101 protein-coding genes and 1 pseudogene (1 of these 102 running past the window's edge) are annotated in these 115,343 nt (G+C 47.2%); 15 read left to right on the top strand and 87 right to left on the bottom strand.

Features of this window, described 5'->3' with window-relative positions:
- Nucleotides 1-185 precede the first annotated feature (185 nt).
- Nucleotides 186-1,826 carry a response regulator gene (locus MJB10_RS07465; RefSeq protein ID WP_314803098.1) on the top strand — a complete coding sequence of 547 codons (1,641 nt, stop codon included), beginning with the start codon at nucleotides 186-188 and terminating at the stop codon, nucleotides 1,824-1,826.
- 130 nt (nucleotides 1,827-1,956) lie between these two features.
- On the top strand, nucleotides 1,957-2,712 hold the full coding sequence (locus MJB10_RS07460) for a DeoR/GlpR family DNA-binding transcription regulator (protein WP_314803096.1): 756 nt from the start codon (nucleotides 1,957-1,959) through the stop codon (nucleotides 2,710-2,712).
- 709 nt (nucleotides 2,713-3,421) lie between these two features.
- Here MJB10_RS07460 and MJB10_RS07455 read toward each other — a convergent pair.
- The 10 genes from MJB10_RS07455 to MJB10_RS07410 form a co-directional block, all read right to left on the bottom strand.
- Entirely contained in the window at nucleotides 3,422-4,684 is a 1,263-nt protein-coding gene (locus tag MJB10_RS07455) for an MFS transporter (RefSeq protein WP_314803095.1), read from the bottom strand.
- A 150-nt stretch (nucleotides 4,685-4,834) separates the two neighbouring features.
- Entirely contained in the window at nucleotides 4,835-6,466 is a 1,632-nt protein-coding gene (gene nagZ / locus MJB10_RS07450) for a beta-N-acetylhexosaminidase (protein WP_314803093.1), read from the bottom strand.
- Nucleotides 6,467-6,489: 23 nt separating this feature from the next.
- Nucleotides 6,490-7,164 (bottom strand): carbohydrate ABC transporter permease, encoded by a 675-nt coding sequence (locus MJB10_RS07445; protein WP_314803092.1) that lies wholly within the window; start codon nucleotides 7,162-7,164, stop codon nucleotides 6,490-6,492.
- Entirely contained in the window at nucleotides 7,161-7,370 is a 210-nt protein-coding gene (locus MJB10_RS07440) for a hypothetical protein (RefSeq protein WP_314803090.1), read from the bottom strand. The genes MJB10_RS07445 and MJB10_RS07440 overlap by 4 nt, the downstream gene beginning before the upstream one ends.
- Nucleotides 7,371-7,480: 110 nt before the next feature.
- Entirely contained in the window at nucleotides 7,481-7,669 is a 189-nt protein-coding gene (locus MJB10_RS07435; RefSeq protein ID WP_314803088.1) for a hypothetical protein, read from the bottom strand.
- A 4-nt stretch (nucleotides 7,670-7,673) separates the two neighbouring features.
- Complete coding sequence (locus tag MJB10_RS07430) at nucleotides 7,674-9,029, bottom strand: extracellular solute-binding protein (protein ID WP_314803086.1); 1,356 nt, start codon at nucleotides 9,027-9,029, stop codon at nucleotides 7,674-7,676.
- 94 nt (nucleotides 9,030-9,123) lie between these two features.
- Nucleotides 9,124-10,722, bottom strand: a complete 1,599-nt coding sequence (locus MJB10_RS07425) for a response regulator transcription factor (RefSeq protein ID WP_314803084.1) — start codon at nucleotides 10,720-10,722, stop codon at nucleotides 9,124-9,126.
- Nucleotides 10,719-12,536 (bottom strand): cache domain-containing sensor histidine kinase, encoded by a 1,818-nt coding sequence (locus MJB10_RS07420; RefSeq protein WP_314803083.1) that lies wholly within the window; start codon nucleotides 12,534-12,536, stop codon nucleotides 10,719-10,721. The genes MJB10_RS07425 and MJB10_RS07420 overlap by 4 nt, the downstream gene beginning before the upstream one ends.
- 28 nt (nucleotides 12,537-12,564) lie before the next feature.
- Nucleotides 12,565-13,014 (bottom strand): OsmC family protein, encoded by a 450-nt coding sequence (locus tag MJB10_RS07415; RefSeq protein WP_314803081.1) that lies wholly within the window; start codon nucleotides 13,012-13,014, stop codon nucleotides 12,565-12,567.
- A gap of 562 nt (nucleotides 13,015-13,576) precedes the next feature.
- Nucleotides 13,577-15,292 (bottom strand): methyl-accepting chemotaxis protein, encoded by a 1,716-nt coding sequence (locus tag MJB10_RS07410; RefSeq protein ID WP_314805514.1) that lies wholly within the window; start codon nucleotides 15,290-15,292, stop codon nucleotides 13,577-13,579.
- Between the two features lie 237 nt (nucleotides 15,293-15,529).
- Here MJB10_RS07410 and MJB10_RS07405 point away from each other — a divergent pair, with 237 nt between their 5' ends.
- Nucleotides 15,530-16,453 (top strand): diacylglycerol/lipid kinase family protein, encoded by a 924-nt coding sequence (locus tag MJB10_RS07405; protein WP_314803080.1) that lies wholly within the window; start codon nucleotides 15,530-15,532, stop codon nucleotides 16,451-16,453.
- A 74-nt stretch (nucleotides 16,454-16,527) separates the two neighbouring features.
- Here MJB10_RS07405 and MJB10_RS07400 read toward each other — a convergent pair whose 3' ends face one another.
- The 6 genes from MJB10_RS07400 to pdhA form a co-directional block, all read right to left on the bottom strand.
- Nucleotides 16,528-18,690, bottom strand: a complete 2,163-nt coding sequence (locus tag MJB10_RS07400) for an AMP-binding protein (RefSeq protein ID WP_314803077.1) — start codon at nucleotides 18,688-18,690, stop codon at nucleotides 16,528-16,530.
- A gap of 107 nt (nucleotides 18,691-18,797) precedes the next feature.
- Nucleotides 18,798-19,532 (bottom strand): glycerophosphodiester phosphodiesterase, encoded by a 735-nt coding sequence (locus MJB10_RS07395; RefSeq protein WP_314803075.1) that lies wholly within the window; start codon nucleotides 19,530-19,532, stop codon nucleotides 18,798-18,800.
- Nucleotides 19,533-19,652: 120 nt separating this feature from the next.
- Nucleotides 19,653-21,068 (bottom strand): dihydrolipoyl dehydrogenase, encoded by a 1,416-nt coding sequence (gene lpdA, locus MJB10_RS07390; protein ID WP_314803073.1) that lies wholly within the window; start codon nucleotides 21,066-21,068, stop codon nucleotides 19,653-19,655.
- A gap of 4 nt (nucleotides 21,069-21,072) precedes the next feature.
- The gene (locus MJB10_RS07385) at nucleotides 21,073-22,401 is read right to left on the bottom strand and encodes a dihydrolipoamide acetyltransferase family protein (RefSeq protein ID WP_314803071.1); all 1,329 of its coding nucleotides are present in this window, start codon (nucleotides 22,399-22,401) and stop codon (nucleotides 21,073-21,075) included.
- A gap of 32 nt (nucleotides 22,402-22,433) precedes the next feature.
- On the bottom strand, nucleotides 22,434-23,411 hold the full coding sequence (locus MJB10_RS07380) for an alpha-ketoacid dehydrogenase subunit beta (RefSeq protein ID WP_314803069.1): 978 nt from the start codon (nucleotides 23,409-23,411) through the stop codon (nucleotides 22,434-22,436).
- A 69-nt stretch (nucleotides 23,412-23,480) separates the two neighbouring features.
- Nucleotides 23,481-24,563, bottom strand: coding sequence for a pyruvate dehydrogenase (acetyl-transferring) E1 component subunit alpha (gene pdhA / locus MJB10_RS07375; protein ID WP_314803067.1), 1,083 nt, complete (start codon nucleotides 24,561-24,563; stop codon nucleotides 23,481-23,483).
- A gap of 218 nt (nucleotides 24,564-24,781) precedes the next feature.
- Here pdhA and MJB10_RS07370 point away from each other — a divergent pair, with 218 nt between their 5' ends.
- Nucleotides 24,782-25,513, top strand: a complete 732-nt coding sequence (locus MJB10_RS07370; RefSeq protein ID WP_314803065.1) for an alpha/beta hydrolase — start codon at nucleotides 24,782-24,784, stop codon at nucleotides 25,511-25,513.
- Between the two features lie 15 nt (nucleotides 25,514-25,528).
- On the opposite strand, the gene MJB10_RS07365 is transcribed toward MJB10_RS07370, so the two are convergent.
- From MJB10_RS07365 to cymR, 16 genes are all read right to left on the bottom strand, one after another.
- Nucleotides 25,529-26,353: a lipoate--protein ligase family protein gene (locus tag MJB10_RS07365; protein ID WP_314803063.1), complete on the bottom strand. Its 825-nt coding sequence runs from the start codon at nucleotides 26,351-26,353 to the stop codon at nucleotides 25,529-25,531.
- An 81-nt stretch (nucleotides 26,354-26,434) separates the two neighbouring features.
- Nucleotides 26,435-28,255: a peptidoglycan D,D-transpeptidase FtsI family protein gene (locus tag MJB10_RS07360; protein WP_314803061.1), complete on the bottom strand. Its 1,821-nt coding sequence runs from the start codon at nucleotides 28,253-28,255 to the stop codon at nucleotides 26,435-26,437.
- Nucleotides 28,256-28,392: 137 nt separating this feature from the next.
- Nucleotides 28,393-30,555, bottom strand: a complete 2,163-nt coding sequence (locus tag MJB10_RS07355; protein ID WP_314803059.1) for a methyl-accepting chemotaxis protein — start codon at nucleotides 30,553-30,555, stop codon at nucleotides 28,393-28,395.
- A gap of 188 nt (nucleotides 30,556-30,743) precedes the next feature.
- Entirely contained in the window at nucleotides 30,744-32,027 is a 1,284-nt protein-coding gene (locus MJB10_RS07350; RefSeq protein ID WP_314803058.1) for a peptidase U32 family protein, read from the bottom strand.
- Nucleotides 32,028-32,071: 44 nt separating this feature from the next.
- Nucleotides 32,072-32,998, bottom strand: coding sequence for a peptidase U32 family protein (locus MJB10_RS07345; RefSeq protein ID WP_314803056.1), 927 nt, complete (start codon nucleotides 32,996-32,998; stop codon nucleotides 32,072-32,074).
- Between the two features lie 44 nt (nucleotides 32,999-33,042).
- Nucleotides 33,043-34,137: an endolytic transglycosylase MltG gene (gene mltG / locus MJB10_RS07340; RefSeq protein ID WP_314805513.1), complete on the bottom strand. Its 1,095-nt coding sequence runs from the start codon at nucleotides 34,135-34,137 to the stop codon at nucleotides 33,043-33,045.
- 129 nt (nucleotides 34,138-34,266) lie between these two features.
- Nucleotides 34,267-34,563: a DUF1292 domain-containing protein gene (locus MJB10_RS07335; RefSeq protein ID WP_314803054.1), complete on the bottom strand. Its 297-nt coding sequence runs from the start codon at nucleotides 34,561-34,563 to the stop codon at nucleotides 34,267-34,269.
- Nucleotides 34,560-34,865 carry a DUF1292 domain-containing protein gene (locus MJB10_RS07330; RefSeq protein ID WP_314803052.1) on the bottom strand — a complete coding sequence of 102 codons (306 nt, stop codon included), beginning with the start codon at nucleotides 34,863-34,865 and terminating at the stop codon, nucleotides 34,560-34,562. The genes MJB10_RS07335 and MJB10_RS07330 overlap by 4 nt, the downstream gene beginning before the upstream one ends.
- A gap of 6 nt (nucleotides 34,866-34,871) precedes the next feature.
- Nucleotides 34,872-35,288 carry a Holliday junction resolvase RuvX gene (ruvX, locus tag MJB10_RS07325; RefSeq protein WP_314803051.1) on the bottom strand — a complete coding sequence of 139 codons (417 nt, stop codon included), beginning with the start codon at nucleotides 35,286-35,288 and terminating at the stop codon, nucleotides 34,872-34,874.
- 13 nt (nucleotides 35,289-35,301) lie between these two features.
- Nucleotides 35,302-35,565 carry an IreB family regulatory phosphoprotein gene (locus MJB10_RS07320; RefSeq protein ID WP_314803049.1) on the bottom strand — a complete coding sequence of 88 codons (264 nt, stop codon included), beginning with the start codon at nucleotides 35,563-35,565 and terminating at the stop codon, nucleotides 35,302-35,304.
- Nucleotides 35,566-35,677: 112 nt separating this feature from the next.
- Entirely contained in the window at nucleotides 35,678-38,305 is a 2,628-nt protein-coding gene (alaS, locus tag MJB10_RS07315; RefSeq protein ID WP_314803047.1) for an alanine--tRNA ligase, read from the bottom strand.
- A 613-nt stretch (nucleotides 38,306-38,918) separates the two neighbouring features.
- On the bottom strand, nucleotides 38,919-39,998 hold the full coding sequence (locus MJB10_RS07310) for an AI-2E family transporter (RefSeq protein ID WP_314803046.1): 1,080 nt from the start codon (nucleotides 39,996-39,998) through the stop codon (nucleotides 38,919-38,921).
- A 142-nt stretch (nucleotides 39,999-40,140) separates the two neighbouring features.
- Nucleotides 40,141-40,341, bottom strand: coding sequence for a hypothetical protein (locus MJB10_RS07305; protein WP_314803044.1), 201 nt, complete (start codon nucleotides 40,339-40,341; stop codon nucleotides 40,141-40,143).
- A 10-nt stretch (nucleotides 40,342-40,351) separates the two neighbouring features.
- Nucleotides 40,352-40,873, bottom strand: coding sequence for a PRC-barrel domain-containing protein (locus MJB10_RS07300; RefSeq protein ID WP_314803042.1), 522 nt, complete (start codon nucleotides 40,871-40,873; stop codon nucleotides 40,352-40,354).
- A gap of 28 nt (nucleotides 40,874-40,901) precedes the next feature.
- Nucleotides 40,902-42,050, bottom strand: a complete 1,149-nt coding sequence (locus MJB10_RS07295) for a cysteine desulfurase family protein (RefSeq protein ID WP_314803040.1) — start codon at nucleotides 42,048-42,050, stop codon at nucleotides 40,902-40,904.
- A 7-nt stretch (nucleotides 42,051-42,057) separates the two neighbouring features.
- Nucleotides 42,058-42,480: a cysteine metabolism transcriptional regulator CymR gene (gene cymR / locus MJB10_RS07290; protein WP_314805512.1), complete on the bottom strand. Its 423-nt coding sequence runs from the start codon at nucleotides 42,478-42,480 to the stop codon at nucleotides 42,058-42,060.
- Between the two features lie 314 nt (nucleotides 42,481-42,794).
- Between cymR and mnmA the strand changes: the two are divergent.
- The 3 genes and pseudogenes from mnmA to MJB10_RS07275 form a co-directional block, all read left to right on the top strand.
- Nucleotides 42,795-43,874 (top strand): annotated as a pseudogene (mnmA, locus tag MJB10_RS07285) (tRNA 2-thiouridine(34) synthase MnmA); the annotation flags it as partial.
- 27 nt (nucleotides 43,875-43,901) lie between these two features.
- Complete coding sequence (locus tag MJB10_RS07280) at nucleotides 43,902-44,585, top strand: AlkZ-related protein (protein WP_314803038.1); 684 nt, start codon at nucleotides 43,902-43,904, stop codon at nucleotides 44,583-44,585.
- Between the two features lie 116 nt (nucleotides 44,586-44,701).
- Nucleotides 44,702-45,049, top strand: coding sequence for a DUF3889 domain-containing protein (locus tag MJB10_RS07275; protein ID WP_314803037.1), 348 nt, complete (start codon nucleotides 44,702-44,704; stop codon nucleotides 45,047-45,049).
- Here the strand turns inward: MJB10_RS07275 and MJB10_RS07270 are convergent.
- The 5 genes from MJB10_RS07270 to MJB10_RS07250 all read right to left on the bottom strand — a co-directional run bounded on the left by MJB10_RS07270 (nucleotide 45,044) and on the right by MJB10_RS07250 (nucleotide 51,302).
- Nucleotides 45,044-46,363: a replication-associated recombination protein A gene (locus MJB10_RS07270; protein WP_314803035.1), complete on the bottom strand. Its 1,320-nt coding sequence runs from the start codon at nucleotides 46,361-46,363 to the stop codon at nucleotides 45,044-45,046. The two genes, MJB10_RS07275 and MJB10_RS07270, sit on opposite strands and share 6 nt — an antisense overlap.
- Before the next feature lie 320 nt (nucleotides 46,364-46,683).
- The gene (locus tag MJB10_RS07265; RefSeq protein WP_314803033.1) at nucleotides 46,684-47,445 is read right to left on the bottom strand and encodes a tRNA threonylcarbamoyladenosine dehydratase; all 762 of its coding nucleotides are present in this window, start codon (nucleotides 47,443-47,445) and stop codon (nucleotides 46,684-46,686) included.
- A 28-nt stretch (nucleotides 47,446-47,473) separates the two neighbouring features.
- Nucleotides 47,474-49,255: an aspartate--tRNA ligase gene (aspS, locus tag MJB10_RS07260; RefSeq protein WP_314803031.1), complete on the bottom strand. Its 1,782-nt coding sequence runs from the start codon at nucleotides 49,253-49,255 to the stop codon at nucleotides 47,474-47,476.
- Between the two features lie 44 nt (nucleotides 49,256-49,299).
- A complete protein-coding gene (hisS, locus tag MJB10_RS07255; protein WP_314803029.1) occupies nucleotides 49,300-50,565 on the bottom strand; it encodes a histidine--tRNA ligase in 1,266 nt (421 codons plus the stop codon).
- A gap of 425 nt (nucleotides 50,566-50,990) precedes the next feature.
- Nucleotides 50,991-51,302, bottom strand: a complete 312-nt coding sequence (locus tag MJB10_RS07250) for a winged helix-turn-helix transcriptional regulator (protein WP_314803027.1) — start codon at nucleotides 51,300-51,302, stop codon at nucleotides 50,991-50,993.
- Nucleotides 51,303-51,461: 159 nt separating this feature from the next.
- Between MJB10_RS07250 and MJB10_RS07245 the strand changes: the two genes are divergently transcribed.
- Together MJB10_RS07245 and MJB10_RS07240 are read left to right on the top strand one after the other, a co-directional pair.
- Nucleotides 51,462-51,854, top strand: coding sequence for a DoxX family protein (locus MJB10_RS07245; RefSeq protein ID WP_314803026.1), 393 nt, complete (start codon nucleotides 51,462-51,464; stop codon nucleotides 51,852-51,854).
- A 405-nt stretch (nucleotides 51,855-52,259) separates the two neighbouring features.
- Complete coding sequence (locus tag MJB10_RS07240) at nucleotides 52,260-52,565, top strand: hypothetical protein (RefSeq protein WP_314803025.1); 306 nt, start codon at nucleotides 52,260-52,262, stop codon at nucleotides 52,563-52,565.
- 95 nt (nucleotides 52,566-52,660) lie between these two features.
- On the opposite strand, the gene MJB10_RS07235 is transcribed toward MJB10_RS07240, so the two are convergent.
- The 10 genes from MJB10_RS07235 to MJB10_RS07190 all read right to left on the bottom strand — a co-directional run bounded on the left by MJB10_RS07235 (nucleotide 52,661) and on the right by MJB10_RS07190 (nucleotide 64,355).
- Nucleotides 52,661-54,604, bottom strand: a complete 1,944-nt coding sequence (locus MJB10_RS07235; RefSeq protein ID WP_314803024.1) for an FAD-dependent oxidoreductase — start codon at nucleotides 54,602-54,604, stop codon at nucleotides 52,661-52,663.
- A gap of 151 nt (nucleotides 54,605-54,755) precedes the next feature.
- Entirely contained in the window at nucleotides 54,756-54,929 is a 174-nt protein-coding gene (locus tag MJB10_RS07230; RefSeq protein ID WP_314803023.1) for a hypothetical protein, read from the bottom strand.
- A gap of 74 nt (nucleotides 54,930-55,003) precedes the next feature.
- Complete coding sequence (gene dtd / locus MJB10_RS07225) at nucleotides 55,004-55,444, bottom strand: D-aminoacyl-tRNA deacylase (protein ID WP_314803022.1); 441 nt, start codon at nucleotides 55,442-55,444, stop codon at nucleotides 55,004-55,006.
- Nucleotides 55,445-55,470: 26 nt separating this feature from the next.
- Nucleotides 55,471-57,657, bottom strand: a complete 2,187-nt coding sequence (locus MJB10_RS07220) for a RelA/SpoT family protein (RefSeq protein ID WP_314805510.1) — start codon at nucleotides 57,655-57,657, stop codon at nucleotides 55,471-55,473.
- Nucleotides 57,658-57,819: 162 nt separating this feature from the next.
- Complete coding sequence (locus MJB10_RS07215) at nucleotides 57,820-58,332, bottom strand: adenine phosphoribosyltransferase (protein ID WP_314803020.1); 513 nt, start codon at nucleotides 58,330-58,332, stop codon at nucleotides 57,820-57,822.
- A 26-nt stretch (nucleotides 58,333-58,358) separates the two neighbouring features.
- Nucleotides 58,359-60,773, bottom strand: a complete 2,415-nt coding sequence (gene recJ / locus MJB10_RS07210) for a single-stranded-DNA-specific exonuclease RecJ (RefSeq protein ID WP_314803019.1) — start codon at nucleotides 60,771-60,773, stop codon at nucleotides 58,359-58,361.
- Between the two features lie 26 nt (nucleotides 60,774-60,799).
- Nucleotides 60,800-61,753, bottom strand: coding sequence for a cation diffusion facilitator family transporter (locus tag MJB10_RS07205; RefSeq protein WP_314803017.1), 954 nt, complete (start codon nucleotides 61,751-61,753; stop codon nucleotides 60,800-60,802).
- A gap of 65 nt (nucleotides 61,754-61,818) precedes the next feature.
- Entirely contained in the window at nucleotides 61,819-62,745 is a 927-nt protein-coding gene (gene secF, locus MJB10_RS07200) for a protein translocase subunit SecF (protein ID WP_314803016.1), read from the bottom strand.
- Nucleotides 62,735-63,967, bottom strand: coding sequence for a protein translocase subunit SecD (secD, locus tag MJB10_RS07195; protein WP_314805508.1), 1,233 nt, complete (start codon nucleotides 63,965-63,967; stop codon nucleotides 62,735-62,737). Before secD ends, secF begins: the two co-directional genes overlap by 11 nt.
- A 103-nt stretch (nucleotides 63,968-64,070) precedes the next feature.
- Nucleotides 64,071-64,355: a post-transcriptional regulator gene (locus MJB10_RS07190; RefSeq protein ID WP_314803014.1), complete on the bottom strand. Its 285-nt coding sequence runs from the start codon at nucleotides 64,353-64,355 to the stop codon at nucleotides 64,071-64,073.
- Nucleotides 64,356-64,506: 151 nt separating this feature from the next.
- Between MJB10_RS07190 and spoVB the strand changes: the two genes are divergently transcribed.
- A complete protein-coding gene (gene spoVB, locus MJB10_RS07185; protein WP_314803012.1) occupies nucleotides 64,507-66,072 on the top strand; it encodes a stage V sporulation protein B in 1,566 nt (521 codons plus the stop codon).
- 29 nt (nucleotides 66,073-66,101) lie between these two features.
- Here the strand turns inward: spoVB and MJB10_RS07180 are convergent, their stop codons facing one another.
- Complete coding sequence (locus MJB10_RS07180) at nucleotides 66,102-66,782, bottom strand: DUF421 domain-containing protein (protein WP_314803011.1); 681 nt, start codon at nucleotides 66,780-66,782, stop codon at nucleotides 66,102-66,104.
- Nucleotides 66,783-66,886: 104 nt separating this feature from the next.
- Entirely contained in the window at nucleotides 66,887-68,215 is a 1,329-nt protein-coding gene (locus MJB10_RS07175) for an ArsB/NhaD family transporter (RefSeq protein ID WP_314803009.1), read from the bottom strand.
- 225 nt (nucleotides 68,216-68,440) lie between these two features.
- On the opposite strand from MJB10_RS07175, the gene MJB10_RS07170 reads away from it, so the two are divergent.
- A complete protein-coding gene (locus MJB10_RS07170; RefSeq protein ID WP_397386617.1) occupies nucleotides 68,441-68,821 on the top strand; it encodes a TIGR04086 family membrane protein in 381 nt (126 codons plus the stop codon).
- 96 nt (nucleotides 68,822-68,917) lie between these two features.
- The gene (locus MJB10_RS07165; RefSeq protein ID WP_314803004.1) at nucleotides 68,918-69,757 is read left to right on the top strand and encodes a phosphatase PAP2 family protein; all 840 of its coding nucleotides are present in this window, start codon (nucleotides 68,918-68,920) and stop codon (nucleotides 69,755-69,757) included.
- Nucleotides 69,758-69,818: 61 nt separating this feature from the next.
- Here MJB10_RS07165 and yajC read toward each other — a convergent pair whose 3' ends face one another.
- The 8 genes from yajC to MJB10_RS07125 form a co-directional block, all read right to left on the bottom strand.
- Nucleotides 69,819-70,133 (bottom strand): preprotein translocase subunit YajC, encoded by a 315-nt coding sequence (yajC, locus tag MJB10_RS07160; protein WP_314803002.1) that lies wholly within the window; start codon nucleotides 70,131-70,133, stop codon nucleotides 69,819-69,821.
- A gap of 15 nt (nucleotides 70,134-70,148) precedes the next feature.
- Complete coding sequence (gene tgt / locus MJB10_RS07155) at nucleotides 70,149-71,288, bottom strand: tRNA guanosine(34) transglycosylase Tgt (protein WP_314803000.1); 1,140 nt, start codon at nucleotides 71,286-71,288, stop codon at nucleotides 70,149-70,151.
- A 63-nt stretch (nucleotides 71,289-71,351) separates the two neighbouring features.
- On the bottom strand, nucleotides 71,352-72,428 hold the full coding sequence (gene queA / locus MJB10_RS07150) for a tRNA preQ1(34) S-adenosylmethionine ribosyltransferase-isomerase QueA (RefSeq protein WP_314802998.1): 1,077 nt from the start codon (nucleotides 72,426-72,428) through the stop codon (nucleotides 71,352-71,354).
- A 9-nt stretch (nucleotides 72,429-72,437) separates the two neighbouring features.
- Nucleotides 72,438-74,630 (bottom strand): SpoIID/LytB domain-containing protein, encoded by a 2,193-nt coding sequence (locus tag MJB10_RS07145; protein ID WP_314802996.1) that lies wholly within the window; start codon nucleotides 74,628-74,630, stop codon nucleotides 72,438-72,440.
- 154 nt (nucleotides 74,631-74,784) lie between these two features.
- Complete coding sequence (gene ruvB / locus MJB10_RS07140) at nucleotides 74,785-75,792, bottom strand: Holliday junction branch migration DNA helicase RuvB (RefSeq protein ID WP_314802994.1); 1,008 nt, start codon at nucleotides 75,790-75,792, stop codon at nucleotides 74,785-74,787.
- A gap of 25 nt (nucleotides 75,793-75,817) precedes the next feature.
- Nucleotides 75,818-76,447, bottom strand: coding sequence for a Holliday junction branch migration protein RuvA (gene ruvA, locus MJB10_RS07135; RefSeq protein ID WP_314802992.1), 630 nt, complete (start codon nucleotides 76,445-76,447; stop codon nucleotides 75,818-75,820).
- Nucleotides 76,444-76,947 (bottom strand): crossover junction endodeoxyribonuclease RuvC, encoded by a 504-nt coding sequence (ruvC, locus tag MJB10_RS07130; RefSeq protein ID WP_314802990.1) that lies wholly within the window; start codon nucleotides 76,945-76,947, stop codon nucleotides 76,444-76,446. Before ruvC ends, ruvA begins: the two co-directional genes overlap by 4 nt.
- A 168-nt stretch (nucleotides 76,948-77,115) precedes the next feature.
- Nucleotides 77,116-77,805 (bottom strand): BofC C-terminal domain-containing protein, encoded by a 690-nt coding sequence (locus MJB10_RS07125; RefSeq protein WP_314802988.1) that lies wholly within the window; start codon nucleotides 77,803-77,805, stop codon nucleotides 77,116-77,118.
- A 496-nt stretch (nucleotides 77,806-78,301) separates the two neighbouring features.
- Between MJB10_RS07125 and sigW the strand changes: the two genes are divergently transcribed.
- The gene (gene sigW / locus MJB10_RS07120; RefSeq protein ID WP_314802985.1) at nucleotides 78,302-78,913 is read left to right on the top strand and encodes an RNA polymerase sigma factor SigW; all 612 of its coding nucleotides are present in this window, start codon (nucleotides 78,302-78,304) and stop codon (nucleotides 78,911-78,913) included.
- Nucleotides 78,914-78,986: 73 nt separating this feature from the next.
- On the opposite strand, the gene MJB10_RS07115 is transcribed toward sigW, so the two are convergent.
- The 5 genes from MJB10_RS07115 to MJB10_RS07095 all read right to left on the bottom strand — a co-directional run bounded on the left by MJB10_RS07115 (nucleotide 78,987) and on the right by MJB10_RS07095 (nucleotide 84,021).
- The gene (locus MJB10_RS07115) at nucleotides 78,987-80,198 is read right to left on the bottom strand and encodes a LysM peptidoglycan-binding domain-containing protein (RefSeq protein ID WP_314802983.1); all 1,212 of its coding nucleotides are present in this window, start codon (nucleotides 80,196-80,198) and stop codon (nucleotides 78,987-78,989) included.
- A gap of 184 nt (nucleotides 80,199-80,382) precedes the next feature.
- The gene (pheA, locus tag MJB10_RS07110) at nucleotides 80,383-81,249 is read right to left on the bottom strand and encodes a prephenate dehydratase (protein WP_314802981.1); all 867 of its coding nucleotides are present in this window, start codon (nucleotides 81,247-81,249) and stop codon (nucleotides 80,383-80,385) included.
- Entirely contained in the window at nucleotides 81,246-82,223 is a 978-nt protein-coding gene (gene thrB, locus MJB10_RS07105) for a homoserine kinase (protein WP_314802980.1), read from the bottom strand. Before thrB ends, pheA begins: the two co-directional genes overlap by 4 nt.
- A gap of 29 nt (nucleotides 82,224-82,252) precedes the next feature.
- Complete coding sequence (locus MJB10_RS07100; protein WP_314802979.1) at nucleotides 82,253-83,539, bottom strand: homoserine dehydrogenase; 1,287 nt, start codon at nucleotides 83,537-83,539, stop codon at nucleotides 82,253-82,255.
- 29 nt (nucleotides 83,540-83,568) lie between these two features.
- Nucleotides 83,569-84,021, bottom strand: a complete 453-nt coding sequence (locus MJB10_RS07095) for an ACT domain-containing protein (RefSeq protein WP_314805506.1) — start codon at nucleotides 84,019-84,021, stop codon at nucleotides 83,569-83,571.
- Between the two features lie 196 nt (nucleotides 84,022-84,217).
- On the opposite strand from MJB10_RS07095, the gene MJB10_RS07090 reads away from it, so the two are divergent.
- Complete coding sequence (locus MJB10_RS07090; protein ID WP_314802977.1) at nucleotides 84,218-84,727, top strand: NUDIX hydrolase; 510 nt, start codon at nucleotides 84,218-84,220, stop codon at nucleotides 84,725-84,727.
- Between the two features lie 57 nt (nucleotides 84,728-84,784).
- On the opposite strand, the gene MJB10_RS07085 is transcribed toward MJB10_RS07090, so the two are convergent.
- From MJB10_RS07085 to MJB10_RS06985, 21 genes are all read right to left on the bottom strand, one after another.
- Entirely contained in the window at nucleotides 84,785-85,783 is a 999-nt protein-coding gene (locus tag MJB10_RS07085) for a C40 family peptidase (RefSeq protein WP_314802975.1), read from the bottom strand.
- Between the two features lie 180 nt (nucleotides 85,784-85,963).
- Nucleotides 85,964-87,037 (bottom strand): anthranilate phosphoribosyltransferase, encoded by a 1,074-nt coding sequence (locus MJB10_RS07080; protein ID WP_314802973.1) that lies wholly within the window; start codon nucleotides 87,035-87,037, stop codon nucleotides 85,964-85,966.
- Between the two features lie 182 nt (nucleotides 87,038-87,219).
- Nucleotides 87,220-88,521 (bottom strand): GTPase ObgE, encoded by a 1,302-nt coding sequence (gene obgE, locus MJB10_RS07075; protein WP_314802971.1) that lies wholly within the window; start codon nucleotides 88,519-88,521, stop codon nucleotides 87,220-87,222.
- 21 nt (nucleotides 88,522-88,542) lie between these two features.
- The gene (locus tag MJB10_RS07070) at nucleotides 88,543-89,298 is read right to left on the bottom strand and encodes a Spo0B domain-containing protein (RefSeq protein ID WP_314802969.1); all 756 of its coding nucleotides are present in this window, start codon (nucleotides 89,296-89,298) and stop codon (nucleotides 88,543-88,545) included.
- 185 nt (nucleotides 89,299-89,483) lie between these two features.
- The gene (gene rpmA / locus MJB10_RS07065) at nucleotides 89,484-89,795 is read right to left on the bottom strand and encodes a 50S ribosomal protein L27 (RefSeq protein WP_314805505.1); all 312 of its coding nucleotides are present in this window, start codon (nucleotides 89,793-89,795) and stop codon (nucleotides 89,484-89,486) included.
- Between the two features lie 7 nt (nucleotides 89,796-89,802).
- Nucleotides 89,803-90,162 carry a ribosomal-processing cysteine protease Prp gene (locus tag MJB10_RS07060; RefSeq protein ID WP_314802967.1) on the bottom strand — a complete coding sequence of 120 codons (360 nt, stop codon included), beginning with the start codon at nucleotides 90,160-90,162 and terminating at the stop codon, nucleotides 89,803-89,805.
- A 12-nt stretch (nucleotides 90,163-90,174) separates the two neighbouring features.
- Complete coding sequence (gene rplU, locus MJB10_RS07055) at nucleotides 90,175-90,486, bottom strand: 50S ribosomal protein L21 (protein WP_028555793.1); 312 nt, start codon at nucleotides 90,484-90,486, stop codon at nucleotides 90,175-90,177.
- 156 nt (nucleotides 90,487-90,642) lie between these two features.
- Nucleotides 90,643-91,806 carry an Rne/Rng family ribonuclease gene (locus tag MJB10_RS07050; RefSeq protein WP_314802964.1) on the bottom strand — a complete coding sequence of 388 codons (1,164 nt, stop codon included), beginning with the start codon at nucleotides 91,804-91,806 and terminating at the stop codon, nucleotides 90,643-90,645.
- Between the two features lie 23 nt (nucleotides 91,807-91,829).
- Nucleotides 91,830-92,705 (bottom strand): M50 family metallopeptidase, encoded by an 876-nt coding sequence (locus MJB10_RS07045; protein WP_314802962.1) that lies wholly within the window; start codon nucleotides 92,703-92,705, stop codon nucleotides 91,830-91,832.
- Nucleotides 92,698-93,600, bottom strand: coding sequence for a M23 family metallopeptidase (locus MJB10_RS07040; RefSeq protein ID WP_314802960.1), 903 nt, complete (start codon nucleotides 93,598-93,600; stop codon nucleotides 92,698-92,700). The genes MJB10_RS07045 and MJB10_RS07040 overlap by 8 nt, the downstream gene beginning before the upstream one ends.
- 112 nt (nucleotides 93,601-93,712) lie before the next feature.
- Nucleotides 93,713-99,688, bottom strand: a complete 5,976-nt coding sequence (locus tag MJB10_RS07035; RefSeq protein WP_314802958.1) for an alpha-amylase family glycosyl hydrolase — start codon at nucleotides 99,686-99,688, stop codon at nucleotides 93,713-93,715.
- A gap of 274 nt (nucleotides 99,689-99,962) precedes the next feature.
- The gene (locus MJB10_RS07030) at nucleotides 99,963-101,111 is read right to left on the bottom strand and encodes an FtsW/RodA/SpoVE family cell cycle protein (RefSeq protein ID WP_314802957.1); all 1,149 of its coding nucleotides are present in this window, start codon (nucleotides 101,109-101,111) and stop codon (nucleotides 99,963-99,965) included.
- A gap of 7 nt (nucleotides 101,112-101,118) precedes the next feature.
- Nucleotides 101,119-101,913 (bottom strand): septum site-determining protein MinD, encoded by a 795-nt coding sequence (gene minD / locus MJB10_RS07025; RefSeq protein WP_314802956.1) that lies wholly within the window; start codon nucleotides 101,911-101,913, stop codon nucleotides 101,119-101,121.
- A gap of 39 nt (nucleotides 101,914-101,952) precedes the next feature.
- Nucleotides 101,953-102,612 (bottom strand): septum site-determining protein MinC, encoded by a 660-nt coding sequence (gene minC, locus MJB10_RS07020; RefSeq protein WP_314802952.1) that lies wholly within the window; start codon nucleotides 102,610-102,612, stop codon nucleotides 101,953-101,955.
- Between the two features lie 71 nt (nucleotides 102,613-102,683).
- On the bottom strand, nucleotides 102,684-103,211 hold the full coding sequence (mreD, locus tag MJB10_RS07015) for a rod shape-determining protein MreD (protein ID WP_314802950.1): 528 nt from the start codon (nucleotides 103,209-103,211) through the stop codon (nucleotides 102,684-102,686).
- Nucleotides 103,212-103,224: 13 nt separating this feature from the next.
- Nucleotides 103,225-104,076, bottom strand: a complete 852-nt coding sequence (mreC, locus tag MJB10_RS07010; RefSeq protein WP_314802949.1) for a rod shape-determining protein MreC — start codon at nucleotides 104,074-104,076, stop codon at nucleotides 103,225-103,227.
- 33 nt (nucleotides 104,077-104,109) lie between these two features.
- Nucleotides 104,110-105,150: a rod shape-determining protein gene (locus tag MJB10_RS07005; protein WP_314802947.1), complete on the bottom strand. Its 1,041-nt coding sequence runs from the start codon at nucleotides 105,148-105,150 to the stop codon at nucleotides 104,110-104,112.
- Nucleotides 105,151-105,187: 37 nt separating this feature from the next.
- The gene (gene radC, locus MJB10_RS07000; protein WP_314802943.1) at nucleotides 105,188-105,877 is read right to left on the bottom strand and encodes a RadC family protein; all 690 of its coding nucleotides are present in this window, start codon (nucleotides 105,875-105,877) and stop codon (nucleotides 105,188-105,190) included.
- A 108-nt stretch (nucleotides 105,878-105,985) separates the two neighbouring features.
- Nucleotides 105,986-106,435 (bottom strand): RrF2 family transcriptional regulator, encoded by a 450-nt coding sequence (locus MJB10_RS06995; protein WP_314802940.1) that lies wholly within the window; start codon nucleotides 106,433-106,435, stop codon nucleotides 105,986-105,988.
- Nucleotides 106,436-106,523: 88 nt separating this feature from the next.
- Nucleotides 106,524-107,150: a Maf family protein gene (locus MJB10_RS06990; protein ID WP_314802934.1), complete on the bottom strand. Its 627-nt coding sequence runs from the start codon at nucleotides 107,148-107,150 to the stop codon at nucleotides 106,524-106,526.
- 29 nt (nucleotides 107,151-107,179) lie between these two features.
- Complete coding sequence (locus MJB10_RS06985; protein WP_314802932.1) at nucleotides 107,180-107,422, bottom strand: DUF4321 domain-containing protein; 243 nt, start codon at nucleotides 107,420-107,422, stop codon at nucleotides 107,180-107,182.
- 166 nt (nucleotides 107,423-107,588) lie between these two features.
- On the opposite strand from MJB10_RS06985, the gene MJB10_RS06980 reads away from it, so the two are divergent.
- Nucleotides 107,589-108,815 carry an N-acetylmuramoyl-L-alanine amidase gene (locus MJB10_RS06980; protein ID WP_314802931.1) on the top strand — a complete coding sequence of 409 codons (1,227 nt, stop codon included), beginning with the start codon at nucleotides 107,589-107,591 and terminating at the stop codon, nucleotides 108,813-108,815.
- Between the two features lie 53 nt (nucleotides 108,816-108,868).
- On the opposite strand, the gene MJB10_RS06975 is transcribed toward MJB10_RS06980, so the two are convergent.
- From MJB10_RS06975 to MJB10_RS06960, 4 genes are all read right to left on the bottom strand, one after another.
- Nucleotides 108,869-110,200 (bottom strand): SPOR domain-containing protein, encoded by a 1,332-nt coding sequence (locus MJB10_RS06975; protein WP_314802930.1) that lies wholly within the window; start codon nucleotides 110,198-110,200, stop codon nucleotides 108,869-108,871.
- 161 nt (nucleotides 110,201-110,361) lie between these two features.
- Nucleotides 110,362-111,750, bottom strand: coding sequence for a UDP-N-acetylmuramate--L-alanine ligase (gene murC / locus MJB10_RS06970; RefSeq protein WP_314802928.1), 1,389 nt, complete (start codon nucleotides 111,748-111,750; stop codon nucleotides 110,362-110,364).
- A gap of 7 nt (nucleotides 111,751-111,757) precedes the next feature.
- Complete coding sequence (locus tag MJB10_RS06965) at nucleotides 111,758-113,131, bottom strand: bifunctional folylpolyglutamate synthase/dihydrofolate synthase (RefSeq protein ID WP_314802927.1); 1,374 nt, start codon at nucleotides 113,129-113,131, stop codon at nucleotides 111,758-111,760.
- Nucleotides 113,132-113,201: 70 nt separating this feature from the next.
- A protein-coding gene (locus tag MJB10_RS06960) for a valine--tRNA ligase (RefSeq protein WP_314802925.1) crosses the window boundary here: on the bottom strand, nucleotides 113,202-115,343 show its 3' portion. The gene runs 519 nt beyond the window's last position; the window shows 2,142 of its 2,661 coding nt (coding positions 520-2,661); the start codon falls outside the window, past its right edge; it ends in the stop codon at nucleotides 113,202-113,204.

The raw sequence follows: 115,343 nt of genomic DNA, 5'->3' as shown, positions 1-115,343 counted from the left end.
ACCATACTTTTAAACGCGCAGATTGATCTTGCATCCCTTGAACCCCCTAAATAGACACCGATTTTTTTAGATGGGAGTACGATCTTTTTAGGTGCTCATAATTCGAAAGGAATCTGTAAAGAAACTGTCGAACTAACGAGTTGAACAAATGATGACTACACTATGTAAAATTAAGGTGGCGTGCCATGTACAACCTGCTGATTGTTGACGACGAACCACTGACAAGGGAATATCTGAAACACAATATTCCACTTTTTCATGACAAATGGACGGTTACTGCTGAAGCTGCAGATGGTTATGAAGCGTGGGAGTTGCTGAAACACAAGCGATTTGATCTTATTATTACAGATATCAAGATGCCCGAGATGGACGGTATCGAACTGTGCAAGAAAGTTTCCGAACAATTTCCACAGCAGAAAGTTGTCATTTTATCTGGCCATGATGAATTTTCATTAGCCAAAGAAGCCATTCGATATGGCGTTCATAGCTACTTATTAAAGCCTTTGGTCAAAGATGAGTTGATTGCAACATTAGAAAAAATAACCACTGATCTCATGAAAGAAACAAGCGAGGAGCTCATTTACCGGACGATGCGAAACGTCTCCGAAGACACCAAGCATCAAGTGGTTAAACAATTTCTGAAAGCGGTTGTTACTGACAGCTCTGTGGAAATCAAGGCCCTTTATCCTCTTTTTTACCGTCTAAAGGTCAATCTCATTGAGGCCGAAGCCATGATTATGATTGTGGATTTGGACCAGGAGAAAATCTTGGAGCGTGATGTACCGATTAGTGATATCTCGATTTTCAGATTTATTTTACATAAAGTAACCACAGAGATTGTTGAGGAAACAGGAGCTGAAACTGTTTTTTTTGACGATGATCAAAACACAGTCTTACTGATTACTGGTGAATGTGAAGAGGAATTGCTGCACAAATGCAGACTTCTGCACGATAGCATCTACGCCGAGATTAAGAAGAATACGGGAATTACGATCGTCAGCGCCACGGGTTCTGCAGAAAGCGATGTGCTGCAACTATACGCCTCGTATCAGAAAGCACGTAAGATCATGAAGGCTCGACTTCTTCATCCTGATCTATCTTTATTTAGCTACAAGGAGAGCTGTGGCGCCTTGCCTGACATCGGCGAGCTGGACAAAGCTATGGCTTCCATCAAATCAGGCATGCTTGATAGTAATGAGATGGCTATCTCTATGGCCGTTAAAAACTATGTCAACCTGATCCCCCAACCTGCCACCCATGCCTCCGTCATGAAATTCGGTGTCCACCTCATTCGCAGCATCGCTGGGGTTCACGCGGAGACACTTAGTGAACTTATTGAAACGGCTCTTCACATGCTCAAAGGACATCGATACACTACTCGAGACGAGTTGCTCTTAGAAGATGCCAGTGCACTCTTCAGAGATATCGTGAAACAGTTAACGAAGAGCCATCCATCCCATCCAGATCCTCAGAACGATTTGGATCTTGTGACACAAGCGAAAGCGTATATCTATGCGCATTATTCGGAGCCGCTGAGTCTTGCGTTGATAGCTGAGAAAGTCGGCGTCTCCTCCAGCTATTTGAGTAACATTTTCCACAAAAAAATGAATGAGCCTTATATCAAATTTCTCACAAAAATAAGAATGGAGCAGGCGGCTAAGCAGTTGAAAGCTCTCCCTTTAGAGAAAGTCTACGATGTTGCTGAACGGGTTGGCTATCTAAGTGTGAAGCATTTCTCCCATATGTTTAAGCAATATTTCGGAATACCGCCTGGCGAATTTCAAGAAATGCACACTTCAAGCAAAAGTGAAGGAGCAAACGGCTGATGTGCGCATAATCCGATGGACTACCATCCCTTGCCATGATAAGATATGAGTAACGTACTTTTAGTAAAATCAGCCTATTTACATATGTTCGTTACTTAGCTTGCCGAACAGGGAGCTGTTAGGGGGTACCATGGGTAAGACAGATGTTCGCCGCGACGCGATTATTCACGCGATTAAAGATAAAGGCTCCATCGCCTTGACGGATATTGTGAAGCAATTCAATGTATCTGAAGCTACTGCACGACGTGATCTTGAAATTCTTGAGCAAGAAAAACGCTGTATCCGCACCTTCGGCGGCGCGGTGCTTGAAAGCTTGAAAGTGGAAGTCCCTTTCTTCAACAAAATGGACCTCTACACCGAAGAAAAGAAGGAAATCGCAGATAAGGCGCTTCGTTTCATCGAAGACGGCGATATTATCGGCTTAACTGGCGGGACGACGACGACTTTCATTGCGAAAAAGCTGAACCAATTCAAGAACCTCACGGTGATCACGAATGCCGTGAATATCGCTTATGAGTTGATCGGCACGCCTGGGCTTCAGCTCATTCTGACTGGCGGTGTCATTCGGACTCAGACGTTCGAATTGTCAGGACCACTTGCTAATGCAACGCTCGATAACCTGAGCATCCGCAAAACGTTCATGGGCGTCGATGGACTTTCCCTCTCCCGCGGCATGATGATTTATAACGAACTGGAAGCGGAAACGAATCGCCGTATGATGAAGCAGTCCATGGAAACGTACTTGGTCGCAGACCATTCCAAATTCAGCCGCAGCTCGTTATTCGTCATTGGCGAAGTTCAGGAAGCCGTCGGCATCATCAGCGACTCCTCCATTACGCCTGAGATGAAGCAGGCGTTCAAGGAAGCTGGCGCGCCGTTCCTGTAAGAATAAGCCCCATTCTCTTTAGCGAAAAAGAGGATGGGGCTTTATTTATGCTTGTCGCAACGAGCGTTTGCAAGCTGTATCCCGTGCAACATTACCTACTCAGATGCGCATTATTAGCTCGGATGTTGTATAATCTGCAACAAGATTGAGGGAAATGGAGGGTTCATCCTGGTTTTTAATGAATAATCCTGCACAAATTACAACATCAGGCTCGATTATTGCCCCAAACGGTGAAAAATGCTGTACATTCTACAACATGGTGTAATGTTGCTGAGCAAGAAACTCGACCAGACAAACTAAACTACACATCTAATTCTGATCGCTATATCCTCTGCTCATGCCAGCGTTACTTCAAGTAGCATGCAGTTACCTCACAATGAACTCACCTGCTGTAAGGTGATTTTTCATCATTTCAAAGACCCCGAAGCTGGGAATTGCTTCTGTAGTGATGTTTTACATCACTATAGGTCGTGTTTAACCGCTGCATGGCCATATTTACCCGCTGAAAGAGGGTTTTTCATCATTTCGGTGATTCCGTAGCTGGGATTCACTTCTGGATTGATGATTTATATCACTCCAGAGGCGATCTGGGCGAGGGCAGTCCGGGCGAGGGTATTGGACGGATATGCAAAAAAATGCGATACCCCCAACCTTCAAGGCTTGGTGGCATCGCGTCTTCTGGATCAAGCTTCACAAGCTGTGAAGCCCATTATTTCAACTCACTGCTCGGCTGCGGGGCAGTTCCTGTTTTCATTTTCAAGGTAGGCAGCATGATCACTATACCAACCACAAACAGCAACGCAGATGTGACATAGATGGTTTCAAGGGAGAACGAGGCTTTAATCGTGCCAGCCAAACTCATCATGATCACCATAGCCCCCATGAAGAGCGGGGTTAAGATCCCATTCACACGGCCTACGAATGATTCTTCTGTATTCCCTAGAATTAGTGTACTAATGGCAATTTGAATTGCCGGCATCACAAGGCCTGAGAAGAATTGCATCAAAAGGACGATCCAGAAAACATGCGACATACCAATGATCGCAAACGTAATCGCACTCACAACCATGCCAAGGATCAGTAGCGCTTGTGGCGATAATTTCTTGGAGAACCCCATCGTCAAGCCTCCGCCAATAATCATGGCAATCCCATTCGTCGCCATAAACCACTGGAGATTCTCTTTCGCCATGCCTAAATGCTCCGTCACGAGGAACACCCCTAACGGGCTAATAAGCCCAATTGCCAGACCCGATACGGCGAAACAACCGCCTAGGATAACGAGCAACCGATTTTTCAACACATAGCGAAAGCCCTGTCCCATTTCTGCAAAAATATGCGTCTTCCGCTGCTCTGATGCCACGTCCTCTTTCCCATCCGCAGGCAGAAAGCTAAGCGCGAGCGCTGATAGAAGGAAGCACACGCCCATAATCGCAACGGCGGTTTCAATCCCGAAGCGGTAGTAGATCGCCGTGCCAAGAATAGGCCCGATAATCATAAAAATCGCCATCATCGATTGAAACATGGACATCCCCATTTGCATCTGAGAAGCAGGGACATGCACTTTAAAAAGCTTCATCCCCGATGGTTGAGAGAATTGGGATAGGATCGATGACACCAAGGTGGCGAAGAAGATCGCTCTCCACGAACCCATATACAGGGTGATTAAAATGATGAAGACGGAGGCTGCGCTTAAGATATCGCACCACACCATCGTCAATTTCGGTCTCCATCGATCAGCGAATGTGCCGCCAATGAAAGAGAAAATGAAGATCGGAGCAAATTCTGCAACAGAAATAAGTGATAGTGAATATGGATCATTATTCGTCATGTCCGTCACATAAAGCAGTATCGCAAAGTTACGTATCCATATACCCACTTGCAGCAAAATGCCCGATAGCATAATGGATTGAACGAAACGACTCGTGAAAAAAGAACGCATCGTCGGTTCAGATTGAGCGTTAGCAAGGCTCATGCAAAAAAACACCCCTTCGTAAATAGATCGTTGGTGAAATGCGTGCATTGTTCCTACGTGCAAGGAAACAGAAAGTTTCACAAACCTATCTGATTTTACAAAGAGATGTTGAAAGATGCTAGATACAATTTCTGTATAACGAATTTCCCCTTAATCCTGTCTCCAGCCGATGGGATATTGCTCAGATAAGGTTACAGGCAGGCGACCCACGGCTGCTTCGCGACCAAGCAACACATTAGCCAGAGAGACCATCGCTAATGGGCGATTCTCATAGCAGGCATAGTACGTTTTCACTTCAGGGAATTCGAGTAAATCATATGGATTACGGCCAGCCGCGACGATCAGGTGAAGGTTTTCCTTCTGGTTTAAAGCTTTGGCCAGCTTGGTTTGACCTGGGGAAAACGTGGCATTGTAGGTGACAACGACCACTTGCTCATAGGAATCGACGCGTTTCACCATCTCCTCGACTTCTTCATCCGAAGGATACAAGCCGAGATATTCCTCTTGGACCGTTACTCCCGTCAGCTCTGATAACGTACCGCCTAATGTACCTGTCCGATCGACGACCTCATCGATTTCAGTGCCAGACTGCACCTCCGTCCAAATCACAAGCGTTTTATCGTTCACTTGGAGTACCTGGCCCACTTCATCCTTCACTTTCGTAATGCTCTTACGGCTGAGTTCTTTCGCAAGCAGCTGATGTTCTGGTGTTGAGATCGGTTCTGTTGGAATCGGGGTTAGTGTATCGAAGCTTATGCCTCTTTTAATTTTATTCGTTATAATACGCATCACGGAAGCGTCAATACGCGACTCAGGGATACGACCGCTCTCGACAGCTGCAATCACAGCTTCGATCGCAGCAATTTGACGCTCTAATTCATGGCTCACGAGCAAAATATCAGCACCTGCTTCAACAGCGCGTATAGCGCCTTCCGCTACACCTACACCCTCCGAGATCGCCTTCATCTCTAGACAATCGGTCACGATGAGACCTTTAAACCCTAACTGTTCACGCAGCAATTCTGTTAGAATGCGATAGGACAATGTCGAAGGAACACCGCTCGACTCTAACGCCTCAAATACCACATGCGCGGTCATAATCGCATCAACGCCGCCTTCAATCGCCTTAACGAACGGCGCAAGCTCCAGCTCCATTAAGCGTTCCATGCTGTGCGGCACAACAGGTAGATCATGATGGGAATCGGCTGTTGTATCGCCGTGACCAGGGAAATGCTTCACCGTTGCAATGACCCCCATGTCTTGCAAGCCCTTCACAGCGTGCGTACCCATATCGCTAACCAGCGCAGCTGTCTCGCCGTAGGAGCGGACACCAATTACGGGATTCAATCGATTGTTATTGATATCCAGGCAAGGGGCCAAGTTCATATTGACGCCCATTTGACGAAGCTCTTTGCCCATCACTTTCGCGCTGGCATATACGCCAGATGGCGCAAAGGCCGCACCTAATGCCATATTGCCCGGCAGCAAGGTTGCTCCTTTTTCAATACGGGACACCATCCCGCCCTCTTGATCGACCGTAATAAACAACGGCTGACCATCGCTGCGCTTGCTAATCGCTTGCAAATCCGCGGAAAGCTGAGCAAGCTGATGCGCATCTTCCACATTGCGACGGAAGTAAATGACACCGCCAATGCCATAGTTCTCTATTAATTGGGTAATGGCCGCATTGGGCGTCTTGGAATCAAAACCGCATGCAAAAAGTTGACCTACCTTTTGACGTAGACTTAGCGGTTTAAAATTCGTAGTACCAACAGATGACATATGTACACGCTCCTTGAATGTGGTTAGGCTTTGATATTGACCATGATGCGCTTTTGAAGCAGGAGATACATCACAACAATCGGAATGACACTAATCATGATCGCTGCGCAGAGAGATGACGGCATGACGATCGGCACAATAAGACGCCATAACAGACCAAAAATGGACAGTCCGTCCATAATCCCCGCCTCTTCCAGTTCATTCGGAATGGATGTCAGGAACGAACTGACCATGAACACCGTCCACGGTATACCGAGCGTCACATACGGCAGAATGAGCGCAAGCGACGTATTATACAGGTGCAAGCTTCTTAGGAGCATATACAAGGGCACCAGCAAGGAAGCCGCGGGAATTAGCAGCGCTAGGAGCAGAATGCGGCGGATAACCAAACTTATTTTCGGAAAAGCCATCCGTGTTACTGCATAAGCCGTTGCCGTCCCTAGCAGTAACGAAACACTCGAAGATACTGTTGAATTAATCACACTATTCATAAAATAATGCCCTACATGCGCCCCGCTCCACGCGTTCCAGTAATTCGAAAAGGAGATTTCGTGCGGAAAGGACCAAGGTGCTGTAATAATTTCTTTATTCGATTTGAAAGACGAGTTTAGGGTCCAACTTAATGGAAATAAAATCACCCCTATATAAAGAAGAAGCAGCCCATGTGAAAAGGCTCGCCGTGAAGCTTTTCGTATCAATAACGCACCTCCTCCTGTTTGCTAGTCAACCAACCGAATACAGAGGTTAGAATGGCGGTAAAAAGGAGAATCAACAACGCAATGCTGTTCGCATAGCCGTATTCGCCAATCCGGTACGCTTTTTTGATCATATATGAGGCCATGACTTCCGTAATGCCATAAGGGTTCCCACCCGTCATGACGACAACAATATCCATTGCTTTCATGCCACCTGTTATGGATAAAAGGATAATCACCAGGATAACCGGCCTTAGCAGCTTCCAGGAGATGCTTCGGGATGCTATAAATCACGGAAACGACGATCCAGAAATAAGGATCATGGAAAGCCGTGATGAAATTGTGCAGCCCATTGAACGTCGCGGGGGAAATCCCATTCCACGCTGTGAATCCATACCGCAGCGCCATTCCCATCGGAAAGAGGAAGAATATCGCGAAAAGGAGCAGCGTTGGCAAGGTTAGCAGCGTATACGCCCATGTATTTCTTCCCATTTTGTTCATATGTCATCCTACTATTTGGTGGTATGGAATTCTTCTTTATTCGAAGCTTCCTGTTGTTTCTGCATCTCTGCCATCAGAGAAACAGGATCTGTCCGTCCCCCCAGCAGCTCTTGCATCCCGCGTTCAAGCCGTTCCCGAACTTTCGTTTGAATGCGGGAATCGTAGGCGGGGAAAGAGCCCTTGCTGCTCGTAAATACATTCAAGATTTCTGTAATTAACGGGTTCACTTGACTCGTATCTGACAGCTTCATCGCAGGAGGCATGCCTTCTTCGATGAGCTGTCTTTTTTGCATGGGCTCATTATACATTTGCTTAATGAACTCTTTGATGGCGATCAACTGCTCCGGCGTCACCTTTTGCGAAAAGCCGTAAGCATTCGACCAACCGCCATTGATGTAGCCATCGCCTGGCCCTCCCATCGAAGGGAAATTCATGAATCCTACATCTTCGGTGATGCTTGATTTGTCTTTATCCAGGAGCGGTGTATTCGCCCAGCTGCCATCGAACATGAAAGCGGCGCCTCCGCTGCTGAAAGTGTTTTGCTGTTCCGCATAGGCAAGCGTTAGGCTGCCATCCTGGAAATAATCCTTTTGAATGAGGAGTTGATATTGCTCGAAAGCCTTAACCACATCGCTATCGGTCCAACGCTTGCTGCCGTTCAGGAAGCCCTCAATAGAATTCGTCCCCGCCGTACGAACCCACATGGTATTCATCATCATATTGATGACCCATGAATCTTTCGCGGACAGCGCGAATGGCGTCACCTTGGCAGCTTTCAATTTCCCAGCAGCGGCAATCAGCTCATCCCACGTTTGAGGTGGAATGATATGATTCCCAGCCAAAATCTTCTTGTTATAGTAGAGGCCTTCTACATAACCAGCCATAGGAATTCCATAGATTTTGCCATTCACCGTAAACTCTTGAAAGCTGTAGAACTTATCGGTTAACCCCAGCTCTTGCAGAATTGGCGTCAGATCCAACAATCGGTTCGCTTTCACGTAATCCTTCGTATCTGTACCGCCGAACAGATCGAAAATTTCCGGCGGATTGCCCGCAGCCATCTCGGCGCGAAGCTTCTCGAAACGATTGACCTTATCCTCGACACCGTCGAGTGTAATCGTCAACCCTGGCACCTTCGCTTCCGTTGCCTTCACAACGTCCTGCAGCATGGCCAGCCGTTTCTTCTGTGTATCCTTCACTTGCGTATGCCGGATCGTCAATTGTATAGGGCCGTGCGGCGTCCCTTGTCCACTGGCGTGCTCACCTTCACGAGGTGAATTAGTATTATCGGACAGCACACTGCACGCCGATAGCAGGCATGTAAGAGCCAAGGCACCTGCGCCCCAAATAAACGTTCGTTTTCTCATAAACCCGGTTCTCCTTTTACCTTACCTTTTAAGTATAAATGAACCTTTCTTCGTCCTAAAGACCGACAAATTCCTAATCTAGGGGCAAAATCCTCTAGTTCCCTTCCTTCCGCTTGTCGCGGTACTCCGATGGAATTTCGCCAGTAAACTTATGAAATACCTTCGTAAAATAGCGTCTCTCGATGTAACCCACCGATTTTCCAATGTCCGTAATGCTTTTGTCACTGTGCAGCAGCATCGATTTCGCCAGCTCCATGCGATGTTTCGTCACATATTCTACGAAGGTTTCACCGAAATGCTGTTTAAATAACAAGCTGAAATAGCTTGAGGAAATGCCCAATGAGCTTGCAATATCTTCAATGCCAAAATCCGTGGAATAATTCGTGCGAATATAGTCTTTCGCGGCTGCCATGAGCAGCTCGCTGTTCTTCTTCTTATTCGAGCCCTCGAGCCCGATCGATACGAGATGTACCATCACCTGTAGGAGATGCGCAATGCTTTCACTTTTATCCAGCTCACGCCAAATCTGTTCCTCTTCGGAACTATCCAGTGCGTTCATCTCGCGCAGCTCACGGAGTACATGCAGAATTAAATAATGCAGCATCTGAAACGCCCGGGCGAACGAGCTTTCCGTTAATCCCTCCAGCAGCATTTTCAAACGATCTAACGCATCCTCGGATTTCGGCTTACTGAGCTGTTTAAGTCCCGCTACAATTTCCTCGACGAGGAACCATAGGGACGTATTCGCATCAACCGATTCTTTGGTTTCCTTGTAAGGAAGGACCGATTCCTGTTTATCCAAATTCAACTGCATGAAGCGCAGCAGCTTCTGATACGTATCTGCAAGCTGGTGCAAGCCGACAGGCTGCGGGAAGTAACCGATACTGATGCCCAGCTTCACGGATTCCCGCACATTGTGCTGTAGTTTGGCCGACAGGGTACGCAGTTTCGCTTCGACAGAAGCCTCCACCCCATCTTCCCAAACCATGAGCAAGGCCCACTCGCCTTCTCGCATATGCAGAACTGTAAATTGTGACTGTTCATCGGCCAAAGAATCTTGCAGCACATTGCGCACGGCAAAATTCCAAAGCTTCCTCTCCTGCTCTGTCCACGGCAGCGATTTCTGCGAATAGTCGTCCACATCAATGATGGCGAACACATAACGCAGCGTTTCCAGGTCGCCATAATCGATCGGCAACAGCGTAGTTGCTGTAATATCGGTGTAATTCATCATAATATCCTGAAGCACTTTCTCGTACGCCAAGCTTCTGATTTTGCCCCATTTCAGGTGCTCCTCATGTTGGCTCAGCTTCTTTGCACGAATGTCTGCTGCTACTTTCCGGATCACATTCTCCAGTTCTTCATAGTCAATTGGTTTCAAAATATAATCGCTTACCCCTGCTCTGAGTAGCGAGCGAACATAGTCGAAATCCTGGTACCCCGTCACCATTAGTACTGAGCATTCTTCATTGATTTCCCTTAGCTTATGAACAAAGGTAATACCGTCCATATGCGGCATACGAATATCACTCATCACGATATCAGGCACATGAAGCTCGCACAATTCCAAGGCTTCAAGCCCATTTCTAGCTTTGCCCACAATATCGATTTCAATTTCTTCCCATGGAATTACCGCTTGCAAATTACGTAAAATATTCGGCTCATCATCCGCCAAAACAGCCTTCAATCTCATTGGTTTTCCCTCTTCCGTTTTGGGATTACAACCTTCATCGTCGTGCCTTGACCCTCATGCGAGCAAATAAACATGCCATAGTGTTCACCGTACTGAATCCGGATGCGGTCTGCGACATTACTTACGCCTAGCCCACGCCGCTCTTCATTGGAGTCCAGAATCTCGTGGATGGATGTCTCTAGCTCTGTTTTATAATGAAACTTCGCTAATTTCTCTTGGCTGATCCCAACCCCATTGTCCGTCACATAGAGTCCTATCCGCTCTCCTTCATCCTTGACTTGAATGGAAATATGCCCCATATACTCAATCGTTTCAAATCCATGCTGCAAACTATTCTCCACGAGCGGCTGGAGCGTCAGCTTTAATATGTGCTCATGCAACAGCTCTGGCGGCGCTTCAATGTCATATTGAAATTGATCTTCGAAACGGAATTCCTGAATTTCCAGATAACTCCGCAAGTGCTCCAGCTCCTGCTTAAGGGAGATTTCTTCTCTATTTTCCATGCCAATCCGCAGTAAATTACCTAGCCGAATGACCATCTGACTAACTTTCTTACCTTGATTCTGAATGGCCAGAACATTGATCGATTCCAGTGTGTTAAAAAGAAAATGAGGCTTAATCTGCGCTTGCAGCAGCATCAGCTCTGCTTTATTTTTGCGGTCCTGCTGACGCTTGACCTCTTCCAGCAAGTCCTCCACACGAACAACCAAGGAGTTGAAGCCTCTGGCAAGGGCCGTCGTTTCATCCTTGCCGCTCTCTTCCATACGTGTTGTGAGATCGCCGCGCTCTACTTTTTTCATGGCGTTCAGCATTCGCAGGATCAATTGAATAATACGTCTAACAAATACCAGGTTATAGACCAACGCAAAAAATAAACAGATAAACGTAATCCCCGCCACGAGCTTCATGATCGTTTCAAGCTCACCGGCGACATATTTCCACGAAGTGACCGAAATGACGCTCCAATCCTGGACACCCATCCCATTAATATTCAAATGATAGAGGGAAATCAGACTTTTCTCATTTTGAAAATCAGCTTGAAAACTGTAATTATTACGTCCCAAATCCAGCTTCCCTTGTGTAAGCTGCAGCACGTTCGCGCCTTCAAAATTTTGTTTATTATCGTAAAAAATGAGACCGCTTTTATTCACGAGCAGATAGCGTTTGGAGCTTTGCTCGTTCGTGTTGAACGATTTGAATATAGGATCCAGCTCATTAAATTTAAATTTCAACAGCATGTAGCCGAGATTATCCATCGTCCAGAAATCCTTGACCAAGCGCGCTTGATAAAACTCCCCGCCGCGGCCAGGACCAAACTCTTTGAACTCGGACGGCCCAATCCACAGCGGACTGCCATTGAGTTCCTTAATGTGTTGAAACGCCAAACTTTGCTGAAGCGTTGCCCATGGAATGGCGCTTCCGCTCGTTTTTCCAGCGCTGAAGGATTTGCCTTCATTGTTGTAAATGACGACTGACTGGATTGGCGAATAGGTCAGAATCGAGCCGCGCAGCAGCGTATCGAAAGCGTTCAAATCGTACGAGGACAATGTCTCTGTGTTTGGCTTTTTACCATCCATCGTTTTATAAATATCTTGAATACTGTCTTTCACCATCCAGAAGTCCGAAAAATAATTCGCTTCTTTGAACATGTAATATATGTTCCTCGAGATGGCTTGGAGCGAGACTTCCGTCAGATCACCGTACTTTTTCTCAATGAGCTGTTGGGAGACGCTGTATACCGCTGACCCTAGGACAAATAAAGGGATGATGATGAATAGTAAAAATCCGATAAATACCTTTTTGTTCAGATTCATCGCGGCGATGATCCCCTTCTCTATAGAATCACATGACTTCCATTAACCGAATTTCGGGTTGAACACGTACATCTACATTGCCGCGCAGCGCTTTGCTAATCATACAAGTCTTCTCCGCGCGGAGGGCGGCTTGGTATAGTTTATCCAACTTCTCTGGCACCGTCGTTGAGGGCACGCAGATCAAGGGACAGTGAAGGATCGACTTCACCTTCATTGTCGGTCTGCTCTCCACATAAATGTGTGAATGCAGGGTTAGGGATTGGATTCCCTCTCGTTGCAGCATCGCGCCGAGCGTAATGATGTAGCAGGTTGCTGCGGCTCCTAGCAGCATCTCTTCGGGATTCGTGCCCGTGCCAGGGCCGTCAAATTCAGTGGGGACAGAGATCGCTGTCTGTAGCTTCGCCGCCTGTATGCGGCCAGTACCATCCAGACCGCCTGTCCACGTTGCTTGGAGTTCGAAGGATTGCTCGCTCATCATGGTTTCGCCTCGTTTCGTCGGGACTATGTGGTTTCATTGTAAAGGAAGCGCGCAATATTCACCAGTGATTTGAGGGATTCTGTCATTTTGCACAAATGTGCTGCGGGCAAAACAAAAAATCGTTCCCGCACCTAATCAGCACGAAAACGATTCTACTTTAGATTGATCTCTATGAAATTGCGTAATTCATGTGTTGGAATCAAAACAATGAAAGCCCTACCTCTCTTCCATCCTTGCGGCTCCAATGACCGCGCCAGTGCGAATTGCGTTACAAACACTTACTGCCGAAACACTTGCGTTGCCTCGGTTTTACCATAAATGAGCTGATGGATTGCGCATTGGGAGAAAAACAAACAAGATGAGGGGGTTATTTTCTTCTCGCTAATTGTTCGTGTGGGGTAAATGAGGCTAAATATGAAGTGTTTTTATGTTTTCATTTCAATCAATTAGAATATTATACTACGGGAAAGTTCCAATGTCAACGTTGGGATTGAGCCTCCCATTTCGGGAGGCTCGCCAACACATCAAAAAACCCGCAAGCTCAATGCCTGCGGGTCCTCCTCTACACCTTAAATTTCTGCAACGAAATTTGTAATTCTTCAGCCAAATCTGCCAAGGACTTCGCAGAGTTCTCGATTTCCTCCGTCGTAGCCAGTTGCTGCTGACTCGCAGCGGATGTCTCTTGGCTGACGGAAATGCCCGTCTCCGAGACGGAGCTCACGATTTTCATCACTTGCTCGATTCGCACGTTCGCGTCTACCAACTGATGAATGTCCGAATTCACGTCTTCCACTTTGAGATTTACTTTCTCAACAGAGGATTCAATGTGAACGAACGACTCTTGCGCTTCCTCCGAAATCGTCAAACCTTCCTGCACTTTACCTGCACCCGTATGCATAGAGCTAACAGCTGCATGTATCTGTCTTTGAATCGTCGAGACGAGATCCGTAATATTGCGTGCCGACGCGGACGACTGCTCAGCAAGCTTGCGCACTTCGCCCGCGACAACCGCGAAGCCGCGCCCCGCTTCCCCCGCACGTGCAGCTTCAATTGCTGCATTCAACGATAATAAATTCGTTTGCGTTGAGATTTCGTTAATCGCATTGACGATTTCGCCGATTTTGTGCGCATTTTTACCCAGGGCTTCAATGACCACATTCGCATCACGCACAGCCTCTGAGATTTCAGACATTTGACCTGCGATCGACACAACCGATTGCTTCCCGTTCTGCGCTGCAAGGGTCGCTTGTCCAACTAACGAAGCCACTACTTTCGCCGACTCATCAATACGTCTAGTACTGCCGAGCATTAGCGCAACAGCTTCATTCGCCTGCATAACGCCAGCAAATTGTTTATCAAAGTCTACCGATAACTGCTGACTCGAACTCGCAACTTGCCTTGCGGCTAGAGAACTTTGCTCGGAACTCGCTAACAACTCCTCCGAACTTGCAGACAATGTAATGGCATTGTCCGCGATTTGCATGACGAGATTGCGCAAGCTTTCTGTCATCGCATTAAACGAGTTTGTTAATTTACCAACCTCATCATCATACGGGTAATCGCCTTTCACAGCTAGATTGCCTCCTGCGGCTTTCTCCATATGTTCTTGCAGCTTGCGAATCGGCGTCGACACAATCATATTCAGCGTGAGCGCGCCGAGCGTCATGACCACAATCGCAATGATAATTGTCAAAATAATAACCGTATGCGAAACCGATGAGTCCGTTTCACTCGATCTCTGAAACTGCTCAGCCGCAGACTCTTTCATGCCGACCAGCTTGTCCAGCGCCTCTACCGTTTTAACACCTTGCGGGGATACCTCAAGATTATAGCCTTGATAGGCAATTTGATTGTTTTGTGTTGCAGCATCGATCGTTTTAACGACAACCTCACGATATTTAACATTCAACTCTTCGAACGCTTTGTACGCCGCTTTCTCTTCTTCATTCAGCGCAATGCCTTCGATCTTCGTCACCAATTCGGTGTTAGTTGCGCGATTCTCATCTAATTTCATTTTCAGCTTTGCCTTGTATTTCACATCCGTTGAGAGCATCATTTCTAACAAATTTGATTGCGTTTCATTAAAATTTGTTTTTAGTTGATTAATCCATTTGACAGATAGCAGACTTTCCTCGTACATTCTAGTAGAATTACTAGACATCTTGTCCATATAATGATAGCCAGTTATCCCAACAATCAGCAAGAACAAGATGGCAATCGCGTTCATCATTAGTAACTTAAAACGTAGATTTAGATTCCGAAGGATAGACAGATTCATGTTCGGTTTTCCTAGTAGCGCTTTGAGTTTCAATGTTTCCATTCTCCCTTCGAGATTAGCTCTTCATGATGATCCTTATGGAACAAAACCTAACATAAGGATGAATTAATTTACCTATGGTTTATTTTACAAAACAGCGCCACTTATGTAAAGAACATTCGGCAATACCCAGTTTACAAAAGGCTTCTGAAACCCAATAAATCCCACACAACCCAATTAGATAAGGGGCAACCGCAAATGGAAACCATTGGCATTATTGTGAATCCGCTTTCAGGTAATGGGAGAGGATCTAACATCTGGAGAGAAATCGAAACCTACCTTCAGTCTCATCACATAGCTTTTCTAGTAAAACTTACCACATATGCAGGCGAAGCAACCCAACACGCTATGACACTCATCCAACACCATCAGGTGCATCAGTTAATCGTCATTGGCGGCGATGGCACCATTCATGAAGTCGTTGCGGGCATGCGCCAGCTTGCTCTGACCTCAGATTCACCATGCTCCATTGCCGTTATCCCAGCAGGGACAGGAAATGATTTTGCCAAAGCGTATAGCATTCCCACACATCCAATTGAGGCACTGCAGATCGCGTTAGCAGCAGCGAAAAAGGTACAAATCGACCTCCTGCAAGCTACCAACCATCCCATTGCAGTGAACAGCATCGGCGCAGGCTTTGATGGGATGGTCGCCAAAGTGACTAACGAAGCCTCCTACAAAAAACTGCTGAACCGCTTCGGTCTCGGCAAGCTATCGTATTTCATTTCGATCCTGCGTGTGTTCGCCACCTATCAACCCTCAATAGCCTGGCTAGAGGTGGACGGAAACACCTATGAGCTTCCGAATATGTGGTTGGCCGCTGTCGCCAATATCCCTTTCTACGGAGGTTCGATTCAAATCTGTCCAACCGCCTCTCCCTGCGATGGCCACGCGGATGTTGTTGTCATTCAGAGCAAAGGCCGTTTCAAGCTGCTGCCTGTGCTTTTCACTGTTTACCAAGGCAAGCATACAAAGCACCCTGCAGTAACGTTCTACAAAGGGAAATCCATTACCATCCGCACAGCGAAACCATTGCTTGTCCAAGCAGACGGTGAGTTCGCTGGCTCTACCCCCGTTCAAATTGAAATTATCCCAGCTGCAATAACCGTCATTAGCGGCTAGTGGTGATCGCGCTTAGACATACACATTCCTTTCCTGATCGGTCCCCAAGGACACTCACCAGGAAAGGAACTTCGCTATTTCGCCGCCTCATCCCGTAAAGCCAGTTGTTTAAGCGTAACATAATCGATTTTCCCACTGCCGAGCATTGGGAGCTTTTCGATATATGTGAGTGCTGAAGGCATATAAATCCCGGGCTGGCCCTGCGCTTTCATCGTTTCTCGCAGCTTCTCCAAGGGGCTGTCTACGCTCGTATGGAAAACAATGATCCGTTCGCCCTTGCGGCGGTCAGGGATATGAACAGCGGCACAGACGGCCGGTGCCTCAAGGCAGCTAGCTACAAGCTCTTCAACTAGCCCCAAGGACACTTTTTCCCCGCCAATTTTAGCAAAAGATTGTAACCGCGCTTGTATCGTTAGAAAGCCTCGCTCATCCAACGTCACAATGTCTCCAGTCGGATACCATTCTGTTGCGGGCACAAAGCCTCGATCATGAATCAAATACCCCTTCATCACATTCGGCCCTCTGACGAGCAGATGCCCGCCAACCGGGATTCCCTCTACCTCTTCAAGCCTGTAGTCGATACCTGGCAGTAATTGCCCGACGGAGCCTTTTTTCGCGTTCAACGGTGTATTCAATGAAATGACCGGTGTCGTTTCTGTCGTCCCATACCCTTCCAAAATTCGCAGCCCGAATTTATCCAGCCACAATTGACGTACCTCGTCCTTCAACCGTTCTGCACCTGCCACAACAATGCGTAAGGAATGCGCAAAATCAAATGGGTGCGCGGTTCTCGCATAAGCCCCTAGAAATGTTGACGTTCCGAATAAAATCGTGATATTCCGATCGTAGACCAGCTCTGGAATCACTTTGTAATGCAACGGATTCGGGTACATAACGACCTTCATTCCTGTCAAAATGGGCAGCATCGCTCCCGCAGTAAGACCAAATGAATGAAACATAGGCATACTCCCCAGCACGATATCCGAACTGTTAAAAGCAATAACCAGTCTGGCCTGATGAATATTCGCCCAAATATTACGATGTGTCAGCACAACGCCTTTCGGCTTACTTTCACTGCCAGATGTGAAGAGAACGACCTCGTTCCGTCCTTCTCCGACTGGACCTTTCTTTTTCAACAGCCAATGAGCAAGTCCTGTCACCTTATCATTCAATGTCAGCGATGTCTTCACATCTTCTAAATAGACAATGTCATAAGACAATTCCGCCCCCTGGATAAAATCAGATAAGCCCGCCCTCTCGATAAATGCCCGCGATGTAAGCACCGTGCTGACTTCTGCTGTTTCACACGCCTCCAGCATCGTCTGACGCCCCGCTGAATAATTCAGCACGGCAGGTGTCATCCCAATTCGGAATAGGGCAAACAGCGTGACCACATGTCCCGCTGAATTAGGAAGCAGTAGAGCAACTCGCTGATCCTTCGGAAGAAGCTTTACCAGTCGAGCAGCCAACGTGTAGCTCGCCATCACGAGCTTGCGATATGTCAAAGCTGTCTGAGTAACGACATCCTCGCAAATTACCATGGCGTTCCCGTGTTTGGCAGCCGACTTCAACAGCTCATTAAAGAGATTATGGGCAGGCTCCAGTTGACTGGCTAACTGATGAGCCAGCATGCCACGACGGATCACTTCCGTTGCTTGTTCTTTCTGAACTCTTCTCGAGAGCTGAGCGTTGCCTGCAGGAATTTGAAAAGGTTCTCCCATCGCAATATGAACCGCAGGGAACCAGCGTTGTTTGATTTTGCCCCTTAAATAAGAGAATTTCGAATGTTCCAGCCCATGCAGCGCAACCGGAATCAGACGAGCCTGCGAACGAAGCGCTAAGTAGCCGATTCCGCCGTACAATTTCATCATGCCGCCTGTGGTGGATATGCGTCCCTCTGGAAAAATAACGAGCGGCGTGCCGTTCTGTATCGTTCGAAGCATGGTTCTGACCGCATAAGGGCTGGTTGGATCAACAGGAATATGTTCCCGTAGTAAGAGCACCCAAGCGAAGCGCTTTGCCATGTTCGTATTTACCACAAAAGCTACATTCTTAGGCAAAATGAAGGCTAATAGTACAGCATCAATGAAGGAAACGTGATTGGGTATGAGCACGGATTTCCCCGTCAAATCCAGCTTCTCTAAGCCTGTTACTTTTACCTTAAACAACCTCAACACCAACAGACGCAAGTACGGAATCATTCGCGTTACCAGCGCAACGATCATCCGTTTATTCATCTGAACTCCCCCTCGAGCCACTCGCTCCCCCGTCAATAGTTCATTCTATGCGCCAAAAAGAAATAAGACCTCAGCATGTATATGCATTGGTCCATTTTTAATGGGATTTAAGTTTGTAAGTACGCTCGTAATCTGCCTGGATAATCCGTAATAATGCCAGTAACGCCTGCCTGGATCATGTGTGCATACTCAGAAATCTCGTTTACTGTGTACGGGTACACGGCCAAACCCGCTGCGCTCGCCGCGGCGACATCTTCCTTCTCGATACACTCATGATGCGGATGCAAGGAAAACATATCCCCAACTTGATGCGCATAACCCGCATGATCGATCAAATTGGCAGCATACAGCAAGCCCGCATTGATTCTCGGTTCTGCCGCTTTTAATCGCTGCACAACTTTATGATCGAAAGACGAAACAACGATATCCCCCCATCGATGGCAGCCTCGCAACAATGCGAGCAACGCACGCTCCATGCGCCCTTCATAACTACGCTTAACTTCCACGTTGATGAGAAAACCTGGGGGACATAGATCGAACACTTCGCGAAGCAGCGGCACCCGCTCCCCCTTATATGAATTTCCGTACCAACTTCCCGCATCCAGCGACTGGATATAGGACCAGTCATGCCCACAAATGAGTCCTGCCCCCGTGGTCGTTCGATCTAGCGTTTCGTCATGACAGACGACCATTTCGCCATCACGCGTTACATGTACATCAAGTTCAATGCCTTGCGCCCCTTGTGCCAGCGCCAATGCAAAAGATGCCATCGTGTTCTCTGGCGCCTCTCCAGCCGCGCCGCGGTGGCCAATTACCATCGGTTTGGATATCATGCCATTCATCGCTCTCCCCACGTCATCACATATCCTGCTGTATAAATTATACGAAATAAAAGAGTCCCGTAGAGCAGCTTTTCAGCCAACTCTCGGGACTTTTATCTAAAGTTAAGGGAAACCGAATGATTATTTACCTAGCTGATGAATTGGGTGACCAAGCGCACCTTCTGCTGCATCCATGATCATTTCCGTCAACGTCGGATGTGCATGAATCGTTAGTGCGATGTCTTCCAGGTTAGCGCCCATTTCAACTGCAAGCGCAAGCTCACCGATCAAGTTGGAAGCTTCTGGACCTACAATTTGACCCCCAAGCAATTGACCTGTTTCTTTGTCGCCGACAAGCTTCACGAAGCCTTGAGCTGCGTTCAAAGAGTTCGCGCGTCCGTTAGCTGCGTAAGGGAATTTACCAATGGTAACAGAGATCCCTTGGGCCTTCGCTTCCGTTTCGCTCAAGCCTACTCCAGCAATTTCTGGATCAGAGAATACGACAGCTGGCATTGCTTTGTAATCTACGATGGAGGCATGACCTGCAATCGCTTCAGCAGCCACTTTCGCTTCGTAGGAAGCTTTGTGCGCCAATGACATACCAGGAACCACATCACCGATTGCGAAGATGTGAGGAATGCTTGTACGACCTTGGTTGTCAACTTCGATTAGACCGCGGTCTGTCATTTTCAACCCGATCAGATCTAGCCCTAGCTCACCATCTGTATTCGGTCGGCGGCCAACAGTCACAAGTACGTAATCTGCCGTTACTTGCTTCTCTTCACCTTTGACCGTGAACGTCACTGTCACGTCGTTGTCGGTTTTTGTACAGGATTGAGCCAACGCTTCTGTATGCACTTCAACGCCAACTTTCTCCAGATTACGAGCAACCAGCTTCGTCAATTCTTTCTCGAAGCCTGGAAGTACGTGATCAGATCCTTCCAACACAGTCACTTTCGTACCGAATTTCGCGTATGTTTGACCAAGCTCGATACCAATATAACCGCCGCCGATGACGATCATGCTTTTCGGAATTTCAGGCAAGTTCAACGCTTCTGTCGAAGAGATAATTCTTCCGCCGTAAGGGAAAGCCTTCAATTCGATTGGGCGTGAACCTGTTGCAATAATACAGTTCTTAAAGCGGTAGCGAGGAGCTTCCGCATCGTTGAAGACACGCGCTTCATGCTCATTGATGAACATGACTTCACCTTGGAACGTTTGGATCTTGTTGCCCTTCAACAGCGCGCTAACGCCGCCCGTTTGTTTAGCAACAATACTGTTTTTCCAAGCTTGTACTTTCGCGAAATCCACTTTCACGTTCTCAACAGTAATCCCCACGCTGTCCGCGTGCTGAGCATGCTCATACGTGTGTGCTGCGGAAATCAATGCTTTGGACGGGATACAGCCGCGGTTCAAACACACGCCACCCCATGCATCTTTATCAACAATTAGAACGCTTTGACCAAGTTGAGCAGCCCGGATGGCGGCTACGTAACCGCCTGGGCCTGCACCAATAACTAACAAATCTATATCTAAAGAAGCATCTCCTACGACCATGCTGTTACACCTCCAAGACGAGAAGCTCTGGATCAGCCAGAAGCTGTTTGATGTAGTTCAAGAAGCTTTGTGCTGTCGCTCCGTCTACGATACGGTGATCGAAACTCAAGGAAAGCGCCATTACTGAAGCTGCTACGATTTGACCGTTTTTCACAACTGGCTTCTCTGTAATTCGGCCTGCACCTAGAATAGCAACTTCAGGGAAGTTGATAACCGGTGTGAAGAACATACCGCCAACGGAACCAATGTTCGTGATGGAAATCGTGCTGCCTTTTAGCTCATTCGGAGACAATTTACCTTCACGTCCGCGAACAGCCAAATCTTTGATTGAAGAAGCGATCGACCATACGTTTTTACGATCAGCATCATGGATAACAGGCACGAGCAAGCCGTTGTCTGTATCTGTTGCGATCCCGATGTTGTAGTACTTTTTGTAGACGATTTCTTGCTTCTCTTCGTCGATCATCGCATTCATCACTGGGAATTGACGGCATGCTGCCACCAATGCTTTCACGATGAAAGGAAGGTACGTCAATTTCACGCCTTTTTTCTCTGCGAGCGGCTTTGTACGCTCGCGTAGAGCGACGAGTGCTGTCACGTCGATCTCATCCATCAATGTCACGTGCGGAGCCGTGTACACGGATTTGACCATCGCGTTCGCGATGATTTTGCGGATACCCTTGAACGGAATCCGCTCTTCTACGCGATCGCCAACGACAACCTGCTGAGGTGCCGGAGCAGGTGCCCCTGATTCAGCTGCTGCTACCGCTGCAGCGTCTGTCGCTGCAGGAGCGCTCACGCTGCCTGCTCCTGTAAAGCCAAGCACGTCCTCGCGTGTCACGCGGCCGTGCTTCCCTGTAGGCGTCACCTCTGCGAGTGTGATGCCTTTCTCTCTTGCCAGCTTGCGCACGCTAGGCGTCGCAAGCACTTCGCGGCCTGCGCTAGGCGCCGCGGCTGGTGCTGGTGCTGCAGCGGCCACCGGCGCTGCTGCCACTGCAACTGCTGCCGGCGCAGGCGCTGCAGCTGGAGGCGCAGCCACGGCTGTCGCCGCGTGGCTGGAACCGTGATGCATCGACGCTGCTGGCATCTCGCCAGTCACTTCGATCGTCATTACAAGCTCGCCGATTGTGCACACTTGTCCGTCTTTGACGGCAACGCTCACGACTTTGCCTTCAACTGGACAAGGTACTTCTACAACTGCTTTATCATTCTGTACTTCCATCAGAATGGTTTCATCTGTTACGGTGTCGCCAGCTTTCACTAACAGCTTAACGATTTCACCTTCATGTATACCTTCACCAAGCTCTGGGAACTTGTATTCAAACAATGCCACGTGTACGACCTCCTGTTACCTTCGACTGTGTATTAGAATTCGAGTACTTTCTTAACGCCAGCAATAACACTTGCAGGGCTTGGCAACCAAGCGTCTTCGATTTGTGCGAAAGGATACACAGTATCTGGCGGAGCAACACGCAATACCGGTGCTTCCAGATGAAGAATCGCTTTCTCATTAATTTGAGCAATAACTTCTGCTGCTACACCAGATGTTTTTTGCGCTTCTTGAACGATAATCGCACGGTTCGTTTTCTTGATGGATGCAACAATCGTATCGATATCAAGCGGAAGCAAAGTACGAAGGTCGATTACTTCGACTTTCACGCCTTCTTTCTCCAACTCTTCAGCGGCCTTCATCGATGTATGCACCATAGCTCCATACGTAATAATCGTAACATCAGAGCCTTCACGAACTACGTTCGCCTTACCAAGCTCAACGGTATATTCACCTTCAGGTACTTCGCCGCGGAATGCGCGGTATAAGTTCAAATGCTCCATGAAGAAGACAGGGTCATTATCACGAATTGCAGCGATAAGCAGTCCTTTTGCATCGTACGGATTAGAAGGAACGACAACTTTAATTCCAGGTGTTTGAACGAGCAAGCCTTCAAGCGCATCCGTGTGAAGCTCAGCAGCTTTTACGCCGCCGCCGAAAGGTGTACGGAATACGATTGGGGAGTTATAACGACCGCCAGAACGGTAACGCATACGAGCTGCTTGCACACAGATTTGGTCAAGTGCTTCGTAGATGAAACCAACGAATTGAATTTCCGCGATTGGGCGGAAGCCTTGTACCCCAAGACCTACCGCAAGTCCCCCGATTGCAGACTCAGCCAGCGGCGTATCAAATACACGCTCTTCGCCGAATTCTTTTTGCAAGCCTTCTGTTGCACGGAACACGCCGCCAACATGACCAACGTCTTCACCGAACAAAATAACGTCAGGATCTCTCTCTAGTTCTACACGCATTGCATCTTTAATCGCTTGAATCATTGTCATTTGTGCCATGACTATAGTGCCTCCTAAAGTTTTTCGTCTGAAAAACTGACGTCGTACGCATCAGCTTTGTTGTTCTTTTTATTTATACGATTCTTTTTGTTCTTCCAAATGCGCAGGCGTCACTTCGAACATGGAGTCGATCAACCCAGCGACTGTCATCTTCTCTGTTTCTTCTGCTTTCTTGATATGCTCAGCAACAGTTGCTTTCGCTTCTTCTTTCACTGCCGCTTCTTCTTCTTCACTCCAAAGACCTTTCTTCGTCAAGAAGATGCGCATACGTGTAAGCGGATCTTTCGGCTCCCAGCCTGATTCTTCATCTTTGGTACGGTATTTCGTCGTGTCATCCGCCAAGGAATGCGGACGGTAACGGTATGTCAACGCCTCAATCAACGTTGCGCCTTCGCCTCTGCGTCCTCGCTCAGCTGCTTCCGTAACCGCTTGAACAACAGCGAGAACATCCATGCCGTCTACTTGCACGCCTTTGATACCGGCAGCAACGGATTTATGTGCAACAGACATAGCGCCTGTTTGTTTGGAGTATGGTGTTGTAATGGCGTAGCCATTGTTTTGAACAAAATAAATGACTGGCAGCTTAAATGCGCCCGCGAAGTTCATGCCTTCGTAGAAGTCACCCTCGGAGCTTCCGCCGTCACCTGTATAAGTAATCGCTACACGCGGTTGATTACGTTTTTTGAACGCCATTGCAACGCCTGTTGCGTGAAGAATTTGCGCGCCAATAATAATTTGCGGCATTAGCACGTGAACATCTTGCGGAATTTGTCCGCCGTGTTGATGACCGCGTGAGTACAAGAATGCTTGATAAAGCGGAAGGCCGTGCCATACCAATTGCGGCATATCGCGGTATCCAGGGCAAATGAAATCATCTTTGTTTAGTGCAAATTCACTACCGATCATGGATGCTTCTTGACCAGAAACTGGAGCATAGAAACCTAGACGTCCTTGACGACCAAGATTAACAGCTCTTTCATCCCATACACGCGTAAACACCATTCTTCTCATTAATTCTTTTAATTGTGCATCGCTTAGATTCGGCATTTTATCAGGATTGACAATTGTGCCGTCTGGAGCAAGAACCTGTAATGGCTCAACCTTTTCTGTGGTCACTTCATAATTTGCTTGGCTGACAAGTGGCTTACTCATACCATTTCACCTCGTATATGATTTTGGTGCCTACTATCTGAACTTCTGTTATAGTATTATTATAATCCTGTTTTGGTGAATTGTACACCAGCAACGGCGTGGTATCTCACCTTTTTTACATCTGATGAATAGTACAGTTCCCGAAAATATATAATACAGTTTACAAGGAACCGACAACTGCTATAATACACCTAACCTTACTTTGAAGGAGATTTTCCATGTCCGATGATTCCCGATTATACAAGCGCACGATTGTCAAAGATGAAGTCACCTCAGTCCTTCTCGGGGAAACACGCCCCTTGAGGATCTATCTCCCCCCTGGCTATAATGAGCTGCTCTCCTATCCAGTTATTTACTGTCAAGATGGGGAACAATTCTTTAATTTTGGCCGAATCGCTACAACGCTTACGCGCTTGATTCTGGATGAAGACTTAGAGCCAGCCATTGTTGTAGGCGTCGATGTCAACATTGCAAATCGAACATCCGAATATGCACCAGAAGGTGAGCGTCACGATCTGTACTGCCAATTTTTCGCGGAAGAGCTTCTTCCGTACATTGAGAATCGCTATCCTGTGCGTCAGGAGCGTACCGAACGCATCCTTGCGGGCGATTCCCTTGGCGGAACAGTTTCCTTGCATCTCGCCTTAGATTATCCTAGCCTTTTTTGCCGGGTTATATCCTTGTCTGGTGCATTTTTCGACATTACCCGCGAAAGAATTAAAAGCGTCGATGACTTGTCTTGGCTTGAACTCTACATGTTGATCGGACTTGATGAAACCGACGTCACAACGGAGCGCGGCACGTTTGATTTCGTTAGAGAAAACAGATTAACCCAGACGCTTCTGCAAGACAAAAATGCCGCGCTCCACTATATCGAGAAGCCCGGCAAACATATTTGGGGGTTCTGGCAACTAGAGTTGCCTGCGACCCTGCACTATTTTCTTGGTTAGCTCCGATGGGGGGCGCTACTTAATCGCATAACGCTCCCTCATTAGCGCGATCATGTCATGTATCTGTGATGGCATAGGATACCCTTCGATCTCCTCAGCACCCACAACCTGAACACCTCTTGCACTTAGCACTTCATGCAGTTGTCTTACAAAATGCTCCGCTGTTAAAGGCGCCTGCAAGCATTCCGCAAGGCTTGCCATACTATCCCTTTCCACGACTGGATAATCCCGTTCAGATGCTGTCCCTGCAGCACGTTCATAGAAGCCGCGCGCCCACGCAGCCTTCTCTTCTCCTTCACCCTCGACAATTAGAAAGGCTTGTACGGAAATAGCGAGTTGTTGTCTCCGCTGCGCAATGCCACAAAACTTCCGCCCCCCAATGCTAAGATCGAACTCTCCTGGGCAAAAGGAACCGATGACTTCTCCTTGATCAATCTGATCTGTTATCGAGATCATAACATCGCGGATCAGACTTACCATTCCATCAAAATCTTTGCGATGCTCCATATCCCCCGCTTCTTTGGGAAGCAACAGAGAAATATTAACGACGCCTAAATCTAACGGTACAGCAGCTCCGCCCGAATTGCGTACAGCGGTATCAAAGCCCTGGCTTTGCAGCCATGCATTCGCTTGAGAAGCCTGAGGAAGTCTACTATCCCTAAGTCCCATTACAAACGCTCTAGGATGCCGCCAAATATGTAAGAGAGGCAGCACCGATTTCCCGATCGCTCGGCAGAGCAGCTCCTCTAAAGCAAAAGCATATAAAACAGAGTCGGAATCATGATCATTCGAACGATCCAGAATCCGAAGCGTGGCTGGCAGCCCTATTTGATTAAACATAAAATGAAGTTCTCCTGAATGAACGTTGTAGTCGTACCCTCCGCATTGTAAGCCAAATTCAAATAAAAAACACCAAAAAATTTAGTTTGCAGCGGCGGGAGCCTGATTAGCCAGGATATCCATGATCCCTTTGAATAAAGGAATGGCTTTATTGCTTTCCGTTGGGTCCATATTTTTGATTACGACCGACACCGCATATTTCGGGGTATCCACAGGTCCGTAGCCGATGAACCATTGATTCACTTTCTGAGCTTTCCCATTTTGAATTTGCGCTGTGCCTGATTTACCCGCCAGCTTCCATTTTGCGCCTAGCAATCCTTGCCCTGTTCCCTCTGTTACGACCTCTCTCATCCAATTAAGGAGTGTGCGACTCGTCGCCGCTGAAATTTTGCCTGCCTCAACATCCAAGCTCTTAACGGGGAATTGCTCCATTTCTCTGCCAGTCTGATATTGAATCTCTTGGACGACTCTCGGCGAGAAGGCCTTTCCGCCATTCAGTAACGTTACGACCATGTTCGAAGCTTGTAACGGGGTCATTCGCACATCCCTTTGCCCGATTGCCGTTTGCATCAAGACGCCTTCGTCATTCTCAGGGGTATGCGCGGCGAACAATTGCCCAGCATCCTCAGAATCAAATTGTGCAAATGCATCTTTCGTATCGGTTTTTCCTGTCCACCCTACCTCATTCAGGACGCCTAGCTTATTGGCATATTTCTCGAGCAGGGCTGGAGACAGACGTTTCATTACGCCCGCAAATACGATATTGCATGACTGCGCATAGCCTTCTTCCAAGGTAAGGGGACCATGGCCATCTTTGCGCCAACAAGTGAACCCATATTTCCCCATGGCTCCCTTGCAATCAAATGTTTCTGTCGGCGAAACTACTTTCTCATCCAATGCCGCTGCTGCCACAACGGTTTTGAAAATGGACCCAGGCGCCGTCGATTTCAACGCATAATTGCTCCAACTGTTACTCGCTAAATCCACTTGGGACGGGTTGTAATTCGGCCTGCTCGCCATGGCAATGACATCCCCATGTGTTGACTCTTGTACAACAGCTGCACCTTCGCGGATACCCAGTTTATCCATTAGCGCCTCGATTTGCCGCTGCACTTGTCGATCCAATGTCGTGATTAATTTAACAGGATAAAAGGAATTGCCAGGCGCGATCATTCGCGCATCTAAGCCTGCTAGCGGCCGTTTGCCCGCGTCAGTGAAATAGGAAATGGACGTCTCGCCTACGCCGCGCAGCCATTTATCAAACGACTTCTCAAGGCCTGCGCCTCCGATTTTCGTCGTCAATTCCAGCTTACCTTTCTCTACATCACTGCTGTAGAGCTGCATCACACGATCAGGGTTTTGTCCGATAAAGCCAATTAACTGCCGCGCCGTCATGCCAATCGGATACCGATCCTCAATCTCTACAACTTTTACATTCGGCAATGCGAGACCTTCAATCGCTTTCGACTGCTGCGCACTCAGTTGAATCGGTTTTCCACCGTCCTGTGTCCCCCATATCTGAGGCTCCTTCAATCCGCGTGAAAATGAGGCCCATTGATCTTTATTAATTTGGAGAATACGGACCAGCTGTGTGACCTCTTGCTGTTTCAATCCGTACTCCTGATTAATCGGGAACGCGATAACGGCTTTTACAATTTGCCCTGTCAGCGGCTGCAGATGACGATCAACAATCTCCCCTCTCCCACTCTCAAGCACAAGCGCACGTTGTCGTTGAATGACCGAATTTTTAACAAGATTAATATCATGAGAGGAATAGCTCTCTGAGGTCGCAATCTGAATCCAGAAGAGCTTTACGACAATGCCAAGAAATAGAAGCACGATCAGGAGCAGCATGAGAAAAATACGCCGTTTTTCTACGGAAGACAATTGATTCACTTTCATAGGCCCTAACCCCTATTACGTTCGAATACTTGCTTTGTCTCCATTATCGGCATTCTCTATGCGATGCAAACCGCTATTTTGCGTTGAAAATCAAAAAAAATCCACCCTCCCTGAGGGAGAGTGGATCTCGATATCGCTTATACTTCGAACTTGGATAACGTATCCGTAAGTGATTTGGACAGCAAATCCAGCTTGTCTGACAATTTTACCAAACCATCACTGATGCTCAGCTGTTCTGAACTTAGGGACGCTACTTCCTCGGAAGTTGCAAGCGACTCTTCAGCTACTGCACTGACATTCGTCATCGCATCGGATAGCACAACTTGCGATTGTTCAAGTGTCGAGATGGAATCACTTACCGTGCTCAATTGAACAATGAAGCCCCCCATATGATTCGTCACTTGTTTGAAAATCGTGTCTGCTTCTTTAACAGCCAAGATTTGCTCTTGGAAAATAGGTGTCGCTGTAGACAGCACCTTAACGGTCTCATCAATCTCGCGTTGAATTGTCTCCGTAATTTGGCCAACAACGTCAATGGATTGTTTCGATTGATCAGCTAGCTTACGAATCTCATCCGCAACAACCATGAATCCTTTACCGGCAGCGCCTGCACGCGCGGCTTCAATCGTCGCATTCAAGGAAAGAATATTCGTTTGCTTCGTCATATTGTTCAAAACATCGAGAATCTTACGGATGGAACGCGTGCTATCCTTCAAACGGTCGACTTTCTCAACCATTGAACGGATCATTTCTTCCGTCAAATTCGTTTTAGAAATGAGCTCTGACATGTACTTCGTACCTAATTCAGAGGATGTCTGAACATCAGCTGCTGCTGTTCCCATCTCCAGGTTGGCCTCAATTACTTGTTTCATCTGAATGCCGATGTGGTGGGTAAGTTCATTCCCCTTCTCGGATTCTGTTGCAAGACCACCAGCACCATTGGAAATTTCGTCTGTTGCGACAGCGATCTCTCTAGCTGCAGTTGCCGTTACTTGAGAGGAGTGCGTCAATTCCTGAGCCGTTTCAAAAACCGCCTGAGCTGACGTGCTCGTCTGCTGTACGAGGGTTGTAATTTGCTGCATCATCACGTCGAAGCTGTTACCCAATTGGCCAATCTCGTCTTGCGACTTGAAATTAGCACGAACGGTAAGCTTCCCCTTCGCACCTTGTTGCATAAGGTTACGCAGGTTAATGAGCGGACTGCCAATCATTCTAGCTACGAAGATACCGATTAGGATCGCCGCAACAGCTGCAACCAACGCAATAATGATCGTGTAGTTGAAAATTTTCTTCGCATCTTTAACAAGTGAACTAACAGGAATGTCACCAACCAAGTTCCAGCCAGACACTTTTGATTTGTAAAAAGCAACCAAGTGGTCATCCTTTGAAATAAAGGAGCCAGTTTCTTCTTCCATCTGTTCCTTTGTTAACTCAATTGTGGCAGGCTTATCGATCTCAGCAATTTCTTTGAGGGCGATATTTTTGTTATCCGCATTCGAGATAATGACTTTACTGTCATCCCCCAATGAAATACCGCTTAATTCTTTAACAAGTGTGTCCGTGCTAAGTTCTAAGACTAACACGCCGCTAGATGAATTCGTTAGTGTATTACGCATCAAACGGCTAATCGCAAATGTATTCGAAGAGGAGCTTGAATACCCCTTAACCTTGCTGTCTAACCAGGTGACTTTCCCTGCATTATCAATCGTTTTCTTAAACCATTCTTCCTTTGATAAGTTTTCCGATAAGGAAGAACCGCCAGACCCCGTGATAACAATCAACTTACCATCTGGGCGATAAAGATGAAGCGTTTTAATCGATTTGTTCGAGAAGGTAACCACGTTCAATTTCTCTGTCAATTGACGCGTAACATCAAGTGCTTCATAGGAGGACGCTTCCAATTTCGGAATCTTGTCCAACAATTCCTGTAAATCCTTGTTGAGCATAATTTGCAACGAAATGTCATCAAACGTTTGATACAGAAAATCTAATTTCTGACCTGCCTGTGTGACCGTTTGCAAGCTTGAATCGGATACTTTGTTCTTGATCACGTTTTTGGACACGGAATAAGAAATAATACCTACTGTCAGAACGAAAAACAAAATACTTACGAAAAACATCAGAAACAGCTTCATACCTACAGATTTCACTGGATTCTCCAGCTTAATGTTGCTTGCACCCTTAACCGCGTATGTACCTGAACTGCCAGTTGCGGCGACTTGTCGACCCCTTCGAACTTGTCCAGCTGCCTGAACTACTTTGTTAACCATGGAGCGAATACCTTGAAGTTTTTTTGTCATTTCGTTCACCACCAATCATTCTAATTCATACTTGATTCCTGTTGCAATTTCGATGAAAAGGTTTACATGACTTGTTATACTCATGTTTCGACATTCATTTCCAATATCCTTTAAAATGTGATCTAAAATAATAAAAAAAAACGAAGCCTTCACCAATATAACGCACACTGGTGAAAGCTTCCATGGTACTATTTTCCTGTTTTCTTACGCATCATATCCCATTTCTTTACTGGCATTTCCGTTTGAAGCCTGATCAGCTGCAGAGGGTGTCTCGCGGCCGTCAACTCTTGCCCTGATTCATCTTCGATGCGACCCACGACTTGCTTGAAGTGAGTGCCATTAGGACCGAAAAACTCAATCTCTTGTCCTGATTTGAAATGATTTCTTTGTTGAATGAGGGCCATCCCCGTCGCTTCATCATATTCCATCACAAGGCCTACGAAATCAAAGCCTACCACCTTGTCCTCAGGCTCAAAAATATGATCCTCATGCCCTGGCGCCTCATAGAAAAAGCCATCGTTCACAGGGCGATTCGCCGCTTTATAAATTTCTTCCCGCCATACCGGATTCAGCACAAAATGATCTGGGTCCTCGAAATACGCATCAATCGCTTGTCGATACGCATTTACAACAGTTGCCACGTAATGAATACTTTTCATACGGCCTTCAATTTTGAAGCTGTCTACCCCTGATTCAATCATATCCGCGATATGATCGATCATACTCAGATCCTTGGAGCCCATCGTGAACGCATCATCGTCCTCCGCAAACATCGGGAAATCCGTTGCCAATGGTGCGCCTTCCGGCTGGTCTTTGGTAAATAAATCGTACTTCCACCGGCACGATTGGGAACAGCCGCCGCGATTGGAATCGCGATCTGTGAAATGATTGGAGAGAACGCACCGCCCGGAATACGAGCTGCACATGGCACCATGGATGAACGCCTCAATTTCAACGTCCACATGTGCTTTAATCTCATCAATTTCTTGCATACTCACTTCGCGCGCTAATACGACACGCTCAATGCCTTGCTCTTTCCAAAATTGGACCGTTTGCCAGTTCATTACCGATTGCTGGGTACTCACATGAACCTCTAGCTCTGGTGCGACGCGTCGGCAGGTTTCCATAATAATGGGATCAGCTGCGATAATAGCCGAGATACCCACTTCTTGTAATCCCCGGAGATAGTCTTCTAAGCCATCTATGTCTTCATTATGTGCGTAAATATTCGTGGCCACGAATACTTTGGCTCCATATTGTTTAGCAAACTCGACGCCCTCACGCATTTCCTCTTTGGAGAAATTGTCAGCATTAGAACGCAAACCATACTTCTGTCCGCCAATATAGACAGCATCTGCACCATAATGGATCGCGAATTTCAGTTTTTCTAAATTACCTGCAGGAGCTAATAGCTCTGGCTTATCGAGCCTTACACGCTTACCTCTTCCTCGTTCTTGTACAGCTGTGGACATCTGGGTGTGCACCTTCTTTCATGTTCAATCAGTTCAATCATCAATCAATAAACTTGTTCTTTGTAGAAAAAGCCATACGTTAACTCACGATCTGGATCTTGAAGCTCCGTGATCGCATCGAGCCATTCTTGCTTGAACTCGTAAGTATCTGGATTCGCTATATAAGCGTCTATCGCCGCTCGGTAGCTTTTCACTGTCGTTTCGTTATACAAAGCGGATTTCAACAAGCCTTCAATTTTCAAACTATCGATCTTACCATCGATCAGCTCAGGCAAATTTTCCAGCATACAGAAATCCTCCGAACTCATAATATGCGTGCCATTACGATCTTCATAAATTGGATATCGCTGATCGCGGCGCTCGTGCTCAATGAGGAACAATCCCCGCTCCTTCGATCGGTCTTCCTCAGCTTGCTTGCCCTGATGCTCCATATAATTTTTGACTAGAGCTCTCTTCGAATGATAAATATTGGTGATTCCGTGCACTTGCACTTCTACGGCAATCTCCGATTTCTCTTTGAACGCCAAGACCTGTTCCATATTTAACTCACGCGCTAATACAACGCGAACTGCTCCCTGCTTGCCCCAATAGTTGGCTGTCGCATAGTTCGTCGAGGTCATCTCGGCATTCCAATGGAGCCCAATCACTTTTTCCAACTGACGAACTGCGATTAGCACAGCAGGATCCCCAAACAGGATCGCATCTGCGCCATATGACTGGATCGCCGTTAAATAAGAAGGAAGACTATGCAGGGATTTGTTATCTAAAATATTATTGACCGCCACGTAGACTTTTGACTCATGTTCATGTGCCCAAGCAATCGCCTCTTGCATTTCATCCAAGAAGATATTCCCTGGAAGCCGCAGCCCGTATCGTTCTTCCCCGATAATGACGGCGTCTGCGCCAGCGAGAATCATGCGTTTCATATCTTCTACCGTACCGCAGGAGATGACTAGTTCTGGTTTATTCACTTTCTGCTTACCCACCTTCTATTAACTTAATCAATCAATTCCGCCTATTTCGATGCTTTATTACTATTGGCAATATTCTTCTTATGCTCTTCAAACGTTTCGGCGAATAAATGGCCTTTCGTTCCATCCTTTTTGGTCACATAGAACACGTAATTCGTCTCTTCTGGGTAAATCGCCGCCTTCATCGAGGCAAGACTGGGGCTAGCAATAGGACCAGGAGGCAATCCCGTATTCAAATACGTATTATAAGGACTTTGGATCTGGAGATCCTTCTCCAGCAATCGCTCTTTGGGCTTATCGAATAAATACTGGATCGTTGCGTCAATTTGAAGCGGCATGTTCATCTTCAAGCGATTCACGATCACCCCTGAGACAAGTGCACGCTCCTCATCAACGACAACCTCACGTTCAATTAGGGAAGCAATTGTCAGCATTTGATGAATCGATAAACCTCTTGCTTTCAGCTTGTCTTTCCAGTCGAAAGGCAATGAAACCAGCTTCTTATCCAGCTCTTGCAAGGAACGCTCGATGAATTCCTGCTCGGTCGAGCCTTTTTTAAACTCATAGGTTTCTGGGAATATATAGCCTTCTAAGCGATGCCTTACATTCTTATTATCGGGTATGGAAGCCGTCATGTCATTTTTAAATCGAGTGGAATCATCCACCAGCTTCAAGAAAGCATCTTTTTTCCAAGCGGTTTGCTCGCCAATTTTCGCAGCTATTTGTTCAATGGTGTAGCCCTCAGGAATCGTGATGCGAATCATTTCTTCCTTGATGACATCCCCCTCATTCAGCTTATCAATCATTTGAACGAAGGTCATACCTGGTTTCATCGCATACTCCCCAGCTTGGAACTTAGAGCCTTGTTTTTTGTATTTTAAGTAGTACATGAAAATGGATGAATTCTTTATAAGTCCCTTTGTTTTCAACTCTTCGGCAATTTGATTGGAGCTTGATCCTTGCGGGATGGATACACGTACCTCTTGATCAGAGGCTTCTACGGGCTGTAACGCGCTCGCGATGAATAATCCAAGCCCAGCAACAGTCCCGATGGCAAGCAGCAGAACGATGCTAATGATGAGGAGAATCCATTTCAGCTTACTTCGCCTTGGCTTTTCTGATTCTTCTTGCTCCTGCATGGTGTTCACAACGCATCTAGACCCCCTATGAGTAGTACTCGTCTCTTCCATATTTACTATAGACTGCCATTCGATCCATAACCATATGCACAACAAAACCGAGCGGATGCTATCCGCTCGGTTATCTTCTTACAAGTCGTCCTGCTCAGGAAACATCATCTCGTCATATAATTCAGAAACCGTTTCCCACTCATCGTCGTCGTCAATCGTAACTAATTCGTATTCGCCGTCAGCGCTAGTGACTACTCGAAAAAGGGCAACTTCGTCGTCCTTTTTCAGTTCATCCGATTGCATAACTGCATACGTCTGGTTCTCATAAACGAATTCTTTCAGAAGATGATAAACCGTCTGCTCACTTTGATCATCAGACAACAGGATATCATCCCCGTAAGTTTTACGCAATACATCTGAAGGCGTCGTACTCATGCTTCGTCCTCTTCGAACTCGGCCATTAATGTATTAAATGTTTCTTCAACGATATTCCATTCTTCTTCATCATCGATGGTGAACAGCTTCAAATCCTCGCCATCGTCGTCTTCTTCGTAACGGAATGCGTACACTTCATCGGATTCTTCGTCTCCGCCGTCAGTAGGCACAACCATCATGTATTTCTTATCTGAACCGTCCACTTCGAATTTCATGATAACCTCGAACTCTTCTTCGTTGCCTTCATCGTCCGGAATGTAAATGATTTCTGGTTCTTCTTCACGCAATTCTTCTTTGGACATGTTCATTCACCTCTTCATATTGGCATCCATGTAGCCTTGCAGAATAAGCTGAGCAGCCATTTTATCAATAACCTGCTTCCGTTTCTTCCGACTCACATCGGCTTCAAGAAGCGTACGCGTGGCGGCAACGGTCGTCAATCGCTCATCCCAAAGGTGTACAGGAACACTTATCTTTTGTTTTAGTTCTTCTGAAAATGCGATCGCAATCTCACCGCGAGGTCCAATCGTATTATTCATATTCTTGGGTAACCCGATAATGACTTGCGATACACCATATTCACTAATTAATTGGAGCAGCCGCTCCATATCGGCACCCGGCTTTTCACGACGAATCACTTCAAGCCCTTGAGCCGTCCATCCCAGCTCATCGCTCATGGCAACACCAATCGTTTTATCCCCATAATCTAAACCCATCCAGCGCATGTCGATCTCTTTTCTACGATTTGTGTTGACCCAGATAGGCACGAACTAATTCTTCAATCAGTTCATCCCGTTCCCGTTTCCGAATGAGGCTTCTCGCATTATTGTGACGCGGAATGTAGGCAGGATCTCCCGAAAGCAAATAACCGACAATCTGGTTAATCGGATTATACCCTTTTTCCTGAAGAGCATCATATACCGCCAATAATACATCCTTCGGCGAAGTTTCAATTTCTTCCGCCTTCACATTGAACTTCATCGTTTTGTCCATGGAACTCATCAGGAGCACCCCACTTCCTTGTGACCTTTTGTAAAATATTCGAAAATTGTTCCTGTCATACAAGTGATATATTCTCTATGGTTTCAAAAATTCCTGTCCACCAAAAAAATAATTATACAAATTGAGACAGGAGTCCCTCTACACTGGCTAATGCAGCTTGCAGCTTAGAAGCATCTTTACCGCCAGCTTGCGCCATATCAGGACGTCCGCCGCCGCTGCCGCCAACAGCCGCAGCAACCTCTTTAATGATTTTACCCGCATGGAATCCCTTGGAAACAAGATCAGGCGTGACAGCTGCAACGAGATTCACTTTGTCCTCCGTCGCTGCGCCAAGCACGATAACAGCGGAGCCTAATTTGACTTTCATTTCATCCACGATGTTACGAAGGGAATCCATATCGGCCGCATTCACTTGAGCAGCCAGAACGGATACTCCTGCAGCTTGCTTCACTTGATCCGTTAAGGAACCCGCTTCAATGCGGCCTAATTTACCGCGAAGCGACTCATTTTCTCGGGATAACTCTTTCAATTGCTGCAATGTCGCATCAACACGTTTAGGAACATCAAGAATGTTCGATTTGAGCATGCCAGCAGCTTCCTTCAGCAATTGCAATTGACCATCCAGGTATTCATAAGCGCTGCGTCCAGAAACAGCCTCAATCCGACGTACGCCGGAGCCAATCCCTGATTCGCTTACGATTTTGAACAAACCGATTTGGCCTGTATTCTGCACGTGACAGCCTCCACAAAGCTCCAAGGAGTAGTCGCCAACTTGAACGACTCGTACGATATCACCGTACTTCTCACCAAACAACGCCATAGCCCCCATCGCTTTCGCATCATTGATGTCTTTCAAGGAGATATCCACGTTCGTGCTATTCCAAATTTGACGATTCACACGTTGTTCAACATCTTGCAATTCTTCAGCCGTAATACTGCCAAAGTGGGAGAAGTCGAAACGCAGACGATCTGGTTCCACAAGGGAACCCGCCTGATTAACATGTGTCCCCAACACTTCTTTGAGCGCTTTGTGAAGCAAATGTGTCGCTGTATGGTTCTTGATGATATCGTTGCGCTCAGAGGATGAGACAGCTGCCTCTACTGCATCGCCTTGGCGTAGAACACCAGACTCTACAATCACTTTGTGAATAGGCTGACCGTGAGGAGCTTTGACTACATCAATGACTTTCAACGTCACTTGGTCGCCCCGGATTGTCCCCTGATCACCAACTTGACCGCCGCTCTCCGCATAGAAAGGCGTCCGATCCAAAATCACTTGGCAGGACTCGCCAACACCAACAAGATCGACAAGCTCATTCTCATGCACGATGGCAACAATATTGCTACTTACTACCAACTCATTATATCCAACAAATTCGGATTTAACCGTTAATTCCGACAGCGGTCCGCCTTGAACCTTCATCCCGCCTTCCTTGCTGCTAGCGGCACGCGCACGATCGCGCTGCTCTTGCATAGCTGCATCGAAACCTTTACGATCAACAGTCAACCCTTTTTCAGCTGCAAAATCTTCTGTTAAGTCGAATGGGAAACCATACGTATCATACAGCTTGAATGCGTCAGGTCCGCTAATTTGATTCGTACCCGCTTGCTGTGTCTTCTGAACCATCTCACCAAGAATAATTAAACCGTCGCTTAACGTCTCATGGAAACGTTCTTCTTCGGTACGAATCACTTTCTCAATAAACTCACGCTTATCGACAACTTCCGTATAATAAACGCCCATGATTTCTCCTACGGTCGGCACAAGCTTGAACAGGAACGGTTTATCCATACCCAACACTTTCCCGTAACGCACCGCACGGCGCAGCAAGCGACGAATGACGTAGCCCCGGCCTTCATTAGACGGCAGAACACCATCGCCAACAGAGAAAGCAACGGTACGAATATGGTCAGCGATAACCTTCAGTGCAACATCATGATCCTCGTTCGCGTGGTAAGTAACACCTGTTAACTCACACGTTTTGTCGATAATCGGCTTGAACAGATCCGTGTCAAAGTTGGAATCCACATCTTGAAGAATGGATGCGAAGCGCTCTAGACCCGCGCCTGTATCAATGTTCTTGTTCGGAAGCGGTGTGTAGCTGCCATCCGAGTTGTGGTTGAACTGTGTGAAAACCAAGTTCCACACTTCGAGGAAGCGCTCATTCTCTCCGCCAGGCCAGCATTCTGGATCGGACAAGTCTCCGTATTTGTCGCCGCGATCATAGAAAATTTCTGTACATGGGCCGCACGGACCTTCGCCGATATCCCAAAAGTTATCTTCTTTCAACTTATAGATGCGCTCTTCGGGAATCCCGATTTGCTTGTTCCAAATGTCGAAAGCTTCCTCGTCATCCTCGTGAACGGTAACGGAAATTCGATTCGGATCAAATCCAATCCATTGCGGATCGGTAAGAAACTCCCACGCCCACGGGATAACTTCTTTCTTGAAGTAATCGCCGATGGAGAAATTGCCTAGCATTTCAAAGAACGTATGATGTCTGCGCGTTTTGCCTACATTCTCGATATCATTCGTACGAATACACTTCTGCGCGTTAGTAATACGCGGATTCTCAGGAATTTCACGGCCATCCAAATAAGGCTTCAGTGGCGCGATCCCCGCATTAATCCACAACAGGGAAGGATCATTATGAGGAACTAAGGAAGAGCTGGGCTCAACTTTATGTCCTTTACTGGCAAAAAACTGCAACCATTTTGAGCGAATTTCACTTGCTTTCATCTCCGTGAGCCTCCATCTTTAGATTAGGTTGTGTTCATAAACAAACAAAAAACGCCCCTGTATTGAACAGGGACGAATCATCGCGGTACCACCCTGGTTATTGCATTCGTACTCCCCAGCGGTCAGCTTAGGGCGAATCCAATCTCCTTGTGCGGATCTGTAACGGGTCCAACCGGTGGAGTTCATCCACACTCCGAAACGAGCTTTGGGCCATCCTAACACCGAAAGGTTCTTCCAGCCGATCCTCACAGCACTTTGCTGCCAAGCGGAACCTTCTCTCTGACGATGGGTTATGGCTTACTAAGTTTCATCAACGCTTTCATTCATTCAGCTATAGATAAGGCAAATTATAACTATATGGGAGTTGTGTGTCAATATGAGGGTCTGGAATTAATAGTTGACAATGATTCTCAACATAAGTATACTCAAATTATTGATAATGATTTTCATTATCGAACTTAAATGGACAGCTTGTTATTTAATCACTTATTCCGTAGTCCATGATTGGTTTACGTATGGGCCACAACCTTTCAAACTCCTCAACCCTCGTGCAAAACCCCTTGATCCATGATCCCGCAAGTCATGGTTCGAAGGGGTTTTGTGCGTCTGCCTGTCAATTGGGCTCAGCCGTTGTCTTATGAACAAAATGAATAAACACATGCTGAATGATGACCTTCAGCACGGCAAAGAAAGGCACTGCCAAGATCAAACCCACGACGCCAGCAACTTCTCCACCCACCAGTAACGCAAAAATGATAAATAACGGATGCATATGCAGTGTTCTCCCCACCACCTGCGGAGAAATGACATTGCCCTCCAAAATTTGCACGGCCAAATTGATTAGCGCGACGAGCACCACCATTTTCAAAGAGACAGTTGAAGCCATTAAAATTGCCGGCGCCGCGCCAAAAAACGGACCCATATACGGGATGATATTGAAAATCGCGACAACGCTTGCGAGCAGCAGCGGATAAGGCATACCAATTAGCCAGTAGCCAACGTAGGCAAGGACACCGATAATGACACAAACGAGGAGCTGTCCTCGGATATAGTTACCTAGCGCCGTGTCGATATCCATGAGCAGAGAGACGGTTTTTTTGCGATGTTCTCGCGGTACGATGGCCAGCGCGGTTTTCTCAATAATTTGAAAATCTTTTAAAATATAAAAAGCAAGAAACGGTACGATAAACGCAATAAACAGCATATTAATCGTTGCGCCAATCTGATTCATATAGTTCGCAATAGTCATCGAGATACGGGATTCTAGTTTGTTAAGCGAATGGTTAAACCCGTTCCGTACGCTGTCTGGCAGCATTTGATTTTGATTGAACCCATCGACGAAGGATTGTGCCTTCATTGCCATCTCCGGCATATGTTCATTTAGCTCAGCAGCTTGCTGCACAAACATCGGTGTCATATTCATGATAATAACCGTAATGGATGTAATGAACACGCTGTATATCAGCAGCACCGCAATCGTTCTTGGCATTTTGCGCTTATTCAGAATGTTTACGACCGGATTCAATATATAGGAGATAATGATCGCAATAAAAAATGGCATTGCAATCGCTTTGATAAATGTAAACACATAACTGAGAATTGGTTTGATCAGGATTAGCAAATAAAGACCAATTAAGATGAATAACGCGTAGATGAGTCCTACAAACCATTTATTGTTCCATAATCGTTCCATGCTGCCTCCACCTCTGTCATGTGACTTCGAACTTGCGCTCATTCAGTATGTGTACAACACGCCCAAATTAACCCGTAAACGGAAAAAAACGTTATTCTCCCGCGGAATCCCGCTAAGAAAATAACGTTTGATGATGACCCTATTAGTTCACGTGCTCGTGAATATGAGAAACTTCTTCCTCAAAAAACAAATCATCCAGAGAACTTAACGTACCGTCTTCTTCCACTTGATAGACAGACATTTTGTCTCCGTTTACGCTGAGTTCGATAAAGCAACCCCAGCAGTAAAATTGATGGGAACCGATCTTTCCAATATCTTTGGAATTACAGTTTGGACAACGCATCTTGCTCACCCTATTCTTCTTTAGATACGAAGAGTTCTTCTACTTCCTGAGCGCAATGTCCAGGCACGATGATTGCATCTTCCCCGATCGTTGCCTTCTCTGGCAGGGGAAGCCACTTTCGCCCTTCTTTTAAATCAGAAATAAACCCTTCGGACAATTCATAACCTACTATTTGTTTTCCCCAATTTTGGTCTAAATAAACATCTTGGACCACGCCTAATTCGAGCCCTCCCACCGTCATAATCGGGAGCCCCTTCACCTTGCCGCTGCCGTCAAGAAAAGGGTGACACTCATTCCTCTGCCCAAATTCGCAAATGACACTATCGTTCGGTATGGTTATAGCATCCTCTCCGACTGCCGTAATTCCCTCCCACGATACGTATCGTAGAGAAGAGAACCAATGTTTAGCTTCGAGTATAATGCCGCTGATGTTCCATGTGGGGTCAATCAATACTTCTTTGACTTCGCCGACTTGCTTACCAGATTCTGTGGTAATGACGGGACGTCCAATCCATTCATGCAAGCTGTGCAATGGGTTTGCCTCCTAGAACCACCCAGTACTACTTAGTACGCAAACGCTGAATAATCGTTGCAACTTTGTGGGCAGCCGTTTCGATTTGTTCTCTAGAATTCCCCATTCCAAAACTAAATCGCACAGCGGAGTGTGTAACATTTTCTGGAAGCTGCATGGCGCGCAAAACATGAGACACTTCAAGCGAACCTGACGTGCAGGCGGAACCGCTGGCAGCAGCTACATCTGCAAGATCCAAATTCATTAAAAGCGTTTCTGTTGAGATACCGGGAAAGGAGATGTTCAAAATATGCGGGACACATTGTTCCTGATCTCCATTGATGACAATGGCATCAGATCCCAATTGCTTCTCTAAGGTGGCTATCATTAGATGGCGAAGCTCGCTTGCGTGTTTGTAGGATTCTTCTCGAAGTGGAAGGATCCGTTCAACCGCTCTAGCAAAGCCTGCAATGGCGGCGACATTCTCGGTTCCTGCACGGCGCTTGCGCTCCTGTGAACCACCGAACACGTGGGGGAGTAATCGCGTATGCTTGGAGACATATAAGGCTCCAGCACCTTTGGGTCCATATATTTTGTGAGCAGAAAGGCTCATGACATCTACTGGTAATTGAGCTAAATCTAATGGCAGCTTGCCTAAAGCTTGCACCGCATCGACATGGAAAGGAATGCCATGCTTTCTTGCGAGACGACCCACTTGCTCGATCGGTTGAATCGTGCCTACCTCGTTATTCACATACATCATAGAGATGAGAGCCGTTTCGGGACGAATAGCTGCTTCTACATCATTTACTTGGACGAGTCCTGATGGTCCTACAGGCAGGTAAGTCACTTCGAATCCTAAGCTTTCCAAGTGTTCGCACGGATGCAGCACGGCATGATGTTCAATCATCGTTGTAATGACATGCTTCTTCCCAGGCTGTCTGCCATCCATGATGCCAAAGATCGCCATGTTATTACTTTCCGTTCCGCCGCTCGTAAAAACAAGCTCAGACGGCAAGCAGCCTAATGCTCTTGCCATTCCGTCACGAAACCGGTTCAGTGCGGTTCTTGCCGCCCGACCAAAGCTATGCGTGCTAGAAGGATTTCCATAATTTGCGGTATAGAAAGGCAGCATAGCTTCCCATACATCGGGATGCACGGGCGTCGTTGCTGCATGATCAAGATAAATGGGCTCCATAATTCACCTAAATGTAAAACATGTAATTATCGTTTTTGCTGCCTTTATCTTCAAAAGAAATGAGATTCGCTAGCGTCGTAGAATCGAGTACATCCGCAATGCTGTCACGAATACGTATCCACAAGTCACGCTTCGCTGGATCGTCTTCTTCTGTAAAATCAACGGGCGAAATCGGGCCTTCAAGCACACGAATCACTTCACCTGCAGTCACCTGCTCGGGAGATTTAGAAAGAATATAGCCACCGTATGCTCCGCGTATACTTTTGACCAAACCTGCGTTCCGCAATGGAGCGACAAGCTGCTCTAAATAATGTTCGGAGAGTTGATGTCTTTCTGCGATGCTTTTCAGTGAAGTCGGTCCTTCACCCATTCGGTTAGCTAGTTCCATCATGATCGTTAATCCATAACGACCTTTCGTGGAGATTTTCAAAATGAACACCTCATTCAACATGATATGCCTTCAAGGAGTCTGTATATATCGCAAAAACTTAAGTTGCTTACCAAACTTGCTACCCACGCGTACACCAGGGTCGTCCCTATCTAGGTAAACAGCGTTTCCATTTTTCGCAAAAACATTCCAAAACATCCGTATATCGTATCTATGTTATCACAAAACCCTTGCCAAGTGGGGGAAAACAATGACATTCTCATGAAATATTTTAATTTTCATCGCACGGGATGTATAATAGTGAAAGTTCAAATTAAAGTCTCGCAAGATGGAAAAGAGGTTTACGCGATGGAGTCAAAAAACGTGTCATTCTAGGCATGTCAGGAGGTGTCGATTCTTCGGTTGCCGCATTGCTGCTCAAAGAGCAAGGGTATGAAGTCATCGGCATTTTCATGAAAAATTGGGACGATACCGACGAATTCGGTCATTGCACCGCAGAGGAAGATGCAGAGGATGTCAGACGTGTTTGTGACCAGCTCGACATCCCTTTCTATACAGTCAATTTCGAGAAGCAGTATTACGACAAAGTGTTTGCCTATTTCTTGGACGAGTACACCAAGGGGCGTACACCAAATCCTGATGTGATGTGCAATCGGGAAATTAAGTTCGGCGAGCTGCTGCAAAAAGTGCTGGATCTTGGCGGCGATTACATCGCGACAGGTCATTATGCACAAGTCAAGGAGATCGACGGCGAGTACGTGTTGATACGCGGAAACGATTCAAACAAGGATCAAACGTATTTCTTGAACGTTCTAAATCAAGGGCAATTGGCGAGAGCCATGTTCCCGATCGGGCATCTCCCGAAGTCCAAAGTACGTGAAATCGCAGAAGCTGCTGGACTCGCGACAGCGAAGAAGAAAGACAGTACAGGCATCTGTTTTATCGGTGAACGTGATTTCAAAGAGTTCTTGAGTCAATACCTCCCTGCTCGGCCTGGCAATATGGTAGATATTCGCAGCGGTGAAATCAAGGGGCGTCATGATGGTTTGATGTACTATACATTAGGCCAGCGACAAGGTTTAGGCATCGGTGGTTCAGGCACAGGAGAGCCGTGGTTCGTTGTGGATAAGAAACTGGAGACAAACGAGCTGCTTGTTGTGCAGGGCGAACAACATCCAGGGCTGTATTCCAAAGGACTAACGGCAACGGATGTCAATTGGATTTCCCCTCGTAAGCCTGAAGGACCGTTCGCCTGCACAGCGAAATTCCGCTATCGTCAAGCGGATCAAGGCGTCGTGATTACTTTTGGGCAGGATGGCAGTTGTGAAGTCGTGTTTGATAAACAGCAAAAAGCCGTGACACCTGGCCAGTCTGTCGTCTTTTATGATGGAGAGATTTGTTTGGGTGGCGGTGTGATTGATAAGGTGCACAAATAATTTGTGAGCGAAGGAGCATGATCGAGTATGATCGAAGTTAACGTGAAAGCTGAAACATACGAGGATGTGAAGAAGCTTGTGAAGAAGATCGGAATTCTCCCGCTCTCTTCGTTCATCCCTGATCATCCTTCTCTTGAATCTCTGACTACCTCTGAACAGTGGCATACGGGCTTGGAAACAGATCCATGGCTATGGCGTGATCGCCTACCTGGGGAGGGACTTGCGGCTTATGGGCGATTTTTTGCGAAAAAGCCTTTATTGATCGCTTCTAATCTCTTCCCTTTGTTGAAAAACTTGCTAGATGATCCCTACACCGTGGATGAACGTTATGCCGATGGTGAGTTGTCCAAAGCAGCTGTCGATGTGTACCATGCGATTGAAGCTAATGAAGGTATTGATGTCAAAGCATTGCGCGCGGCAACAAATCTGAAAGCCAAGGAATCCAAAAATGAATTCGATCGTGCCTTGATTGATTTGCAAAGTAAAGCGGATATTGTGATTGCGGGAATCAGCGAGCGATTAAATGCCAATGGTACAAAAAATGGCTGGAACTCCACTTGCTATATGACCGCTTCGCATTGGCTGGAGCTTCATGGGCATGCGAAGAATACGCTGCCGACGCCAGAAGCAAAAGCTGAACTGCGCGCACATCTTCAGACGAAGTATAGCGAGAGCGCTCGCGTGTATTTATCGAAAATTTTTAAATTATAATAAGCATTTTTGCTGATATTTACCTTTACTCTGTTACGAATGCCCTCCCTCTCTGACGTGCAGGCTACAAGGGAAGGGTGGGAGCGCAACTGCTTACAATCATCGCTGTATTCCTTATGCTCGGACTTAGCTATGGAGAATCCTCGGATGTCATCGCTGCAGCAAAGCCATCCGAGAATCACATTATGACGGTCAAAAATCCAGTCTATGATCCTTCCTATGCGAAGTGGAGCCGTCTTGCTTTTCACGAGGCAGGCAAAGTGTATACGCTGTTAGATTACCAATACATCGGCAAATCCAACGTGGCACCAGGCGTTGTACAGCAGCAATTCCGATTCTGGGTTCGTAAAAACGGGGTTGAATTTCCGTTAATCGTTTCGATCCGATACGATCCCGTAACTGAGAAAGTATTTACGATACTTATGGAACAAGAAAAACCGAGAGGGACTCTGCGGATTCTATGAATCTGTTGGAGTCCCTCTTCTTTTGAGCTGATTCTGCTTCATCTTCTCTTCCGTTCCCTGATTGCTGGCAGCAAAAATAACTTCATGCCGGATTTCGTCAGGCAAGTACTGCTGCTGAACGAAGTGACCAGGGTAATCATGCGGATACTGATAGCCTTTATGTCCTAACTTCTCCGCACCTTTGTAATGCGTATCTCGCAAGTGCAGCGGCACTTCGGCGGACTTCACTCGCTCCATTAATTGCTCTGCTCGCATGAGCGCGATCGGGATGGAGTTGGATTTCGGACTCTCCACAGCGAATAAAATTGCCTGGGAAATGATGTACTTCGATTCTGGCCAGCCAATCTTATGATAGGCGTCCATGGCTGTGACGGACTGCACCATCGCCTGCGGATTCGCGAGGCCGATGTCTTCGCTGCAGGCGACGATCAGCCGCCGCAGGAAGGTCATGGGATCCATGCCGAGCTTCTCGACGGCATAGAGGAACCAGAACAGCGCGGCGTCGCTGGAGCCGCGCACACTCTTGTGAAAGGCGGACAAGACGTCATACTGCGTCGACTCGTCCGCTTTCACGATGGGGCGGCGGATCGACTCTTCCGCCACCTCGCGTGTAATATGAACCGTGCCGTCCGGTTCAGGCGAAGTCGTCAGCGCTGCCAGCTCCAGCGCGTTCAGGGATCGGCGGATGTCGCCAACGGCCATCTGCGCGATGTGGATGAGCGCCTCCTCGTCCACGCGGAGGCGCATGAAGCCGAGCCCCTTGACAGGGTCAGCGATCGCTCTGCGCATGGCGATGAGCGCATGCTCCGCCGTGAGGGGCTCGAGCTGGAACAGCGTCGAGCGCGACAGGAGAGCCCCGTTCACATGGTGGAACGGGTTCTCGGTGGTCGCACCGATGAAGATGAGGATGCCCTGCTCGACGGCAGGGAGCAGCGCATCCTGGCGCGACGTGTTGAAGCGATGGACTTCGTCCAGGAAGAGGGTCGTCTTCCGACCATACATCGCTTTCGTGCTCTTCGCGAGCTCAATCACCTCGCGGACGTCTTTCACAGAAGCATCAACCGCGTTAAGCTTGATAAACTCCCCCTGCGTACGATTCGCGATGATGTTCGCGAGCGTGGTCTTCCCTGTCCCTGGCGGCCCATAAAGGAGAATTGAAGTCACCTGATCGGCCTCAATCGCGCGACGCAGCAGCTTGCCTTTGCCTACAATTTGCTCCTGGCCAATATATTCGTCTAACGTGGTTGGGCGCATCCGATCTGCCAACAACTTGCCTACGGGGTCTTGGGATGATGCATATGTAAACAAATCCATGATTGGTTTCCTTTATCCTTTATTCATTCTTAATTTGATCTGTTTCATTATACCTCTCAAGCAAGAGCATGTCATGTCGGAGCGAGCAAAAAAAGCTCCCCAGCGCGCGAATTAAACGCATTGGAGAGCTTTTTTCATCTAGACTTTGGTGACAAAGTTCGGAATTCGCTTGTAGGCGGAAAGTCAGTGCTCTATGCAGCCGAAATCAGCAAATTTTCAGCTTTAGCGGAACGTCAATGCCTTATTCTTCCGAAAAGCAGTCCAACACCGCGCAAATCGAGCATCAACGTATCTACGTTCCCTCAAAACAGTCCTGCACCTTATTTGTTACTTTTGCCCAAACCAATCTCAAGCAGATCTTTAATCGCCGCACTCACCATGATCAGCCCTGCAACTGGAGGAACGAACGAGTTGCTCGCTGGCGGTTGCTGCGCCTTACGTCTGTCAGGTGCATCCGCTGGCACAATTTGTTCCGTAACATCTTCCCGCGGCTTCATCGGCTCTTCCATGGAGAAGACAACCTTAACGCCCTTCTTGATGCCTTCCTTGCGCAATCTTTGGCGAATGACACGTGCGATAGGATCCATGCTTGTTTTAGAAATATCCGTTATTCTAAATTGCGTTGGATCCATTTTATTCGCAGCACCCATACAAGAAATCATCGGGATTTTACGCGCTAAACATTGTTTGATCAAATGGATTTTGTACTCGATTGTATCGCTTGCGTCCAAGACATAGTCGATCGGGTAAGAGAAGACTTGCTCATACGTTTCTTCTGTGTAAAACATGCGAAGCGAGATGACATCGCACTCGGGGTTAATCAATTTGATGCGGTCGCGCATCAGATCAGCCTTAGGCTGACCGACCGTCGTCGTTAACGCGTGAATCTGACGGTTAATGTTCGTGATATCGACAACATCTTTGTCGATGAGAATCAGGCGTCCCACCCCGGAACGGGCCAGGGCTTCGGCTGCAATCGAGCCGACCCCGCCAATTCCGAGCACGACGACTGTACTCTTTTTCATAATATCAAGACCCTCTGGGCCGATGGCTAACTCCGTACGTGAAAATTGGTGAAGCATAGCTGGGAACACTTCCTCTTCAAAGTTCTTAGGCTTTGGCAGCTGGCTGTTTAAGCGCTAAGCGAATCGATAGTTGTTCTAGTTGTTTCTCATCCACTGTACCTGGCGCATCCGTCAACAAGTCTGTTGCACTTGCTGTTTTCGGGAATGCAATCGTTTCTCTCAAGTTCGTGCGGCCGGTAATGAGCATCACCAAACGGTCGAACCCGAATGCAAATCCACCATGTGGCGGCGTTCCGTATTCAAATGCTTCCAACAAGAAGCCGAATTTCTCTACCGCTTCTTCTTTAGAGAAACCTAACGCGGCGAACATTTTCTCTTGAACGTCACGTTGGTAAATCCGCATGGAGCCGCCACCTACTTCGTAGCCATTCAAGACAAGGTCATACGCTTGGGCACGGATTTGGCCTGGATCTGTATCAAAGAAGTGAATGTCATCTTCGTTCGGACGTGTGAACGGATGGTGCTCAGCTACATAACGTTTCGCTTCTTCGTCGTAGCCAAGAAGTGGGAAATCCACAACCCAAGCATATTTAAATTTTGAATCATCGATCAGACCTAGTTGGCGACCGATTTTCAAACGGAGATTACCCAGTACATCGGCAACGACTTTCTTTTTATCTGCGGAGAATAGAAGTAGATCTCCTTCTTCTGCACCAAGGCGCTCAGTCAATGCCACGATTTCTGCCTCGTTGAAGAATTTCACGATTGGTCCTTTGAACTCGCCGTCCTTCACTTGGATCCAAGCAAGACCTTTGGCACCATAGCGTGCTGCGAAAGGAAGCAAGTCATCGATCTCTTTACGGCTCCATGTGCCGCAACCTTTCGCGTTAAGCGCTTTGACTTGGCCTCCGCCTTTAACCACGTTCGCAAATACTTGTACACCTGATGTCGAAACGATATCGGACACGTCTTCGAGCTCAAGTCCGAAACGAAGATCCGGCTTATCGGAACCGTATTTCGCCATTGCATCCGCATACGTGATGCGTTGGAATGGACGTGGAATCTCTACATTCGCTGTCTCTTGCATCAACTTCACCACAAGCTCCTCTAACAGATCAAGAAGCTGATCTTGGGAAAGGAACGATGTCTCGATGTCCACTTGTGTGAATTCTGGTTGACGGTCTGCACGAAGATCTTCGTCGCGGAAGCAGCGCGCGATTTGGTAGTACCGCTCCAAACCACTAACCATCAATAATTGTTTGAAAATTTGTGGTGATTGTGGAAGTGCAAAGAACTCACCTGGATGTACGCGGCTCGGCACTAAGTAATCACGTGCGCCTTCTGGCGTGCTTTTCGTCAAAATCGGTGTTTCCACATCGATAAAGCCTTGGGAATCCAAGAAGTTACGGAACACGTTGGACGCCTTGGAACGAAGCATCAACGTACGTTGCATTTCAGGGCGACGCAGGTCAAGATAACGATATTTCAAACGAACCGCTTCATCCACTTCTACGCCGTCTTCGATGAAGAAAGGAGGTGTTTTCGCCGCGTTCATGATTTCGATTTCAGTCACTTGAACTTCGATCTCGCCTGTTGGGATATTTGGATTGACAGTCTCAGCATCACGCTCAACAACTTTCCCTTTCACGGCAAGTACGTACTCGTTACGAGCACGATCCGCAATGGCCAAAGCTTCCCCTGAGAATTCTGGATTAAATACGGTTTGTATTATGCCACTGCGATCACGTAGATCGATGAAAAGAATTCCGCCAAAGTCTCGTCTTACTTGAACCCATCCATTCAGAATTACCGTTTCCCCAACGTGCGCTTTCGTAAGCTGTCCACAATGATGTGTTTTGAGCATCATAATAATTATTGCCTCCTTCAAAATGTTAGTAAACGTAGGACTATCTATTGGAATAGTGTTTTTGCTGCTTGTGAGGCAAGGTCCACTAGGCTTACAGTGATTTGGTGACCCGTATCCATCTTCTTCAAGGTGATTTCGCCGCGTTCCAGCTCGTAATCCCCTAGAATAGCGACGAACGTCGCTTGGAAGCGATCCGCTGACTTCATCTGAGCTTTCATTTTGCGGCCTTGGTAGTCTTTTTCCGCTTTCAAGCCTTGTACGCGCAACTGGTGAAGGAGTTTCGTCACTTCTTTCTCTGCTGCTTCGCCAAGCCCAATCAAATACACATCCAGCGGCTCTGGCTTCGGAATCTCAACACCTTGTGCTTGCAAGACGAGCAGAACGCGCTCCAGCCCAAGACCCAAGCCTACACCTGGCTGATCTGTCCCATGACCGCCGATTTGCTCCACAAGACCGTTGTAACGTCCGCCGCCGCCGATCGTGTCGATGGCACCGATGCCTGCAGCTTTATACTCAAACGCGGTGTGCGTGTAGTAATCTAGACCGCGCACAAGACGCGGATTAATGCGATATGGAATTTCCATGGCTGTTAGGTGCTCTTGGACCTGAGCAAAGTGCGTACTGCACTCCTCATCCAGGAATTCCAAGATATCAGGCGCGCCGACACCGTGTTTTTGATCGATTTTGCAATCGAGGATCCTCATTGGGTTGCGGTCATAACGAGATTGACAGTCCTTGCAAAGCTGATCTTTCACAGGTGCAAAGAACGCTTGCAATTGCTCGCGGTAAGCGGTACGAACAGCAGGTGTACCCACCGAGTTCACTTCAACCGTAACATCTTTGAGTCCAATTTCTTTGTAAAACGTAAAGCCCAGCGCGATGACTTCCGCATCTATACTCGGATCTACGGATCCAAAAGCTTCAATCCCGAACTGGTGAAACTGACGGTAACGGCCAGCCTGCGGCTGTTCATAACGGAACATCGGTCCGACATAGAACAGTTTCGTCAAATCTGGAATCCCATACAGCTTATTCTCTACGTAAGCCCGAACAACACCCGCTGTCCCTTCAGGGCGAAGCGTCATGCTGCGGTCACCTTTATCTAGAAATGTGTACATTTCTTTCTCGACAATGTCCGTCGTTTCCCCAACGCCGCGCGAAAATAGCTCCGTGCTTTCGAAAATTGGCGAACGAATTTCCTTGTAGTTAAACCGCGCGCATAAATCTCTTGCTTTACTCTCCAAGTACTGCCATTTCTCCACTTCGCCAGGAAGCAGATCCTGTGTCCCTTTTGGCTTTTGAATACTCATCTAAGGCAACCTCCCTTTGTTTCTAAAATAAAAAGCAAAAAATCCCCCATCCCCGACTAACGTCAGGGACGAGAGATTTGAATTAATCAATTCACCCGTGGTACCACCCACATTCAGAACGGCATGCACACTTAACTAGCAAGTCACATCATTCTGCACTTTGCGGTTAACGCCCGCTACTCGCATAACTGCTACTAAGTATACTCGCATATACCGTTCCCAGCCTGTCCTCGGGGAGGTCTGTTCATTCGCTCATCATAGGAAGCTTGCAGCCTGGACTTCCTTCTCTGTAGATGTGGGGGTGAATTACTGTGTCCCTTCAACGGATCACCATCGTATCCAATACAATATGGTTATTGTAAACATTGGTAAGAGCAAAGTCAAGAGATAGACGTCCACTCATCCTGTTAATTTATTTATTCCTGCTAGGTGTTGGAATCGGCCCACTTCTGCACTTCATCCATCACAGATTGGAGTCCTTTGCCCTTAGGCGTTAACTCATATTCAATGCGAACGGGCGTTTCAGGGTAAACATGTCGAATGATAATATCGGCAGCCTCTAATTCTTTAAACCTTTCGGACAACATGCGGTCGCTCATACTTGGAATTAATACGGAAATATCTTTAAACCGCTTGGGCCCCGTTAACAGTACATGAATGATTAGCCCTGTCCAACGCTTTCCGAGAAGTTCGAAGGCATGCTCGAATTTGGGACATAGTTGGTAGTTGTTTTCCATCATAATCATCTCCTTCGAGTTCTTGCTTGAACGATTGGTTCAGACACTTCTGCAAAAACTATTTTAGCATAGTCGCTTGACAAAAGTAAGTGACTCGTAATAATATACTAACATAAAGTAAGTTGTTAAACAAAAATCATTTAAAGAGGAGATGTTAGTATGGCTTTAGGACTTCTGATTATTCGTTTGGTGATTGGGTTAACAATGGCAGCACATGGCACACAGAAGCTATTTGGCTGGTTCGGGGGTTACGGCCCTAAAGGAACTGGAGGTTTCTTCGAATCAATTGGGATTAAACCAGGTGTATTCATGGCAGTGGCGGCAGGATTGAGCGAGGTTGCTGGCGGTTTGTTGTTCGCAGCTGGCCTTTGGACGGAGGTTGGCGCAGCGCTAATTATTCTTACCATGTTGATTGCCATTGTGAAAGTTCACGGCAAAAACGGCTATTGGGTGACTTCCAACGGGTATGAATACAATGCGGCCTTGCTAATCGTCGCGCTGGGTGTTGCTCTGATCGGCGCTGGCGACTACTCCATCGACGCGCTTTTATGAAAACCTCTATCGAAGCCATTCAGTGATGAGTGACCGCGTTTAGAGATAGGTTTTATCGCCAAATAGTAAGAAGTTTTCGGGAATTTTGAAAACTTATACTTACTATTGTGGTAAGTTACAAGAACCGCCCAGTCACACGGCTGCGGCGGTTTTTCTTTGGAAAGAAAATAGCCTGCAGCACAGAGCTGCAGGCTTTCAAAGGTTTATATTTTAAAGGGGGTCGACTATTAGTATAGCCCATTTAGATTAAAGGAAGATGAACGCCTTATTACAAGTTTATTACATGTGATTTCCGTTCATTTTCACGTATTTTCATTTGGTTTCATTCGTATATTCATGTTGTTTTCACATATACATGTACAACAAGGCGAATGGCCTTGAATATCCCATCTGGAGGCTGTAACAATGACACTACAAAACGAGTTTCAAGAGGAACGACAAGATCTCGTGGTGCTTTTCTCTGAAGAAGCCGAAGAACAAGAAGAAGTAGCTGAAGACGCAGCCGAAGAAGAGGCCATTGAAGAATCGGACGCTGCTGAAGAAGCGGAAGAAGAAGCAGCTGATGAAGACGATGTCGAAGCGGAAGATGATGAGGATGCGGAAGCAAGCGAAGAGTCCGCAGAAGAAGAAGCCGATGCGGATGCCGTAGAAGACGAAGCTGAGGAAGTCGACGCCGAAGACGCCGATGAGGCTCCAGCAGACGAAGACTAAGATTTGTAAACGCAATCATCCCCGCTCTCATTGCCAACAACAAACTAAGAGCCTTACAGCCACATCCTATGCGGCAATAAGGCTCTCTATTGCGTTTACGGCTTCCCTGTTAACCCCATCTTCACATCACTGAGCAGCATGAACGTGTCGCCGTTCGTTAACTTCTGTTTATCTGCTATGCTGCTCACTGTTGCAGCCGTTAACAGCTTGCTCTCGATAAGCTTCGCTTGTGCCTCGGCAGCTGTAACTTTGTAGCCTAACGCTTGCGCCAGCGTGTAGCTAGCTTGGTCAAGGGTCAGTGCATTCTTGTCCGAATCGGTCATATTTACGATCGCTTGATTCGCATCTCCTGGGAAGGCAGACGGCTTCATCTTCTTCGCACCGCCAACGAGGTTAACCATCCGCTTCGGATTCGCTGCCTCATCTAACTTAAAATTGTTCGTATAAGCACCAGAGGCCAAGCCCAGCATTAATGCTGTTTTCAAGCCTTCATACGCCTTATGTTCCATAAATGGCTGCGCCTTAACGGTGATCGGCTGAATTTCCATGCCCTGCTTATTCAGCTGCGCCTGCAGCTTGGCTATACTTTCTTTGGATGCGGACAGCTGACGGAATGTCTTATTCTCGGATTTCGCTAAGCTCGCAGCAGCCCCTGCTGCTTCTCCCTCCGCCATGCCAGTCGGCATAACGCGAGCGCTACCGTGAGGCAGTGTATCATAGCTTGCCGCTCTTCCAACGACCAGAAGACCGTCAATTTGCTGTGGAACGAGGCTGCGGAACGGAATCGCATATTGTTTAGGCTTGCACACCACATTGCCTGAATCCGTAGGCGAAACCCGCTGAATATCCACGGCATAGGAACCGAATCCAATACGATCCCATTGGTCTGCGTTGGAACATACATCCACGATGTTCAGGCGGTACTCGCCCTGCATGTGACGGGTTTCCCTTACGTAAAGCTCAGGCGCAGAGCCATCCAGCTCAACAGTTGCAAACTCAGGGAATGTCTTTTTCATGTAAGCGACAATGTTCGGTAATTCTTTTTTCCCAATATCAAAAGCCTCTTGTACCGACTTCGGATTAAATGTATCTACGCCGAAAATTTGCAGCGCATTGATGAGGACCGTGTTATCATTTTGCCTGCCCATATTGAAGCCGCGCATCTTCGCCCGTTCTTTATTAATAGCCGGATAGGCACTCATTTCTCCGTAACCAAACACGCTAACCTCATTGACACCTGTGTCAGGGTTGTTATCCCCATTCAGACGCTGCGCCATCAAACTCCACACTTCGGGTGTGAAATTTTTCAGTCGGAACGCTAGAGTCACCGCCATTTTGGAGTTCGGATCTCCGAGGTCTTCACGCCCCATTGTAAAAGGCACCCCTGCTGCCGCTGCGAAATCGCCATCTTGTGTCGCATCGATCACCGATACGGCTTTGACGACTTGTGTGCTGCCATCTTCTAGTGTGATCGTAGCGCCTTGCACGGTTTTCAAATCCTTCGAGAGCAAAGGATCGACTTTTTTCGTTTTCATCATCACATCAATATTTTTTTCATTTTTCACGGAATCGTAGAAGGCATTGGCTGCCGTATTCACATCGAAGGAATCCCCTTCGAGCTTCGCATACCATTCCGAAAAATAGCCTTTGTTCCAAACATCGTCTTTGCCTAATAAATTCTTGGAAGTCGAATAGTTCATATCCAAAGAATTAATCCAACCCAGCGTCATTAATCCGCCGAAGATTTCACGATTGCGTCCGTCGACGAGCAACGTGCTTAAGCCATTTCGTGCCGCGGACACAGCCGCTGCGATCCCTTCTGGATCGGTCCCCACAACGATAACGTCATAGGTGTCCTTCATTTTTTTCACAGACTTGACTTCCTCCAACGCTTGATGCGCCGAAAGTCCTTTGCTCTTGTGATGATTGTATTGGAACACCATCGCAGCCGTTGCAGCCAACAGTGTAAGTACAATCAATGTCACCATTAGCCAAAGCCAACCCTTGGATGTAGTGTTATTACGATTTGATTTTACCATGACGTTCCTACGCACCCACCTTATCTCTTGCTTGTCCAGCAATAATGCCATAGGCTAGTTTACCACAATTTGCCCGTGTAGAGGAAATTATGACGCATATACAAATAAAACCACACAGGCTCGTCGTGACGCTCCTGCATGGCTCTATGAACTACCGATACGATTTCTTGGGGATGCTCCGCATTTTCTCTTGATCCGACGTAAATTCTGCACTGATCTCCACATCAGTAAATGGCGAGATCCCACTCATCCGTTCGGCAAGCGAGTTGTGCAACAATTGCTGCATCGGAGCTGTCATGGCTTTGTTCTTGATCGATTGACGCATAGCTACATGCTCCTAACCGCTAGATTCTACCTTTTCAGTATAACCAGTGGTTGGTGTAACTATCCCGTCCCAGCTTATTTGCTGTCGATAATGAGCGTAACAGGTCCCCAATTCGTCAGTGAAACGTCCATCATCTCGCCAAAAGCACCTGTCTCCACATGCAACCCCTGCGCTCTAAGCAGCTCGTTGAATTGGTTGTACAGCTGCTCTGCCAGTTCTGGCCTTGCGGCGGCCATGAAATTCGGGCGTTTCCCTTTGCGGCAATCTCCGTATAAGGTGAACTGTGACACGGATAAAATGCTCCCGCCAGTCTCCATAACCGAGAGATTCATCTTGCCGCTCTCATCTTCAAAAATGCGCAATCCTGCGACTTTATCCGCAACGTACTTGGCATCCTGCTCTGTATCTTCATGTGTAATGCCGACTAGCAGCATAAGTCCGTGACCGATCTGACCAATGATCTCTCCACCAACAGTCACTTCAGCACGTTTACAACGTTGAACAACTACTCGCATTATCTTCGGAATCTCCTTGCCTCTTGCTAGCTCTGCATAATCCGCTGCACGGAATACACATCTTTGACACGTTTGATTTTTTCAACAACAGACTGCAGATGATCGATATTTTTGATTAAAATGGTCATATGAATCGTCGCCATTTTGTTCTTATCGGAACGGCCTGAAACTGCTGAAATCATCGTCTTGCTCTCGGAAACGGCTTGCAGCACTTCATTCAAGAAACCTCGGCGATCATGACCAGTAATCTCAATTTCCACATTGAAATTCGATTCCACGGCCTCCGCCCAATCCACTTCAATGACTCGATCTTCTTCACCCATGGTCGTTGGAATGTTCGTGCAATCTGCACGATGCACAGACACACCGCGCCCGCGCGTAATATAGCCAATAATCAAATCCCCTGGCACTGGATTACAGCAGCGCGCGAAACGGACAAGCAGGTTGTCGACGCCTTTGACACGTACGCCATTCGTTGGACGGCTCTTCCGTTCAGTCGCTTGCGGTGCTTTAACCTCTTTCACTTCGCTGCTCAGCTTAATAACCTGAGCTTCTTCCGCTTCCTTGCGCAGCTTCTCCGTCAGTTTCGTACAGATCTGAGCCGCTGTAATCCCGCCAAAACCAACGGCAGACAGCATGTCTTCAATATCGCTGAAATTGTATTTTTTCGCTGCTTCGAGCAATTTATCATCGCTCATTAAAGTTGGCGGATCAATGGCTAAGCGCTTCAACTCGCGCTCAATCATATCCTTGCCTTTTTCAACGTTCTCTTCGCGTTTTTCCTTCTTGAACCACTGCTTGATTTTACTGCGAGCATGCGAGGACTGTGCAATTTTGATCCAGTCCTGACTTGGTCCATAGGAATGCTTGGATGTCAAAATTTCAATAATATCGCCCGTTTTGAGCTTATGATCAAGCGGAACGATACGTGAATTTACTTTGGCACCGATGGTACGATTACCGATTTCTGTATGAATCCGATAAGCAAAATCCAACGGAACCGCGCCTGCTGGAAGCTCAATCACTTCCCCTTTTGGCGTAAAGACGAATACCAAATCAGAGAAGAAATCCATCTTCATGGATTCCATGAACTCCGAAGCATCGCTAGTTTCATGCTGTAACTCCAGAATTTCCCGGAACCAGCTCATCTTGTCTTCAAATGTGCCCGAAGGCACGATGGTACCGCCTTCTTTGTATGCCCAGTGCGCCGCAATCCCGAATTCGGAGGTACGGTGCATTTCCCACGTCCGAATCTGAACTTCAAGCGGTTCACCCTTAGGACCGATCACGGTCGTATGCAACGACTGATACATGTTCGGCTTCGGCATCGCAATGTAGTCCTTGAATCGGCCAGGCATCGGCTTCCACAACGTATGAATGATACCCAAAGAAGCATAGCAATCTTTAATGCCATCGACGATCACACGCAATGCCATCAAATCATAAATCTCATTGAATTGCTTGCCGCGGGAGCTCATTTTCTTATATATACTGTAGAGATGCTTCGGACGCCCTGAAATATCCCCTTGAATGCCCATCTCATCTAATTTCTCTTTGATGCTATGAATGACATCTTCGATGTATTGCTCGCGTTCTGTCCGCTTCTTCTGCATCAAATTCACGATTCGGTAATATTGCTGCGGATTCAAATAGCGGAGGGCAATATCCTCCATTTCCCATTTGATCGTAGAAATCCCTAATCGATGCGCGATCGGACAGAAAATTTCCAACGTTTCTTCCGCAATGCGGCGTTGGCTTTCTTCCGATTGGTATTTCAACGTGCGCATGTTATGCAAACGGTCGGCAAGCTTAATGAGAATAACCCTTATGTCCTGCGCCATGGCGACGAACATTTTACGATAATTCTCGTTCTGCTGCTCTTCCTTGGATTTGAACTTAATCCGTTCCAACTTCGTCAAACCATCAACGAGCATCGCACACGTTTTACCGAATTTATCTAGAACTGTTTCAAGCGAAACAGTCGTATCTTCAACAACATCATGCAGAAGGGCTGCGATCACCGAAGTGACATCCATCTGCATGTTCACCAAAATATCTGCAACAGCGAGCGGATGCAAAATATAAGGCTCGCCTGATTTGCGCACTTGGCCATGATGGGCTTCGTCCGCGAATTCATAGGCCTCCCGAATCCTCTGCAAATCATTCTCTTTCAGATAGGTGGCGGCCTTTTCCAGCAGCAGCTCTATACCCATGCATCTACCCATTCCCTTTAGTCGATTTTTATCCATTATGCCTGCAAGTCAGGCCCCTCGTCAACTATTCACGTACTTGCTTTCGACAAATTGCATCATCCCTAGCCGAATTGCTATGAAAAAGAGAATCGAATAACGAACATTCGATTCTCCAACGCTCTCTTAGTATTGAACCAAAGATACAACATCCAAACCATCAAATTTACTACGACCGTCCAAATAGGAAAGCTCAATTAAGAAAGCCGCTCCCACAATTTCGCCGCCTAGTTGTTTAATTAAATCAATGGACGTCTGAATTGTACCACCAGTTGCTAGTAAATCGTCAGCGATCAGTACTTTTTGACCAGGCTTAATCGCATCTTTGTGCATAGCAAGCTTATCCTTGCCATACTCAAGCGCGTAGTCTGCTTCAATCGTTTCTCCAGGCAATTTGCCGCTTTTACGAATTGGAATAAAGCCAACCCCTAGCGCACAAGCAAGTGGCGCACCAATGACGAATCCGCGTGCTTCCGGACCCGCGATCACGTCGATTTCCTTGTCTTTCACTAATTGTCTCAATTGTTCAATCGCTTCTTTGTAGACAGGCCCATTTTGCAATAGGGTCGTGATGTCTTTGAAACGGATGCCTGGCTGTGGGAAGTCCGGGATAACGCGGATATACTCTTTGAAATTCATTTGATTTCCTCCAATGTAAATAATCATTATTTTATGTGATCAGCGATCCATTGCTCCAGCTCTTTTGCTGAAGAATACATAACAATGGCTTCAACTTCTTGTCGATGCAATCGATGCTGGTACAACCGGGATGTCGATAAATCTCGCTTAGCTGGCGAAGTGCTCATCGTAACCATATTATCATGTTTGACAACAAATTCTAACTCTTCAAAGACAGCAATAATAAAATGAATCATAGCAGGTGATAGGCCAGACCGCTTACTGAGTGAGCTCATGATGCGGGTATCTTGCAGTTCTAGTGATTTCTCTTTCTGCAAGATGGCGTAAATCATTTTGAACATTTCTCGTGAAGGCAGCGTGTTGCCAAGGTCTTGGCCCAGCTCTGCAAAAACGGGATAACAGCGCATCATACCTGTCGCTTGCCGCAATACCGCCCTCAGACTGTCTAGTTGACGAGGCAGCGTATACAAGATAAGATCTTGTATCTCGCCCAGAACCATCGTACTCGCCGCATGATTGCCAGGCTTCACTTGCTCCGTATCCTGGACAATCCAATAAGGGATATGATCGCCAATTTGCTCAGCAGTTGACTGGAATAGGACTTCATCCGCCTCATCGAAGAGGACGATCCCTGTAGAACTCTGCTGGAAGGCGCCCCCCTGAAGGTTCGCTTCAAGCGAAGCCAGCTTCAGATGTAGTTGCCCCGTTCCCCGCCAATCAAACACTTGTTTATGCGGAATTCGTAAATCCTGCATAATGATTTGCGGCTTCCGAACACCATTCCATTCGTTGATCGAGAGTTCGCCCAGCACATCCACTTTTGCCGATGGCGCAATGAGCGAAGCTAGATTCCCTTTCCCGAACGCAACAGCTTCTACGGAGCAACTGATTTCATCCTGTGTCTGAGAAAGTCCGAGCTTTAGATGCTGCTTTTCCTTACCCATTGTGCGAATGTCGGATAACTCTAGTTCCGTAAACATAAATTTGGGTGATGGATTTCCCATGCCAAATGGAGCAAGTTGCTCCAGCCCTTCAATGCTTTTAATCGGAACATCCGCTAAAGAACATGCATTATCGACACGCAAAATAGGAATGTAATCTTGCTCGGTTAAGCTTGCCGCTGCAAGCTCGTTCAATCTAATCGCGAAATTCTCAAGGTTAGCGCTATTTAAGCTCATCCCGGCAGCCGCTTGGTGACCGCCATAGTGGTCGAGCAACTCGTGGCATGAGGTTAACGCTTTATGCAAATCAAAGCCGGCAATGGAACGAGCTGAGCCTTTGGCCATGCCTTTCTCTGGATCAATGCTTAGAACTAGAGCGGGACGATAGTATTTCTCTACGATTTTGGAGGCGACAATGCCAACTACGCCCACGTTCCACTGTTCCTTTGCAACGAGGATTACTTTATCCAAGCCTTTCTCTCTCTGGGCATCTGCCATCGCGAAAGCTTCTTGCACCATATCCTCTACGATTTGTTGACGCTCTCTATTCAACATATCCAATTCGAAGGCGATTTGCTCCGCTTCCTTGGCATCTGAGGTGGTTAGCAGCTTGACCGCAATGTCCGCCGCTTCGAGTCGACCGCTTGCATTGATTTTGGGCGCGAGCGAGAAACCGATATGCCCCGCAGTCACTTCTTTCTTATCGATGCCAGAGACAGCGATCAGTGAGCGGAAGCCAACGTATTCGGAATTCTGCATCCGGGCTAGCCCCATTTTGACAATTAACCGATTCTCACCCGTTAGTGGCATTAAATCAGCGACCGTTCCTAATGCTGCAAATTCAAGCAACTCTTCTGGAAAGCGCCCCAGCAACGCATGTGCGAGCTTAAAAGCAACGCCTACACCCGCTAATAGCTTGTAGGGGTAGTTGCAGCTTGGCTTTTTCGGATTAATAACCGCTAAGCAATCCGGCAATATCTCAGGCGGCTCATGATGATCCGTCACGATCACATCTAAGCCAAGCTCATGCGCATAGGCAATTTCCTGTGCTGCGCTAATCCCCGTGTCAACTGTGATGATCAGCCCAACGCCTTGTTCCTTCGCCAATGTAAGAGCTCCACGATTTAATCCATAGCCTTCCCGTATACGGTGAGGGATGTATGTATCAAAGTGTGCCCCTAACCCTCGCAGCAAATGTGCCATTAAGGACGTAGAGCTGACCCCATCTGCGTCATAGTCACCGTAAATGCGAATCAATTCGTTCTTTTGCAGTGCTGTGCGAATTCGTTCAATCGCAGGAAACATCCCGTCAAGTAAAAAGGGATCATGGAAATCCTCGATCCCGCCTTGCATAAATTGTTTGGCTTCCGGCACGCTGCGGATATCTCGAAGCACGAGAATACGAGCTACGAGCGGGTCAATTTGGAGCTCTCGGACGAGAGACTCAACAAGTTCTTCATCGACATGTGGGGCGCTCCATCTTGCTTTCGGTGCTAACACGTAATGTGTCCTCCTCAGCGGTAACTTTAATGTAAAACAGATGGAAGCTCGGTCAATTCCGTATCTGCATGTTGTTTGTACGGATAGCCTGCATCGTAAGGATTCACATGGATGAACACGTCCGATACATGCTGATATTGCTTCATCAGTTGTTGTTTGATCTTCTTCGAAACCTCTTGGCCTTCCCAGACGGATAGCCTCGGATTAACGCTGATCGTCATTTCAATGACCACGTAATGGCCGTGCTCTCTTGCGCTCAAATCATCCACGGTGATTACGCCGTGTATCCTCTGAACGACCTCAAGGAAGTCAGCGATATCTTCCGCGTTCAGCGTCGTATCTGCTAGTGCAGTCAACGTTTTTCTTACTAAATTGTACCCTTTGATTATGATAAAACATGCAATAATTAGTGCAGCGATGGGGTCCGCATACCCTAAAGCTAAAACCCCTACATGCTCCCCTGCCACTGCAATCATAAGCGCGAGCAAAGCCACAAAAGATGAGTATATATTGAATCGCGGACTTCGTATATTGGAAATGAATGCCTGTGTCCCAAATCGTTTTCCAAATTTCTCTAAATTATGATAAAGCAATTTCCTTGTCAGAATGGACAATAGTAGAACAATTACTGTATTTAAGGAGCGTTCTGCTTCACCTAGGTGGAAAAATGACTTGATCGAAGTCAGCCCCATCTCGGCGCCGATCACCATGATGGTCACAGCTAACAGAATCGTGCCCAAGGATACTTTCCGATTCAACTCACGAACAACGGAGGCTGAAACTGATACTTTCATTGTTCTCATCCTCATGATAACAACTGCTAACAAACATGCACCCGAAGCCGTTTGTGCTGAAAACGCGAGCATGGCATGACTAGCTGCCTGGTAGCCAAAAGCTCCATTCAGACACACCACTATGATGAGGAGGAAAAGGCCCACCCAAAGTGTGGCTTCAATTTTGTGCAGACCCTCGTCTTTCATGCGGACATTCCCCCCGAACGGATACAAAGGCCGCGCAACAATCACGCGGCCGATTATTATGGTTATTACGCTGCAGCTTTCTTTTTAGAACTAGCAAGTGATCTTCTTTTGAATAAATACCAAAGCGAACATGCAATAAAGATCGAGGAGTATGCACCGCTCGTCAAACCAATCAACTTCGCCAAGGCGAACAGCTTAATCGACTCGCTTCCGAAAATGTATAAGCAGCCTGCCGCTATCAATACAACGAGAACCGTATTGATGTTACGCGCCATCGTTTGCCAAATACTATCGTTTACGAGCGCAACCAGATCTTCATCCGTCTTAAGCTTCGCAAATCGTAAATTCTCACGAATACGGTCAAAAATAACGATTTTATCATTGATGGAGTAACCGATTGTCGTCAATACCGCCGCAAGGAACGGAAGGTTGACTTCCAAGCGGAAGATCGCGAACACAGCGATAACCATAAAGGCATCATGCAGGATGGCAATAATCGCGGCAAACGCGAACCGCCATTCGAAACGAATGCTCACGTATAAGCAAATCAATACGCTTGAAATCGCAACGGCATACACAGCTTTCATTAATAATTCTTTGGCAAGCTGCGGGTCAACCGTATTAACTTCCTTCGAAACTTCTGCACTATAAGCCGTTGCAAAAGCTTTCTGAATCTTGTCCACAGTCGCATCGTCCAAAACATCATCGAAACGAATGGAGACGCGGTCACTATTATTGCCGCCAATGGTCGGATCGGCATATTTGGATTTCACATCACCGCTGGTGTTAAGACCCTGAAGTATCTCTTCGACCTTCACAGTATCCAATTTCTTGCCTACGACGAGATCAATGTTTGTTCCCGCCTTGAAATCAACACCAAAATTCATTCCTGAAGTTAAGATCATCACCAAGCCCACAATCAGGAGAATGGCAGATACGATGAAAAATTTATTACGATTTTTAACAAAATCAAAACGTTTCTTAGAGTTCACGGATGTCTGCCTCCTTCACACCGAAATAACTTGGCTTCTTCAGCAAATTACCTCGGATAATGAGATGCAACAGCCATCTGGAGAACAGAACGTTCGTTGCGATAGAGATAATAATACTCATCATGGTGATAACCGCGAACCCGCGAATGGCGCCGTTACCGACATAGTAAAGCACGATACCCGCAATTAAGTTCGTGACATTCGCATCCATGATCGTACGGAAGGAATGCTTCGTCCCAGCTTTCAAGGAAGACAAAATGCTTTTGCCTGCACGAATTTCTTCACGAATCCGTTCGTACGTAATAATATTCGCATCGACAGCCATCCCTGCGCCCAAGACGAGGGCCGCAATACCAGGAAGCGTCAATGTCGCATTCATAAAGTCAAATATCGCTAGCAATACCCATACATATGTAATTAGCGTAAACGCAGCAACAAGACCAGGCACTCGGTAGTATAGAACCATGAATAGGAAAATTAATACCGAAGCAATTAATCCCGCTCTAGCTGTTTCTTGTAAGGAAGCTTTCCCTAATGTAGCGTCGACACGTTGGATGTACTTTTCCGTTAATTTCAACGGCATTGCACCTAAGTTAATCATTTTCGCTACTTTTGTTGCTTCTGTCACACTTGTTTGTGTAATGATCGCGGAATCGCTGTCGATTGGGAAATTAACAGACGCCGTGGATTTCAAATCGTCATCCAAATAAATGGAAAGTGTGCTTCCCGTAAGTTTAGTTGTAACTTCTTTGAACTTCTCTCTGCTCTTCATTTTAATTTCAACAATCGGTTGCTTCGTGTTGGGATCGTAGCTTAATTTCGCTGCGTTCTCAACAAAATCTGTTCCATTCATGTACACAGTGCCATCTGGACCTCTGAACGTCAATACAGAAGGCTTGGACATCAGCGTACGAACTTCCTCTTCGTTCTCAACACCTGCCAGACGTACACGAATGCGGTCTGATCCTTCAGGATATACTTCTGGTTCAGCAACACCCAGGGTATCCGCACGTTTCGCAAGACTCTCCGCTGCTTCCGTAAGCGTTTCCTTCGTAAGCGGCTGTCCAGCCGTCAAAGGCTCTGCGGTGTACAAAATCTCAAACCCGCCTTTTAAATCCAATCCAAGCTTAATCCGGTCAACAAGACTTGGGCTTGTCACACCAACAGCGCCAAGAACTATGATTACCGTTAGAAAAAAGAACGAAATTCTTTTCCAATCCAGCATCTCTTGCTAGTCTCCCTTCAATCCTCAATATGCCTATTATACCCAGGTCTGAAAAACGAGTCAATTTAACTAAAATGGCACGTAAAATAAAGCCCAATTCTTAGAATTGGGCTCCTTTGTACATGCTTATCGTCATCCAGTTCATAAACTGTGTTGATTTCAGCGACAAGATGTCATTTACAACTTGGTGGAGAGAGGGCATCCCTGTTTTGCGATACTTCTCACTGACGCAGTCCCATATGTCCTTGCCAGTTACATGATCGTAACCAAGAAGTATGAATTCCTCCACTTTGCTTAAACACAAGTTTTTGATGACTTCGTTAAGCTCATGATCCGAAAGACCTGGAATCTCCTCTTCGCTCCTCTTATCCTGTTCGCCGTTCATGGGGGATCCTCCTAAAAGCCGAATATATAATATTTCGTGAGCCCTTATGTATTTTCCTGCCAAACTTGATCTTGTCCGCAAAATCTTAGCATGAGCTTGGCCCGCACTCGCATAGTCATAGATATGACAGTTAGCGGAAGAGGGTATGGCAGTGACCAAGCAGTCGTTTATTAGAGGTACCATGATCTTACTAGCCGCCGGTATTCTGAATCGGATTCTCGGCTTCATTCCCCGAATAACTTTACCGCGCGTCATAGGAGCCGAAGGCATCGGTCTTTATCATATGGGCTGGCCCTTCTTATCTGTTATTCTCACCATTATTACAGGCGGGATTCCAGTAGCCATTGCTAAACTGATTGCCGAAGCAGAAGCTGAGAATAACCAGTCTCGTATTCGGAGTATTCTCCGCATTTCTTTAGCCGTCACGACTTCACTGAGCCTAGTGTTCACAGCCGTCTGCCTTTTGGGCGCATCTTGGATCACTAGTCACCTTCTGACTGACTCCAGAGTCTACTACACCTTCCTATGCATGAGTCCGATGATTCCCATTATAGGCGTTTCCGCCGTATATCGCGGCTATTTTCAAGGCCGGCAAAATATGATCCCTACCGCTACATCGCAAACGACCGAGACACTCATTCGGATTGTCATGGTATTAGTGTGTTCCTACATGATGGTACCTTACGGCATTGAGTATGCCGCTGCAGGCGCGATGATTGGTGTTTTAGCTGGAGAAATCGGTGGACTTGCCGTGCTGGCGATTCATTTCAAATGGGACAAGAAATCAGCACCGCGTCTGCCTTCAGCGCAAATTGGTACAACGAAAAGGATGGGACGACTATCAAATTTTCGTAAAATCATGCGGATTTCGATCCCGATCACAGGAAGCAAGCTAATCGGAGCAGGCTCTTACTTGCTGGAATCCATTTTAATCGCGCAAAGCTTAGCTATAGCTGGCATCTCTACCTCACTCGCCACAGCGCAGTACGGCGCTTTACAGGGGATGATTATCCCCATCATTTTATTGCCCAGCGCACTCACTATGTCGCTTTCAGTAAGCCTGATCCCTTCATTGAGTGAAGCGGCTGCGCGCAAAGACATCAAAACGATTCACAATCGACTCCACCAATCGCTAAAGCTGGCTTTAGTCACAGGCGCTCCGTTCGCTGTCCTCATGTTCGTACTTGCCGAACCCATTTGCACCTATATGTACAACCAGCCTGATGTCGGCGCTATGCTTAAAATGATGGCACCCGTCGCCATTTTCATTTATTTTCAAGCTCCATTGCAATCCGCCTTGCAGGCTTTGAATAAGCCAGGAGCCGCGCTAATTAACACGCTGATTGGGTCAACCGTTAAGCTTGCTCTCATCTACTGGTTAGCCAGCAAGCCTGAACTGGGCATTCATGGCGCTGTCTTCGCGATTAATATCAATATCGTGCTGGTGACTCTCCTTCATTGGAACAGTGTTGTTCGATTGCTAAAATTCCGTATGGAGGGCAGCTCCTTCGGCAAAATTGGCGCAGCCATGATACTCTCAGGCTTTGTCAGTTATTGCTTCATGTATACGCCTTGGATCTCACTAACCTGGGTACGCTTCCTTTCCTCCGTGCTCGCTGGCATTGCATCCTACATATTTTTTATAACAACGTTCAAATTGATAAGTCTCAAAGATATCAGCCGATTACTGAACATGGGTAAGAAAATTATCCGCTAACATCTCTGCATAAGCTGCCATTCTGACATTCAGCGCTTACGATCCAGAAACATTCGCCCTCTATGGTCAATGGAACAATAGAATATTTCTTTAAAATCCTTTGCTCCCCTATCCTGAAGTTGGTTCTTTAACCAGAAGCGAGTTTGACCGATTTTCTCCAAATTCTCGTCCTGTACTTTCCCATCCATGATGAGAGGCAGCGGCAGTCCTTCATACCGAATGGCCCCATTCGGTTTCAGATTTGCATTCGTTGTCTCTTTGACTTCCTTCTCCACAACGCTCAATTTCCCCGAAGGCTCCAGGATGGCAAATTCCACGTCAGCCACATTCATAATTTTATTTTGTCTAAGCTGCAGCATCAAATCATCCAAATTATAGCGATGCTTCTTCATTTCCTCGCGATCAATCATACCCTTGTTGATTAAGACACTTGGCTTTCCATCGAAAAGCAAACGGACCGCTCGGCTTTTCAACGTAATATACGCGATAACGACTTGGATCAGCACAAGCGTTGCCATGGGGACAAGTCCACTCATGAGCGGTTTCGCAGAGTCCTCTAAAACGAAAACGGCAATTTCCGCAATCATGATGGAAATCACGAGATCAAACAGTGAGAGCTTGCCTATTTCACGTTTCCCCATGATACGGAGCATCAAGAAAACAACAAAATAAATGAGCACCGTACGCAAAAAAATAGTCAGAATATCCATCGCTACCTCCCTGATCTAAGCCCTCGCTCGTTCTCGGAGTTCACTGGTATTCTGACCGCTCATGCACCTCATCATGCAGGTCTGGCGTGTTCAATAGTTGGCAATTACAGCAAGAATAATTTGAAATAAACCGTGGAAATCACCAGCAAAACGAAGCAAATCGGCGCTGCTACCGTCACATATTCACTTTGTTTCATTTTGACCCCATCTTGATCTGTCAGGGACGCCGTATACAAACCAGCTAGAGAGCTAAGCAAGGTTACTCCGCTTCCGATAGCACTACCGATGATTAAAGACCACCATAACGGCTGTGCAGTTGCTGCCAATTCTTCTTCGATATGATCAACAATTGGAAGCATCGCTGCTAGAAAAGGCACATTATCCATCATCGCAGCGCCAAAGCTGTTGATCCATAAGAGCAAGTTCGTCAGGAAGGGAAGGCTGCCTTGACTTAACTCCAGCCCTCTTACCGCCACGAAACCCGAAATACCTGCGTAGGTAAGCCCGCCCACCATGATAAACAAGCCCAAGAAGAATAACCATTGCGTTTCTCTAACCTGGTGCCATACAGCGCCGTAATCTTTCTCCTTGATGATGAAAAGGACATCCTTGTAGTTCATGCCTAGCATTAGGACAGCTCCACTCGCCGCAATGTAGGCAGGATTCCAACCCAACACGCCTTGAATGCTTAGCAGAACGAGGGTCAATCCTGTAATCACACTGCTGCCTACGACATATAGGCGATCCTGCGAAAGATAAGAATCTGGCCGCAAGCTCAGCAGCTCACGCATATGTGCTTCCGCTGCCACTAACCGTTTGCGATACAGCAGCCACATGATGAGATAAACAACAGCAAGCAAGAGGCAGATCAGAGGGAAGATTCGAATAAATTGTTGCCCTGCCGTAATTCTGCCCGATGCAGCAAGCATGCGGCTCGTGATATTGCCCATAATTGTTGCGGCTCCGCCAATATGGACCGATAACAGCAAAGTGATGAGAAATGGAGCAGGTTGAAGTTTCATTTTTCGAGAAGCCATGATAATGAAAGGCACAATAATAACAACGGCCAATAGGCTATCCACCAAAGCCGATATCACAGCACCAAGCAGCGAAAAAATAAGGATTAGCGTTACGGCGCGCATACGATACTTCCGTAAGACTGCACTGACGATGTACGACGTAATGCCCGTTTTCTGAAAAAGGCTTGAAATGATGAATAAGCTTACAAGAAAGAGCAGAATAGGCCAATTCGCATAGTTCGTGAGTGCTTTTGAGATTGGCAAGATGCCCAAGAGCAGCATAAGAACGGCTCCGCCGAGAGCTGTATATGTACGATCCCATTTTTCAATCAAAATGAAAACATAAGCTGCCGCGAATATGAGGAGCGCTGCAATGGCTTGCCACAACACCGGACCCTGTGAGTATTCCGTCATAAATTATCACACTCCCTCAGTCAATAGTTTGTACTAATTTTATGTGCTTGGCCATACAATGATGATGAGAAAACCTTTATCGAGGCAGTTCAATGATGAGCGACCGCGTTTAGAGGTAGGTTTTATCGCCAATAGGAAAACAGTTCTCGGCATCCGAAAACTTATACTTTCCTATGTGGAAATGAAGCGTTCGAATTTAGGAAAGGAATGATGCCTGTGAACCCTATGAAAACGGTCAGTCCCATTCGAATAACATCACCTTTATTTTCAGGTCTTCTCTATTCATTCAGCATGATGACCATTGGAACTGTCTTGACATCCCTCTTTCTGCTTCTAACAAGCACGCAAGAAAGCTCCTTGCACACACTAACCACCATCATTCATGCCGTTGCTTTATTTATCGGAGGCTGGGTTTCAGGCAAAAGAGCCGGAAGCCGCGGCTGGTATCATGGGGGCATCGTAGGGGTCTTCTATTTCCTGCTTATTTTTCTCGTTGGCTTTCTGGCGTTTGACGCAGGATTGAATCTTCAATCCCTTCAATTGCTTGGCATTTTATTCGCTTCTGGGGCGCTTGGCGGCATACTTGGTGTAAATACACAAAAATAAGTCTTTTCGGTGAAGTTTGCACTTCCCCCCCTTTGATTGTGGTATAATGTCATAGTTATTGCCGCACAAAACTTCCAAAATATAGGGGGGAACAACATGAGCCCTTTTCATTCTATGACGTATGCGACAGTTTATATTGTACTTACTATTTTTGTATTTGTAATCATCGCCACGAAAAAGAGCCCACACACCATTGCCGCTAGTTTCGTACAAGAAATTTTTACTTCTAAGAAATATTTGTTTCACTTTGCAGGCGTGCTGCTGATCCTATTCTTCAATAAGATGGAGATGCAGATTGAAAAAGGAATGAAGCATCGCACCGATTTTACTGGTTCCATTTACAGCATCGAAGGCGACTTCGTCTCGCTGATTCAAAATCTTTTCCATAATGACATCCTTACTTATGTATCCAGTTACTTCTATGTCATTATTTTTCCATCTGTCATGATTACATCTATCGCACTTTATACGTATCAGAAGAATTATAAGCTATTCTACGCCGTATGCTATGCCTTAATGTTTAATTATATGGTCGCCATACCCTTCTATCTCTTCTTCCCAGTGAATGAAGTGTGGTCATTCCATCCCAATGTTCATTTACTTATTGTAGACGTATTCCCAACCTTTGAGCAAGACTATCGTCCGCTGTCAGGTCTAGATAACTGTTTCCCAAGCTTGCATACGTCGATTTCCGTCTCCATGGCCGTGATCGCCGTGAGAAGCCGCAGCAAGTTCTGGAAAGTTTTCGTGCCATGTACCGCGGCATTCATTATTTTCACAATCTTCTATCTCGGCATCCACTGGTTATCGGATATGTGTGCAGGACTCATCCTTGGCGTTGTTGCGGCTCGTATGGCGCTTCGTATTGCAGAAGGACGCCTTGTACTTGGTGAAAGAGCGTTGATCAAACGCCGACTTAAAAACAACGAATATTAATTTTTAGATGGAAATTGAGCAAAGAAAAAGCGAGAGCCGCAAAGGCACTCGCTTTTTTTGTCTATTCTTTAGTAGCAACCGATTGTGAGACGGCATTTACTGCCGAGCGGTCGAACGTCAATTTCGTTGCATCGTTGACACGAAGCACACAAATGTCATCTGTGATCTCCATAATCGTTCCATGAAGGCCGCCGATCGTAACAACCTTATCCCCTTTTTTCAAGCCACCTAACATTTGAGAACGTGTTTTTTGTCTTTTTTGCTGTGGACGAATAAGTAAGAAATATAATACGACGAACATGAGCACTAACGGCCCATATGTATACAAATATCCTACTGCGCCCGTGCTTGCAGCATCATCAGCTAATAGAAACATAGGTATCCTCCTCTCTTAGAATCCTCTTTCATTATCATTCAGCCCGTATTCGGCAAAGAATGTATCGCGGAAATCAAGTAAACGATCTTCCTTAATCGCTTCTCTCACTTCGCGCATGAGCTGTAATAGAAAGTGTAGATTATGAATCGTCGTCAATCGAATGCCGAACGTTTCATCCGCTTTAATCAAATGACGAATATAAGCTCGGCTATAGTTCGTGCATGTGTAGCAAGCGCATTTGGGATCCAGAGGACCAAAGTCTGTTGCATATTTGGCATTCCGAATCACGAGTCGACCAGCGCTTGTCATACATGTCCCATTCCTAGCAATACGCGTAGGAAGTACACAGTCAAACATATCGATGCCGCGAATTGCGCCTTCGATTAACGCATCTGGCGAACCAACGCCCATTAAGTATCGCGGCTTGTTCGCAGGCATAAGGGGTGTCGTGTAGTCTAACACTTCATACATCAAGTGCTTAGGCTCGCCGACACTCAGTCCACCAATAGCATACCCTGGGAAATCCATGGAAGTCAACTGCTCCGCGCTTAGCTTACGCAAGTCTTCATGCATCCCCCCTTGAATGATCGCGAATAAGCCTTGATCGTGGGGTCTAGCATGACTTTGCAAGCAACGTTCTGCCCAACGTGTCGTGCGTTCCAATGATTTTTTGACATACTCATAATCAGCGGGATACGGCGGGCACTCATCGAATGCCATCATGATATCCGAGCCGAGTGCATTCTGGATTTCCATCGCCACTTCTGGGGAAAGGAACAGTTTATCCCCATTCAAATGCGATTTGAATGTGACGCCTTCTTCTGTAATTTTACGCATATTACTCAAGCTGAATACTTGAAATCCGCCGCTGTCCGTTAGAATCGGGCGATCCCAATTCATGAATTTGTGCAAGCCGCCGGCTTCTTTCACAATCTCATGACCTGGACGAATGAACAGATGGTACGTATTGCTCAAAATAATTTGCGCATCCATCCCTTTCAATTCTTCTGGACTCATCGTCTTCACGGTTGCTTGCGTGCCAACTGGCATGAATGCCGGAGTTTCCACAACGCCATGCGGCGTGTGTACGCGGCCTAGTCGAGCGCCGGATTGCTTACACGTTTTGATCGGTTCATACGTTACTGCTGCTGTCATGTCATCCACTTCCTATTCTAGTCTTGCTTCACTTGTAGCTTGCACGCTTGCTCACTGTACGAATCAATAAATCAACATGGCATCGCCAAAGCTGAAAAAACGATACTCCGCTTTCACAGCTTCCTCATATGCCTGCATAATGTGATCTTTACCAGCTAATGCGCTGATCAGCATCAACAATGTGGACTTCGGAAGATGGAAATTCGTTAACAACGCGTCCACCACACCGAACTTATAGCCTGGATAGATGAAAATCGATGTCCAACCTTGTGAGGGTTGAATGTGCAGCGGTTCGCCATCTGTAGACGCTTGCGCCTCTCGGCTTAGACCTGCTGCCGTTTCCAAGGTGCGAGCGGATGTTGTACCAACGGCAATGACGCGTTTCCCCGCTGACTTGGTTTCATTGATAAGCGCGGCTGTTTCTTCGGAGAGGATATAATATTCCGCGTGCATTTGATGATCTTCGATCTTGTCGACAGATACGGGACGGAATGTTCCAAGTCCAACGTGCAGCGTGACGAACGCTAACCGTACACCTTTGGCTTGTAGCTTAGCCAGGTAGTCCTCTGTAAAATGCAACCCCGCTGTAGGTGCGGCCGCGGAACCTTCATGCTTCGCATAGACGGTTTGATACCGTTCCCGTTCAGAAAGCTGCTCTTTAATATACGGTGGCAGTGGCATCTCGCCCAACTGATCGAGAATTTCGTTGAAAATCCCCTTATACCGGAACTGCAGGATACGTGCTCCCATTTCGCCTACTTCCACAACTTCAGCGGTTAGAAGCGGATCATCATCCCCTTGCGTGGTTCCGAATACGGCCACAGCTCCTAGCTGCATCCGTTTGCCGGGCTTCACCAATGCTTCCCATCGATCCTCGCCGAGCGGCTTCAGAAGAAGCAATTCCACCTTGGCTCCTGTATCCTTCTTCATGCCAAAAAGCCGCGCTGGAATGACACGTGTATCGTTCATCACGAGCAAATCCCCGGCTTCCACATAGTCAATCAAATTCTCAAAGGTGCGATGCGCAATCTCGCCTGTCGCTTTATTCAACGTCAGCAATCTAGACGCCGTACGGTTAAGCAGCGGCGTCTGAGCAATCAACGTTTCAGGCAATTCAAAATCAAAAGCTTGTACGTCCATCTAGTCTGTTCATTCCTTCGTTATAGTCACTCCAGCGTAGTAGGTCTGAAGTATTTTCTTATAATCGTAACCTTGCTCGGCAAAACCTTTCGCTCCCCATTGGGACATTCCCAAACCATGACCAAAGCCTTTGCCTCGGAACATGATGGGATTGCCTTGAATCGTTGAGGAACCATTCGTCGGTCCAACGGACTTTGAAGGCTTGGAGATGCCTGTACTGCGTATCGTCATCAGATCCGCAATTTTTACAGCCGTTGGCTGCATCTGCTTCCCCGATAAGACATAGACTGAATCTGACGTCGCAGCGCTCGACACGATGCCGTTTTTGCTCAACATGGCAAGTGTTGGTGCATTCGAACTAGTACCAGTATAACTGCCCGCTCCCTCTATTTCAAACAGGGTACTCGGTAAGCCGCCTAATGCTGTGCGCAGTGCGTCTGGATTTTTCACATTCACAACGACGCCGTTCGCTTTCATCTCGATCACACGGCCGGATGGGCCTCGTTTGGTAATCTCGAGCGACGTTAGTTCACCGTTAATTGTAATTTTCGCTGCTGTCAATTTACTCTTAATATCACTTAATGTATAAGGCCCTCTTATCCATGAATACGCGTTCGATTCCTTCTCTTGCCCTTGCACAGTAACCTTCTCTTTGAGAGCTAGCTTCGCGATAGCGGGGTTAGCCGTATTATCCACATAGGGTGCCAAGCGAACGTTAACATCTTGCTCGGTTGATTCGAAAATGGCCTTGCCTGACTTGTCCTTCTGCCCTGTATCCTTCAGATACATGCTATGCACGAAGCCAGTGCGACCGTCGGTCAGCTGGATTTGATACCAGATCGCTTTCCCTTGTTCTGCACCTTGATCAGGACTTGCGACGCTGCGCAAATAATCAACCGCATTCCCCCATACCTCTATAGGATCAGCCGTCTGACCACCAGCATTGGAAGCAAAGACAGGGGAAATCAGATTCCCTCGTTTATCCGAAATGACTTCATCCTGTGTGGCATCCACCGCTTGGATGCCTGTGGCAAATTCCTTCTCCACACCGTAGTAAGCCTGATCTAGCGTCGTGTCCGTGACATTGGCAATTTCATATTTATTGCCTTGATAAATCGCATACGTGCGCGCGGCTACAGCCTGCGCTTTGAGCGCTTCCAGTGGCCACTGGGCGTTTAACTCCGCACCAACGACACCGTATAAATACTGCTCCATGGGAATTTCGTTAACAAGCGCTAACCGATCGTGAAATGCACTGATCTCCATCGCGCCGCGATAGCTGCGATCCAGCTTCTCTTTGACGGCAATCGTTTGCTGCTTGGGCTTGAATATTGTTCTCTGCTCCCCAGTCCCAGCCGCATAATGGGTGACAGCAGCTGTCGGTGCGGCAGCAGTAGATACATCTGATCTGCGAATCAGATAGGGAGAAGCTATATTAGCTGGCTGGAGCGGTATATTGGGTGCCGCTTTCAGCGCCGCATCCTTCACAGCCGCCAACTTCACATCGGTGGATTCACTGCCAACCCACACATAGTAGCTCAATTTGCCGGCTTGATCAGCTTGCAAGACGAGGTCTGCGTTAAGTCCAGCCTGTGCATATACAGCAGCTTGCTGCTGCGCAGCCGCTTCCGTTGCATAAACGCCCGCACTCCAATGGAGCGGACCATTGATGACTGGCACAGACGACTTGGTTAGCGTCGCGACAGTTGCATCCTTTATCGCCGCAGCAGCCGCTGAATCAGCCTCTGCCTTCGTAGGCAAGTTGCCATAATACACTTGGTAGACCGTTTTGCCTGAACGGTTGCGGCTTAACACATAGCTTTCTTCCGCCATACCGTTCAGCTTCGTATATAAGGCCTTTGCAGCAGCGAAATCAGATGTCTCCAGCATCATGACACTGTATTGATCTAATGACATGCGAATGTTCGTGTCGGCTAATGATGTCCATGGCTTTGCTTCCGAACTCGCTGTGCTGCGAACAGCCACATCAAAGCCGCCGGGGGACGATAAGGAAACTAGCGGCTCTATCTTTTTGTAGGTTGAAGCATTAATTAGCAAAGCAACACGAATGCTGTCCAAATGTTTGGTTCCAACCGCATGAGCTTGCTGACTCCATACGCTAGTACTAGCCCCAATGGCTAAGACGGCAGACACGACAACAGCCAATCGTTTCGGATGCAACAGAATAGTTCGGCCACTCATAGTTGTATCGTTTCCTTTCACACTTCATTCTTCTAATCATGTAGACGCGCGAAGGAAGTAGAAGTTTTGTAGATTCATAGAAAAAAAGACAAAATAAAAGCTCTTGCCTGCCTTGCAGCTAGGCAAAAGCTTCGTATAGGGCTAATCTCGAACGCTATCGTTGTTCAGGAATGGGTAAGCCTAAGTGATGATAGGCTTGGGGCGTAACCGTTCGCCCTCTTGGCGTGCGCTGCATAAACCCAATTTGCAGCAGGTATGGCTCATAAACATCCTCGATCGTCTGGCTCTCTTCACCAATCGTAGCCGCAATCGTTTCAAGCCCAACAGGGCCTCCCTGGAAGCTCTGTATGATCGCTCGCAGCATTTTGTGGTCAATTTCATCTAGACCCAAATCATCCACCTGCAGAAGCCGCAGGGACTCTCTTGCGAGCTCCATGGTGATGATACCGTCGCCTCGCACCTGCGCGAAGTCACGCACCCGCTTCAGCAAACGGTTCGCAATCCGTGGCGTCCCTCGTGAGCGCATGCCGATTTCGCGCGCAGCGTCACCAACGATGCCGACTTGCAGAATGTCGGCCGTCCGACTGACGATGTAGCTCAGCTCATCGACTGTGTAAAACTCCAACCGGCTGACGACCCCGAAGCGGTCGCGCAAAGGCGCTGAAAGCAGCCCTACACGCGTCGTGGCGCCGATCAGCGTAAACGGCGGCAGGTCGAGTCGCACCGAACGTGCGCTGGGCCCCTTGCCGATAATAATATCAAGGGCAAAATCCTCCATCGCCGGATATAACACCTCTTCCACCGTACGGTGGAGGCGGTGGATCTCGTCGATGAATAAGACGTCGCCTTCCTGCAAATTCGTCAGGATGGCCGCAAGATCGCCAGGTCGTTCAATCGCAGGACCTGAAGTCGTGCGGATATTAACGCCAAGCTCATTGGCGATGATATTTGACAGTGTCGTTTTCCCAAGACCTGGCGGGCCATACAACAGCACATGATCCAGGGCTTCTTTCCTTTGTTTGGCAGCTTCAATATAGATCTTGAGGTTTTCCTTCGCCTGCTTCTGGCCGATATATTCAGCCAAAAAACGGGGACGCAGACTATACTCGACTACATTGTCCTCCATCATAAAGTTAGCCGATATGATCCGGTCGTTGTCCATGGTGTCCCTCCTAAAAATTAATCACTTACATCGTGAACAGCGCTTGCAGGGCAAGTTTCACGAGTACATCAACCGAATCAGACGGCTGCGCTTTCGGCTTCACTTGCAGCCATGCGCGATCCACCTCAGCCTCCGTATAGCCGAGCGTCATCAGCGCTTCTTTCGCCTCGCTCCAAGGTAAGCCACCTTCGGTTAATTGCGCCGAGCCAACTACGCTCAAAGCAACTGCCGCCTCAGGACTGGAGAAGCTCACGGATCCCAACTTATCTTTCAAATCCAGAATGATTCGCTGCGCTGTTTTCTTCCCGATCCCTGGCAGCTTCGTCAGAAATGCTAGATTCTCCTGGGAGATCGCCAAAATGACAGACTCCGGTCTGCCGCCAGCCGCTAGAATGCCAAGTGCCACTTTCGGTCCAATTCCGCTTACGTCCAGCAATAGACGGAACAATGACTGCTCATCGCGCGTCATAAAACCGAATAACAAATGCGCATCCTCTCGTACATGATAGTGGATGAACATCGTCACATCTTCATTCTCTTGATGAGGCAGCGCATAAGGGTTCGGACAAAATACCCGATAGCCTACGCCATTCACATCGAGTACGGCATATTCACTTTCACGCAGGGCGACTTTGCCTCGCAAGAAATCTATCATCGTCTCTCAACTCCATTTATCCTAGATTGCAGCGAAGAAGAGTGCGCATGACAAATAGCAATAGCCAGCGCATCGGCTACGTCATCTGGCTTCGGTACTTGCGACAGTTTCAGCAAGATCTTGACCATCTCCTGCACTTGCTTCTTCTCTGCATTGCCGTAGCCAACCACGGCTTGCTTCACTTGAAGCGGCGTATATTCAGCGATTGGCAGACCCGCCTGCACGCCTGCAAGAATCATGACGCCCCGGGCTTGGCCAACCGTGAACGCCGTCGTGACGTTTCGATTAAAAAATAATTTTTCAATCGACAACACATCAGGTTTATATTTCTCTATCAATTGCACCGTAGCGTCATAGACATCCTTCAACCGAATGCCAGGATCCGTATGTGCTTCTGTTTGGATCGAACCGTACTGTACAGGAACTAGCTTACTGCCGATTTTATCAATAAAGCCAAAGCCGACAATCGCGATCCCTGGATCTATTCCTAGAATTCGCAAAGTCATTTCTCTCCTATCCATTATAAAAAAGCGAACATATGTAGTCATTGCCATTATAGCAGATAACGAAATAATCGGCTACGCCATCCTTTTTAGAAGAAAATGGTTCCCTTTCAACAAAAAAAGAGATCGTCCGGGATTCTCCCGAATCAATCTCTTCATGCATCTTTATCGTAACTTCGACCGAGATATGGCTCCTTCAACTGCTTCAATGGCATAATCGCTGAAGGTGGATAATACGCTATTATACTCCTCTATATCGGAGACTTTAATTCCTTCATGAAGCTGCGCTATCGTTTCCCTTGGCAAACTGCTTTCTAATTGTTGAATATTGAGCTGAAAAAAAGTTCGTATAATCTGTTTATTCGCTGGCAGCCCGTTAAATAACGACAGATTGCTGCTTCCGTCAATGCCGAACACGGCATGCTCCTTACAGTCTGGCGATAAATCATCAATTTGTTCTGTGAAAATAACTGCCCCAGCCGGTTCTATACTTAACTTCCAATCCGGATGCTGCTTCTGCAGCCCAAGCAACTCCTTTGATGTCAGCGATCCCAATGGACTGCGTTCTTCCCCGCACACATAGGACTTGAGCAAATAGCTTTCTCTACGATCAGAAATGGTTTGCAGCAGCTTGACAGCTTCCTGGAGATGCGTGTCTTCCTTCGGTACCACTCTGGCTAAAGTCGCTTGGATGGCTCCTCTAGGGCCTTTCTGATTATGATCACCTAGATCATCGTTCATTGTATAGATGTAATAAGCAGCGAACACAACTAGGATGAAAATCCAGGGCATTAACCAACTGCGCTTCCAGCGTAGCCTTCTTTTTAATTGCTTCAAGAACCGATGTACATTCACGTGATCCCCTTCTTCTTGTTTTTTCGTATTGTTACCATTTGCAAGTTGCCCTATACATCATTTACCATAGGAGTAATGAATGAAACTGAAATGAAATTCATATAGAGTGAAATTTCAATCTAGACGGATGGTGAACGCAACCATGAATGGTAGGAAACCGATTAAACGCACAACCCTCCTTATTATCGGCGTCATTGTCTTATGGGGTAGTGTTGCATTATGGAATGAAGCTCATAAGAACGGACCTGACGCCATTCGAACAAAATCAACATCCATTTCTCATTCCATACCGAGTCCTCATTCCTAGCAGAAAGACTTTGACGAAGTCAAAGATCCCTATAAATAGTCACGAAACTTACACGATTTCGGTAACAAATGGTTATAATCCATTACTTGTCCTCAATTGAATTTGACTGTAGCCACAGAAATGATATAGTCAAAGATAGACAAAGTTAAACGGCGGTTTCCTAACGACAACTCTAAGGAGGGATACATCATGAATGTGGCAGAACTTCAATTAATTCAATTATCCAGACGAGGCGATCGCAACGCTTTCGTGGAGTTAGTCGAACTCTATCGCAGCAAAATACAAAAGCTTGCTTTCCGTATGCTGCATAACCGTCCAGATTCGGAGGATATTGTCCAAGAAACCTTTATCCGCGTTTATTTGAACCTAAACCACTTTGATGAAAGTCAGAATTTCTCAACTTGGATTTATCGGATCGGGAAAAATGTAGCCATCGACTTGCTTCGCAAGAAAAGACCTGTCCAGTCGCTGGATGCCGAGCTGAACGATGTTGATGACGACTACAGCTACTACAGTAAGCTGGCAAGTCATGATCAATCCCCCGAGCACGCTGTGCTTCAAACCGAAATTCAAGAACATATGCATGCTTCCATAAATAAATTGGCTGACAAATATAAAGGCATTATCACGCTCTACTATTTGGAAGAGCTCTCTCTCCAGGAAATTAGCGAGCGCTTGAACTTGCCGATTACGACCGTTAAAACTAGACTCCACCGCGGCCGCGAGCTTCTGCGGAAAAAGTGGGGCATGAATCTCGTTATCGGATTAATGACGTTCTTCACACTCGGGATGATTGCCTAAACGGTACGTAAGCACAAGAAAAGAAGCCCTCACGACATCTTTACAGATGCGGTGAGGGCTTCTTTTACTTGTTTTATACATTAATCCATGGCGTATTCGGTCTGCTAGGCTCCCGTCTCTCTACGGCTCGTTCTTGCTCTCTGAGGAACGAATTCAAAGCGGATGATCCAGAAGGTTTTACTTTGCGCGAGGAACGATTGGCTTGCGATTTCGACTTTGCCGCCTTTTGCTTATCACGAATATCGATTTGTACCTCTTCTAAGGTATCTGATACTTTACTCAGCTCATGCGTATGCACTTGAGGTAAAATCGGTGTCTCATACAGAGGAGCATCATGTACACCTGCATACGGAATGCCGCCATAGGGATCATGGGAATAGGCATACGGATACTGTGCGTCATACGGCATTGGTGGCGGATAGAACCCTGGATGTTCGTGCGAGACGTGATCCCACGGATTCCCCATCGGTATATTCGGGAAATGGGTTGGGCTATTGTACCATGGCTGCTCGTTCATGGCAGGACCTCCACAACCGCAACCTTCGTCCACAACAGAAATTGGCGCCACCATCGTTGGCAGTGGTTCACAATTATCATCTGGATAGGCTGGGTAGGTCGGATAGATCATCTCAGGCTGCTGTTCAGGATATACGGAAACTTCTGTAGCCTGAATATTAAACTGTAGGAACGGATGCACTGCTTGCCCATAAGGCTCATGAAGACCGATGTTATCGGTTACAGGGGCAGGCGACTGTGCGATCGGCTGCGGGATGGCAGGTACCGTTTCTCCAAGCGATAACGGCGGAGGCACCTCTTCTGGCATGGCTGGCGCAGGGATCATGGGTTGCTGCATATCAACTGGGGGCATTGCTTCTACAATCGGCACTGGAGCAAATGGCTCCGTTGAAAGTTTGTGAGGGTGTCCGCCATGCGTATGTCCGTGACCGTGGTGAGCCTTAGGAACGAAGACAATGTCCCCAGTCATAAGTACATTCGGATTCTTCAGATGCGCGTTCGCCCCAATCATCGCTTGCAACGGCACATCCCAAGCTTTACCGAGTTTCCATAAACTATCCCCTTGTTGGACAACATGTTTGTAGACATACTCCATTGCTGGCGGATTTACGTGCTTCGGCCCCGATGGAATCTTCACTTTCATCCCAATATCAATCTTGTTTGGGTCAGCAATGTGAGGATTGAGGGCAATAATCTGATCCAGGGTGGTTTGGTATTTTTTCGCGAGTTCGTACAGGGTATCGCCTTTTTTGACAATATGGATTTTCAAAACCATACCTCCTTCGCGTTTTTCGTAAGCATCTTCTTCGCGTTTCTCTCCCAATAATGTTGAACTTGGCCGCGTAAGCATTCGCTTATTCACAATTTGATATTACAGTTTATGCACGTTCCTAGGCTTTTGCCCCCTTTCTTACAAAAAAAATCCCTCACGCCAAGAGCGCAAGGGATTTCCTTTATGAACCGTTGTAGGAATAGCTTGGGTAACAGCCCAAAATCCGAACCTGACAGCCAATCGCCTCAATCTCTTGAATGGCTGAGGGCAGCAGAACCGAATCCATATTGCCTACAATATCAATATAGAAATAATAATTACCTAACTTTTTCTTCGTCGGCTTCGACTCAATCTTCGAAAGATTAATTCGCCGCCACGCAAATGCAGAAAGCACTTGGTGCAAGGCGCCTGGATAATCCTCAGGCAATGTAACGAGAATCGTCGTCTTCATATCCGTTGACGATGCCAACTCTGGCGCTTCCTTGCCCACTAGCAAGAATCGCGTCATGTTGTCTTTATGATCCTGAATTTCACGTTCCAGCATCGGAACCCCATAATTCGTCGAAGCAATGGCGGTGCCGATGGCAACAACCGTCGGGTCATTCAACGTGGATACAATACGTACCCCTTCCGCTGTTGAGCTCACCTGCTCAAACTCTGCATCGCGCAGGTAGCGCTTCATGAACTGATTGCATTGCGCAGGCACGACCTGATGAGACAGCACTTTACGAACATGGCGGTACGGATTAGCCGCATCCGTCGCAGGCTCTGGGCTTGGATAACCGATGAGATTCATATCAATCGGAAACACCCATTCTGCTCGTATCGGCAAATCCACTTCATGGACAAGCCAATCGACATGGAGATGCACGGAGCCTTCCAAGGTGTTCTCAATCGGAATGACACTAAGGTCCGTTTCACCTGATGCGGTTGCATTGAATACCTCAGAGATCAGCTTATACGAGACATACGTGAAGCTGTCGCCTAGAAAATGACGTGTTGCTTCCTCAGAGAATGTACTCGGTCCTAGGATGGCAACTCGTTTCATGCCAGCACCTCTCTCTGTACCCATGAAAGCAGTGATTCATCACCACTGTGCAATTCAATGGTGACAACACCATCTTGGCTCGGCTTCAGCCACAGCATCTGCGCTTGAATGCCTTCATTAGCCAAAGTGCCTTGCAGGAACGCTTGTAGCTCTTCCTTCTGCTTGCTGCGCGCATCCACGAGCGCAAGCATCGTCGGGCCTGCTCCGCTTAGCGCTACGCCTAACGCACCATGATGCTCACTTTCGTCCAGTAGTAGTTGCATCCCAGGAATAAGCGAGGCACGATACGGCTGGTGTAAGCGATCTTTCATGGCAAATCGAATCATGCCAAGATTCCCTGTGCTCAGCGCAGCAACAAGCAGTGAGGAGTGGCTCAGGTTGAATACCGCATCTTTCATGGATACTTGCTGCGGCATGATGCCTCTCGCCTTCTCCGTCGATAGCTGGAATGCCGGAATGGCAACGAGCACCTCTAGATTGGGATCAGGCTCAATACGAATCGATTCGGCTTGCACATCGTCCCAGAAAGCCACGATGATTCCGCCGTATAGGCTAGCACCGACATTGTCTGGGTGCTTCTCTAATTTGGATGCGATTTGGAACAACTCGTACGTTGTAAATCGATTCCCGATCAGCGCATTTGCGCCTGCAAGGGCACCAACGATCGCAGAAGCGCTGCTCCCGAGTCCGCGTGTGAGCGGGATCTCGCTGTACATGCTAATCTCAAGCTCTGGATGTGAAACACCGGCCTTGTCAAACACCATTTGAGCAACCTTATAGATCAAGTTCGACTTATCCGTTGGAATGCCGTTCATTTGATCCCCGATCAAATGAATCGAGGTGTGATCCGAAATCGCCATATCAATCCAAGCGTATAAGTTCAAGGCCATCCCCAAAGAGTCAAAGCCGGGTCCTAAATTAGCCGTGCTAGCCGGTACTTTTACCCTTACCTTTTGTACTGTCTTGTAGCTCATTCGAAACTAACGCCTCTCTTCACTATTGTTTATCCTTCAACACGGTACACGCTCTTAATTGCGTGAATCACGTCCATCGTTTCGAATTGCTGCAACACATTTTTCATGCTTGCTTGATTCGCATCATGCGTGATGATAATAATTTCAGCCTTCGGATTTGTTTTGTTCGGGTGTTGAAATACCGATTCCAAACTCACTTCATGTTCAGCGAAAATTTGTGTAATTTGGGCAAGCACACCCGCTTTATCTTCAACATGGAGCAAAATAAAGTTTTTGGATGCGATTTGATCATCGGTTTTGAGTTTCTTCTCTTTATAAGGAGCTTGAACCGTACGCCCATTGATCCCTAACTTCAAATTACGCACAACCGCGACTAAGTCAGCTACAACGGAAGTTGCCGTCGGAAGCTCGCCGGCACCCGCTCCGTAGAACATCGTTTCGCCAACTGCTTCACCTGTGACGTAAACCGCATTGAACACGCCATTGACAGAGGCTAGCGGATGGGAATTTTTGACCATTGTAGGTTGAACACTAACCGAAATGTGCCCATCATGATTTTCAGCAATCCCAAGTAGTTTCACTTCATAGCCAAGCTTCTTCCCGTACAGAATATCTTCCTTCGTAACCTTGGAGATCCCTTTTGCTTCAACGTCACTTAACGCTACATTGGCATGGAATCCAAGCGTTGAAAGAATCGTCATTTTGCGAGCAGCGTCTAGACCTTCAACATCCGAAGTCGGATCTGCTTCCGCATAGCCCAGCTCTTGCGCTTCCTTAAGGACATCGGCGTAAGCTGCACCTTCTTGGCTCATTTTGGTCAATATATAGTTCGTCGTTCCGTTCACAATCCCCATAATTTTCGTGATGCGATCCGAAGAGAAGCCTTCGACCAGCGCACGAATGATCGGGATACCGCCTGCAACGCTCGCTTCATAGAAGACATCACAGTTATTCTCAGCAGCTTTGGCCAAAATTTCCGCGCCATGCATCGCCATAAGATCCTTATTCGCTGTAATGATATGCTTGCCGTTGCCAAGCGCTGTTAGAATGTGGTCTTTCGTTGCAGCCACGCCGCCCATTACTTCCACTACGATATCGATCTCACTGTCGCCGATTACGTCCCAGACGTTTTCAGTCAGCTTATCCGCATCAACAGAAATGTTGCGTTGCTTGGATTTATCTTGTACAAGGATTTTGGCAATTTCAATGGAAGATCCTGTTTGACGCTGCAAATCCTCTTGATGACCTTCAACAATACGTACAACACCTGTTCCAACTGTCCCTAAACCTAGTAAACCAACCTTAATGGGTTTCATTTCATTACCTCCCGAATAATTTACGTTTTTTAACTGCCCTGGCCGATGACCATGGCACGCTTGACTCCGTCTTGTGCACCGAGGCGATCCACGATCTCACGAATTTCCTCACCCATCGAAGAAATTTCTAAAGAGATCACGACGTTCGCCATGCCTTGAAGCGGAATGGTCTGATGAATGGTCAATACGTTGCCTTCCAAATTCGCGATGAGCGCAAGTACACGGGATAGAATGCCCGAGCGATGCTCTAAATCCATCGAAATCGTGATGATCCGTTCGCGCTCTAACTTACTCAACGGATGGATGCCATCTTTATACTTATAGAAAGCGCTGCGACTTAGCCCAACTTGCTCGACGGCCTCATGAATCGTCTTCACTTCGCCCCGCGCAAGCAGCTCCTTCGCTTGAGCTGTCTTCAGAACACCCTCTGGAAGAATATCCTCGCGGACTAAGTAGTACCGTTCAGGTCCGATGTGCTTCATACTTGGAACAAATTCTTTGCTCTCCGGCACCTTACTACCGTCCTCTCCAAAAAGACTAATGTTTACCTATAGAGGACATTATATCGAATCATGCCACTTGAAGCAATAGGCAAAATACATACAAGCTATCGCCTTTGCAGTGCCTTCGCCAGGTATGGTAAGCTGAGACGGAATTTAACTGAGGGGAGAACTCTCCATGATTACACTGCGTATGATGTCTACTGCACTGCTATGGAACGAAAAAGACGAGCTCCTGATGATGAAACGCGCGCTCACCCGTACGCTTTCACCAGGCTTATGGGCGGCGATCGGCGGGCACTTGGAGCCTCATGAAATCAGCCTGCCGCGTGTTGCCTGCCTGCGAGAGATTAGAGAAGAAACAGGCATTGAACAGAATGAAATCGCTGATCTCCGCTTGCAATATGTCCTGCTGCGGCTGAATGGCCAAGAGGTACGCCAGCAGTTTTTCTATATCGGTACCACAACCGTCGATCCGCGCATTGAAACGTCGGAGGGAGAGCTTCATTGGATCCCGCGAGCGGATGTGCTCAATCGACCAATGCCTTATATTTTCCGCTGTTTGCTTCAGCATTATTTCACCGCAGGTCATACCGAGCATCCATGGGTAGGATCGGCTGGTCTGGATCAGCTAACGGGCGATCCTACCGTTCATTGGAACCCTTTGCTTGATCCCTTGCAAATCTAACTATTAAAAAAAGAGCAGACAACGATGATCTCGTTACTGCTCTTTTCGGTGTTCATTTTATAGGGCGCTGCCGCCAAAAAGAAATCGATACTCCCAATGAGTGTTTGCAACCGTATCAATACGGACACCGCCGCTTTCTTTGGAATACGTGGACAGGATCTGTCCATTCCCCAGATACATCGCGACATGCGTGATCGTTTGAGCAGACTTATTAATCCCCGTGTAATTCGATTGTGCTGTCCCTTTATAAGACATAAAGAACATGAGATCTCCAGCCTTGAGATTATGCCAATCCGTCACATTGTGCCCCAACGATTTGACATATGTGCCCTGCCCCCTGGAATCGCTCGGAAGATTCAAGCCGATCCCATCAAGGAACGCTTGATGGATGAAATCCGAACAATCAAAAGTCGACGTATCGGCTCGACTTGATCCGTACTCATACGGTGTCCCCATATATTTCTTGCCAGCTGCAATGACCTTTTGAATTTTCTCGCTAGTCGTGCTTCCACTGTTGACCGTCGTCCCTGGCGAAGTCGCAACGCCCGAAGTTGTTACATAGGTTGGGCTCGTACTGATGTATCCCACCTTTCCATCAGACGCTTTCACTTTATACCAGTAAGCATTGACCTTCTGCACGATCTGAACCGTTTCCCCGGCTTTCAAATAACGGATTCTGCTCGCATTCTGGTCAGGTGCCGTTCGGAAACTTACACCAGCCACAATCCGGCCTGTCCCTGCTGATGGTGTCGTAGATGGCGTCGTAACTACAGCGCCTGCCTTTATATATTTCGCACTAGTCGACACATAGCCGACACGTCCGTTACTATCTTGAATTTTATACCAATAGGCATTCACATTCTCTACGATCGTGACTTTCTCACCCTGCTGCAGATAGCGAATACGCGCGGCATTCTCGTCAGGACTTTGCCGAAAACTTACACTGTTTATAATTTCACCAGTAGTTGCCGCGGATGCCAAAGTAGGACTTGGCACAGTTACAGCACCGAATAGAAGCGATGGGACAAGAGCAAAAGCAAGTAGTTGTTTTTTCATGTACATACCTCCTAGCGTTGATCTTGCGCCGATGACGCTCGTAAATGGTAACATATCCATTGAAATTGTTTTAGCTGTAACATCTTCCAATTCGGCGACCCCCACAAAATCAGACCTGACGTCGCGGCATAAAAAAAGACCCTCCCACCGCTGTTCATTGACAGCTTCATGGTAAGGTCTTCATCCAATTTCCGCCCACGAATCATCGTTCTTAGGAGGTTCTTGCCGCTTCAAATGCTGACTTTGATCGGCCCATTTCTGCAGCAGTTTCTGCGCTTCTCTTCGCCGCAGTAACGATTCCGCCAGTTGGAAGCCATCCTCGTAACTGTCCACTTTATCAAACCATTTTAACCGTAATCCTGCATTAAAAATGACATGATCCCGCTCGCGTTTCACTTCCAGTCCTTCATCTCCCATGATGATGCGTTCCACCAGCTCGATCTGCTCCTCTTTGTGAATTTGCGGTAACGTCGTGCTGACAAATCCGAATTTCTGCGGCTCTACGAGGCGTGACTCATCTCCCCAAGGCGTTACAATGCGTATTGTACTATTTTGATAAATCGGCAAGTCCTCTGAGCCATCAATGCCATGGACAATGTAGGCTTGCTGAAACCCAGCGCGGATCGAAATTGGAATGAGCGACTCCAACGTCTTCTTCTGACCGACCCCGATAATGAGATTCGTCGACAACACAGGGTTTAGCACACGTTCCAGGGTATCAATGACCGTTCGTAATCCCAACTGCTCACGCACTTGTCTTAATCGTCCAATCGGCGGACAGATTTGCTCTGTTGACAGATAACCAATATGCAGTTGTGCCAGTATGGTATGCCATGCTTTGATAGATAAGTTCACAGCAATACCAAAGCCATCTAAGATATCTCTCATTACCGTCCCTTGCTTAGAGGGAAGTGCTGCCCCGCCTTGCATCACCTGGTTGAACCCAACAGAGGCTAATAGCAAGCTCACGGGCAGCGTGATTGGAAACCTCCCCCTGCCTTCTTGGGGACCGGAGGCGGTAAGCGAGTTAGGCACATCTTGATACGGCAAGGAGTGGCTGCGGTATACGTCGATGAAAGCCATCAGCTCCTCAGCCGACTCCCCTTTCATGCATAACGCCATCAGAAATGCTGCGCACTGGGCATCCGTCGATTCCCCGCCCGCCATTTGGCTTGCAGCTTCAACGGCTTCCTCGTAAGTCAAATCACGCATGTTGGATGGTTCGGAGCCCATGGCTTGAATCCATTTTTTCATCATCGAGCCCTCCTTCCACCCATTACTCTAATGTCATATTAACTAACATAAATTCACGTTTATTATTAAAATGGTAATACTTTCGGCAATTAGTGTCAAGTATTATGACATAATTGCGAAACTGGACGATACGAGGGCAAAAAAAAAGAAGCGCCCTCCCAGTGGGAGAAGCACTTCTCGATTTACTGTTTCTCATCGAATTCGAATTCAAAATCACCAATCTGAATCGTTTGACCATGAACAGCACCGCGTCTGCGCAATTCATCATCAATCCCCATATTCCTTAAAATACGAGCAAAGCGCGCAACCCCATCTTGCGTGGAGAAATTGGTCCGTTTAATTAATTTCTCAATGGACGGACTGTCAATGACGAAGGCATCATTATCGCGACGAATCGTGAAATCATTCTCTTCATTTTTCTCAAACCGATACACCTTGCGCTCTTCAGTCTCTACAACGCCTTCCACTTCTGGTGCTTGCGGAATGCTTTCTACGATATCTGAGATTTTGTATAACAACTCCTGCACACCACTGCGGGTAAGTGCGGAAATCGGATATACCTCAAACTCTTTGCCATCCGCAGCAAGCTGCTCCTTGAAGAGTGCCAAATTTTCCTCAGATACTGGCATATCCATCTTGTTGGCAACTACAATTTGCGGACGCTGTTCCAGCTTCGCATTATACAGTTTGACTTCCTCGTTGATTTTGATGAAATCTTCATAAGGGTCACGTCCATCCGCCGCGGACATGTCGACGACATGCACGATCACACGCGTGCGCTCGACGTGACGCAAGAACTCATGGCCGAGCCCAACGCCTTCATGGGCGCCTTCAATCAAGCCCGGGAGGTCCGCCATCACGAAGCTGCGGCCGTCACCTACATCCACTACGCCCAGGTTCGGCGTCAGTGTTGTAAAGTGATACTCGGCGATTTTGGGCTTCGCCGCCGAAACAACAGACAACAGCGTCGACTTACCGACGCTCGGAAAGCCTACAAGCCCTACGTCTGCCATGACTTTCATCTCAAGCGTAACCCAACGCTCAACGCCTTCCTCGCCGTTCTCGGCGATCTCAGGAGCCGTGATGCGCTGCGTAACGAAACGCGTATTTCCACGTCCGCCGCGTCCGCCTTTCGCCACAACAACTTGTTGTCCGTGACGCGTCAAATCAGCGATGATTTCTTGCGTATCATCATCAATAACTGTCGTCCCTGGCGGAATCCGCACGATCATATCATCGGCATTCGCGCCGTGCATAGACTTGTTGCGACCCTTTTCGCCACGATCCGCCTTAAAGTGTTTCTGATAACGGAAATCCATCAGCGTACGAAGACCCTCGTCCACGCGGAAAATAACATCTCCGCCATTGCCTCCGTCACCGCCAGCAGGTCCGCCTTCCGGTACATATTTCTCACGACGGAACGCAACTAAACCGTCGCCACCGTCGCCGCCTTTTACAAAAATCTTCGCCTTATCTACAAACATTTCTACACCCCGCGAACTATCTTATATATGAAATGGCAATCGCAACGTGATACTAGCTTCTTCCTCATGCCAATCTTCATTCTCAAGCAAATACTGATTTCCCTCGGAAGCGAATTGCGTTGCAACCGACTGTTCTAGACGTTCTCGTTCATAAGGGCCTTGATAGACAAAATCAAGCAGCAGACTATCCTCTTGAAGATCGAACTCCAAGCTGAGTGTTCCACTTTCTCCATCCTCAAAGGTGATACTTTCCTGCACACACGCCACCACCTGGCGAATGAGACTTTCAATCAATCCGTCTGGGAGCGGCAATTGACCAAGATTAATTTCCTGTTCAATGTCCACATGCAGCTCTAACGTCTTGGATTTCACACGGAATTGAAGCAAATAAGCAATTAAAGATGGAATCCCCAACTTAGAGAGATTGCTTTCCTGCTGCATCGTTAATTTTATTTTTTCCATATACGGTCGCAAATTATCAAACTTCTTCATTTGAATATAACCAAATAAAATTTGGGCATCATTCATCCAATCGTGCCGCAAGCGATTCACGACCGCAATCAGCTCATGATGCGCGTCTCGCCTCTCTTGACTGAGCTTCGAAACGGACGCTTCCCCCAACCGACGAGCTTCTAAATTCCAATACATATAACCGCTTGCTAGAATGACACATAGAAACGCGCATCTGACCATCCAGGATTGTCCAATCAACATACCTGTCAATCCAACCAATACAAGCGCTAATAAATAGACTTGTGTGCCCCTTGCTCGCTTCATTCTCCGTCCGCTCCGTTCTCCTGCGTAATAATCGTCCATCCAGTATAGCATGTCAGCAGGAAAACTTCACCAAACAAACGAGAAAACCTCTGACCTCGACCATCCGAAATGAGTGATCACGGTGAGAGGCTTTGTTTTATTCGAAAAAATCCCTGGATGAACTCATCGCTCACCAGGGATTCTAATTACGCTTCTAGAGCTGCAGCTACAGGAGCTACATCAACTGGGTATACGCTCACTTTTTTGCGATCGCGGCCAAAACGCTCGAATTTCACTACGCCTTGTACCAAAGCGAAAAGTGTATCATCCGAACCGATGCCAACGTTCGTTCCTGGGTGAATTTTCGTACCGCGTTGACGGTAAAGAATGCTTCCAGCAGTAACAGTTTGACCGTCTGCACGTTTAGCGCCAAGGCGTTTGGAGTGCGAGTCACGTCCGTTCTTTGTGGAACCTACCCCTTTTTTGGAAGCGAAAAACTGGAGATCCAATTTAAACAACATGGTGTTATCCTCCTTTGTGATAGATTGTTTCAATCGTTATATAGTCACCGTAAGTTTGTTCAATCGTTCGCAGCATGACGACCATCGATTCTATAAGTAACTGCACTTGACTCCAAGTTTCAGGCACGGTGCGAGCACTATCTGGGATAGTAATATCCAACAGTCCAGCACCACGTTCCATTTCGTGAATCGGAATCACACCAGTTAAAGTTACAATCGAATTACAAGTACCAAACGTTACCGCTGATACCGCGGCGCAGACCAAGTCTTTGCCAGGTACGTCATATTCGGCATGGCCTTCCACTACAAAAGAAAGTACGTGAGGTGAATCCGGTGCAAGACGTTCTATGGTCACATAGATCATAGGGCTTGTCTCTTACGCTTGGATTTTCTCAACTACTACTCTTGTGTACGGTTGACGATGACCTTGCTTTTTGTGATAGTTCTTTTTCGGTTTGTACTTATACACGATGACTTTTGCGCCTTTACCGTGTTTTTCTACTTTCGCGGATACGGAAGCACCAGCAACCAATGGGGCACCTACTACTAGGCCATCCTCTTTGGAAACCAAGAACACACGATCAAAAGAAACTACCTCACCTTCAGCAGCGTTCAATTTCTCGATGTAAAGAACATCGCCCTCTTGAACTTTGTACTGTTTACCACCTGTTTCAATAATTGCGTACATTTTCACTTACCTCCTCATGTCTCAGACTCGCCTTGTGCAGGTGACGGAACGAAAGCAAATTCATTCGCGTACTTCGACCTGTTTCGTGCGGTTACAGCATGCCTAAACAACACACTTCGAGTATTATAGCACAGTTATAAATTCATATGCAATCGTTTATTTGCGTTTTCGGGTCATTTCCAGTAATCCCAGCTTCGTCCAGCCGACAATCGTCGTTTTGGATCGATCTTTGCGAACTTCCTCTGCCATCGTGGCCAAAACCTTAGCACGGTTATCATCGGCATACATATCAATAAAATCGACGATGATAATGCCTCTGAGATTCCGCAATCGCAGAAGTCTAGGTATTTCCATTGCGGCTTCGCGATTAATGTCCGTCACCGTCTGTTCGAGGTTGATCGAGCCCGTGTATCGACCTGTATTCACATCGATGACGGTTAACGCTTCGGTCTGATCAATAATCAAATATCCGCCGCTTGGCAGCCATATTTTCCGTCGAAAGCTTATATTCAGCTCTTCCGTCACGCCAAAATGATCAAACATCGGTGTTTTACGATCGTAGAACGCGATGCGGCCACGCCAGCTTGGCTGCTGCTTCCGCAATAAGCTTCGCATTTCCTCAAACACCTTATTGTTGCTCATCCAAACTTCATGCACATCATCAGAAATCACATCTCGCGCGATTTTAGGCAATAAATCGAGATCTTGGTAGAGCTGTGCAGGTCCATGCGACTCTTCCTTCTTCGCAAGAATGGTGCTCCAGACGTCTCGCAAATTTTGCAAATCATCGCGAATCGCTTCCTCGCTTTGGCCAATTGCGCCTGTACGAATGATGACTCCCTCATTAGGCAAAAGATTGCCTTCCGCAAGCTGCTTTAACCGCTGTCGTTCCGGTTCATCATCAATTTTGCGTGAAATGGCAATGTAATCAGCGTCAGGCATGTACACAATCCAACGTCCTGGAATGGAGACATGCGTCGTCACTCTGGCTCCCTTGGTTCCTTGCGGATCCTTGCTGACTTGAACCATCAACAGTTGTCCGACTTCAGCAATGTCCGTAATCAAAGGTTTAATCTTAGGCTGTTTGTCCAGATGGACAGGCAGGAGATCGTCTATATATAGAAAAGCATTCTTCGCAAGTCCAATATCCACGAATGCAGCTTGCATGCCAGGGAGTACGTTTACAATGCGTCCCATGTAGATGCCCCCAGCTCGTTGCGATTCAAGCGGATACTGCGTATCATACTCCACGAGTCGGCCATCCTCAAGCAATGCCGCTTGTGTCAGTTCGGGTGCGCAGTGAATTATCAGTTGCTTCATACAGGTTCACCTCACCCGTTATTTTACATGAAAAGATCGGAAACTGCACTCCCTGGTTTTTTCCCATCTAGATAACCGCCTACAATTTGCTGTTCGGGCAGCACCGCTTGAATACGTCCAACTTCGTTGACCACGTAGATCAAATGATATTTTTCCCGCATAAAAAGTTTCAACGTTTCCGCCATCGTAAGCTGCTTCGTAATCACAATCGGCTGTGCTCTAGTGCCGCGGCTTAGCAGTTGACCCACACGGATGCCCCGCCCCATTAGGAAGCGTAGGAAGTGATACGGAATTTGCCGATACGCATACCAATTCGACATCAGTAGAAACAATCCGATGACCAGAAAGTTTATTGGTAATTGTCCGTGAAGGAGTTGGATGACCGCCATGATAATAATCGAGAAGCTTAAGATCATACTTATCCAGACGGAATAAACGATTGCGTTATGGTATGACATTAAATAGCCTAATAAACATTGCATAACTTTGCCGCCATCGAGCGGCATCGCAGGGATCAGGTTAAATAATCCGATCATGAGATTAGCTTCAATGAAATAGTCCCACCAGTTGCTGCTTCCCAGATCGAGTGATTTCATCAGCATCGCCACCAGTATCAACCACACGTGTTGAAGAGGGCCCGCCAAGGCAACAATGAGCTCCTCACGGGTTGATGTGGTTCCTAACTCATCTACAATTAATACCCCGCCAAAGGGCAGTAGCTGAACCTCTTGTATCCGCCATCCAAAGCCTCTTGCCGCGGTGAGATGTCCCAGCTCATGAATGAGTACGATACCGAATAAGGTGATGGCTTCCAAGAAATAGCCAGTTAGGGCGCAGCCGATCAGAACAATGGTGAAAAGCGGATGAAACCGATACCTCGTCGCGCCCCATTTAATCAAAATTAATCACATCCGCCGGATTGATGCTCAATCCCTCTTTTAGCACGGAAAAGTACATGGTCCCTTTGGCTGGATCTTGTGCGGAAGCTTTCCCAATCGGCTCTCCCACCTTCATCCAATCCCCTACAGCAACACTAATCTCGCTGAGGCCGCCATACGTTGACTCAAGCCCGCCAGGGTGGCGGATAACGATCGTCTGCCCTGTTTCCGCAGCTGTTCCTGCAAAAATCACTTGTCCTGTGTCCACGGCGTACACAGGCGCAAAGGCCGCCGTCTTCAAATTGACGCCCTTGTGCGAAGAACCGTCGTAGCGCACAATGATGCTTCCCTTAGCAGGCGCGAACAGAGACCGTGATGTCGTGCTTACTTTGACCGCCTCATTCCCTGTTCGATTGAAGCTTGGAATGAACGCAGGCGAACTGCCGAATTTATCCGTATACCACGTCGAAAACGCGGTGAAATCATAAGACCGCGAAAGCGCCTCCGTGATGATCAGCTTTCCCTTCATTGCCCATGGCTTGTTCACTTGGAACATGCCATAAATCGCTGCAAATAGCATGCCGCTAATGAGCAATTTCAATGCGATAGTTCTCGGAGTCGGTGGGGTAAAAAGGCCATTCCCTGGATCAAAGCCGCCCTTCTCCATCTTCATTTTCTGCCTCCAAGCAAATTCAGGGTCTTCCATTCGCCTTCTCCACTCCGCATCGGCATACAAAGGCAAAGAAATCTCGTCCTGCGGCGGCCGCGGAGGCAAGAGGAACTCGGTCGGTGGAGAAGCTGATGATGTTGTTGATGCGCGAAAAGAACTGCCATTCCCCTGCGAAACGTCGGACGATTCCCGCAAATGGCGAAGTCGCTCCAGACGCCGTTGTTTCACTTTATCGTTTGAACCCATGATATCCCCTCCATATCGAGCCTCATAGTACAGCCTATGAGGCCATGGACAAGATTATGTGATCGTTCCGATGTACAAAAACAAGCTGCCTCGCGGCAGCTTGTTCCTCCTATTAAGGTTGAAGCAAATTGTAGATAACCTGTGCGCTTTCCGCGCGTGTTGTGATGCCTTGCGGAGCAAATGAATGCTCCTCTCTACCGTGTAGAAGCCCCAGACTAACAGCCTGCTCAACACTTGCCAACGCCCACTTGCTTATCGAGTCAGCATCTGTAAATGATGGAGTCCCCTCTGCCACAGCAGTCGCCGAACCATCGTGCATCACTTGGTAGGCACGAACGATCATCGCCGCCATCTCTTCACGCGTGATCGGTTCATCTGGCGCAAAGTGGTGCTCATCACGTCCTGTTATGATACCAAGCTGATAAGCAGCTGCTACGTAGGATTCGTACCAAGCGCCTGCTTCAATATCATTGAATGGCTGCGCCTCGCCTACCCCTTCTTTACCAAGAGCTCTTACAAGCAAGGCAGCAAATTGCCCTCTCGTTACTTGGTTTTCTGGTGCAAACAACGAATCTGTCATACCTTCAAGGATATGTTTGGCACTTAGCTCCTTGATCACGGAGAACGCCCAATGATCTGCGGATACGTCTGTATAGACTTTATTCAATTGAAGAGCTGCATATTGACTGAAATGACTCACATTAACTGTCAGCAAGTCACCAAGAATCGTGCCGCCAACATATTCAATCGTGCCATCATCACGTACATAATAAGCAGCTGTGAGCTTGTGGTCAGCTCCTGGCAATAGTTTGAACGTTAAGGTAATCGGCTTATCAAATTTCGTTAATGTATAGACCTTATTGTCTTTCGTCACGACAGACAATGTGAAATCAAACACTGTGCTAGCAAGGCTTATCCCTGGGTGTGCTAACAGCTTCTCATTGCCTGCCTCGCTTACAGGTGCAACCGTCATATGAACTTGTGCATCCTGCAGGAATTCCGCTGGCACAAGGGCTTGCACACGTTGTAGTACATCGGATGGCAATGTTACAGCTATGTTCTCTTTTTGAACGATAATTGGGGCCGCTCCCGCACCGTTAATAACGGCAATTGGCATGCGAATCCCTTCGTGCTCGCTATCGACATCTACCGTTAAGCTGCCGTCGGCATTCTTTTTGAAATCGGCAGGTGAAACCAATTGATCATGAACGCCTTGTGAACCCACTGGAGGATTCGCTGGTGTTGGTGTTGGATTCGACGGTGTATCTGGTGTCGATGGGTCTTCACTCGTCCGTGTCACGGAGATCGTTACGGTTTTCGTTGCTTGGTTTTTCCGACCCTTATCTTCGTACCACGGTTGATTCAATGTTGCAGCACTCGGTTCAATATGAAGCACGAATGTGTTTAAGCCCGTTTTCAAAGGAATGCTGCCCATGTCCACATGCCCGAAAGCATCCATGCTTCCTGCGGATATCGGCACACCGTTAATTGTAAAGTTGACGCCGTAAGGTACGACAGCTTTCAACTTCATTGTGCTGTCTTCCGTGGAATACACGATATCATCCCCAAAGGATATGCGCGGCATCGATATGGACATTGGCATATCCACCCAGCGAAGCACGTTGTCCTCTACAACCATTTTGTTATCACCTTGATTGGAAATGGTCAGATGCATGTTCGTATTTTCAGAGCTGTATGCCCAATTGCCATAATCAGTCGTATCGTTTTCCTGACGAGAATGACTAGTGAAAGCTTCCGTATTCCATGTACCTCGGGTGTATTTGTACTGAATGGTCTTGCCTGCCATCATCTTGAAGCTGTATTCTACGACTCTGCGATCTGTCGCACCACTTGGCACTTGCAGCTGATTACCGCTTGAATTCCAGCCATTGAAATCCCCTGCAATGAAGATGTCATCCGTAGATGGCGTATAATCTGGCAGACGCAGTCTTAGCAGCACATCCACCATTACCAATTTCGGCATCACAGCCCGCTCCTCGGAGAAAGCGCGATTATAGCCAGCATCATAGGCAGCAACCCGATACGTATAGGCGGTATCATTGCTTACCGCATAATCAATATACGTCATTTGTGACTTAGCTACGGTGGCAATTTTATGATAAGTAGCCTCCGTAACTGTCTTCTTATAAATTTCGAAGCCCGCGACTGAATCATCGCTCAATGCCCAATTCAGAGCAACGCGATTAGATTCCACTGTAATATTCGCCAGCGCTGGAGCGGCAGGTGGTGTCTGGTCGTCTACATTGGCAAAAACCTGAAGTGACACGATCGACGACGGGGTGTAATGCTCGCCATTGTCCATCGAGGCTTTCACAAAATAATCATAGAAACCTGACTCCGTCGGTTCAAAAGATGCCCAATACACTTTGTTGCCCGCACTGTCGGACTCATACCGAAGCTTCGATTCTTGAGCATAAGCAGGATCTGTGCCTTGTTTATAATAAACCAAGCTTGCTAATAGGTTCGGTGCTTCTTTCCCCGAGTTGGCTGGATCATTCGTTACCCCATCCACACCGATTTCAGTTCTAATTTTACCGACATTATGACCAACCTGTAAGTACACGGCTTCTGTCACCGAAGATGGCACACCTACATAACCAATTTCAAATGCTGGAGTAGCCGAAACCATATCGCTGAGGAAGCTTTCCCCGCTTCCTTTTACCGCCGTAACGGCATAATAGTATTTCGTTCCGTTGACAATCGCCGTATCTGTCCATGAGGTCGTTGCCGTCGTCCCAACCAGCGTGACTTGACCACCCTCAATCGCAGCTCGATAAATGTGATAGCTCTCTGCACCCACTACAGCATCCCATGTCAGATCGACACGATGATTGCCGCCAACTGCTGCACTACCTTGCACCTGTGGAACAACCTGTAGATTAGCTGTGGACACCATCATCAGTCCTGTTTGCGCTGGGATCGTTAGATCAATGCTGCCATCCACGACAGATCCTTGCACTTGACCATAGAGTTGATCAACCAAGGTTAATCCTTCAGGCAAGAAGCCAGCTACATTCGCATGAACCGTTTTGGCGGTCGAATTACGATTAATGACGAGCAGGGCACCTTTAGTCTCATTTTTACGAGCATAGACAATGACATCATCGTTCGCATAAGCAACCTTCAGATCACCTGTGCGGAAAACAGCATTCTCATTGCGAATTTTAGCGGCTTTCTGATACACATTTAAAATACTTGCATAATCCCCGTTACCCGTGTAGGTTCCATTCCCTTGCTCTGTCACACGTTCCCACGGGAAGGTTCGGCGTGAATCGGGATCCTTCGTACCTGTTAAGCCAACTTCATCACCATAGTAAATTGTCGGTGCGCCTGGATAGCCCATTTGGAAAATGGCGGTCAACTCCTGCAGCTTCAATGCACGCGGGCTGGCATCAGGCGCTATTTTCAAATGTTCTTCTTCCCACTCTGGATGATCGTAAATTGTTGCTGAACGCGTCGTATCGTGCGAATCCACCAGGTTCAGCATCGCTTGCCATGCTTGTTTCGGATAATCCTCGCGTACAGCTTCGAGTTTCTCATTGAGCACAGCGCTGTTGCCTGAGTTCATAAAGCTTTGAATCGCGTTACGGAAACGGTAGTTCATCACCGAATCAAACTGATCCCCTAGCAAGAATCGCGTAGCAACGCCCCATTCCTCGCCCAAAATCACAGGATCTTCAATCGGATCGCCATTCCCATCGAGTAATCCTTTCGTTGATTTGACCGCTTCACGGAACTTCTGCCATGTACCGCTGGACACATCAGGAGCGACGTCTAAACGCCAGCCGTTAGCCCCCATCCACAGCCAACGCTGCGAGTTCGCGGCTTGCATCTCGGTTTGTGCTGCGGCAGGGTTCAATCCTGAAACATCATGACCAATGACCATATCGCGATAGTCGATATTGTTCCACTCATGCTGGCCAGGCAGGGACATCGTGTCCGCTGGCAGCAATTCGGTTGCCACAGTTTGCGGGTCCTTCGCATCCATCACAGGCAAGGAGTCGTAACCCCACCATGCGTCGTACTTGTAGTGCAGGTTCGCCGTGTCTCTGTCCTTCACTTTTTCATTCAAAACGGTGAACCAGGTTGTATATTTGAAGTCTTCTGGATATTGGTAGTGCTGGCCTGTCATCGGATTAATTTGGGACGTGAACACCAACTTAACCGCTTCTTCCGCCTGTTGTTTCGTCTCATTTGTCGCTTTCATCCGGTCGTACACCTTGGACCAGTACTCGTATGCGCCAATCTCTGGATATTTCTCATATCGGTCAAAATAAATGGAATCATCGCCCACATGGTTGAATACGCCATCGTTGATGACTTTAATTCCAACGGCTTTCGCAGCTTTCGTGAACGTTAGAAACGCTGCATCGGAGGCTTCGCGTGTCTTCGCGTAATCTAATCCTGAAGCAGGATCATTCGGGGTGTTGTACACCGGAACCCCAAACATCGGATCTAGATGCTTATAATCCGTCGCATCATATTTATGATTGGAAGCCGCCCAAGAGACAGGGTTCAAATAAACTGCCGTGACACCTAAAGCTTTCAGATATCCGAGTTTCTGCTGAATCCCTTGAATATCTCCCCCATAAAATTCATTCGTCCAAGCCCCGTCTGTCTTCGCATCGGGATAATATGGGGCATTGACTGGTGTTTTCCGATCTGGATTTTCTGGGAAGTCACCCCATGTTCCCCACACTTGTGTGCTGGCTGGATCATTCGCTACGCCGCCATCAAAATATTGCAGCTTCTGCCCGCCTTTCGACGTGGCATACTGACTTTCCAAAGCGCCTCTAGCGCCATCCGCTAGTTTGGCTCGATTGTTTGCCGAATTCCCATCGAAAAAGCGGTCAGGGAAAATTTGATAGACAACCGCATTTTTCATCCAATCTGGCGTTTGATAATTAGGATCATATACCGTCAAATTGTAGGGCAATGCGCCTTCATCGCTCGTGCTGCCCGTAGCGCCGCTTGCGCCATCATCCCCGTACTCGACTTTCGTTGACCCGTCTACTAGGATAAATTTATAACCCCAGATGCCGATTTTGCCAGCGAACGTACTTTTAGGAATGGAGACTTCGAAATAATCTTTCCCCTCAACAGTCGTTGCCTTCCTCATCATAAAAGCATTCGATAATCCATCAGGCGCTGTCAGCTCCGCCTTGGCAAATTGCACATCGCCTTTGTTCGCAGAAATGCGAAGTGTCAGGTCCTCATTGCCCGCTTTGATGGCCCCGAAAGGCTTCTTATACGTAATCGAACGGCTGTCAAAAACGATGCCATCCTTCTTGATCTGCCCATCAAACACGCTGTCCTTCGCTACGTAATCATGCGACAACAACTTGTTCGAAGCGGAGTAATCGATGGAAAATGTCACATTCGCTTCATCGAGCGTTACAAGCTTGAGGTCCCCCTCTGGTCCGCCATAGTCGTTGTTATTCCAGTCATTCGAGAAGGTCACCTTCGCTTTATAGCTGCCCGCTGGAATCGTACGCTGCAGCTTATACACCGTACCATTAAGGTTATAGTCGACGAAAAACTGTGCTGCTTGGGAAGGTGACCATTCAGGCTCACCAAACAAGGTTTGAATATCGCCTACTAGGCGCGGCCATTGATTATCCGCCTTCTGCGGTACATATTGCTCCAAGCCATGAACACCTGGAATTGAAATTTTCGCCAGATTCAACCCTTCGTTGATGTAGAACTTCACATTGGTGGCTGTGGCAAGATCGAAAGCAAAGTTACCTCCGTTATCGCTAAAGCCTTCCCATGTGCCGTTCTTAACAAATTTAAATTCATAGTGCCCAGCTTGTAAGTCTTTGGAAAATTCATAATAATCGCCAACGATATGTTTCATTTTGGTTTCAGGATTTTGATTGTTCCAGTCTTGAATTCCAGCCAAATACCATTGCGTTTTTCCACCTGGTTGTTCAATACCTGTGTTTACAGGGATGTCCGCCGCAAATACGCGTGACGGAAATAACCCCGCCAACAGTTGGACCATCAGCAACAGTGCGGTTAGAAGTGCCCTGTAAGAAAATCCTCTTGGAGATGATATTACCTTCATGATTGCAATTCCTCCTCATTTCAATTAGTGCAAACGTTTGCGCAAATAAGAGAAAAAAACGGCCCATATAGACGCAAAAACCCCGCCATCTCGAAACAGAGATACCGGGGTTGTTTCGAACGGGAAACCGTTCAAAAAGCATTGCCCTTAGGTTTTTAAGCGTTTTCAAAGCATGTATTTGTCTCTAACTATATTTTGAAAACGCTTTATTGTCAATATGAAAAAATCCCAACCTGTTATGCAACAAGTTGGGATTTGCACAAAATAGCACGAATTAGAATAATTCTGGCGCTCGCTCCTGATGCAGTTTCACACTCATAACAAGACCGAGTGACAGCATGTTTATGAGCAGCGAGGTTCCCCCATAGCTGACGAAAGGAAGCGTGATCCCCGTTAAGGGCATAATGCCGATCATCATGCCCACATTTTCAAAAATTTGAAATACGAACATCGAGACAACGCCAACCACAATATAGGCACCGCCTAGTTGCGCGCTTTGAATGGAAATCAGAATCATGCGATAGATCAACATGAAGTAAATGAGCAGCAAAACGGCAGAACCACGGAAGCCGAACTCTTCGCCTACAACGACAAAGATGGAATCCGAATAAGCGAACGGAATGAAGTTACTGTGCACCGAAGTTCCGTGCAGGAAGCCCTCGCCTTCCAGTCCACCAGAACCAATGGCGCGCACCGCATTGCGAACTTGATAATTATCGTCCGCAGACACATCCTGAGGGTACAAGAACGTATCGATACGATCCATCCAGTGGCTGAATCCATAGCCTTTGAGCAATTCGAATAGGGCATCATGGAAATGCTTATACACGGTCAGCATTAGAAATCCAACGCCAACAACGATAACGATGCTAATCAGCACTTGTGAATATTTGATATTGCCGATCCACAGCATCCCCAGCAAAATAATGATGAAAATAATCGCATTCCCTAAATCTGGCTGGATGAGCACAAGCATGAACGGAATGAGCACAGCAAGCCCGACGGGAATAATATCGCTCTTTACTTGCAGCAGATCTCCCCCTCGTTTGGCGAGAAGCGCTGTAATGCAAATAATGAGAATAAGCTTCACGAGCTCCGCGGGTTGAAAGGTCAAACCACCTGGCAATTCAAACCAGCCGCGGGCACCATGTATTTTTTTACCAAAAAAATAAACAGCAATCAACGAAACGATTCCGATCCCGTATAAGTAAGGCGCAATCCGTATGAGCACACGATAGTCAAACAGACTGCAGGCCAAGAAACCTGCTAGCCCGACTGCATACAAGGCCAATATCTTCGTGATACTAATGTTAATCGTTGGATGATCTACCGACGAACTATAGACCAGCATCGTAGAGATAACCATGAACGCAAACAGGATGACAACAATAGGAATATCAATGTTTTTCAGTTTGGCGAACACAGAACGATCATCCTATTCCGATAAACTTTTTCATGCGTTTGACCCAACCTGTTTTATCTTCAAGCTGCATGAGCGGAACTGTATCGCCAACGATGCGGCGAGCAATATTCCGATAAGCGATAGCTGCGCGTGACGATGGGTTCATCACGGTAGGCTCACCTAAATTAGCAGCCTTAATGACATGCTCGTCATCAGGCACAATCCCCAATAGATCAATGGCAAGGACCGAACAAATTTCGTCGATGTCCAGCATCTCGCCTTTTTTCACCATCATCGGCCTGATGCGGTTAATGACTAACTTCGGAGAAGAAATTTTCTCATTCTCCAACAATCCGATAATGCGGTCAGCATCGCGAACAGCGGCATTTTCTGGTGTGGTCACGACAATTGCTTTGTCTGCCCCTGCAACAGCATTTTTGAAGCCTTGTTCAATGCCTGCCGGGCAGTCGATGATGACGAACTCAAAATCATTCTTGAGCTCCAAAATAATCGTCCGCACCTGCTCTGGCGAAACGGCATGCTTATCTTTCGTTTGAGCTGCTGGTAATAAATACAATTCCTCAAACCGTTTATCTTTAATCAGCGCCTGCGGCAATCGGCAACGACCCTCTGCAACATCAACAAGATCGTAGATGATCCGATTTTCCAACCCCATGACAACATCCAAATTACGCAGACCAATATCGGTATCGACCATACACACTTTTTTCCCAAGAAGCGCAAGTGCAGTTCCTAGATTAGCGGAAGTTGTCGTTTTACCAACGCCGCCTTTACCTGATGTTACAACGATAGCCTCTCCCATATTCCTCACCCCACACACAGTTTATATAAAAATCCTACCTTATTTGATTGGCGCTTCCGGCCAAATCCGATGAAGTTGATGCAGCTTGTCGATTTCCATTTTACCATCTTTCACATAGGCAAATTCCATAAAGGCTTCTTCAATTCCCCACTCATCCGGTGAACGTGAGATCACGCCCGCAATTCGCAATTGCGTCGGACGCATGTGAGAAGCCGCGATAATCGACTTCTCTTCCCCCTCCGAACCAGCATGAGCCATGCCTCGGAGAGAGCCCATGATGTAAATGTTCCCCGTTGAAGAAATGATACCGCCAGGATTCACATCTCCGAGATAGAGCAAGTCACCTTCATGATGTAACGTTTGTCCAGATCGAATCATCCCGCGCAGCGTCGTTATCGCTGATTTGGGCTCTTCTGGCGTCAGGATCTTAGGCGGTTCACTTTCAATCGATTGGATCAACAGATTCCCCTTCTGCTTAATAACAGAACGAATCTCTTCCTTCTGCTCTTCTGTCGCCTCACGACTGCCCAACTTCACATTCACATGAATAATCGGACCCGTTAATATTTGCTGATGCGTTTTCTCGAGCTTATGCTGCAATTCCTGCAGGAGCTCTTCCCAATCGCATCCGTCATTTAGTAAAAAAACAAGGCCATCCTTGACCCCTTTAATCATCACATGGTGCTTAGCTACAGACATAATGCATGACGACCTCCCAACCTATACATTTCGGTCCCTGTTCTGATTTTTCCTGCTTGATGCCTGTAAATTTAATCTTCATTCCCAGAAACTGCGGTACGCTTTCCTTCCAGCAATTTCCGAATCGGAACGTAACAAAGCAAGGCAATCAGTAAATTGAACAGAACGCTTGGGAGCATGTAATGGGTGAGAGCCCAATTCAAATCAATTGTGATCAACTTGAACAAGCGATTGATCCCATAGTTGAGAAACTCGAATAAGAGCAAACCTATGCTTGTTATCAGCAAATTATAAAAAATCAAGTTAGGCTGTCTGCGTTGGCCTAATCCCGCTAGATAGCCGACAAGCCCCATTCCGAAGGAGTAAACGCCCAGCATGGCTCCATAATAGATGAAATCATGCAATAACCCGAAGATCAATCCGTAAATTAAAGCAGCATGACGATGATGGAAAAGTCCAATAAACATAATAAACACTAAAGTTAAATGCGGTGTTACATAAACCGTCGATTGCCAGGCAGCAGGCAGCAGCCAGACGATCAACGTTCCCTGAAGAATAAACAGGGCGAATAGGATGAGCCAAATTACGTGTCGATTCATTTGTCGGCTCACCTCATTTCACTTCCGGAACTTCCACGACGAATACTTCGCGGATTCGATTAAAGGACGCCTTCGGTTTTACCAAAACCTTATACGTGATTCCGAACTCACCAGGACCGATGGAAGAGATCGTCCCCACTTCTATGCCTTTCGGGAAAACTTGTCCTAAACCTGAAGTGATAATGGTGTCGCCGATTTTCATATCATCAGCATGTTCAACTTTGTTCATCACGAGCTCGCCCAACTTAGCATCATACGATTCGATCATGCCAAAAGGCTGCGACTCGTTGCCTTTCACCGTAACCGCAATGGCCTTGGAGTTATTGTCGGTATCATTCGTCTCAGTAAGCAGTTGGACATTCGAATGGAATCCGAATACTTTGCTGACACGACCAACCAGACCATCCACGGTCATGACCGCCATGTTCTCTTTAATGCCGTCTTTATCGCCAAGATTAATCGTGACCGTGCTGTTGTAGGGATCTGGATCAACCGTCACGACTTCGGCAATACGATAGGTGTAATTGTTCGCTTGGCGTTGGCGTTCTGTAAAGCCGAGCGCTTCCATCAGCCGCTTATTTTGCGACTCCAGTTCATTCAATCGCTGCGTATCTCGCGCATACTGCGTGAGCGTCAATTTCAATGTTTTATTTTCCTCATAGATGACTCGCAGCTGTCTGATATCTTCAAAGAAACCCGCTATGGAAGAAGCGGGCTTGTACAGGAGTCCTTGGGTCCATGAAACAGAATCTTTGACAAATTTCTCAGGCCAAGTCATCGGCCCTCGATTGCCGAGTGTTAGCCCCATAAGAATAAAAAAACAGACTAAACCAGACATTAGAAAAATGAGTCGTTTATTTCCCATGAATTTAAACAAATTAGCACCTTCTAACGAAAATTAACCCTTATACCTGGAACCAGATCCTGATTTATTTTTGAATAAATGAATATTTTCTAACGCGCGTCCCGTACCAATCGCAACGCAATCCAACGGATTTTCGGCAACCATGACAGGCATCCCCGTCTCTCTAGCCAACAAGCGGTCCAAGTTACGCAGCAAACCGCCGCCCCCCGTCAACACGATACCCCGATCCATAATATCTGCCGAAAGCTCTGGCGGGCATTTCTCCAGCGTTACCTTCACAGCCTCCACAATTGCGCTGACCGTATCTGCCAAAGATTCTGTAATTTCAGTTGAAGTCACGCTGATCGTCTTCGGTAAACCCGTAACAAGATCCCGGCCGCGAATTTCTAAGGAATCTGGTTTCTCCAAGTTTAGCGCCAGTGCAGATCCAATCTCGATCTTAAGCGTTTCTGCCGTACGTTCACCAATCATCAAATTGTAGGTACGTTTAATATATTGAATGATAGCTTCATCCATTTCATCGCCAGCGATTCGAATCGAGCGGCTCGTCACAATACCGCCAAGGGAAATAACCGCGACTTCTGTCGTTCCGCCGCCAATATCGACGACCATGCTTCCCGTCGGCTCCCATACCGGCAAATCCGCGCCGATCGCAGCCGCGAAAGGCTCCTCGATCGTATAAGCTTCTCGGGCACCCGCTTGTTTCGTTGCATCCTCAACAGCACGTTTCTCTACCGCTGTAATGCCGGACGGCACGCAAACCATGACGTTCGGATGACGTCCAAATAACCAACGTTGCTTCTGAGCACGACGAATAAAGTAGCGAATCATCGTGGATGTCGTATCGAAATCCGCAATAACACCATCCTTCATCGGACGAATCGCACGAATGTTTCCTGGTGTACGGCCAATCATTTTCTTGGCATCTTCACCTACAGCCTCAATTGTTTTCGTATCAGTACGAAGGGCAACCACTGAAGGCTCCCTAACGATTATTCCTCTGCCTTTCACATAAACCAGTGTATTCGCTGTCCCTAAATCAATCCCTAAATCTTTGGTAAATCCTCCAAACATGACAAGCAGCTCCTTTCCTATTGCGTGTTCTATTATATTACATAAAGCCTTGTTCCTTCAAACTTATGAATCTCTGATCTCCAATGATAACATGATCCAACACTTCAATTCCAATTATTGTTCCAGCTTCAACTAAACGGGCAGTAAGACTAATATCTTCCGGGCTCGGAGTCGGATCGCCGCTCGGATGGTTATGTACACATATAATCGAGGCACTGCTGCGCTTAATCGCGGCTCGAAATACCTCCCTCGGATGCACGATGGAAGCGTTTAAGCTTCCCATGGATAACGTTTCTTGCCCCACAACATGGTTTTTCGTATTGAGAAAAAGGCAAACAAAATGCTCCTTTTGCAGATAGCGAAGATCCTCGCTCATTAAATTCGCAATATCCTTGGGAGAACGGATCGTCACTCGCTCTTCATGGGAGCTCTTAGCCAACCTTCGACCGAGCTCGATGCCCGCCTGAATCTGCAAAGCCTTCGCGTCGCCAATTCCTTTGATCTGGGTCAATTGATCCTTACTCATGTCAACAAGGCTGCGGAGTCCGCCAGACTCGCTTAGAATTCGATTAGCCAAGTTGATTGCAGATTCCGATACCGTTCCCGTTCGCAGCAAAATTGCGAGTAATTCCGCATGGCTTAACGCTCCTGCGCCTAATTGGAGCATACGCTCCCGCGGCCTTTCTTCCATGGGTACTTCTCTTAGCATAAGACTTGAGCTTTCCATGTATTCCCCTCTTCCGTAATGTAGGTTGTGTTACTTGCTAATATCCCATGCATGCGATCCGATGCCCCTAATACGACACAAAACCCCCGGATGGAGATCCGAGGGCTTCTAGGATAAGGGCTCTTTATTCGATTGTGGACACTCAAATTGCTTGATTTGCTCGAGCATGCTGCCAATGGTATGACCTTCAAAGTAGTTCTCCATCTGCTTCTCGGCATCTTTAAAAACGTTCCCCATTAATAGATCCATCTTCGAGGAGATTAAGCAAGGCTTCGACTCATCACCTGAGCACCAACTCGGCTTAAGCGTGCCTTGGCACGTTAAGCGGTAAATCTCGGCGAGTGTTACCTCTTCTGGCTTGCAACTAAGAATAAATCCGCCGCCTATGCCTTCTTTCGTTGACACATAGCCTGCTTTCCGCAAAAAACCCATCACTTTGCGAATACGTGCAGAATGGGTGGAGACATTCGCTGCAATTTCTTCGCTGGTTGCCATATGATCAGGTAAATGCGCTAACAGAACAAGACTATGTACGGCTATCGTAAATTCGCTGTTCATGGCGATACCTCCCGAAGCATGCGATGTCGTGTTGTATTACGCTTACTGTCATTGTACTCGTTACAGATAAGTCAGTCAATCTACTGTTCTACAGTACTTGAATGTTGAACTCCAAGAGCATGTCGCTCAATAGCGAAAGCGGGAGTCCAACAACAGTAAAATAGTCTCCTTCAATGCCGCTGATGATTGTTGCGCCAATACCTTGAATCGCATAGGAACCAGCTTTGTCTCTCGGTTCACCTGTTGCGATATACCGGCGAATCTGCTCATCCGACATCGCCTTCATATGAACGTTGGTCACGCTATGTGACACAACCTGTTTCCCCGTTTCAGCATCTACACAAGCTACGCCGCTGAATACTTGATGTGTTTGGCCTTGCATCGCTTTCAGCATGCGGAAGGCATCTTCCTCATCAACGGGTTTGCCCAGCACCTCATCGTTATAGACGACAACGGTATCGGAGCCGATAATGATGCCATGCTTGTCTGAGGCTTCCAGCATCTCCCTGACGGTAGCCGCTTTTCTTAACGATAAAACTTCGACAAATTCCGACGGCGTTATTTTTTGTTCGACGGTCTCATCCGCGTCACTCACCCGAATTATATAAGGAAGTCCAAAAGATTGTATCAACTCCTGTCTCCTCGGTGAAGAGGAAGCCAGAATTAATTGGTGCGCTGCCATAGGCACGATCAACAACTCCTCATTTGTAATCATACAATTTCAAAAACGTATTAAAAGCTACTCTAGATTTTCCGATAAAGGAGAAAGCCCCCTACTAATCCTAGGATACTGCATAGGTTTAGCTTCACCAACAAGTGAAATTCATATTTCACCACTTGCAAGTCTGCCCTTGGATCCCACGTAATGGGAACCGATTTCGTTAAGAAAGAAAGAGCAGGAACAGGTGCCAACAACTGACCGATAATAATGCCAGTAATCAATCCGATGATTAGAAATATGATCAAGGTAAACGTATTCTTCTTCATTCTAGTCATCCTCCCCAAGTATGTACAAGCCTATTATACGGGGAGAGACTTCATTTTTCCATTGCCAAATTAACAGCTTCGGCCCCCTATGAACAGGTTGGTGATTCTTACCTGCTTACAGTTACAGCCGATCCTAGTAAGATAGTTACCGGAGGTATTTTCAACTATGACTCTTCTCAAAAAATGGACCCTGCTCACACTACTGCTGACGTTTGCCTTTCCTTACCATGCATTCGCTTACAAAATCGTACTCGATGCAGGCCATGGCGGGAGCGATCCTGGCGCAATTGGTGTAGGCGGTCTGCGTGAAACCGATGTCAATCTCGACATCACGATGAAAGTTAAGCAAGCCCTGCTTGAGCGCGGTTATGACGTTGTCATGACACGGACAACCGATACGTTCTGGTCATTAGCCGAACGTGTTGCCTTCACGAATGAACAGAAAGCTGATTTATTCGTTTCGATTCATGCCAACGCGCATGCCAACAGTAATGTCAATGGCTCGATGGTCCTCTACTATGACAACAACTACCCGCAGGAGGATTATCCTGCAAGCTCTACCATGAGCCAGCTTACGCCTTATAGCAAAGATTTGGCTGGGCATGTCCAAGATGCGCTCGTTGCTTCTGCAGGCACCAAAGACCTTGGACTAACACCAAGCGCTGTCTATGTGGCTCGTATGGGCATCATTCCCAGCATCCTTGTGGAGACAGGCTTCCTCACGAACAAAAGTGATGCCGCCTTGCTCAATAGTGACGCTGCACGATCCAAAATCGCGCTTGGCATCGCGAATGGGATTAGCGCTTATGAACCGCCGCTATTTACGGACGTCCTGGTGCATTGGTCCAGACCTGCCGTTCTTCGCATGAAGAACAAAGGGATCATCGAAGGTATCGGCAACAATTATGAGCCGGACCGCGCGTTAACTAGAGCGGAATTCCTTACGCTCATGGATCGTGTCTTTACCTTTAGCAAGCTTCCTACCGTCTGTGAAGCCAAATCAAGCGTGACTTCCAGCGTATATGGCTGCAATGCGGGAACTTCTTATTCAGACCTGCCCGCCTCACATTGGGCAAGCGCCGTGTTTGCTAAAGCTAGCAAATTAAATTTGCTGCAAGGCTATGAAGACGGCACGATTCGTCCAAACCGCGCCATTACACGCGGTGAGGTTGCTGACTTGTTCAACCGCCTGCTGCAGATGACATCGGCAGGGGCACCAGCGGTGTACCAACCTTATTTTGATGATGTACCTAAGTCGTTGTGGAGTGCACTTGCAATTACGAATTTGAAAGAAAAAGGCATTATTAACGGTGTCACCGACACCTCCTTCAAGCCCAATCAAACGATGACCCGCGCTGAAATCGCGGCGTTGCTTGATCGGTATTTCAAGTAAGCATAAGAAGCCGTGCAAGGAACTCCGCGAGTTCCCATGCACGGCTTTCTATCTTAGGCAACGGTAATCCCTTTGAGAAATTCTTTTTGGGCAATAATATACTGCATCATGGCAGACTGCGCTTGCCACATCAGCGATGTAGAAGGTGTTTTCTTATATTCTTCCATCGATTGAACCGCACGATTCATAGCCGTTGTCATTTTCTGCAATGAGGCCCTCACATCATCTCCAGCTCCATCAGCGAGCGTTGTGGATAACGTAATCATCGTTTGATGCGAAGTTCGGATCGCTTGCATAGAAGCATCTGTCAGGGCAGTCGGCTTCGTCTCAGCAAGATGAACGAGCGTTAACCCGCTTATCGAATTTACAAGTTTGTCGCCTTCCGCAATGAAAGTAGGGACCGACTCCGGTTTCGTCCCAGACCAACGAATGCCCGTAACAGCGGGGAAATCCACATTTTTCATGAAGACTTCAATCGTCTTATCGGACTCTTGCACTTTCTGGCGAAGTGCTGTAGCATCGTCTCTCGTCTTCGCAAATCCGACAAATACCGTAAGCTTATCTGATGTATCCATCGCTGCCGCGAGTCCCTTCTTGCCAAGGGAGTCTTGGACGGCTTGCGCCCCCTGCAAGGAACTGAATACACCATTTTGTAAGAATGTATACGACTTTGCTGGGATTTGCACCGCTGTCACTACTGCTGCAGAAGCAGGCAACGCCGCGTTGTTTGTGCCTGTTTGTGTCTTCGTTGAAGACGAGGCTTGTGAATTCGCGGATGATACTGTAATTTTGTTCGGAGCCGCGGTTGCCCCCGCATCTACATTCGTATCGCGATCCGTGGAGAACATGGAGAGCACGAAGAATCCAAAAGCGATACCCGTCACGACCGCTCCTGCCACTGAGGTTGCGATGCGGAACCATGGCGTGCTGGATGATTTGGCAATACGCGGGACGGAATCTATCTCACGGTAAGGGTCTTTGGGCGTCCAATTCGACCATTCATCTGGCTTCTCAATCGGTTGCGCAGGAGGCTGGATCTGAGGCGGTTGCGTGTCAACTTGCTGCTCTCTCACGCTTTGAGAATCGCGAATGATGCGTTCTACGCGCTCACCCTCCGTTTCAAACGATGAGTTCCAATTGCCAAAGTCCGTTGTAAATGTATTCAACGCATGGGATTCAAATAACGATTCCACTTGCTCTCTCTCGGATTGATCAAATGGCGTGATTTCTCTCCCGTTTCGCTCTGTCTTCGAATCTATCACTTTAAACTCTTCTTGATAGAGTGGAATGACATTCTCCTCTTGGTCATGAACCCTCGCCGCTCTGCGACTTGATTCTGTCCCTTCCTTAGGGTCGAATCGATACGTAATTCTAGCTTTTTTCATTCGCTTCCCTCACTCCTTCAACTATGTATACTCGAAACGGGCGCAGTGCCGTATCATCTTGTCCACATCTTACTGTTACTAGAGTATGAGAGAGGGAAGCTGAATATGATTGGAAAATGAAAAAAGACCGCCTCCAGCCAATGGCTCCAGCGATCTTTCCTTTACGTATGTGATTCGTATTTCTTCCGTAACGCTTTGGCTAACCCGTCTGCCGCTTTCCAAATGTCACCTGCACCCATCGTTAACACCAGGTCGCCAGGCTGCACATGGTCCACCAAATACGTTAGCACTTCTTCACGTGAAGCAATATGCTGCACGTTGGCATTACTGTTGCTTCGAATAAGTTCAACTAGCTTTGCAGAATCAACGCCTTCAATGCGTTTCTCACCAGCTGGTGAATAAATATCCGTGATAATGACCTCATCCGCTTCTGCAAAAGAACGGCTAAACTGTTCGAACAAGTAGTAGGTCCGTGTGTACCTTTGTGGCTGAAACACCGCAATGATGCGCTTTTTCGTCGCTTTAGCTGCAGAAATCGTCGCCTGAATTTCCGTTGGATGATGCGCGTAATCGTCGATTACTAGCATGTTTTCAACTTCGCCCAACACTTGAAATCTTCGCTTGGCTCCACGGAATTCTTGAATGGTTTCTGCAATAGCTTCGAACGAGAGCCCTGCTTCCAAGCAAGTAATTAGCGTCGCTAACGCATTATACACATTATGCTTTCCTGGCACAGAAAGACTGACTTGCCCCAAGGAAGCGCCTTTATATTCAACCGTAAATGTCACTTTGCGATCACCTAGGGAGATATTGCGGGCAACGTAGTCTGCCTCATGCTCAATCCCGTACGTAATCACATCGCTCTGAATTTCGGGAATCATCTCACGCAAGAATTCATCGTCTTGACAAACAATGGCTTTCCCGCCAGGACGTACTTGGCTTAGAAATTGTCTGTACGCTTGTTTCAAGTTTTCGAAATCACCATTGTAATTTTCCAAATGGTCCGCTTCGATATTATTGACTAATGCCAGCGTAGGATGATACTGAAGGAAAGTGCCATCACTCTCATCGGCCTCCGCTACAACGAAGTCCCCTTTACCCGCTTTGGCATTACTGCCCACATTCATAATTTCTCCGCCGATAATATATGTTGGGTCGATGCCGCAAAGCTCCATTACTAACGCGATCATGGACGACGTCGTCGTCTTGCCATGCGCGCCGGCAACAGCAATTCCCTTGCGCTCGTTCATCAATCTAGCTAGCATTTGGGAACGATGAATAATCGGAATGTTCTGCTCCTCAGCTGCCTGCATCTCCACATTATCTTTGGCTAATGCTGTTGAATAAACGATCAAATCGGCACCAGAAACGTTCGTCGCCTGATGACCGATAAAAACTTGAGCACCCTTAGCTTTCAGCTTCTCTGTAAGCTCTTGCTGGGCAAGATCTGAGCCTGAGATACGGTATCCCATCTCAAGCATGACTTTGGCAATGGCACTCATGCCGTATCCGCCGATTCCTATAAAATGTACGTGTTGTGCTTGACTCACGCCGTTCTCACCATCCTTTTTCAGAATCGGTTTGATAGGTTATCCAAGAACGAACATCAGAGATTAAATACAGCGTGCCCGATACGACCGCCAAATCATCCTGCTCAGTTCGATTCGTTAATAAGGTTAACGCTTGTTTCCAGTTACGCTCAACCACAATGTCCACTTCGCGATTCAGTTCGCGAAGCAGCCCCTGTGCGAGCTCTGCGAGCATAGAAGCATCGCCTTTTTTATGAAAATTCGCTTCCGTAATGATAAGCGTATCCACCAATGGTAGTATATGCCTTAAGTAGCCTGTATGATTCTTGGTGGCCAGCATTCCGATCATCATATGCAGCTTCTTATAGCTGTACACATGCTGGAGTGCTGAGGCGAGTGTCGCCGCTCCTTCAGGGTTATGTGCCCCATCAATCAGAATACGGGGCTCCTGTGAAATCATTTCTAAGCGGCCAGGCCATTTCGTTCCTTGCAAGCCATTCTGCAAGTCTTCATCGTCGACGATTGTTGCGTAATATTGACGAAGAACTTCAAGTGTCATCACGGCGACTGCCGCATTTTTCAGTTGATGCTCCCCGTTCATCGAGATCGCAAGCTCAGGAATAGGTCGGAACGGTCCATTGAACTGAAACGTTTGACGATCCAACTCACTCCGTACTTCGGAAAGCGTAAATTGGTCGCCCAATGTGTACAGCGTAGCTTTCTTCGCCTTGGCTGTCTGTTCAATTACTTGCCAGACCGATGCGGGTTCTACCGCCGTAATAACGGGCACACCTGCTTTGATGATGCCTGCTTTCTCCGCGGCAACAAGCTCAAGCGTGTCTCCCAGAATGTCCATGTGATCATGACCCACATTCGTAATGACGGTTGCGATTGGATTCACGATATTCGTGCTATCCAGCCTTCCCCCTAGCCCTGTTTCCCATACCACATAATCGGGATATGCGACTTTCCCAAAATACAAGATCGCCAACGCCGTTGAAATCTCGAACATCGTTGGCGGCCCTACTTCCGTAGCCGCGATTTCGTCAACGATCGGTTTCATGTCATTGACAAGTCGAAGCAAATCTTCGTCGCTGATGTCTTCACCGTTCACTTGAATACGGTTCGTATACCGAATGAGGTACGGAGAAGTAAACGTACCTACATCATACCCGCAAGTCTGGAGCACGGAAGCCAAGTAAGCACAGGTGGAACCTTTCCCATTCGTGCCCGCGACATGAATGAACTTCAGCCTGCGCTCGGGGTGCCCCAGCTTCTCCATTAACAGTTCCATCCGTTGGAGGCCCGGCTTCATGCCGAGCTTCTCCATCCGTCCCACGATCCAGTCAATGGCTTCCTGCGCGGTTTGAAAAGCATCCGCACGGTTCAATCTTTCATCCATTGTTCTCATCCTCATTTACTATATGAATCACCTTGTAGACGTACATAGGCAATCGTTTGAATTGTGATCATTATGCTTTTAACTCCGCCAAGCGAGCGATCACTTTGTCCCTCTTGTCCGCATAATCCGCAAGCTTCGCTTTTTCTTCTTCAATGACTTTCGCAGGCGCCTTGGCAACGAAGCCTTCATTACCCAACTTCTTCTCAATCCGTTCAACTTCACCGTGCAAGGATTGCAACTCTTTATCCAAGCGAGCAAGTTCTTGCGCGATATCGATTAAGCCTGCAAGCGGTAAATACAACTCTGCACCCGTTATAATCGCCGTCATCGCTTTGTCTGGCGCTGCCATTGAGGCATCAATTTCCAGCAAGGACGTGTTGCAGAAACGTTTGAGATATTCTTCGTTACGGCTCAGAATGCTTTCAGACTCAGTGCTCGCTGGTTTCACAAGCAATTCAACCTTCTTGCTCATCGGTACATTCACTTCAGCACGGATGTTACGAACGGAGCGAATCGCTTCCATCAGCAACTCCATCTCGCGCACAGCATCCGGCGATTCGAATGCCGCATTCTCCGTCGGCCATGCAGCAAGCGTGATCGTCTCACCAACATGCGGCAAGTGCTGCCAAATTTCCTCCGAAATAAACGGCATGAACGGATGAATCAGACGTTGCGTTTGATCCAATACGTAAGCAAGAACGGATTGCGTTTTCTTTTTCGCAGCAGGATCGGTGCCATACAAACTCAATTTGCTGAACTCGATATACCAGTCACAGAGATCATCCCAAATGAAATTGTACAATAAGCGGCCTGTTTCGCCGAACTCGTAACTGTCAATCAGACGAGTAACGTCGCGTACAGTCTCGTTCAAGCGATGCAAAATCCAACGATCTGCCGTGCCCAACTCACCCGTTAGGTCGATATCCGATGCAGTTACACCTTCCAAATTCATCAAAGCAAATCGGGAAGCATTCCAAATTTTATTGGCAAAATTACGAGCCTGCTCAACCCGCTCCCAACGGAAGCGAAGATCTTGACCTGGCGTTGAGCTCGTTGAAATCATATAGCGCATCGCATCTGCGCCATATTTCTCAATAACTTCTAATGGATCTACACCGTTTCCAAGCGATTTGGACATTTTGCGTCCTTCAGAATCGCGTACAAGGCCATGCATCAGCACGTCCTTGAACGGAATTTGATCCGTAAATTCAAGCGCTGTGAAGATCATCCGAGCTACCCAGAAATAAATAATATCGTAACCAGTTACAAGTACATTCGTTGGATAGAATCGTTTCAAATCTTCAGCATCATTCGGCCAGCCTAAGGTGGAGAACGGCCATAATGCAGAACTGAACCAGGTATCTAATACATCGTTATCTTGGTTCAGGTTCGTACTTTGACAGTGTGAGCAAGTCGTCGCATCCTCACGTGTAACAGTCGTTTGACCGCAATCCGCACAATGCCAAGCTGGGATACGGTGACCCCACCAAAGTTGACGTGAAATACACCAGTCACGAATGTTCTCAATCCAGTTTAAGTACGTTTTCTCAAAACGGTCTGGTACAAAGTTAGCTCCAGCCCCAGACTTTTGTGCCTGAATCGCTTGGTCAGCAAGCGGCTGCATTTTCACGAACCATTGCGTGGATAAATACGGCTCAATAACAGCCCCGCTGCGCTCACTGTGACCTACTTGGTGCACGTGCTCTTCAATTTTGATAAGAACACCTTGCTCCTTCAAATCAGCAACAATTTGCTTGCGGCATTCGAAACGGTCTTGCCCTTGGTAAGGACCTGCATTCGCGTTCATTGTACCCGATTCATCCATAACGAGAATTTGCGGCAGGTTATGACGCTTACCAACTTCGAAATCGTTCGGATCGTGAGCTGGTGTAATTTTCACCGCGCCGCTGCCGAATTCTTTCTCGACATACTCGTCAGCAATGATTGGAATTTCACGATTAACGATTGGCAACAGTAAGGACTTCCCGATTAAATGTTGGTAACGCTCATCCTTCGGATGAACAGCAACCGCTGTATCGCCCAGCATCGTCTCAGGACGTGTTGTCGCAACCACAATTGCGCCTGAACCATCCGTCGTTTCATATTTTAAATGATACAGGGCACCCTGCACCTCTTTGTACTCGACTTCAATATCCGACAGAGCTGTGCGAGCTGCTGGATCCCAGTTAATGATATAGTTGCCGCGATAGAT

It is taken from the genome of Paenibacillus sp. MBLB1832, assembly GCF_032271945.1.
Taxonomy (GTDB): Bacteria; Bacillota; Bacilli; order Paenibacillales; family NBRC-103111; genus Paenibacillus_E; species Paenibacillus_E roseopurpureus.
Note: the sequence above shows the minus strand (reverse complement) of the source record. Positions and strands in the feature narration are given on the sequence as shown.

Excerpts from the sequence above, each read along its gene's own strand:
- MJB10_RS07465 (WP_314803098.1), top strand. The coding sequence starts at position 186 with ATGTACAACCTGCTGATTGTTGACGACGAACCACTGACAAGGGAATAT.
- MJB10_RS07460 (WP_314803096.1), top strand. The coding sequence starts at position 1,957 with ATGGGTAAGACAGATGTTCGCCGCGACGCGATTATTCACGCGATTAAA.
- MJB10_RS07455 (WP_314803095.1), bottom strand. The coding sequence starts at position 4,684 with ATGAGCCTTGCTAACGCTCAATCTGAACCGACGATGCGTTCTTTTTTC.
- nagZ (WP_314803093.1), bottom strand. The coding sequence starts at position 6,466 with ATGTCATCTGTTGGTACTACGAATTTTAAACCGCTAAGTCTACGTCAA.
- MJB10_RS07440 (WP_314803090.1), bottom strand. The coding sequence starts at position 7,370 with ATGAAAGCAATGGATATTGTTGTCGTCATGACGGGTGGGAACCCTTAT.
- MJB10_RS07435 (WP_314803088.1), bottom strand. The coding sequence starts at position 7,669 with ATGACATATGAACAAAATGGGAAGAAATACATGGGCGTATACGCTGCT.
- MJB10_RS07430 (WP_314803086.1), bottom strand. The coding sequence starts at position 9,029 with ATGAGAAAACGAACGTTTATTTGGGGCGCAGGTGCCTTGGCTCTTACA.
- MJB10_RS07425 (WP_314803084.1), bottom strand. The coding sequence starts at position 10,722 with ATGAGATTGAAGGCTGTTTTGGCGGATGATGAGCCGAATATTTTACGT.
- MJB10_RS07420 (WP_314803083.1), bottom strand. The coding sequence starts at position 12,536 with ATGAATCTGAACAAAAAGGTATTTATCGGATTTTTACTATTCATCATC.
- MJB10_RS07415 (WP_314803081.1), bottom strand. The coding sequence starts at position 13,014 with ATGATGAGCGAGCAATCCTTCGAACTCCAAGCAACGTGGACAGGCGGT.
- MJB10_RS07410 (WP_314805514.1), bottom strand. The coding sequence starts at position 15,292 with ATGAATCTGTCTATCCTTCGGAATCTAAATCTACGTTTTAAGTTACTA.
- MJB10_RS07405 (WP_314803080.1), top strand. The coding sequence starts at position 15,530 with ATGGAAACCATTGGCATTATTGTGAATCCGCTTTCAGGTAATGGGAGA.
- MJB10_RS07400 (WP_314803077.1), bottom strand. The coding sequence starts at position 18,690 with ATGAATAAACGGATGATCGTTGCGCTGGTAACGCGAATGATTCCGTAC.
- MJB10_RS07395 (WP_314803075.1), bottom strand. The coding sequence starts at position 19,532 with ATGAATGGCATGATATCCAAACCGATGGTAATTGGCCACCGCGGCGCG.
- lpdA (WP_314803073.1), bottom strand. The coding sequence starts at position 21,068 with ATGGTCGTAGGAGATGCTTCTTTAGATATAGATTTGTTAGTTATTGGT.
- MJB10_RS07380 (WP_314803069.1), bottom strand. The coding sequence starts at position 23,411 with ATGGCACAAATGACAATGATTCAAGCGATTAAAGATGCAATGCGTGTA.
- pdhA (WP_314803067.1), bottom strand. The coding sequence starts at position 24,563 with ATGAGTAAGCCACTTGTCAGCCAAGCAAATTATGAAGTGACCACAGAA.
- MJB10_RS07370 (WP_314803065.1), top strand. The coding sequence starts at position 24,782 with ATGTCCGATGATTCCCGATTATACAAGCGCACGATTGTCAAAGATGAA.
- MJB10_RS07365 (WP_314803063.1), bottom strand. The coding sequence starts at position 26,353 with ATGTTTAATCAAATAGGGCTGCCAGCCACGCTTCGGATTCTGGATCGT.
- MJB10_RS07360 (WP_314803061.1), bottom strand. The coding sequence starts at position 28,255 with ATGAAAGTGAATCAATTGTCTTCCGTAGAAAAACGGCGTATTTTTCTC.
- MJB10_RS07355 (WP_314803059.1), bottom strand. The coding sequence starts at position 30,555 with ATGACAAAAAAACTTCAAGGTATTCGCTCCATGGTTAACAAAGTAGTT.
- MJB10_RS07350 (WP_314803058.1), bottom strand. The coding sequence starts at position 32,027 with ATGTCCACAGCTGTACAAGAACGAGGAAGAGGTAAGCGTGTAAGGCTC.
- mltG (WP_314805513.1), bottom strand. The coding sequence starts at position 34,137 with ATGCAGGAGCAAGAAGAATCAGAAAAGCCAAGGCGAAGTAAGCTGAAA.
- MJB10_RS07335 (WP_314803054.1), bottom strand. The coding sequence starts at position 34,563 with ATGAGTACGACGCCTTCAGATGTATTGCGTAAAACTTACGGGGATGAT.
- MJB10_RS07330 (WP_314803052.1), bottom strand. The coding sequence starts at position 34,865 with ATGTCCAAAGAAGAATTGCGTGAAGAAGAACCAGAAATCATTTACATT.
- ruvX (WP_314803051.1), bottom strand. The coding sequence starts at position 35,288 with ATGCGCTGGATGGGTTTAGATTATGGGGATAAAACGATTGGTGTTGCC.
- MJB10_RS07320 (WP_314803049.1), bottom strand. The coding sequence starts at position 35,565 with ATGAGTTCCATGGACAAAACGATGAAGTTCAATGTGAAGGCGGAAGAA.
- alaS (WP_314803047.1), bottom strand. The coding sequence starts at position 38,305 with ATGAAAGCAAGTGAAATTCGCTCAAAATGGTTGCAGTTTTTTGCCAGT.
- MJB10_RS07310 (WP_314803046.1), bottom strand. The coding sequence starts at position 39,998 with ATGGAACGATTATGGAACAATAAATGGTTTGTAGGACTCATCTACGCG.
- MJB10_RS07305 (WP_314803044.1), bottom strand. The coding sequence starts at position 40,341 with ATGCGTTGTCCAAACTGTAATTCCAAAGATATTGGAAAGATCGGTTCC.
- MJB10_RS07295 (WP_314803040.1), bottom strand. The coding sequence starts at position 42,050 with ATGGAGCCCATTTATCTTGATCATGCAGCAACGACGCCCGTGCATCCC.
- MJB10_RS07280 (WP_314803038.1), top strand. The coding sequence starts at position 43,902 with ATGATCGAAGTTAACGTGAAAGCTGAAACATACGAGGATGTGAAGAAG.
- MJB10_RS07275 (WP_314803037.1), top strand. The coding sequence starts at position 44,702 with ATGCTCGGACTTAGCTATGGAGAATCCTCGGATGTCATCGCTGCAGCA.
- MJB10_RS07270 (WP_314803035.1), bottom strand. The coding sequence starts at position 46,363 with ATGGATTTGTTTACATATGCATCATCCCAAGACCCCGTAGGCAAGTTG.
- MJB10_RS07265 (WP_314803033.1), bottom strand. The coding sequence starts at position 47,445 with ATGCTTCACCAATTTTCACGTACGGAGTTAGCCATCGGCCCAGAGGGT.
- aspS (WP_314803031.1), bottom strand. The coding sequence starts at position 49,255 with ATGATGCTCAAAACACATCATTGTGGACAGCTTACGAAAGCGCACGTT.
- hisS (WP_314803029.1), bottom strand. The coding sequence starts at position 50,565 with ATGAGTATTCAAAAGCCAAAAGGGACACAGGATCTGCTTCCTGGCGAA.
- MJB10_RS07250 (WP_314803027.1), bottom strand. The coding sequence starts at position 51,302 with ATGGAAAACAACTACCAACTATGTCCCAAATTCGAGCATGCCTTCGAA.
- MJB10_RS07245 (WP_314803026.1), top strand. The coding sequence starts at position 51,462 with ATGGCTTTAGGACTTCTGATTATTCGTTTGGTGATTGGGTTAACAATG.
- MJB10_RS07240 (WP_314803025.1), top strand. The coding sequence starts at position 52,260 with ATGACACTACAAAACGAGTTTCAAGAGGAACGACAAGATCTCGTGGTG.
- MJB10_RS07235 (WP_314803024.1), bottom strand. The coding sequence starts at position 54,604 with ATGGTAAAATCAAATCGTAATAACACTACATCCAAGGGTTGGCTTTGG.
- MJB10_RS07230 (WP_314803023.1), bottom strand. The coding sequence starts at position 54,929 with ATGCGTCAATCGATCAAGAACAAAGCCATGACAGCTCCGATGCAGCAA.
- dtd (WP_314803022.1), bottom strand. The coding sequence starts at position 55,444 with ATGCGAGTAGTTGTTCAACGTTGTAAACGTGCTGAAGTGACTGTTGGT.
- MJB10_RS07220 (WP_314805510.1), bottom strand. The coding sequence starts at position 57,657 with ATGGGTATAGAGCTGCTGCTGGAAAAGGCCGCCACCTATCTGAAAGAG.
- MJB10_RS07215 (WP_314803020.1), bottom strand. The coding sequence starts at position 58,332 with ATGAATTTCAAAGAGTATATCCGCGTTATCCCGGACTTCCCACAGCCA.
- MJB10_RS07205 (WP_314803017.1), bottom strand. The coding sequence starts at position 61,753 with ATGAAAGACGAGGGTCTGCACAAAATTGAAGCCACACTTTGGGTGGGC.
- MJB10_RS07190 (WP_314803014.1), bottom strand. The coding sequence starts at position 64,355 with ATGAACGGCGAACAGGATAAGAGGAGCGAAGAGGAGATTCCAGGTCTT.
- MJB10_RS07180 (WP_314803011.1), bottom strand. The coding sequence starts at position 66,782 with ATGGATATTCTGACTATTTTTTTGCGTACGGTGCTCATTTATTTTGTT.
- MJB10_RS07175 (WP_314803009.1), bottom strand. The coding sequence starts at position 68,215 with ATGACGGAATACTCACAGGGTCCGGTGTTGTGGCAAGCCATTGCAGCG.
- MJB10_RS07170 (WP_397386617.1), top strand. The coding sequence starts at position 68,441 with ATGAAAACGGTCAGTCCCATTCGAATAACATCACCTTTATTTTCAGGT.
- MJB10_RS07165 (WP_314803004.1), top strand. The coding sequence starts at position 68,918 with ATGAGCCCTTTTCATTCTATGACGTATGCGACAGTTTATATTGTACTT.
- yajC (WP_314803002.1), bottom strand. The coding sequence starts at position 70,133 with ATGTTTCTATTAGCTGATGATGCTGCAAGCACGGGCGCAGTAGGATAT.
- tgt (WP_314803000.1), bottom strand. The coding sequence starts at position 71,288 with ATGACAGCAGCAGTAACGTATGAACCGATCAAAACGTGTAAGCAATCC.
- queA (WP_314802998.1), bottom strand. The coding sequence starts at position 72,428 with ATGGACGTACAAGCTTTTGATTTTGAATTGCCTGAAACGTTGATTGCT.
- MJB10_RS07145 (WP_314802996.1), bottom strand. The coding sequence starts at position 74,630 with ATGAGTGGCCGAACTATTCTGTTGCATCCGAAACGATTGGCTGTTGTC.
- ruvB (WP_314802994.1), bottom strand. The coding sequence starts at position 75,792 with ATGGACAACGACCGGATCATATCGGCTAACTTTATGATGGAGGACAAT.
- ruvA (WP_314802992.1), bottom strand. The coding sequence starts at position 76,447 with ATGATAGATTTCTTGCGAGGCAAAGTCGCCCTGCGTGAAAGTGAATAT.
- sigW (WP_314802985.1), top strand. The coding sequence starts at position 78,302 with ATGAATGTGGCAGAACTTCAATTAATTCAATTATCCAGACGAGGCGAT.
- pheA (WP_314802981.1), bottom strand. The coding sequence starts at position 81,249 with ATGAAACGAGTTGCCATCCTAGGACCGAGTACATTCTCTGAGGAAGCA.
- thrB (WP_314802980.1), bottom strand. The coding sequence starts at position 82,223 with ATGAGCTACAAGACAGTACAAAAGGTAAGGGTAAAAGTACCGGCTAGC.
- MJB10_RS07100 (WP_314802979.1), bottom strand. The coding sequence starts at position 83,539 with ATGAAACCCATTAAGGTTGGTTTACTAGGTTTAGGGACAGTTGGAACA.
- MJB10_RS07095 (WP_314805506.1), bottom strand. The coding sequence starts at position 84,021 with ATGAAGCACATCGGACCTGAACGGTACTACTTAGTCCGCGAGGATATT.
- MJB10_RS07090 (WP_314802977.1), top strand. The coding sequence starts at position 84,218 with ATGATTACACTGCGTATGATGTCTACTGCACTGCTATGGAACGAAAAA.
- MJB10_RS07085 (WP_314802975.1), bottom strand. The coding sequence starts at position 85,783 with ATGAAAAAACAACTACTTGCTTTTGCTCTTGTCCCATCGCTTCTATTC.
- MJB10_RS07080 (WP_314802973.1), bottom strand. The coding sequence starts at position 87,037 with ATGAAAAAATGGATTCAAGCCATGGGCTCCGAACCATCCAACATGCGT.
- obgE (WP_314802971.1), bottom strand. The coding sequence starts at position 88,521 with ATGTTTGTAGATAAGGCGAAGATTTTTGTAAAAGGCGGCGACGGTGGC.
- MJB10_RS07070 (WP_314802969.1), bottom strand. The coding sequence starts at position 89,298 with ATGAAGCGAGCAAGGGGCACACAAGTCTATTTATTAGCGCTTGTATTG.
- MJB10_RS07060 (WP_314802967.1), bottom strand. The coding sequence starts at position 90,162 with ATGATCTATGTGACCATAGAACGTCTTGCACCGGATTCACCTCACGTA.
- rplU (WP_028555793.1), bottom strand. The coding sequence starts at position 90,486 with ATGTACGCAATTATTGAAACAGGTGGTAAACAGTACAAAGTTCAAGAG.
- MJB10_RS07050 (WP_314802964.1), bottom strand. The coding sequence starts at position 91,806 with ATGAAGCAACTGATAATTCACTGCGCACCCGAACTGACACAAGCGGCA.
- MJB10_RS07040 (WP_314802960.1), bottom strand. The coding sequence starts at position 93,600 with ATGGGTTCAAACGATAAAGTGAAACAACGGCGTCTGGAGCGACTTCGC.
- MJB10_RS07035 (WP_314802958.1), bottom strand. The coding sequence starts at position 99,688 with ATGAAGGTAATATCATCTCCAAGAGGATTTTCTTACAGGGCACTTCTA.
- minD (WP_314802956.1), bottom strand. The coding sequence starts at position 101,913 with ATGGGAGAGGCTATCGTTGTAACATCAGGTAAAGGCGGCGTTGGTAAA.
- minC (WP_314802952.1), bottom strand. The coding sequence starts at position 102,612 with ATGTCTGTAGCTAAGCACCATGTGATGATTAAAGGGGTCAAGGATGGC.
- mreD (WP_314802950.1), bottom strand. The coding sequence starts at position 103,211 with ATGAATCGACACGTAATTTGGCTCATCCTATTCGCCCTGTTTATTCTT.
- mreC (WP_314802949.1), bottom strand. The coding sequence starts at position 104,076 with ATGGGAAATAAACGACTCATTTTTCTAATGTCTGGTTTAGTCTGTTTT.
- MJB10_RS07005 (WP_314802947.1), bottom strand. The coding sequence starts at position 105,150 with ATGTTTGGAGGATTTACCAAAGATTTAGGGATTGATTTAGGGACAGCG.
- radC (WP_314802943.1), bottom strand. The coding sequence starts at position 105,877 with ATGGAAAGCTCAAGTCTTATGCTAAGAGAAGTACCCATGGAAGAAAGG.
- MJB10_RS06995 (WP_314802940.1), bottom strand. The coding sequence starts at position 106,435 with ATGAACAGCGAATTTACGATAGCCGTACATAGTCTTGTTCTGTTAGCG.
- MJB10_RS06990 (WP_314802934.1), bottom strand. The coding sequence starts at position 107,150 with ATGATTACAAATGAGGAGTTGTTGATCGTGCCTATGGCAGCGCACCAA.
- MJB10_RS06985 (WP_314802932.1), bottom strand. The coding sequence starts at position 107,422 with ATGAAGAAGAATACGTTTACCTTGATCATATTTCTAATCATCGGATTG.
- MJB10_RS06980 (WP_314802931.1), top strand. The coding sequence starts at position 107,589 with ATGACTCTTCTCAAAAAATGGACCCTGCTCACACTACTGCTGACGTTT.
- MJB10_RS06975 (WP_314802930.1), bottom strand. The coding sequence starts at position 110,200 with ATGAAAAAAGCTAGAATTACGTATCGATTCGACCCTAAGGAAGGGACA.
- MJB10_RS06965 (WP_314802927.1), bottom strand. The coding sequence starts at position 113,131 with ATGGATGAAAGATTGAACCGTGCGGATGCTTTTCAAACCGCGCAGGAA.